The organism is Planococcus sp. ISL-110, from assembly GCF_018613575.1.
In the GTDB taxonomy this organism is placed as follows: Bacteria; Bacillota; Bacilli; order Bacillales_A; family Planococcaceae; genus Planococcus.
On record NZ_JAGGPX010000012.1, the window covers coordinates 142,741 to 238,950 of the forward strand.

Consider the following 96,210-nt stretch of genomic DNA (forward strand, 5'->3'; position numbering starts at 1 on the left):
CCTCCGAAGTGTTGGATCACCCGATCAATGCAGTCAAATGGCTCGTCAACGAGCTGGCTGGGCATGGTTTGGCTGTCAAAAAAGGCATGGCTATTTCATCCGGCACCTTTATTTTGCCGAAACCCTTGGAAAAAGGACTTTATGAGGCCAGCTATGGTGAGATTGGCTCGGTAAGATTGATCGTCAAATAACAAAAAGTGGTGCACAAAGAAATTTGTGCACCACTTTTTCTATTCCGCTATTCTTCCATGAGAAGAATCCTGCTCTTTCGACATCATCCACAGATAGTAAAAGACGATGAGCATGACAAAAATACCAAGCATCAAATACAGATTTGAATAGCCGGCGATTCCTGCAATGATTCCGAGTGAAACCGAACCTACTGCAATTCCGCTATCATACAAAGCGAAAAAGGTTCCTGTGGCATAGCCGCTGCGATGCTTATCAGCCGCCTGAATGGCAAGCGTTTGGAAGCTCGGCAGCAAGGTCCCGTAGCCAAGGCCTACCAATGCCCCCGAAGCCAGCAGCATCCATGAAGATTCCGTAAAACTTAACGAGATAAGCCCTATTCCAAATATAATAATGGAAGGGATGATGACAACGCCAGGCCCCACTGTATCAAACAACCTCCCGGTAAGCGGACGCACAACCAGCATAGCAATGGCATAAACCACAAAGAAAAAGCTCGCTGCTTTGATTAGTCCGATCGACTCCGCATAAACAGAAATAAAGGTCAGGATGCTGGCATAAGCAAACGATATGAAAAAGCCGACACTTGCAATCGGCATGGATTTTTTCTCCAGAAAATCGTTGATCGTCAGTTTATGCTTGTCGTTTTTCATAACCGGCTCTGCTTCCACTTTAACTGCTAGAGCACATAGGAAACCGACCACCATAATGACGGCCAGTACGATAAAAATAATCCGCGCGGGCACATAAGGCTGAAGGGACAATGCGATAAACGGTCCGGCGACTACCGCCAGATTCATAGCGATGCCGTAGTAGCCCAGGCCTTCACCGCGCCGCTCCGGCGGAATGATGTCCGCTGCAATGGCTCCGGCTACGGTCGTGACCAAACTGAACCAGATGCCCTGGAAAAAACGCAGCAGCAAAAGCACTGTAAAACTTCCGACGAACACATAAAGGACTGTACTGACCGTAAACAGGAAGAGAGCAACTATCAATATTTTCTTCTTCCCGAATTTTTCCAGGATCATTCCCGCAAAGAAACGCATGATAATGGCAGAAAGCAAGAAGACGGAGACCGCCACTCCCCCTTCTGTAGCTGTACCACCTAAATCGTTCAGTACATAAAGCGGCATATACGTTAGCAGCGCATAGAAAACTACAAAAATAAAAAACGTGCTGATTGAGATATTAATAAAACTCTTTGTCCAAATGGGTCTTTTTTCAGCCATTCTTTACATCCTTTTCTTCAGAATCCATTATTCCTATTTTTTTCAGCAAAGCAAGCAGCTGTTCCTGCTCTTCATCGGAAAGACCCGAAACCAGTCTTTTCTCTGTTTGCCGAATCCGATTTTCAATAGCCGGCATCTTTTGTTCAGCAAAAAGGGACAGTTGAACAATCCGTTCACGCTTGTCCTTGCCCTCACGTCGAAGGATCCATCCGCTTTTCTCCAGACGGACAATGGTCCTTGTCACAGTTGGTGCCTCAACATTCAAATACTGCCAGATTTCTTTCTGTGTCATCGAACCGAACTGCTTCAGACAAAACAGAATAGACCATTGGGAACTGTACAAATCAAATTCCTTTAAGGTCTCATTCACTTCTGAGATTGATAACCGGGATTTTTGATGGATTTCGTGAAACAATAGTTTTTTCATGGGCTCAACCTCCCACTATACTTACCTAGGTAAATATATGCCGCTTTAGTTTATTTGTAAAGAAATGGATTTCGACTGTCAAAGAAAAAAGCCATTTCCAAATAGGAATGGCTCCTCTTCTTTTATTACACAAGGAAACCTTGTTTTTTTGCATCAAATAATAATTCTTCGCGGAATTTCGGATGTGCGATTGCGACAAGACGCTTTGCGCGCTCTGAAATGGAAACACCGTGTAAACGGGCTACTCCATACTCAGTAACGATATTGTCCACATCATTTTTCCCTGTGGTCACTACAGACCCTGGAGCAAGTGCCAGTTTAATCCGCGACAATGTATCGTCCTTCGCAGTCGATGGCATGCAAATATAACCTTTGCCATTTTCAGCGAATCGGACACCGCGGGCAAAATCAACTTGGCCACCACTTGAAGAATAATACTTGCCACCGACTGTCTCAGACGCACATTGGCCAAACAAATCCACTTCGGTTGTCGAATTGATAGAGACAATATTCTTTTCCTTGGCAATTTCCCTTGGATCGTTGACGATGCTAACCGGCTGGAATTCGACTGCCGGGTTGTTATCGATAAAGTCGTAAAGGTTTTTTGAACCGAAAGCAAAAGTCGCAATAATTTTTCCCGGATTCGTAAACTTCCGTGTTCCATCTACTGCACCTGCAGCTACAAGATTTGCGACGCCGTCCGGCAGCATCTCTGTATGGATTCCTAAATGCCGGTGATCTTTCAACATACTGATAACTGCATTTGGAACGGAACCGATTCCGATCTGCAAAGTATCGCCATCTTGAATATCCTGGATGATCGAAGACGCAATCAGCAAATCCTTATCACTGACTTCCATAATTTTCTCTTCTGAAAGAGCTGCATGATGTTGCACATATCCTGAAATTTGGCTGATATGAATTTGATTGCGGCCATACGTCCGCGGCATCTGGTCATTCACTTCCAGAATGAACGGCACTTTCCCAATAAAATCAGCAATATAGTCGGCCTGTGTCCCCAAAGTAAAATAACCGTGTTCATCCATCGGTGAAGCGACCGTCAAGATCATCGACATCTTGGTGACTTTTTGAAGTATCCTCGGCATTTCGTGGAAATTGTTTGGAACCAGCTCCATCTTCGCCTGCTGGTAGACTTTTCGTGTAGCCCCACTCAGGAAATACGAAACATGCTGCAATTGCTCTATTTCGCCTTGTATGTACGAACGCGAACGCAAAGCCAGCATTTGATGGATTTTCACACCGTCCAGTTGTTCGGCGTTTTCTTCCAATATATCCAGTAAGCGGATTGGTTCCCCATTGGCAATCGGGACAATCAGATCCGCTTTCGAATCGATCAAATCAATGACTTCCTGCGGCGTTAATTCTTTCCCCATTTTGTTGCCTCCCCATTTTGCTTTGTTATGCTACAACTTTACCATATATCATGCAGACCCCATTATTTCCGGAATTTCTGCACTATTCGGACTTTTTGTACAAATAAAAAACCGTCAGCTTTTCTGACGGTTTCGATTTTTCAAGGCAAAAATAACGCCGGCCAAGCCGAATAATGCCATAAGCGCCCATAAGATCACTAAAATAATGGAGCCTATTCCATCAGACCCCTCTAATACAGCAGTCAGCTGCAGAGCGAAGAAAGCCAGGCTGATCAAAGCAATTGCGCCGAAATAAAGGATTCTTGCTTTAAAACTAAAGTTCTTCATCTTCTTGACTCCTTTGGTTTACCGTTTATTTCCCAGCAACGCACGCTGTTACTCTTTGGAATTTAATCTATTACTAGTACCATTCACTTTTCAGAAAGAGTTCAAACGTCAAGATTATGGGTGGCTAAGCTATTTGATGAGAAACTTCGTGCGGCTGTAGCCCTCTTTTGATTTTTCGACTTCTAGTATGGCGGGTATTGCTGCTTTCAGTTCCTGAACATGCGAGATGACTCCAATCATCCGTCCTGATTTTTGCAGATCAATTAAGGTTTCAATCGATTTATTAAGTGATTCCTCATCCAGTGAACCAAATCCTTCATCGATGAACATCGTATCAATCGAGACATTGCCCTGGAAGCTTTGAATGACGTCCGCCATCCCAAGCGCCAGACACAGTGACGCGTTGAATTTTTCCCCACCTGACATTGTCTTCACATCACGCGTCTGCCCCGTATAAGCATCATAGACATCCAAGCCTAGCCCACTTTGTTTGCCACGCGCTTCCTGCCGGTCGCTGCGGATCAAGTGAAATTGGCCATTGGATAAATTCTTCAGCCGTTCATTGGCCGATAGGATGATTTGCTCCAAGTATTCGATTTGCAGGTAGCGCTCAAACGAAATCTTCAAGCCGTTCTGCCCACGGATCATGTCATGGAGGTCCGCAACCCGATTTAAGGTCTTTTCGGCTACCAGCGCTTTTTCGATCACTCCATGAATGCTGTCGATCAAACCCCGTCCGGCTCTTTCAAAATCCCGTGAACGGTTTCGTTCCGCAAGCGCCTGCTCGTAAGCGCCCTTCAGTTCCGCCAGCGCCGTTTCCGCCTGGCTCAAATCTTTTCGGCTTTGTGCTGCCAGCAATTCTTCCAGCTCGCTGACCTGCTGCAGTAAAGTATGGCGGGTTTGGTTGTACTCCAGAATCTCTTTTTTCAAGGCTGTGAACGCGGCGTCCGCCATTTTAGCCTGCTGATAAGCTTCTTCTGAATCAAATGACGATTTTGCCAGGGCTTCCGCAAATTGTTGCTGAGCTCTTTGTCTTTTTTCTGCTATTTCTTCTGCCGTGTCTTTTGCATGCTGGACGGAAACCAAAGCACTTGCCAGCTGTTCTTTCGATTTTTGGAACTGCTCCTGAGCGCTGGTCCAGCTTTGCTCCAACTTTTGCTTACGCGAAGCGGCTTGCTGCTGCTGCTGTTTCAGAACAGGGAGCTCCCGCAGGTTTTCCGGAACTGCAGCCAGTTCGTTTTCAAAAATGGCTGTAGCCGTTTGGTAGGAAGATTGCTGTTGCTGCACTTCTTCCGCCAGTCCACGCTTGCTTTGCTCCAATTGCTCAATCCTGCGGGAACAAACAGCCAATTGCTCTTTCCATTTCCGCAATTCCAGTTTGGCAGCCTGCTGTTCTTTTATTTGCTCTGTTAACCGGAGTTTAGTTTGTTCCAGTCCATGTGACTGCTCTTCTGTCTGCGTCGCATCCAGATCCAGGTTTGCCAGTTCTTTCTCTTTGTTTTCCAGTTGTTCTTGCAAAGCGAATAATTTGGCTGACGCGTTGCGGTATTCTTCGTCCACTCTATCAAAATCGGATTTTGCGGCTTCTACCTGTTCTTTTGAAACCGCCTGTTCTTCGGTTTCCAGCCCGGTTCCCGGATGGTCCAGACTGCCACAGACTGGACAGGCTTCTCCGTCATGCAAATGAGCGGCTAAAATTTGCGCCTGATTGGCAAACCACTGAGTTTCCAGTTGGCGATAAGATAAATCACTTTGTTCAAAGGCCTTCTTTTTCGCTTCTTGGATGGCCTGTTGCTGCTGTCTTTGCTGTTTCAACGAAATGTATTCGCCCACGATCCGGCTTTTTTCAGTAACAGCCGATAGCTTCTGCTGCGTTTCATCAGATGATTCCAGAACAACTTCCAATTCAGCAATTCTTTCATCCAATTGCTGTTTCTCACCTTTTTGGATAATCCATTCTTCTTCACCCTGCTTTAGGCGGTTTTCCGATAGCTGCGCCGCTTTCCCAAGAAGTTCCAGATCTCCTTTTTTACGGTCCAGCTCCTGGATGGCAGGCAGCAGCTTTTCAAGATAGATGACCTGCTCGCGGAGATTGTCCCGTTCGCCTTGAAGTTTCTGTTGTTCAATAAATGCCTGCTCAGCAGAAACTTTTGCTTGTTCAGACTGCTCTTGCTGACGGATTGCAGCTTTCAGCAGCTCGCTTTTCTCATGATCATTGGTGCGCAAATCATGGAACAAGTTCTCAATACCGGCGATATAGCTGGCGCGTTCTGCTAACTGCAAGGCTGTTTCCTTTTCTTTATAGTGCTGTTGCTGCTGTTCAAGACGCTCAAGCTGCTGCTTCTTTGCATCCAGTTCACCAAAGCGGTCATTCCATTTTTTCGCTTCATGATAAGCGGTCATTTTATCGGCATGCAGCTGATAGGCTGTCTGGTATTGCTGTTCATCCAGACTGATCTTTTCCTTGTAATAGTCGGTCTCTTTTTCCAGTCCGGCAAGCACCTGATTGATGTTGACATGTTCCCGTCCCAATACGTCAAAAAGCTCCGAATCACGCTCCGGCAACCAAGAAGTGATGCGATGGATATGGCTGTTCAGTTCATGCTGCTCGCCCTCGAAGATTTTGGCTGCCGCATCTTTTTTTTGTTTGAGGCGCTCGCTGATCAGTTTATATGGTTCTGTCTTGAAGATTTTACGGAGAATCTCTTCTTTATTATCTGTTTCAGACGTCAGCAGCTTACGGAATTCACCTTGCGGAAGCATGACGATCTGGCTGAACTGATTTTGTGTCAGACCAAGAATCTCTTCGATGCGCCGATTGATCTCTGAAACAATCTGTCGTTCAACACATGGCTTTTCCCCATCCCCGATGCGTTCAAAAAACTCATAACGCTCGCCGGTTGCGCTTTTATTGCCTTTTTTCACATGGCCCATTTGGCGCAAAATCCGGTAGGTCGTGCCATGGATTTCAAACTCCATTTCAACACAGGTATGGGTTGCATCATCTGCAAAATCACTTCTTAAATTGCGTGATTCACTGCGGTCGGACCCACTCGCTGAACCGTATAGGGCAAAACAGATGCCATCAAAAATGGTGGTCTTTCCAGAACCGGTGCTGCCCGAAATGACGAACAGCTGGTTTCCCTGCAGATCGGCAAAATCAATTTCTTCGGTGTTTTTATAAGGACCGAATGCGGTCATTTTCAGCTTTAACGGTCTCATGGTTTCACCTCTTCTTTTCCAATCGGTTCCTCATGAAGAAACTCCTGAAGTACATCCTTGAATATTTGGGCTGTTTGGGCTGTCGCTTTTTCGCCTTTCACTTCTTCGTAAAAGGCATGAAACAAGGACAGTGAATCCATTTTCCGGCGTGAACCAGCTGCACTTTGCACCATAGTTCCTGAAAAGTTTTTCCGTTCCACGTGCATGGCATTCGGATAAACAGAACGGACTTTTTCCATCGGGAATAATACAGGTGCGTCATCCAATAAAGTCACGAAGACAAAATCATTACTGATTTCATGGCGCATAATCTCATCAATCGTGCCTTCGACGGTACGCATATTGCGTCTCGGTGAAAACAGCTGCTTCGTTACTGAAACTTCGCCTGCAGCATCCATTTCAACAATATGGAAGCCTTTTTGGTGATGCTCTTCTGAAATCGAATATTTCAAAGGGGATCCCGAGTAACGGATGGTTTCATTCAATACATAATGGGCTTTATGCAAATGGCCGAGCGCTGTGTAATGGAAGCCTTCGAAATGGTGGGCATCCACATGCTCTGCCCCGCCAATCGACAGCGGCCGTTCAGAGTCACTCGTATTTTCTTCCTGTTCACCGTGAGGCGTCACAAAGGCATGTCCTACAAAAACATGGCGGGCTTGTGGGTCATAAGTAGACTTGATATTTTCTGTGATGGCTTTCATGGCGTCGTTATGGGTGCGGATGGCGTCATCTTCAAACTCATAGCGGACCATCGACGGATCTGTATAAGGAACCAGGTGAAAATGAACTTCCCCAAAGGGATCGTCCAGGACAACCGCTTGATGAGCTTTATGGACATGCCCGGCAATATGGAGTTTATTCATCTTCATCAGCCGGCTGCCAAAATTCAATCTCCCGGGGCTGTCATGGTTTCCTGCCACCGCCAAAACTGGCGTCTTCGATTCCAGCGCGATTTTCGCCAGCACCTCATCCAGCAGATTGACAGCGTCGGTTGGCGGTACTGCCCGATCGTAAAGATCTCCCGCTATGATGACCGCGTCGGGCTGTTCTTCTTTTATGGCATCTATGAATTGCTCCAGCACAAATTGCTGGTCCTCTGTCATGTATATCCCCTGCACCAGCTTGCCTAAATGCCAGTCGGCGGTATGAAAAAACTTCATCGTATTGCTCCTTTCTCGACTTACAAAAGAATATATGTTCGTTCCATTATACACGATACTGACCGCTTGTTTTAATCTTGACTATGTCTTATAATAAGAACAAACGTTCTCATTATGAAGGAGGGTTACTCATGAAAGCACAAATTCTAAAGGCTTTTAAATACCAGCAGCTTGTCGACATGATGTACATCGCCAATGACGGAAGCATCAGCAAACGCCGCATCAAAATTCTGAAGGTCAGTGGAGACTCGTTTCAGGCTTATTGCTTTCTTCGCCATAAAAAACGCACCTTTAAAATAGATAATGTGCTTTCACTGATGCCCGTTATCCACAAAGAGAGCCAGATCATATAAGGCCTCTCTCCATTATGATACACTGGAAGAAATATATTTTGGAGGGTGAAATGATGAGATTAACTGTTTATCTTGCTGGAGAAATCCACAGCGCCTGGCGCGAAGAAATCAAGAAAAAATCAGCAGCTTTGGATTTGCCGATTGTTTTTGTCGGTCCGATGGAAATTCACGAACGCTCGGATAATATTGGTGAAGATATTCTCGGTCCACAGTCTGATGCAGTCGCCAAGGATCACGCCGCTTCCAGCTTCAACAACCTGCGCACTGGCGTCCTGATGCACAAAGCCGATTTGGTCATCGCCCTTTTCGGCGAACAGTACAAACAGTGGAATACGGCAATGGATGCCAGCACAGCACTTGCTTCCGGCAAGCCCGTCATACTCATCCGCCCAGAAAAATTGCACCATCCGTTAAAGGAATTGTCACGAAAAGCGAACGCCACAGTTGAAACTTGTGACCAGGCAATCAAAGCCTTGGCTTATATTGTCGAATAAAAAAAGCTACTTTCCCCCTTCTGTCTTTTAAGGTGGAAAGTAGCTTTTTTTCAACTTCCTATATAAGTTGACCTAATGCCCTTCACTGTTTTAGTCCATAATTTATAAAATTAGGGGAAAAGGATAGGGTCACATCGAATTCACTGGATTTGTTAGCGCTGGCGCGTCCACGGGCTGGGTGAAGCGGTGTATGAAATGATGATTCTTAAGTTCAACTTATATATTCAATTATCCTGCAGCATTTCGCTGGCTTCGTCGCCTCCGCCCTTCAGGCGAAGTTATTGCTCCTGCATCGCTTCGCTGGCTTCGTCGCCTCCGCCCTTCAGGCGAAGTTATTGCTCCTGCATCGCTTCGCTGGCTTCGTCGCCTCCGCCCTTCAGGCGAAGTTATTGCTCCTGCATCACTTCGCTGGCTTCGTCGCCTCCGCCCTTCAGGCGAAGTTATTGCTCCTGCATCGCTTCGCTGGCTTCGTCGCAATAAAAAAAGCCCCTAGGGGCTTTTTTTATTGGTACCAGCTTCCGACTATTGGGTAGTCGAATTGTTCGTTGTTTAGCGCTTTGATGATTCCCATAATTGGAATGATGATGCCCATCAATCCGAATACGATCAGCATCGGGATTCCGATAATGAAAACGATCAGCAGGCTGGAGATGAAAATCAGTATGCCTAAAGCAAGCTGGAACAACAACGCTTGGATTGACAGCTTCTTCACTTCTTTGTCTTCTGAAATCAGAAAAACAATCACCGGCACAAGAAACGGAGCAAAAAACGCACTGGCATGGACAAGTATTTTCAAGCCTGTGTTCTCCATCATGTAAACCTCCAATCGAATCTTTCTTATACTTTACTATACGGATGGCCAGTTGAAAAGTTTCGTATTTTTACTGGCTGATGTTTAAAACGACTTTGCCGAATTGGTTGCCAGAAGCTAAATGATCAAAGGCTTCCTGTGCTTGATCCAACGGAAATATTTTGTCGATGATTGGCCGCATTTCATGGGATTCCATATGTGCCAGCATGGCACGCAGTTCTTCCCGGCTTCCCATGGTCGAACCAAATAATTGATATTGTCCATAAAAGAATTTGCGAAGATTGAAATCGACGTTATCTTCTGTAGTGGCTCCAAAAATAACGATTCTGCCGCCCTTTCTCAAGATTTCAAGTGAACGGTTGAAGGTAGCTCCTCCCACACTGTCTATGACGAGATCAATCTTTTCATCAGCTAACTCTTTCAGCCAGTCACTATCGGTGGAGATAGCCAAATCAGCTCCAATATCTTTGGCGTGCTGCTGTTTTTCTTCACTCCTCGAAGTGACAATCACTCTGGCTCCTATATTTTTTGCAAACTGAATCAAGAATGTTGCGACGCCGCTTCCTGCACCTGGAATAAACAAGGTATCCCCTTTTTTCAGTTGCCCTTTTGTAAACAAGGCCCGGTATCCAGTCAATGCCGGCAAAGCTAAACAGCCGGCCTCTTCCCAGTTCAAATAACGTGGTTTCTTTTCCAATTGATCAGCAGGCAAGGCAATTTTTTCAGCAAATGTTCCGTGGTCCGGCATTCCCAGAATATCAAATTCAGGGGGCGGGGCTTCGCTATTTCCATACCAGCGCAAAGCAGGATTGATGATCACTGCATCTCCAGTGGCAAAGTCGATCACATCTGCCCCAACCGACTCTACTACACCTGCGCCATCAGAACCGATGATCAAGGCTTCGGGGTTATCCCCGTAACGCTTGATCAACCCTAAATCCCTGCGATTTACCCCCGCTGCTTTTATGGACACGACAACTTCTCTCGGTTTTGTTTTAGGTTCTTCCATTTCTTTCAGTTTTAATTCACCGGATTCCATTACAAATGCTTTCACTCTATTCACCCTTCCTTAAAATATTCACTGAATAACTCCAACTGTGTCTTGCTGACAATGTCCTGTGAAAAAAGCGGAACATAAACCAATTTTTGTTTCGGGAAAGTTTCTACGATTTGCTGCATGTATTTTTTTTCGTGCTTTTTCCGTTCCATTAAAAATTCGCCATCCGCCTCTTCCGGCAGCACTTTATTGATGATGAGGGTATTCACATGAAGATGGTAATTATGCAGCAGATCCAGCGCTTTTTTCGTTTCCAGGATAGGCAGACGTTCTGGATTCAGCACAAAGATAAACCCTGTTTCCTGTTCATCCAGCAGGAGGTCCCGTGCTTTTGAAAAGCGCTCTTGCCGCTCTCTCAAAACGTCATAAATCGGGTCTTCCCTCGGTTCGCCATCATTCAGCAGCTGGGTATAATTGGCGTTGGTCTTGCGGCGTTTTTCAAGCAGCCCTTCAATCCAGACACCCATCAATTCCGGCAAAGTCAAAAGCCGGATGGTATGGCCAGTCGGAGCTGTGTCAAAGACCAATTTATCAAAGTTCTTACGCTCTTCCAAAATGATGTGGATCAGTTTATCGAATAATGCGGCTTCATCTGCACCCGGGGATGCTTTGGCTGTGTCCAGTTGGCGGTTCACTTCTTCCATCATACTGGAATGGACTGTGCCTTTAATATTGGCTTTTACAGTTTTAATATAGTTGTCCGTTTCAATTTCCGGATCAATTTCAAGGGCATAGAGATTGTCAGAGATTTCTTTCGTCTTGCCACCAATTTTCTGGTTGAAAATGTCCCCCACATTATGGGCTGGATCAGTTGAAATCAATAAAGTCTTATTGCCATCTTTGGCCGATCTCCAGGCAATGGCCGCAGCAGATGTCGATTTTCCAACACCGCCTTTTCCTCCGACAAAAATGATGCTTTTTGATAATACATCCATTCTATTCCCTCATTCCTAAAGAAACTAACAGCAGCGAATGCCGGTTAACGGTGATTTGTCCATGCCCATACGCAAATGCCAGTCATGGAATTCTTCAATCATATACGGATACAATTCCAGCGTGTAGTAGTAGACCGGATTCGGTATGCCCAGCATCTCCGAATAAAGCATGAGGAGAAAGAGATCGTCTTCATCCCGAAGTTCACGGGCAATTTCAGTGCGATGCGGCAATTCAAGGACGGCCTCATAAAAAGCGATCAACTGTTTTAATTTGTCGAACACCAACATAATCAGCACCTCTTCCTAATAAAAGCGGAAGGGATCACAAAACGCATGATCCCTTGGCCGCCTTCTTATTTATCCCGCTTTTGCGGGCAGTGGAAATAATCCATTGCAGAGTAATTTTTTTATTCGTCTCCTGAGAAATCAGGATCAGTTTTTTTCAGTAATGCCTGAATAGCTGTCAGGATAATCCAAAGCGTAAAGACGAAAATGATGGCTCCAAAGATGAACAGCAGCGTACTTGGCTGGTCTGCATACCAGGCCCATTGCAGGAACACCTGCTGGAACATGGCCCAAAGCGTCATGAACATAAGGAAAATCATCGGAATGATGGTAATCATGTAATTGCGCCCAAGTTTCCGGAGCCAGATGGAAATCAGCAAGAGACTGATGCCTGCGAGCAGCTGATTGGCTGTACCAAATAACGGCCACAATAAGTAACCGCCTGAACCAAAGCCGTTTGGCCCTTCAGGAAGCAGCACAAGTGCTGCACTTGCTCCGACAGCGATTGTCGTAGCCACATGCTTTTTCTCAAGGGACGGGATCTTGTATTCCACTCCCAATTCCGAAATGATGTAGCGCATCAAGCGAACCGAAGTATCTAAAGTGGTAGCGGCAAATGACACAACAATGATGGAAACGATTGTTGAAGCAACTTCCGGCGGAATCAGCAGGCCTTGCGCCAAATTGGTAGCACCTTCGATAAATGCCCCTAAGCCAGCCCCGTTGGAAGCCTGGAAACTGCTGTAAGTTGCAAAAAATGTTTCGCGGTCAGGGAATAAGGTGATGACGGCAATAATTGAAATCAATGCCAAAACCCCTTCACCAATTGCTCCTAGATAACCGACAAAACGGGCATCGGTTTCTTTATCCAGTTGTTTTGAAGAAGTACCGGAAGAAACGAGTCCGTGAAAACCGGAGATCGCACCGCAGGCAATAGTAATAAACAACAAGGGAAACCAGGAAATGTCAGCATCCGGATTGGTCATCGGTGCCGTAATTTCAGGATTGGTGAACAGCAATCCAAGATAGAGGATGCCCAGTCCGACAATCAATTGGTGAGAATTGATAAAGTCACGCGGCTGAAGCAATTTCCAGACCGGTAAGGTGGAAGCGATGTAGACGTAAACCATCAGTACGATGATCCAGATAAAGAAGGCTGTTGAAATCGATCCCAGACCGAAGAGCCCACCTCCATCTTCTCCGCCCATATATTGAACCAGATCAATCTGCATAAAGCTCACTTGGCTGGCAATAATAGCCGTTATGTACATGACCGCCAGAGCTAAAATTGAGGGAATCAGCATTTTCTTATTTTTCTTGTATACTGCGTGCCCAATCCAAAGCGCCAAAGGAATCTGGATAAATACCGGTATGACGCTGGCAGGGTAAGAGATGAATAGATTGGCAATGACCCACGCGAATACGGCATTGACCATCAGAACCAGGATCAAGATGATGAACAGGAACAGGATCTTCCCGCGCTGGCCGATCAAGCGATGAGCAAGCGTCCCGACTGATTGTCCTTTGTTTCGGACTGACAGGACCAATGTACCAAAATCATGGACACCCGCAGCAAAAACGGTACCGAACACAACCCATAGTACCGCCGGCAGCCAGCCCCAATAAACAGCAATGGCTGGCCCTAAAATTGGTGCGGCTCCAGCAACCGAAGTAAAATGGTGACCCCATAGCACAAATTTATTGGTGGGCACAAAATCCACGCCATCCTTAAAGCGATGCGCCGGTGTAACATAATTCGGATCCAGCCTGAAAATCTTTTCTGCTATAAATTTGGAATAAAAACGGTACCCTAGTATAAATATAAAAATTCCAATAGCGGCCAATGCAATGGCATTCACAATTCCAACCCCTTTTTCTATTTTGCAAGCGCTGACAAGCACTTATAGCTTAATCATAGAGGAGTGTCACAATAATGTAAATGTTCCGATAAATTTTTCACTTTAATTCTACCATTGAAATTTAAAAAATCTTATCACGCATTCTTAAAACAATATCAAATTGGGGAATCACTCCGTTTGGCGATGCAAGAGCAATGGTTTCAAGAGATTTTTAATGGCGCGTCAACAGATGAAACTGCGTTATCCAGCCTGGTTATCAGTATTTATTTTCTGCTCATATAGTTTCAACTTGGTGTAAATGATCTCCAGGATAGGAACAGTCATCTCCATTTCCTCCGACCGGGCAAGCAGGTAGCCCTGCAGATGTTCGGCTTCGGTAGGCTGCAACTTTTCAATATCCCGCTGCATTGACGACTTCATCCCGGCAGCCATGCTATTGATACGTTTTAGTTGTTTATCTGCAATTCCCGGTTGTATCGGAGCTTCCATCTTTTGCATGATTGCAGCAAGCTCCTGCAAAAGCGTATGAATGGTACGCTGGCCTGTTTCAAGATCCCGTATCGGACCGATAGGCGATTCCATCATTGAAGTGATGCCTGACATCGCCGTAATAAACAGATATTTATGCCACATTTCCTGATTGATGTTGTCGCTTTTGATAAATTCTGCTTTGGTTCCTGTAAATGCCTGCTCCAGTCTTTCGATTCGCTCTGTCTTTTCACCTGTCCGTTCTCCGTAAACCAATTGGTGCACGGGGCTTGTCTGGACAATTGTGCCATCTTCCGCTAAAGTCGTTTCGACAAAGCACAAGCCTCCAATGACTCTTTCTTCTCCAAAAGCTTTAGTCAACAGCTGCAGATGAGCAATGCCGTTCAGTAAAGGCAAAATCATGGTTTCTGCACTGACGAATGGCCGGATGTCCTCTATCGCACCGGCAAGCTGGTAGGATTTTGTGGAAACCAGCACGACATCAAACGGTGGACTTTGGTCTTTTTTGGTGATCAGCTTTGGCTGCAGCTGCAGATCTCCGTGTTTGCTTTGGATTTTCAAACCTGTCTGTTGCAGCTTGTCCTTTCTGCCTTCCCTAACCAGGAAAGTGACATCCTCCCCTTTTTCCAGTAACCGCCCACCAAAGTATCCACCGATTGCACCTGCTCCAACGATTAAAATCTTCATTTCCCCACTCCTCTTCTATACTTTTTCATAGAGCCACATACCATCGTTCATTTCTCGTATACATTCTTTTTTATGCCGCAAGTATTCCAGATGCGACAGCGTTTCTCCAACGGCAAAGCGCATTTCATGAACGGTCAAAGGCCGTCGGAATAATATTTCGCAGGCTTGGAAAATACTGATTGGATTTTGGATGGCCTCCAGCGTCTCATCCAGCCGCTCATCATGATGTGCCGACAGTTCATCAATTCGTTGATTGGCTCCATAGAATGGTTTTCCATGAGAAGGAATAACAAATTCAGCATCCAACTCCTTAATCTTTTCCAATGAACTCAAATACGATGCCAAAGGATCGGCATTGCCATGAAACCAATACGAAATATTAGGTGTGATTTTCGGTAAAATATGGTCTGCAGAAAATAGCGTTTTCTGCTCTTCACTGTAAAAACAGATCATGCCATCTGAATGTCCGGGTGTATAAATGACCCGGTATTCGAAACGGCCAATCTGCACGAAATCGCCTTCTGCCAAATACTGTCCGATTTGCGGCAAAGGAAAAACAAGCGCCTTGAATTCTTCCGTGTTCCTTGCCATCTGAACCGCTTGTTCTTCAGGAATTCCAGAAGCCCGATAGTTTTGGGGTATGTTATCCAAAAATGGAGATGCCCAAGCAGCCATGCCTGCTTGGGCATCCGTTTCTGTCATTCGGACGGTTGCACCCGTTTTCCCCTGCAATTCGCCCACGTATCCAAAATGGTCCGGATGATAATGAGTCACCAGTATATCGGTGACTTTTTTATCCTTCAGCTTCTGATTCCACAACCCTTTTGTAATGTCATTGTTCAATCCGGCATCGATAACCGTCCATCCTTGATCATTTTCTGCCAGAAAACAGTTTACATGATTCAAACGAAAGGGCAGGTCAATCCGAACCAGTTCAATTCCGAGCTTTTCCAACATCGCTGCAGATTCAAGTCCTTCATTTGCCAGTGGCTGCGTCATGGCTTCAGCACAAGCTTTCCGATGGTTTTCCGTCCCTGGAGCGATTTATGCGCTTTAGCAGCTTCTGCAAGCGGATAGGTTGCGCCAATTGTTAAAATCAATTCTCCACTCTTCATATAGCCCAACAATTCGCTGAAACTCCGTTGGAACAATTCTGGATAACGCATAATCTGAGGCAGGAAAAAGCCGATGACTGACTGATTCTTGCGCATTAGCTGCCCAGGGTTGAAAGTGGCCTGTTCTCCACTGGCAGCTCCGAATATGACCAGCCGCCCAAATGGAGCGAGACATTTCACGGTTTGGTTGAAAACCTCGCCCCCCACCATTTCAAGTGCCAGATCTACACCTTTGCCATCAGTGATCGACTTTACTTTTTCGACCCACCCTTCTTCCGTATAGTTGACCAGATGGGTTGCTCCCATTTTCTGTGCATGAAACAGCTTTTCTTCCGTACTGGCGGTTGCGATGATTTTTCCAGCTCCAAAAATCCTGGCTAACTGTACTGCAATTGCACCGACACCACCGGCCGCTGCATGAATCAGCACCGTTTCCCCTTTTTCGAGGCGGCCCATGGTTTTTAGAATATGGTAAGCACTCAGCCCTTGCAGCGGCAATGCAACAGCCTCGTCAAAACCGACGCCTTCTGGAACTTCTGTCAGGACACTTTGGTCAACTGCAGCGTATTCCGCGTATCCTGCAGAACCGATAAGCGCAACCACGCGATCACCCGCTTTAAAGTTTTCCACATCTTCTCCAATTTCAACAATCACGCCCGCCACTTCTGAACCTGGAATGTAAGGCAGTTCAGTCGGCACTACATACTTTCCTTCACGCCTTGCTGTGTCAGCATAATTAACACCAATTGCCTTTACTTCGATAATGACTTCTGTAGCTGCTGGATCCGGTTTCTCCGCTTCAACAAACTGCAGCACATCCGGCCCACCATATTCCTCAAACTTAATAACTTTCATCATTGTCTCCCCCTAACAAATATAATGTTCCGTATCCACCAGCTTTGCAGCAATCTGCCGCTTCACTTTATCAAGGCCGCCTCGCTGCAGGCGGGTCAATTCATTTGTCACAGCGGCCGTATTGCGGGCCAATTGCGCTTCCTGAGAAGCTGCCTGCATCAATTTGCGCGACGCCATTTCCACTGCCACCAGTGTATCTCCAGTTAATGCCTGCACCATGAGAACTTTCTGAGCAGACTGCTTTTCCTTATCTGTTTGGATGGCTTTCGCTGTTCTCATCACTGCAGATTCCAAAGCGTATAAAGCAATTGCGATATCGGCCAATGCCATCAGAACTTCCTGCTCTTCGCCTAGTCCACTGCCATATGCTTCGTAGGCAATGCCTGTACTGAAAAGGAAAATGCGGCGTATCGCCTTTACAGCTTCTATTTCCCGGGAAATAGGGCCCTCTGTTTTTTTGGGGGGTGATTTCATTTCTTCAATGGCCGAAGCCGTCAATTGAGGCAATGGCACTTTTCCTTTCGCCGCCTGTTTCAACAGATTTCCAGGGATCAGCAAACGGTTCACTTCATTTGTCCCTTCAAAAATCCGGTTGATCCGTGAATCCCGATACATTTGTTCCACTTTGTATTCCTTGATAAAGCCATAACCCCCGTGCAATTGCAGCGCTTCATCCGCTACAAAGTCGAGTGTTTCCGAACCATGCACTTTACAAACTGCACATTCGACCGCATACTCCATCAACTGTTTGGCAATGGTGCCATGATCTTCGGATTCATAAAGGCTGCCGAGTGCATCCTCAAGATACCCGGCAGTTCGGTATTGCAGGGATTCAGAAGCATAAATACGCAGCGCCATATTAGCCAATTTTTCCTGCGTTGCTGTAAATTCAGCAATCGCTTTGCCGAATTGGCGTCGCTCCTTGGTGTATTTCAAGGCCAATTCCAGCCCATATTTGGCCGCGCCCATACAGGCAGAACCCAAATTATAGCGCCCTAAATTCAAGACATTCAAAGCGATGACGTGGCCTTTTCCGATTTCGCCAAGCAAATTCTCCACCGGTACTCTGCAATCCTCGAAAATGACTGCACGCGTAGAAGAACCTTTAATGCCCATCTTCTGTTCCTCAGGGCCAAGCGATAGGCCGGGATGGTCTTTTTCAACGATGAACGCAGTAAAGGCAATGCCATCGACTTTTGCATAAACGATGAATGTATCTGAAAAATCCGCATTGGTGATGAACATTTTCGTTCCATTTAATAGGTAATGAGTTCCACTCTCGTTCAGCTTGGCAGTGGTTGTGGCAGAAAGCGCATCTGATCCGGCTCCAGGTTCTGTCAGGCAATAGGCCCCAATAAATTCGCCTGAAGCCAATTTCGGCAAATACTTCTCTTTTTGCTGAGGCGTTCCAAAATAAGTGATCGGCAAAGTTGCAATGCACGTATGGTTAGAGTGCGCCACACCGTATCCTCCAGCTGAACCAAGTGACTCGCCGACCAGCCCTTTGCTGATCTTGTCCAGGCCGAGGCCTCCATATGCTTCCGGAACACTGTGTCCCAGCAAACCCAACTCCCCTGCTTTTCCAAAAAGCTCTTTGACCAATCCGAAGTTTTGGTTTTCAATTTCTTCATTGTTCGGCCGAACTTCCTTCTCTAAAAAGCGCTTAGCTGTTTTAGCGATCAATTGGTGCTCATCAGTAAAGTCTTCCGGCGTAAAAAAACGTTCGGATGCCTGGTAAAGAAATGCCGCTCCTTTGTATCCCGCAATTTTAGTTTCCATGATGGCTCTCCTCTTTGACCAAATATTTTTCCAGCTGCCGGCGATTGGCTTCAGGCAAAGCTTCACTTTTTTGGATTTTGAAGTTGAAATGAACGGCATTTGCCTGCCCTTTTGCAATAAGCGCTCCGCTTTCCGCATCTTTGATTTCATGTAAAACCTGAAAACTTGAATTGCCGATTCGGCTGACTTCTGTCAGCACAATCAACTTTTGATTGTAGTAGCCTTGACTGATGAAATCACAGGAAGCTGAAGCAAGAATGATTTTCCAATTGCTGATGTCATGCCCAAATCCCAGTTCCGCGAAAAAGTCAGTCCGTGCTTCTTCCAGATAGATGAAGTAGCTTATATTGCTGATGTGCCCCAATGCATCCGTTTCACTAAACCGTACTTTCACCGGAATTTCATATGCCATTTCTATTTTCCTCCTTTACACGTCAAACGATGCCGTTCAAAATCAAATCACCGTATATGCTGGCCAGTTGATCCGCTGAAATTCCTCCCGCTGGATTAAACCATTGATAGCTCCAATTCGTGACACCTAAAATAGCAAAAGCGATCATTTCAGGTTCAAGCCCTTGCCGGAATTCATGTTCAACGATGCCGTCACTTATGATCTTCTCGAGGTTTTTCCGAAATTTTTCACGCTTCGCTTTTACTTCCACCGCATTCTTTTCACTTAAATGCCGCATTTCCCTGAAGAACACTTTCCCGCTCGGTCCATGGTTTGCGATATCCGTAATCAACAATGCAACAAGCTGCTCTAGTTTTTCACGATTGCTGAGCTGGCTTTGCCGAATTTTTCCCTGGCTTTCCAGCAGATCATCAATATAGCCTAAGTGAATGTCCATCAGCAGCTGCTCTTTGCTGGTAAAATAATAGTAAAACGTTCCTTTCGTCACACCTAAAGCTTCAACAATGTCTTGTATAGACGTCTCACTAAAGCCTTTTTTCTCAAACAGGAGTATACTTTGCCGTTTAATGTCTTCTTTCATGACTATTCCCCGCCATTCGTTTTTCGGTAACTTAGACAGCGTGCATGCCGCCGTCGACAACGATGACATCACCGGTTATGTAATCAGAAGCTTTGGATGCCAGGAACAAAGCCGTTCCTTTCAAGTCCTCTTCTGTCCCGAAACGATTTAAAGGAGTCTGGGCCAGCAGTCCTTTCTGCCCTTTTTCCATGACCGCTTTCGACATTTTGGTCGGAAAGAATCCGGGAGCGATGGCGTTGACGTTAATGTTATGCTGCCCCCATTTGGCAGCGAGGTCTTTTGTAAAAGTGATGACTGCCCCTTTGCTGGTGTTGTAGCCAATGGTATCCATGAGGGTCGGATCGATCCCCCCCAATCCTGCGACCGATGAAATATTGATGATTTTCCCCTTCTTTTGTTCGATCATCGCCTTTCCCACTTCACGGCTCATCAGGAATGTACCTGTCACATTTACATCCATGACTTTTTTCCAGGCATCGAGTGGCATATCGACAACAGGCGCTCCCCATGTCGCACCTGAGTTGTTGACCAGAATATCAATGGAACCAAACTTCTCGAGTGTTTGTTGAACGACGTTTTCTACATCTTCCGGATTAGTGACATCACATGCCAGAGCAAGCGTGCCGACGCCCATTCCAGTCAGCTTGTCAGCTGTTTCCTGGCAAGCCTCTATTTTCCGTGAACACAATACAACGTTCGCGCCTGCTTCAGCAAACGCCTCCGCCATCATGGCGCCAAGACCTCGGCCACCACCCGTGATAATTGCCGTTTTTCCCTTTAGTGTGAATAAGTCCATTACGCTCATTTTCCATCCCCCTGACTAATAATTTTCTTTTATACTAACTAGTTGGTATGTTCAGAATACTTAAACTTTATGTTAACGTTTTCAATTTCGGATTGCAAGGAGGGATTCAACGAAAAAACCTCTTCCTTCTATGAGGCTTAACTGCTTAAAAAGCATGGAATTTGATGCAGGTCGACGTTGCCCCCTGACAAAATAACGACAGCCTTTTCATTTGCCTTGCCGGCTTTGCCTGCCATCACCGCAGCCAGAGCCGTCGCACCTGATGGTTCTATCAGTTGTTTCGTACGTTCGAGCAGAAATTGGAACGCTTCTTTTATTTCCGCTTCTGAAACTAAAACCAACTCGTCCAAATGCTCTCTCAGAATCGGAAACGTCAAATCACCAGGTTGCGAGGTACGCAGTCCGTCCGCGATGGTTGAGGTTCCGAAAATGGCAGTGATTACACCTTTCTGAAGTGATAAGAACGTATCGTTTGCGGTCTCAGGCTCTACACCGACCACCCGGATTTCCGGTTTCAAGGATTTTACCGCACATAGAATTCCGCCGATCAACCCGCCGCCGCCAATCGGCACGACGATCACTTCGACGTCCGGCACCTGCTCCAAAATTTCGAGTGCGATAGTCCCTTGGCCAGCAATGACAGCAGGATGATCATATGGGGGTATGTATAAGCCGTGATTGTCTTCTGCCAATTGCCTGGCTCTCGGTATCCGATCAGCGGATGTCATCCCACAATGCTCGACTACGGCCCCGTAGGCTCTGATTGCTTCGACTTTCGCGCGGTTGGCGTCCTCCGGCACGACGATCACTGCTGGAATGCCCAACTGACCTGCAATATAGGCAACGGCCTGGCCATGATTGCCGGACGATGCTGCGGTGATAAACCGGGCGCCTCCTGCCATCGCCTGCTTCACCGCATTCGTGGCTCCGCGCATTTTGAAGGAGCCCGACTTTTGAAGATGCTCTGCTTTCAAGTAGACCCGCAGTCCACAGCGTTCATTTAAAAGTGAAGAAGTTAAAATCGGCGTTTTATGGATAGTATCGCTGATTCTCTCTTGTGCCTTTTTCACATCATTCAGGTTGACCATTTTGCCCACCCCTTTATCCTCTTGGTTAAAGTCTCCGTATGTCCGTATCTTATCACAATTGCATCAAGAAAATTAATTATTCAGATAAATTACAAACCCATTAATGATCCAGTGCACACCCAACTTAATTTCTTCTATAAATACAGATAGTTGAAGCGAGTATTCAATCCACCGCCTTTACTGTAGACTAAGGGTGCGAATCCTTGAAAAGGAGTGGAGATATTGTTGAAACGATTGGTCGTCACCGGCTACAAGCAACATGAACTGGGAATATTCGACGAAAAGAATCCGGGCATCCGCTTTATCAAAAAAGCACTGGAAAATCGGTTTCGCGCGTTGCTTGATGAAGGATTGGAATGGATCATCTTAAGCGGGCAGCTCGGTGTTGAAACTTGGGCTGCAGAAGTGGCACTGGATATGAAAAAAGAATTTCCGGAGTTGAAATATGCAGTCCTGACACCCTTCCTTGAGCAAGAAAAACGATGGAACGAAACCAAACAAGAACAATACCGGATGATCATCTCCAAAGCTGACTTTCATCGCAGTTTGACCAGCAAACCCTACGAAGCACCCTGGCAATTTATCGAAAAGAACAAATTTTTTCTGCGCAATTCCGATGGTATCCTAATTATCTATGATGAAGAAACCGATGGCTCACCCAAATTCATTAAAAAAGAAGCCGAGCGTTATGCAGAAACCTCAGACTACCAAGTGATGACGATAACCGGCGATGATCTGCGCGTTGTGACAGAAGAAGAACAAATGAATGAATGGGACAACTAAAAACTTGTCAACACCTTCCTCCAGTTGACTATGCGCCTGCTTTTAGGTAACCTTAACAACTATGTTAAAAAAATTATTTCAGGAGGAATTATGAACAAAGCTTCGAAAGTCTTTTACATCACATTTGCACTGGTTATCTTAACTGTCGCTTTCGGCGTTATCGCGCCTGAAACTTTTGAAACTGCCACTGGAAGCATCCGTAACTATATCAATACAGCATTCGGCTGGTATTACTTAATGATTATGGCCATTCTCCTGATTCTCGTTGCCATCATAATGGTCAGCCCATATGGAAAAATCCGTCTGGGCAAAGACTCGGATCGGCCCGAATTCTCGACATTCAGCTGGATTTCCATGCTGTTTTCAGCGGGAATGGGGATTGGCCTCGTCTTTTATGGCGCCTCAGAACCCCTATCCCATTTCGCCATTCAATCAGCAACCACTGAACTTGGGTCTGATGCCGCATTCAAAGAAGCATTGCAGCGTTCTTATTATCACTGGGGCATCCACATTTGGACGATGTATGGAATGGTCGCTTTGTCTTTAGCCTTTTTCCAATTCCGAAAAGGCGAGCCTGCATTAATTTCATCAACACTGAAACCGATTTTCGGCGACAAGATGAACGGTCCTTTAGGGACGTTTGTTGACGTGCTTGCTGTTTTTGCTACTGTCTTTGGTGTAGCAACTTCACTTGGCTTTGGCGCTGCTCAAATTAACGGAGGCATTGCCTATTTGTTCGGTGCCCCCCAGGAATACTGGGTACAGATGCTGATCATCGGCGCCGTGACCATCCTGTTCATCGTTTCCGCATGGTCCGGACTGAATAAAGGAATCAAATACCTGTCCAATGTCAATATGATTTTGGCAGTCATTTTGCTGGCACTGGTCCTGATATTGGGCCCAACTCTGTTAATCTTGAATATGTTCACCGAAACCTTTGGACAATATATCCAAAATTTAATCGGCCTGAGCTTTCAATCTGCTCCGCTGGATGCAGAAAACCGCAGCTGGCTGGATGGCTGGACCATCTTTTACTGGGCATGGTGGATTTCATGGGCGCCATTTGTCAGTATGTTTATCGCACGGATCTCTAAAGGCCGCACCATCCGTGAATTTCTGGCCGGTGTTGTCCTTGCTCCAACCATCTTCGCCGGAATTTGGTACGCCGCTTTTGGCACCACAGCAATCAATTTTCAAAAAAGCGGTTTTGATTTAACTGTTTTCCCTACTGAACAAACATTGTTCGCGATGTTCAACGAGATGCCTCTCGGCTTCATCATGTCAATCATTGCCATTCTGCTCGTCACTACCTTCTTTATTACATCCGCTGACTCAGCCACTTTCGTGTTGGGGATGCAGTCAACGCACGGCTCATTGATGCCAAGCAATCAAATTAAGATTCTATGGGGAATTGCCCAGTCGATGGTAGCCGCCATCCTGTTATCTGTCGGCGGCTTGGCAGCGGTGCAGAACACCATCATCATTGCGGCATTGCCCTTCTCCTTTGTGATCATCCTAATGGTGATTGCTTTGTTCAAAGCGCTGAACCTGGAATTGCAATTGATGCAAAATAAAAAATAACCAGCAGCCGCCTTCAGGAACATTCCTGAAGGCGGCTTTTGCTATTGATTAAACAGAGAAGGAAAGGGTATAGGATAACTAGACCATATACTTTGGAGGTGTTTCGGACATGCAGACAGAAACAAAGAAAATTATCCAGGCATCATTGGATGCCTTGCTCGAGAATGAATCGTTCCTACCCGACTTGATAGACCGGAAACAGGCTTTTGCTTCACTGAGCGCCATTCTTTCTACACCCGATAAAGTACATAAATCTTTTCTGAGTGTTCCGCTCGATGACGGAAGTGTGGTGCGAATCCCATCTTACCGTGCACAGCATAACGATGCGATGGGTCCTTACAAAGGCGGGATCCGTTTCCACGAAAGCGTCAATGAAGACGAAGTCATCAACCTCGCCTTTTTAATGACCTTGAAAAACGCCTTGCACAAAGTCCCGTTTGGCGGCGGCAAGGGTGGAATTGTCATCAACCCACGCGAATACTCGGAAAAAGAGCTGAACCTCATTTCCAAAAAGTATGTCCGCTACTTTGCTGATGTCATCGGTCCTGACAAAGACATTCCTGCACCAGACATGGGTTCGGGCGAACGCGAAATGGACTGGATGATGGCAGAGTATAAGAGAGTCCATCATGGCACCCCTTACCTGGGAAGCTTTACAGGTAAAAGTGTTGTGAACGGCGGTTCTCTTGGCAGACGGGAAGCAACTGGCAAAGGGGTCTATTTTACATTCCGTTATCTGCTTCACGATTATGTAAAAGCGAATCAACAATTGCTTGCCCACAGCGATAATCGTTTCGCCAAGACCACCTTGTCTCTTTACGACCGTCCTTTAAAGATGGCTGTTCAGGGCTTTGGGAACGTTGGCTCTGTTGCAGCTCTTGAAGCCTATAAATGTCCGCTGATCGATCATAAAATTGTAGCCGTCAGTGACCGCAACGTCACCTTATTCAACGAAGATGGGTTGGACATTCCTGCATTGATCAAATTCACCAAAACCCACCGCGGAGATTTGCCATCAACAGAAGAACAGCTTCAAAGTGCCGACATTAAAGCCGACATTAAAGAACGGGATAGCCTCGTGACACTGCCTGTTGATGTCCTGCTTTTGGCAGCGCTGGAAAACCAGATCCATGAAGGCAATATGGAGGGGATCCAGGCGCGGATCATCATCGAAGGAGCAAACGCACCAACTACTGCGCAAGCTGATGAATACTTGAATGAACAAGGGGTTGTCATCATCCCTGATATCCTGGCAAATGCCGGAGGGGTCATCGTCTCTTATTTCGAATGGCTTCAGGGACGTGAGACTCAGTTCCATACAGAAAAAGAAGTCTATCGCCTATTGATCGAAAAAATGCAGGAAACGATGGACATGATTCTCCCACAATACTACGGAGATCACTTCGCCCTTCGCCAAAACTGCTTTATCCATTCCGTCATGCGATTATCGACGGTGCTTTACCGGCAAGGCAGGCTCTACTAAAATACAGAAACGCACAGCCCCTTTTTACGGGCTGTGCGTTTTTACATCTCAGCTATCCGCCGTTGGTGGGAAATCCTGTATGCATCGTGCCGGAAGTTCAGAACCCGGTCTTCCGAACATGCGATGCCTTCCGTCATAAGCGTGGGATCGTACATAATCCCTTCTGCCTCCGGCGCTTCTTCTGTTATCTCCAAATAGCCAATCGTCAGCTTTTCGCGGTCTTTTGGCCACTCTTTTGTCGGATCATCAGTGGGATCTCCCGACTGTCCTAAAATCACATCCAGCCGGAACTCCACTGGTGCTCTTGCCACACGATCTTCAATGTCCGCTTCAAAAAAGCCGATGGGCAAGGCAATCGCATCTAGCGGCGATAAGGTCTTTACTCCACTTTCTGGTTCCCAAAGATATTTGACAGGTTGCCGCTGTCCTTTTTGATTGATGAAATAAAATGCATGGACCGAGTTGTATTGGCCGGTTGCAAAACTGGCCGGCGCCTGCATTTTTCGAATATTGGCGATCATCGCGCCGCTTTCCGGATAATCCGCAAGCAAACCTGCCAGTTCGGTTAAACTCGGTTTGCCTTTCTTAAATGACTTGACGACTCCCAGCATTTCGGTAAAAATTTCAGGCGTTTTAGCAAAGAAAATGGGAGACGTGACTCCTACAATATTGGTGGCTTCCCCATTTGGCAATTGGAATTGCACCGCCATGCCTTTGACCGGAGACATCGCATCGGCCCATGTCGGATCTGGAGAAAAATGCGAAAAACGCACAAATGCACTGCTTTCGCCTTTTTCAAAATGCGGTGCTGCCGTCAATTGGCTGGCAGCACCAGTCGCTGTGAAACGCGCCTTATAGCTTTTCCCTCTCGCATGAGCTCGCCGGTAACCGGGATGTGTACCAAATATTTCTTCAATCTGATCAATGGCCGTTTCTGCCAATTTGTCCATTTCATCACCTCTTCTTCTGTTTTATACCCCTTTTTGAAGCCTTTAACAGCTATATGCTGATCCGCATATAGCTATAGCCACCAGGAGACGGCCGCTGCCAAGCCGAGCTGCCCTGTGAAAAAAACTGCCATGAAACTGCTGATTCCGATTGCTGCCTCTGTCCCTGCCATTCCACTCAAAATTGCCGGAACCGCCCGAGGAAAAAGTGTCCATAGCCGGAGCCGGCTGTGTGCTTAATGTTAAAGTGAGAATTGTCGTAGCCAACAAAACAGAACCACCTTCCAATAGCATCCATAGATCATTGCAGCAATAACATACGCACTCAAAAGGAAGTTGATAAAAAACACGGCAACAAACTTTGCCATAACGATGACCAATGGACCATTCCCAGCAGCATTTTGATGGTGGTCGTTTTGCCTGAACCATTCAATCCGATAAAACCGCAGATTTCTCCTTTCCCGATCTCCAACGAAATATTTTCTACAGCCGAGAACGTCTTGTAACGCCTGAACAGATGGGATAATCGAATAACAGGACTCATTTACACTGCTCCTTTACCAAAGGGTCCCTTAATAAAAAACAGAATTTTCAATTATATTATGTACCTGTTCTGCCAAACTAATAAACATTGAATGGTGCTTGAATATTTATTGATGGAAAGGGAATACAGTAAAAGAATGCGCAACACACAAAAAAGGAGGCAATATCCGTGGATTTTAAACACGAAAACAACAAGTTCTCGGCTCTGGAGAATTCAGAAGAGTTGGCTTTCCTGAGCTATGAATCAAATGGTGATGTATTGACTGTCGATCATACCGAAGTCTCGCCACAGTTAGAGGGCCAGGGAATCGGCAAGAAATTAGTGGAGCAGGTTGTCGAATATGCCCGCAGCGAAAATAAAACGATTGACCCCCAATGTCCATTTGCCGATGGCGTCATTGAAAAGACTCCTGAATTTCAGGACGTAGTGGCTAAATAAACAAGCATCCGCTTCAGGCGGATGCTTTTTCTTATGACTTTGTTTGAGAGCATCACCAGCGGGAACATGAACAGTAAAAGGGGTTGGACAGTGTGAAGACATCACTTGAAGAAGCCGTCAAGTTGCATGCACAGCCATTCAGTTCAGTCGAGGATTTGACTCCTCTTTTAGAAGCGATCGGGGATGCAAAATTTGTCCTTCTTGGAGAAGCGACACATGGAACATCCGATTTTTATACATGGCGGGCAGCCCTTACCAAAAAACTGATTCAGGAAAAGGGATTTTCTTTGATTGCCATTGAAGGCGATTGGCCTTCCGCCCAGCGGGTAAATCACTACATTAAAAATTTTTCTGAGGAAGAGAAACAGCCACGCGAAGTGCTTCAGGCATTTAAGCGTTGGCCTACTTGGATGTGGGCCAATGAAGAAATAGCCGATTTTATCTATTGGCTGAAAATGCACAATCAGAAAAATCGCGAAAAGGTTGGATTTTATGGCATTGACGTTTACAGCCTCTGGGAATCCTTGGAAGAGATTGTCCGTCGCTTGACAGAAATCCATCCTTCCGGTGAAGATATTGCATTGGCTAAAAAAACATTGTCCTGCTTTGAGCCATTTAACCGTGTGCCCGAAAACTATTCTGCCACTGCCGCTGACTACTCAAAAGCCTGCGAGAAAGATGTGTACCGATTACTGGCATCCATCCGTTCAAACAAGGACCTTTACAAAGATTCGTACGAGAGCGATCTGGATTTGAAGATCAATGCACTGGTCGCAAAAAATGCAGAAGACTATTATCGTGCTCTAACGAAAAGCGATGAAATTTCTTGGAACATCCGCGATGAACATATGGCGGAAGCCATCAACGAAGTGTGTGATCATCACGGCAGACAAGCTAAAATCATCGTCTGGGAACATAATACCCATATCGGTGCTGCCAATGCCACCGATATGAAAAATGAAGGCATGACTAACGTAGGTCAGATTCTGCGTGAACAAAATTGCGCGGAGGATGTTTATGCCGTCGGCTTTGGAACCCATTCAGGAACTGTCATTGCGGCGCATTCTTGGGAAGAGCCCTATGAAAAAATGAAGATCCCGCCTGCCAAGCCGTATACGTGGGAGGATCTTCTGCATCAGGCCGACGCATCCGATAAATTTCTACTGTTCCACCCGCAGAATTTCACTCTATTCGATCGCTGGGTCGGTCATCGCGCAATCGGTGTGGTCTATAACCCTGAGTTTGAATCCTATGGCAATTACGTCCATTCCAAAATGTCACAGCGATATGATGCTTTTATTTTTATTGACCGCACCCATGCGCTGTCCCCTCTTTAAACCAAAAGCCGATTTTTTTGAGCATTTATACATGCTCTCCAAATTTCGAATGTTATGATTACAGAAGACTTGCTTGGTGTAAACTAATTTCATTGAGCCTGAGTTAAAAAGTGATTATCCACCAAAGGAGCTGTACTAACAATGACGGAAAAGACACAACTTGGAAAAACCGGCTTATACATCAACCCGATCGGCCTTGGCATAAACGCTGTAGGTGGACACAATCTCTACCCAGATTTAAATGAAGACACCGGCAAAGAATTGGTTCACGCTGGCATCGATAATGGACTGAATTTCATAGATACCGCTTATGCCTACGGGTATGGCCGTTCAGAGGAATTACTGGGCGAAGTGCTGCAGGAATCCGGTGCGCGCCAGGAAATGGTGGTTGCAACCAAAGGGGCTCAACGTCGTCAAGGGGATGAGCACCTTACCGACAACTCTCCTGCGTTTTTAAAGCAGTCGGTGGAAGACAGCCTAAAACGACTTCAGACCGATTATATCGACTTGTTCTATATCCATTTTCCAGATGAAGAAACACCGAAAGCTGAAGCCGTCGGCGCTTTGCAGCGCTTGAAAGAAGAAGGCAAAATCCGTTCCATTGGCGTTTCTAATTTTTCCATGGAGCAGCTGAAGGACGCTAATAAAGATGGTTATGTCGATGTTTTCCAAGGCGAATATAATCTGCTGAAGCGTCAGGCGGAAGAAGATTATTTCCCTTACGTAAAAGAACACGGAATCTCCTACGTTCCTTATTTTCCGTTTGCTGCAGGCTTGCTTGCGGGTCAATACGATAAAAACAAAACCTTCAATGACTTGCGGACGAACATGCCCCATCTGCAAGGACAAGAGTTCGAACACAATTTAGAGAAGGTTCGGAAGCTGAACGCACTGGCAGAAGCAAAAGGTGCTGACACAGCAAATGTGGTGCTGGCCTGGTACTTGGCACGGCCTGAAATCGATGGAGTGATTCCCGGAGCCAAACGCGCAGATCAGGTGTTGTCAAACTTGAGCGCATTGGACGTTCAGTTGAGCACTCAGGAAATTCTGGAAATCGGCTCTATTTTTAAAGACTGACACAAATAAAAGGCGGCCCACAAGGGGCCGCCTTTTATCATTTTATCTGAATTCGCCATCCGTAATGTTATACAGATAACTCCAGTTGTCCGCTTTGTAGAGCTCATGGAAAGAAAGGCGGTCTCCTGTACCTAGGAGCACTTCTTCTCCAACAATCGCTACTACCATTGCCGTCCCTGTATTATCCAGGTTCAAGTAAACATCTCCGATAGAAGGACGGATTGCATTCCTCTCACGCAATACTTCTTCTAGTTGAGCATCTTGTTCCCGCTGTTCAGCCGAAACCTTGGATTTGTCCAAGTATACGATATCATTGCTGCCCGCTTCTTCTCCAGGTATCATAACAAAAAATTCTTTTGCTTTCACTGTGTTTTGGCGGGTAGTGATGACATTCTTGCCTTCAACTGATTCGACTTTCTCGAACTCATTCAATGAATAATGATCCATGTAATCAGGATCCGGTTTAGTGATCAGGATATAGCCGCCTTCTTCTGCTAGCCGGTCTTCGCGCAAGGTATATCGCGCTCCAAAGAATAGGAAAGAATCCATTTGCTTCGGTTTGTAAAACGTAACTTCATCAGCCTTGCTCGCGACTTGCTCCATGTCTTTGACCCGGAACATCAGCACCGACTTTTTAGCTAATGGTTTTACAGAATACACCTTATGCAATTCATTTTGGTAATAGACGAATTGTCCTTTTCGTACTTGCAATAATTTCATAATTTACCCTCCGATACTGTCATTGCCATGACTTCATTCTAGAGGAAAAATGGTTAGAAGTCCATGCAAGTACTCGAATTGTTTGGTATGCTACTATCACAAAACTATTAATGGCGGAGGTGCCTTGAATGGACATTGAAAATCGGGATGAATTTATCATCAAAAAGTACCAACAGGAAGAACAAGTCATGGTCCAGCTGTTTGTACAATGGTGCACGAACCACCAGCTGAATCCGGCTGAACTTTATCAGCGTGCGTACCCAGGACAACTGCAAAGCCCTGTGCTGACTGCCGCAATCGATCAGACCGATACAGAAGAGCTGGAAATAGGCCATGAAACCTTATTGGACGTCCTGCAGATGTTTGGGAATTACGATCTGGCTTTTGTCGTTTCTGAAGAAATTGAAAAACTCCCTAAAAAGTAAAAGATCCAGTGCGAAGGCACTCGATCTTTTACTTTTTGCGTTTCCGCAGTTCTTTGGCTTTGTTTTCAATATAGCTGGTGCGCAGATTTTCATAGCGATTGGATGCTACGTTGCTGTAAATTTTATCGAACTTCGACTCAGCTTTGACCATTTCAGCTTCTGTCTCTTCAACCTCTTCTGTTTCTACAGGTTCTGGACGCTCTGCCAGCTGTTCTTCTTTTTTCTCTTCCCCCATTGTCAACCACTCCTTTTTCGAAATCCTTTTAATTGAAAGTTTCCCTTCATTGCATTTCCATAAACAAGGAAAACGGTCTTTTTGAACGAGTAGACGGCCTTGTTCTTTTCCTTCAAACAGTCAGTTTTGGATTTTTTAATGCTTCTCCAAGAAACTTTGCAAGCTCAAGCATTCCATACTTCCCAGCTAATGCCTCTGCATCGGCGTTATAATTGGTATTGGTGTTGACATCGTACGTAAAGATATTCCCAGCTGCGTTGCGGATAAATTCAATGCCGGCTACATCAATTCCATTTCGGCGCAGGAAGGCTTCGTATTTTTTCAGAATCGGATCTTCAAAGCCCTCAATCACCTGGAACTTTGGTGCTTCTCCGGCTTCTTCACCTATTGGGCAAAACAAATCATCGATACGGCAAGCATCTGCAGGACATAACTCAAAGCCTTCAGAAGTATCCACCTTAACAGCGTAGACGAACTTTCCACCGACAAACTCACAGCGTGTGATAAATGGCTGCGGCGCTTGAATGTACTCCTGAATCAAGGTGATGCCATCAATGGATGCTTCAAATTCAGGACCATCCACATATTCCTTTAAGGCTTCAAGTGAATGGAATAATCGAACACCCAGACCTTTTCCGGCACGGTTATGTTTTGTGATGAATGATGGAACATCCATTTTTTCAGCAGCTTTTAAAATCTGCTCCCTGCCATTTACGGCAATCGTTTTCGGCGTTCGGATTCCCGCTGCATTCAGCGCCATATACTGATTGACCTTACTGACTTCAAGACGCAGCGCACGGCTGCCATTAAAAACGATTCGGTCATGATGTTCCAACCACACCAAAAGAGATTCCGTCATTTCAGGCGCGAAACGATGGCCTCTTGTATGGGAAGAGGCACTCATGCGGCTGTAAAAAACACCTTCAGGCGGTGTTTCACTTAAATCCACCAGTCCTTCATCGATAAACCAGTCTTCGTAAGGCAATCCCAATTCATCCAGTCGCTTGAAAAGATGGACGGTCCATTCTTCATTTTCGTGTATGACATAAACTTTTTCCGACATGCTGTATCCTCCTAGATGCTCAGTGCTTCAACCGCTTTTTATTTACACACTATCAACAATCGATCTTTTACAGAATAAGGCCAGTATACAATAATTTCCTTAATCCATACCAGTAAATGAAGCGGGCATGACTACCGCGATGACTTCACCTGTCGCGCAAAGCCTTTCACCAGCATATACTTCCACCTTCACTTTGAATTTTTTCGGGTGGATTTCCTCAACTTTTCCCACTGCCTTTAAAACAACTCCCTGAGGCGTCGGTTTCAGATAGTCTACATGCAAAGAGGCTGTAACAAACCGTGGCGGTTCTTGACCACTGCCAGGTTCAAAGCCATTTTTCCGGTGCAGCGCCAAAGAAGCGGAGCCTGTTCCGTGGCAATCGACCAGCGACGCAATCAATCCGCCATAAACAAATCCTGGAATAGCTGTGTGCACTTTCTTCGGCTCGTACAAAGTGACGGTTTCCCCACCATTCCAGGCTGTCCGGAAATGATGCCCTTCCTCATTGAGGCGGCCGCAGCCGTAACACCAGGCAAAGTCTTCTGCGTATTCGTCCTGTATGGCGATAACTGAATGATTTTCCATGATTTCTTCCTCTTTTCATTGGGATATGTAGTTCTTGACTTCAGCTTGCGGTAGATACACCTTTCATTAGACAAAGGAAAAAGCATGATCCTTTTCATCAGATCATGCTTTTCCTTTTTCCATCCCTCGAAAATCCTGAGGGATTTTTTGCACGCGGAAAATTTTATTAAATTCTTTCTACAAACTGTACAACTCTGACGAATACGAAACCCTCGTCATTGCAGTTTAGTCACGCTGACTGTCTTTGCCAATAAGGCAATTAGGTTCACATCTACTTCTCAGTGAATTTTTTGGTTCTGCAGCCAGGCTTTCAATTGCACTTCCACAAAAAACTTACGGCTTACTGTTTGAAACACTTTCCGGATAGAAACCCGATTAACAATGGTTCCTGACAAGAGTGAATATCGTCAGTAAAGCAAATTTCCCGCCAAGGCTGTGCAGTTTCTCGTCTGAAGGCGATTCTGGATTGGATCCAGTCGTATCTTCTGACGGTGATTCCGCCTTGTACTTTTATAATACCCATCTTAGATATAAATCTAAACCTATTTATAAAATTTTTTTATAAATTCTGAATAATATTTTTACATTTCACCTTTGTCGCTCTATACTAATAATTAGTTCGAAAACCGTAATATATAGAGGAGAGATCATATGGTTAAAAGTTTACCAGTACGTTCAGCAGTTCCTGTCGAAGAGACATGGGATTTGTCCAGTTTATTCGCCAGCTCCGAAGATTTCGATCAAGCAGTGGAAAGCTTGGAACAGGAAGCCCAAGCCTTAAATCAAAAAACTCAAGGGACCATCATCGATGTGCCCACCACCATTCAGGCTTTAACAGATTATATGGCCTTCCTCGAGAAATTAGTCGTGGTAAGCACCTATGCAAGTTTGACCATCAGCATAGACCAAACCAACGACGATGCTCAATTGCAGTCCAGCAAATTCAGCGCTGCTGCTGCCAAAATCAGCAGCTCACTGTCTTTCATCAACAGCGAGCTGCTGGCTTTGCCGAAAGAAATCCTGGAGCAGGCGATGCAGAAATCTGCAGAATTCAAAGTTTTTCTGGAAAAGCTGCTTCGCAAAAAACCTCATCAGCTGCATCCTGAAGTAGAAAAGAGCCTTGCTGCTTATTCTTCCACTTTCAGTGCGCCATACGGTCTTTACAACACCACAAAAATGGTCGATATGAACTTCGAGGATTTTAGGGTGAACGGCCAAACATATCCACTAAGCTACGTTTCTTTTGAAGGCGACTGGGAAGCTGAGCCAAATACGGAGCTTCGCCGGGCAGCTTTTGATGCTTTTTCAAAAAAGCTGAAGGATTATCAGCACACAACCGCCAAAACCTATGACATGCAATTGCAGACAGAAAAAACAACAGCGGATCTGCGTGGCTATGACAGTATTTTTGACTTTCTCCTCTTCAACCAGGAAGTGGACCGCTCGCTCTACAACCGCCAAATCGATCTGATCACCACGGAGCTGTCACCGCATATGCAGAAGTACGCCAAGCTATTGCAAAAAGCTCACGGCCTGGACCGCATGACCTTCGCCGATTTAAAAATTTCTTTAGATCCCAGCTATGAACCGGAAATCACCGTGGAAGAATCCAAACAATACATCGATGATGCCCTATCGATTATGGGTCCGGACTATATCGAAATGGTGGACCGGTCTTATTCTGAAAGATGGATCGACTTTGCACAAAATAAAGGAAAATCGACCGGCGCTTTCTGCTCGAGTCCTTACGGTGATCATCCCTATATCTTGATTTCCTGGACGGGGCGCATGAACGAAGTCTTTGTACTGGCCCATGAACTTGGACACGCTGGCCATTTCTATAACGCCAACCGTGAACAAAACATCTTCAACGCACGGCCTTCCCTTTACTTTATCGAAGCACCTTCTACAATGAACGAAATGCTGGTCGCCAATCATTTGCTGAAAAATTCAGAGGATCTGAAATTCAAACGTTGGGTAATTTCATCGATAGTAGCCAGAACCTATTACCATAACTTCGTCACCCACCTGCTTGAAGCTGCTTATCAGCGTAAGGTCTATGATCGGATTGATGCAGGAAAAAGCGTCAATGCCGGCATTTTAAACACCATAAAACGCGGTGTGCTGGAGGAATTCTGGGGAGATGCGGTCGACATTACAGATGGCGCCGAGCTGACCTGGATGCGCCAGCCGCATTATTACATGGGCTTGTACCCGTATACCTACAGTGCCGGATTGACCATCTCTACTCAAGTGTCCAAACGGATTTTAAATGAAGGCCAGCCGGCTGTAGATGAATGGCTGGAGGTTCTCAAAGCAGGAGGCACTAAAACACCGGTGGAACTTGCACAAATGGCCGGAGTCGATATCACGACCGAACAGCCGCTGCGCGACACTATTGCCTATATTGGCGAATTGGTGGATGAACTAGTGCGCTTGACCGAAGAAATTGAAGGGTCTAACAGCTGAAAACTTCACTCTGTTTTAAGCTTCAAACATAAACAGAGCCGTGTGCAAAGTAACTGCGCACGGCTCTGTTTCAATTTTTCTTATTGCAGCGCAGCAATAGCTGTTCCACACCAATAGCGATGATGGTACCGGTGATCAAGCCATTTGATAAAGTAGCAGCGAGAACAGACGGCAGATTCGCCATGCTTTCGGGCGGTACGAACATGATGCCGACGCCGCTCATCAAACCGAACGCTGCCACTTTATAAGAACGCTGCCTGTTTTTTTCATTCTCCAACTCCGTAAAGGCCATTTCCACCATTTTAGTGAACACTGCAAAAATGACCGCATAAGCCACCGGAGCCGGCAAAGAAGCAAGAATGGACATAAGTGCTGGGAAAAAGCTGATCAGCATCACGATGAGACTGCCGAAGATAAAAGGTTTTAGCGCTGGCATTCTGGTGGCGCTGACAAAGCCGGCCGCTCCTGAAATCGGCACGGGACCGATGGACGAAAACAACCCGGCAATGATGTGATTGATGCCGGAGGCCGCTGAAGCCTGTTTGATGCGGTCAGGCGCTTGAATCGAAAAAGAGTTCTTCAACACGCTCTCCATTACCCGAATAGACGCCATCATATTGGCGATCAGCAGTATCGTTAAAAACAAAGCCGTAACAAACATGCCGCTGTCCCAGACTAATGGGCCAAAAACCAGCATTTCCGGCAAAGAAATTAAGGCGCTTGCGCCACCATCTGCTCCAGGCGCCTTCCCAAGAATCCAAAAAATCAGCCAGCCTGCTGCAATCGCAAACAAAATGGAGTAGCGGCTGACCCATGGCGCTTTGTGTCCCATGAAAAAGAAAGTCAGTAAGATTACCGCAATACCGCCCGCCAGCACTACACCATCCACCGGGTCGCCTTTCGAAACGATCCCCAACAACCCTGCCAGTATCGACTCGCTGATCTGCAGCACCAACAGCAGCAGATAAACGAAAGTGATGGTTGGTGTAAAGAAAATCTTAAGCTTACCGACCAAGCCTGTATAAGTGAATACGATAAATAGGACACCACTGTACAACAAACCGCTTTGCAGCGCTTGAAGAGATTCTTCCATAGAGGAATACATGATGCCGACTAAGCCCGCGTAAACAATGAAAATTCCCCACCATAAACCGGCTGGCCCTTCGTTGATCGGCATGCGGTGGCCGATAGATGCCTGCACTAAACAGGCGATGCCCAGCACAAACATGGTCCGCTGAACGAATAGCGCCGTATCTGCCGTATCCATGCCAAAGATGCTGGCAATGGCAACTGGTGCTGCAATAGAGGAGGCAATCAGAAAGACCGCCCATTGCACACCGCCAAAAATACTTTTCATAACCGATTTCCCCACTTCTTCATTCTTGTCAATTGCTTACAGTATACACTCTTTAAAACAATCAAAAAAAGCCCTGACGGTTGTCAGGACTTCGGTTTATTACGGACTTCTTTTTCTTCATTTACTTTGTCTACTGTTTCCTGTGGATCAGCAACTTCCTCATCCGGTCTTTCCGCGTCAAAACCATCTTTGTAGACAGCTGGATAGCCCTGGTCTTCCAATTGCTTTACTTGCTTGTGTGAAGCTTTAACCAATAACCGCACGATCAGCACGGATAAAATGAATATGATAACGACAGAAATAATCCCAGGGATGTATTCCGATTTGTCTTCAGGAAAATATAAAAAATCCATTGTGTTGATTCCCACCTTTAAACCTTAAGTTTCATTTCATTATACATGATTCCTGCTTCCGTTCTTTTGAGGAAGGTGAACATTTCATGGCAAGTTCTTTTTGGCTGCCAAGGATTTCATGCCATTGGAAAAGCCGATTCTCTTTAGAATCGGCTTTTCCGGACTTTCAATGACTTTCAGAAACGACGGTGAACCGTCTATTCATATGTTCGCCACTTTCGATTTCATCGACCAATGCAAGTGCATAATCAGCATAGCTGATATAGCTTTTCCCTTTGCTGTTGACGATAAATGCATCATCGCCTTTTTGGTAACGCCCCGTTCTGCGGCCCTCCGGATCGAAAAATGCTGCAGGGCTCAAAAATGTCCATTGAATTCCTTCTGATGATTCCAGGTCGGCCAAATTTTGCGCTTGGCCGTTGGCGATCGATTTAAACGCTTCAGGAAACTCCGGAGTTTCTGCCAGACGGGTCGTTCGCGCTTCATCAACAAATAAACTGCCAGCGCCTCCGACCACAATCAAACGGGTATCCGAAGCTTTTTTGAGCGTATCAATCAGAAGTCTTCCGGCTTCTATATGCTGCCCAGCCTTTTCAGGGGGAACACCAAACGCGTTGACCACCACATCAAAGGGAACCAAATCTTCTGCCGTTAAACTGAAAACATCCTTTTCCAGCACCGGCACGTCGGAATTCTCGACTTTTTGCGAATTTCGGACGATGGCCGTTACTTCATGCCCTCTTTTCAACGCTTCTTTCAAAATTAAATTACCGGCTTTTCCTGTAGCACCAATAATCCCTATTTTCATTTACTTCCCCTCCAGTCTCTATAATCTGTATAGAAAGAACAAAAAGATCAGTTTTCATAAGAAATGCGGCTGCTTTTCTTTCATGCATTTGAAGAAGTGGAATGCTGTTGGATCAGATCAAATCGATCAGCTGCCTGCTTCAGCACTTCAAATGAACGTTTTCTTTTTTCCTGGTCGTAGATATAGGAAACCGCAATCACTTCATCAATCTGCAGTTCGGCTACAAATGTCCCCAAGCGTTCGCTGATCGTCTCCACATCGCCTTTAAAGCTGTATTGCGACATTCCCCGCACCATCATTTCCTCGCGGTAGCTCCATTGGCCATCCATTGTATCAAGCGGAGGCTGCAACAGGTTCTTGCTGCCTCTCACAACATTTAAATAAAATTGATCACTGGACGTCGCCAACTTCTCAGCTTCTTCGTTGGAGTCGGCTCCGATGACATTGACGCAAACCATCACATACGGCTCGGCCAAGTATTCAGAAGGCTGAAATCCGCTGCGGTAAATCTGTAATGCCTGTTCTAGCTGCTGCGGTGCGAAATGCGCCGCGAAAACATATGGCAGTCCAAGGCGTGCGGCAAGCTGGGCACTCGAGGTGCTGGATCCGAGGATATAAACCGGCACTGCCGTCCCCACTCCCGGATGCGCCCGTACAGGCCCTTGCTCATGAAGCGGCTTTAAGTAATTTTGCAATTCAACAACGTCCTGTGGAAAAGCGAACGCTGTTTCCTGCGTCGTTCTGCGGAGTGCATGAGCTGTCTGCATATCCGTTCCTGGAGCACGCCCAAGACCAAGATTCAAACGTCCCGGATGCAAGGTTTCCAAAGTGCCGAATTGTTCCGCGACAACCAACGGGGTGTGGTTCGGCAGCATGATGCCCCCCGATCCCACTTGAATGGATCTGGTGTTTTCAAGAACTTTGGAAATCAAAATTGCTGTAGCAGAGCTGGCAAGAGTGGCTGTATTGTGATGCTCAGACAGCCAGAATCGCCGATAGCCCAATTTCTCTACATGCTGTGAAATGGTGACCATTTCATCTAATGCATCTTTCGTGGTTCCACCTTCACGGACTGGAACCAAGTCCAGAACGGAAATCGGAAATGAATCTATGGGTTGTGACATTTTTTAACTTCCTTTCATCCTTCGTATGCTTTAAGGATAAAAGGAAAATATCTGGTATACAAACTTTCTGCCTGCCTCTAACTGATCGAGGCAGAGATGGCTGACCGTTCAAATTTCATAATCCTTCCCTATCATTGCAAACTCGACTTCACCAGAATAGCTGGACTTTGCCGCATGCAAAATTTCATCCAGCTCTCCGTATTGCGGCAGATGGGTCAGCAACATTTTTTTGGCACCAGCACGTTCAGCAAGCTCTCCAGCCTGGCTGCCGCTAAGATGGCCTTGAATAATTCCAATGTATTTTTCGTAGAGATTTGATTCGGCAACAAGCAAATCAGCTTCTTGCGAAAAATCGATCAGCTCTTCTTTCCAGCTGGTATCTGCAGTAAATACAGCAGTCCGTCCATTCGCTGTGAATTTCATGGCCAGACAGTATACCGGGTGAATCGTTTCACAGAACGAAACCTGCCACGGACCAAGTTCAAGCGTTTCCGAAGCCTGTATGGCCCGGCCTTCGGTGACGCCTTTATATGACAACTTCTCGAATTCATCAGAATCCTTATCATGGGCGTAGATAAACAAAGGAGTATCCCACTTCTTCAATTGCATGCCCACCATCGCTGCATGCTGCAGTACGCCGATATCAGCGACATGGTCTGGATGGTAATGGCTGATGATGACAGCATCCAATTCACTCAATTCCGTGTAATTCTGAACTGCCGCCAACACTCCACTGCCGCAATCGATCAAACAGCGGAAACCGTCCTGCTCAATCAAAAAAGCCGAGGTTGCTTCATTTTTATTGGGATAACCGCCCCAAATGCCAATTGGTATGATCTTCAAAAAACCACTCCTCATCCCTAATTTTCTTCAGTATAACCGATTACTTAAAGTTCCTGTTGTTTAACCCTTCGTTCGCGGTGGTATGCATACTAATAAGATAGAAATTACTTGGAGGGATTACATTGACTTTAAAAATGACAGTTGAAAACGCAGTACAAGCCAAAAAAGAAATCGAAAAGTTAGAAACTCAAGGATACACGCACGATGACATCTACATTTTTGCGCACGATAAAAAACGCAATAAGGACATTACGAAAGCATTAGACACAGAAGAAGTCGGCATGAAAGAACAAGGCTTCCTCGACAGCATGAAAAATATGACCAGTTCACGAGGCGATGAGCTTCGCGCGAAATTGGCAGCTGCCGGTTTATCGGATCAAGAAGCAGAGCAGTATGAAGAAGAACTTGATAAAGGAAAATTGGTCATTGTCGCGAATAAAAACGTTGAATAAGTAGTTTCCAAAGCATCGCCTGTGCACTGGGTGATGCTTTTTTATGCATTAAACTTGATTTAAAACTTATTGTTTAATTATTCTAATATGTTATTTTTACCCAAGCTCACGCCTAGGTATATTGAGTTATATGTATTAACAGCAACTTTTCTCTATTGTATCCTTTTGCGAATTTTGTTATATTTAGATAGGGATTTTTTAATTTTTAAAAAACTTATCAATGCATCAAATCGCACCAAGGGGGAACAACATGAAAAGTTTAAAAATGGGAAGTGCCTTTGTCGGCATTATCGTCGGAGCCGGGTTTGCTTCTGGCCAAGAGATTCTGCAGTATTTTACCAGTTTCGGCTATATGGGGACAATCGCAGCAATTCTTGCAACCGCTTTATTTGCATATTTAGGAATGAGCTTGACGCGTCTGGGAAGCCGGATGAAAACCACCTCACATAAAGAAGCCATTTTTGGCATTAGCGGGAAAATAATTGGGACCATCGTTGATTACATCATCATCCTTACTTTGTTTGGTGTAGGAGTGGTGATGATTGCAGGAGCAGGTTCTATCTTCTCTCAGCAATTCGATTTACCGGCACCGCTGGGCAGTACAGTCATGGTAATTTTGGTCGTTCTGACCATCATGCTGAATGTCCAAAAAGTCATCGCCATTATCGGCAGCATCACACCGTTTCTGATCATCGCTGTCATCGGTTTGGCTGTTTACAGTCTGATGACGATGGATTCCACATTTGCTTCACTGGATCCGATTGCCAATGAGCAAGCTTCGCCCTTGCCAAACTGGTTCCTTTCAGCACTCAATTATGTATCATTCAATATTGCTGTTGGTGCTTCGATGGCCATTGTTATGGGGGGAACTGAAAAGGATGAAAAAATCGCAGCACGCGGCGGTTTTATTGGCGGCCTCGTTCTGGGCGGCCTGATTATCCTGAGCCATTTAGCAATTTTCTCCAAAGTGGATGTTGTCGGCAGCGCAGAATTGCCATTGCTGCAAATTGCCGATGATATTTCACCAGTCCTCGGGATCTTTATGTCGTTTATCCTATTCGCCATGATCTACAATACAGCAGTCAGTATGCTGTTTTCATTCTCAGCGCGTTTTGTTGTAATGGGCACTAAAAAATTCCGTATTTTCGTCATCATCGTCGGAATTGTCGCTTACATTTTAAGTTTTGTCGGGTTCACAGAGCTCGTTAGTCTGTTTTATCCGATCGTCGGCTATCTCGGCTTTTTCCTTGTCGGAGCCTTAATCTTAGCTGATATCCGAAAACCGCATAAAAAGAAACATCAATAAGTGGGATTCTTTCCCCGCCGACACCCACGCCGCCAAAGCCTGCCACACTGCTTTGGCGGCTTTTTTATGGTACCGTTAATTAAAGAAAACCGGAAGGAGTCTCTTTATGAACCAATTTATTAAAACACCGGAACAGCAAGCGTTAATCGATCAGCTTCGCGCCTTGCAGCCAATTTTTCGGACGCGCGAGCCGGAACTGGATGCACTTGGCTCCTTCCCCTTCGAAAACATCAAGGACCTGAAAAAAATGAACTATCATACCTTGACACTGCCGCAAGAATACGGCGGCCAAGGATTCGGGCTGTACGAATATGTATTGGCACAGGAAGCCATAGCAGAAGGTTCAGGAGCCACGGCGCTTTCAATCGGCTGGCATGTCGGTATTGTCCTGGAATACGCTGAAAATCGTCATTGGCAGGAAGAATCCGCTGATTGGCTGATGGCAGAAATCACAAATGGTGCGCTCATCAATACTGCAGCTACAGAAGCAAATGCCGGCAGCCCTGCCAGAGGGGCATTACCCCGCACCACGGCTATTTCGGATGGGGACCATTATGTCATTAATGGAGAAAAAACTTACACGTCCATGGCACCCGCTCTTGATTATATTTTTGTGACCGCTGTTGCAGAAAACGATAAAGTCATCACCGTCATCATTCCGCGTCATGCTGACGGAGTATCAATCGATGAAACCTGGAACATGGTGGCAATGAGAGGCACTGCGAGCCACACACTGGTCCTCGACAGGGTGCGGATCCCCAAAACCCATATTTTGAAACCCACAGGAAAGTCAGCCGCCACTAAAGGCTGGCTACTCCATATTCCCGCCTGCTATATTGGAATTGCTGCGGCTGCAAGAGCCTATGCGGTTGAGTTTGCAGCCAATTACAGCCCTGCATCTCTCGATAAGCCGATTGCGGAGACGCCTGCCATCCAGCAGACTATCGGTGAAATGGAACTTGAACTGACGACTGCCCGCCATCTTTTGTACGGCACTGCGGAACGCTACAGCCTTTCTGCCAATAAAGCGGAAATGGATGAAGCGTTGAATATCACAAAAATTGCTGTGACTCATGCGGCAATGGGCGTAGTAGATAAGGCGATGAAAATCGTCGGTTCCCGGGCCCTTTCAGAAGACAACCCGATGCATCGCCATTACCTTAATGTCCGTGCCGGACTCTACAATCCTCCGATGGAAGACATGGTCAAGAGCCAATTGGCGGCGCAAGCAATCAAAACCTTTACCCAATATTCAAAAACAGAGGTGGAATAAATGATGGAAACTACCGTTTGGATCAATACAACCGAGATCCATGCTTTTAATTTCAAAGAAGAAGTGAGTGAAAAAGCCAATTCTCATCAGCAAAAAAGAAAAATCTCCTTCGACTTCAAAGTGACCAGCGAACAATACCACGATATTGCGGTACTGCTTTATGAAATGAATTTCCGGATCCGTGTTCCAGCTCAGGAACTGGAATTCAACGCATCTATTTCCAATTATTCAACGTCCATCACCGATTTGTACAAACCCGGCCAAGTAGCTGATTATTACTTGGAATTAGTTGAGCAGGTCTAGATAGGTTGCTTTGATATCCCGCAAAATGACTACACTTTTCTGTGGGCTTGAGGGAATTTTCGTCATGCTTTTGTTCATTTTTTCACAGACACCAAAAAAGCCCGGAACCTTTTAAAGGTCCCGGGCTTCTTCTCAATTCCGCTTAAAGCGGCTGCCTTTTTTCCTAGTCCGCAGCCTGGCAATCAGCTCTTCAGCCTGCCCGCTTTTGGCAAGAGACAGTTCCTCATCCAAAGTGACCATTAATTGGCCATTTTCCGCGTCGATAGTAAACCAGGAATTGATCCGGCTTCCTTCAGGCAAGCGATCGGCAGGCAAAATCAGTTCTACCCCTTCTTTTTCCACGAGGATGACTGCATGCCTGCCATCTTCGATCCGGTCCAAAATCCCTTTCATCGCCTTACCCTCCTATGCATGCCAAGTCCTGTTCTTGAATATCATCCAGCGTCCCTTGGCCGATTCCTTTAATATCAAGCAATTCTTCCACGTTTTCAAACGGCCGCTGGTCGATGATGGACTGCGCATAAACTTTACCAATTCCCGTAATTTCCTGCAGTTCCGCTGAAGAAGCTATGTTCAAATCAATGCATCGATTTTCTCCTTCAGTCGGCACCCCTTCCTGCTGCGTTTTTACACTATAGGACTTGCCGTCTGTTTCAACCAGGATGGTCCCATTAACATCTGTACCGTATACTTCTGCTCCTGCATTTTCTGCAGCGGCAATCACCTCTGCATGCGGATGGCCATAGGAATTGTCGGCTCCTGCACTGTAAATTGCCACTTCAGGAGCTACCGCCCCTAAAAAAGCCGGACTTGTCGACGTATTGGAACCGTGATGGCCCAAGTGCAGAATTTCAGCTTCGAGCCCCATACCACTGTCGATCATTTCCTGTTCCTGCTTAACACCAGCATCTCCTGTGAAAACGAAACGGACATCACCATAGGTTATTTTCAACGACACCGACTCTTCGTTCGCTGCACCGGTGATTTCATCCGGATACAGCACTTCGATTTGCATAGAGCCTACATCATAGCTGTCACCGCTTCTCGATTCTACATAATCCGAGCCGCTTGCTTCGATAGCCTGCAGGACATTGAGGAATGTATTGGAGCTGCTTGTATTGCCGGACATCCATACTTCCCCAACCTCAAACTCTCCGATGACCTGCGCCATCTGTCCGATATGGTCCGCATCCGGGTGCGTGCCGACAACGATATCAATGTCCTGTATGCCCCGCTGTTTCAGATAATCCACTGCTTCTTTTGAATTCCAGTTACCTGCATCAATCAACATCGCAAATCCTTCAAATTCTAGCAGCGTGGAATCCCCTTGCCCAACATCGATATAATGCACTTTCAAACCATCCTGAAAAACTTCCTCCCCAGCTGGTTCTTCAATCTCTGACCGTTCCCTCTGTTGATCTGTTTCGTTGTCATTGCGTTCTTCCTCCGGCTGCTCGGCTATTTCCGCACAAGCTGCAAGCAGCATAAAAACAAGTGCTGCCAGTAGGACCCATATGATCTTTTTCAAAAACTCACTCCTCTTTCTCCAGTGAATTTTACCATAAGCAAACCCAAATGAAAAAGCAGGACAAGGAACACTCCTTGTCCTGCTTTTTCATTTACGTAGACATGTAGTCGCCACCGTTCATATGTAGAAACTGGCCCGTCATATACGAATTCTGCGGGTCGGCTAGAAACACATATGCTTTAACCAGTTCATATGGCTGTCCTGGACGTCCTGCCGGCACATCTTCACCAAAGCCTTCCGCCACATTCGGATTTAACTCACCGAAAGTTTTGGTGATCAGCGGTGTCCAGATCGGTCCTGGCGCGATGCCGTTCACAGCAATCTCCTCACGCACTAAACGCCTGGCCAACGACCGTGTCATCGCCACCATCGCGCCATTGGCTCCTGCATAATCGATCAAATCCGAATGGCCTCGATAAGCGTTGATGGAGGCGGTATTGATAATGCGTGAACCTTTCTTCAAGTGCGGTAGGGCCGCCCGTGTCAAATAGAACATGGCAAATGCCTTGATTTCAAACGTCTTCAGCAGCTGCTCATCCGTAATGTCCAAAGGTGATGTCTGAGGGTATTGATAACCTGCATTATTGACTAAGATATCTACTTGGCCGAATTCTGTTAACGTGAATTGGACCAGTTGATCACAATTCTCCGATTTGCCCAAATCACCGCTTAGCGCTTTAGCTTCTCCACCATAGCCTTCAATCAACTTGATGGTCTTTTGGGCGCCATCGTCGTCACCAAGATAGCCGATGACCACTTTTGCGCCTTCCTTAGCGTAAGCAATTGCCACCGCCTGGCCGATGCCACTGCTGGCACCTGTGACAATGGCCACCTTGCCAGTGAGTGCCCCACTGGCCTTATAGTCTTTTAAATCGGTGTTATCGAATTCTGTATCTGCCATATTCCCACCCTTTCAGCTTCTAATGTATACTGGGAATTTTCGTTAAATGCCAGACATCGTCTGAATATTGCTGGATGGTTCGATCACTTGAGAAAATACCTGAAGCCGCTATGTTTTTCACACACATCTCAGCCCATTTTTCCGTATGCATGTAGGCATCCAAAATCTGTTCATGCGCTTTTGAATAACTGCGAATATCCTTTAGTACAAAATAAGGGTCGCCATCTTCCAGCAACTGATCAACAATAAAATCGACATTTGTTTCTCCTTCTGTCCATTCACCTTTGACCAGCTCTTCCATCAATTGCGCAATTTCCGGATCCGAATCAATTATTTCCTTCGGATTATAGGATTTCTCCTTCTCGTATTGCATGACCCGCTCAGCCCTCATTCCAAAAACAAAAGCATTTTCTTCTCCAACCTGTTCAAATATTTCGACATTTGCACCATCAAAAGTGCCAATCGTCAATGCGCCATTCATCATCAGCTTCATATTGCCTGTTCCTGAAGCTTCTTTGGAGGCTGTCGATATCTGTTCGCTGACATCTGCTGCCGGAATCAGGTACTCCGCTTGCGTCACATTGTAATTTTCAACAAAAACGACATGAAGGTGTTTTCGTGCCAAAGGATCACTGTTCACTTTTTCCGCCACCGTATTGATCATCTTGATAACCTGTTTAGCAAAATGGTAACTTGGTGCCGCTTTTCCACCAAAAAAGAAGGTGCGCGGATATGGTCGATACGTCGGGTCCCGTTTGATCCGGTCGTACAGCATCTGGATGTGAAGAATATTCATCAACTGGCGCTTATAGCCATGGAACCGTTTGATATGGATATCAAAAATTGAATCTGGATCTACGATGACGTTTTGATTTCGTTGGAGGTGATGGATCAGATGCTCTTTTTTCAAGCTTTTGATCGCCTGGAAATCCTGAAGAAATGAGTGATTTTGTGCAAAATAATGCAATTCGCTCAACCGCTCCGGCTCCTTAATCCACTGCGGTCCAATCGTCTCCGTAATCAATCCGGACAATTCATTATTAGCTTTGACCAACCACCGGCGATGCGTAATGCCGTTGGTCTTGTTATGGAACTTATTCGGGAACTGCTCGTTTAGTTCTTTCATTTCACGCTTCTTCAAAATCTCCGTATGCAATTTTGCCACACCGTTCACTTTATAGCTTCCCACTACTGCCAAAACCGCCATTTTAATGATGCCGTTTTCGATAATGGATAGTTTGTGAAGAGATTCTTCATCGAGTGACTGCTGCTGCAAGCTTGCTTTAAAGCGCCGATCGATTTCTTCGATGACCATATAGATTCTCGGGAGCAAGGACTGAATCAGCCCGCCGTCCCATTTTTCCATCGCTTCTTCCAAAATTGTATGATTTGTATAGGAAATAGTGCGGGTGGTGATATCCCAGGCTTGATCCCAGTTCAAGTCATAGTCGTCAATCAACAGGCGCATCAATTCCGGAACCGCCAGAGCCGGGTGCGTATCATTGATTTGAATGGCGACATTTTCAGGGAGCGCCTCTATGGAAAAGCTGTGATTGTTCAAAATAGTTTGAAGAGATGCACTGCATAGGAAATATTGCTGTTTCAGACGCAGGATTTTTCCGGCATCCAAAGAGTCATCCGGGTATAGCCGATCCGTTATTTTGGCAGTTTCGTGCTCATAGACTGCGTAATCCTTATTGCCTGGAAACGGACGATCTGAAACTTCCGCTTGCCATAGTCGAAGGGTATTGACTGTACCGCCATTTGCCCCCACGATCGGCATATCATAAGGCACCGCTTTGACCCACTCCGGATTTCCCACTTTGACCTTAAGTCCATCAAGCCCCATGACCAATTGGACCTCTCCGTAATAAGGAATATCTACTGCGAGATCCTCACGGCGAACGTCCACATTGTGTTCTTCCTGTATCCACTGGGTAGGCTGTTCTGTCTGATGGCCATTCACGAAATGCTGGGTAAACAAACCGCCCTTGTAGCGCAGCCCATATCCGTGGCCCGGCAATTCAAGGGAAGCCAAAGAATCCATAAAGCAAGCCGCTAACCTTCCCAATCCGCCATTTCCGAGACCTGGTTCTATTTCCAATTCCTCTATATCGGCCAGTTGTAGCCCCAGTTCACCAAGACCTTCTTTCACGGTATCATAACAATTTAAATTAATGAGGTTTTGCCCCAAGACCCGTCCAATCAGAAATTCAATGGAAAAATAATACAATTGCTTTTCGTTATTGTCTTTATACAATTGGTCGGTCCGATTCCAGCGGTCCTGAATCCACTCTTGTGTCATTTCCCAAAGAGTTTCATAAGCCAATTCATTAGTGTTTCCCATTCCCTTGTGTTCGACTCGAGTGACAAAGATTTTTTTAAACTCTTCTTTGGAAGAAAACATAATTGGCACCCCCCTTTAGATTATCCTTTCATAGAGTTTAGCGTATTCTGCCGCAGAGCGCGACCAGGAATAATTACCTTCCATGCCATTTTTTTTGATGGCTTCCCAATGCTCCGGCTGCTGATAAAAAGCCAAACATCGCTGAAGGGCAAGACCGAAGGGTTTAGCCTGTGAAAAATCACTTAAAAATCCATTTCCGGACTTTAGCTGTTCATCGTATTCCACGACCGTGTCTTTCAAGCCGCCTGTTTTATTGGCCACCGGGATGGTTCCATAACGCATCGAAATCAGCTGGCTCAAGCCACAGGGCTCAAAATGTGAAGGCATTAGGAAGATATCAGCCCCTGCGTACAACAGATGGGCAAATGCCTCATCGAAGCCGACATGGATATAGACCCGGTCCGGAAAATCATCAGCCAGCTTCCGAAAAAACTGTTCATACTGTTCTTCACCGGAACCCAATAACACAAACTGAAGATCCTCTTCCACCAATAACCTAGGGAGCACCTCCTGCAAAACATCAATCCCTTTTTGCCCTGATAACCTGGAAATCATCGTCAATAATGGTACGTCTCCACGTTCTGGAAGTCCCACTGTCGATTGGACTGCTCGTTTGTTGACCTGTTTCCCTTCCATACTCATAGCATCAAATTCCCGTTCGATGGCCAGGTCAGTTGCGGGATTATAGACCTCTGTATCGATGCCGTTTAAAATACCGATCAGGTCCTGCTGTTTTTCCTGAAGCAAGCCATTGAGCTTTTCTCCATAAAAATCCGTCAAGATTTCATCTCGATAAGTAGGACTGACGGTCGTGATTTTATCCACATAGGATATGCCAGTTTTTAACGAGTTGAAGTTTCCCTGCCACTCCACAATGCCATCATCATAGTAACGCGCGTCCATTTCAAAATTTTCCAGGAAAACGTCTTTTGAGAACTTTCCTTGAAATTGCAGATTGTGAATCGTCAGGACAGTTTTAATCGATTTGATGGACACATATCGCCGATCTTCCTTCAATAGAAATGGAACCATGGCGGTATGCCAATCATGTACATGAAGCAAATCCGCTGGCTGTTCCTGATGCTGAATGATTTCCAGCACTGCGCGGTTAAAGAATGCATATCGTTCTGAATCATCTGCTTGAGCATAAATTTGATCTCTTTTGAAATAGTCGTCATTTTCCACAAACAGAAATTTCACATCGGCATGATCATATTCAAAAACCCTAAAAGTCTTTTGTTGCCCTTTAAAGTCGAATTCAAGCGACTCTTTCAGGACAAATCCGGAAACGTATTCTTCAGAAATCAAACTGTATTTCGGTACAATGACATTGACTTCATGGCCTAATCTGCTGAGCTCTTTGGGCAGCGCCCCCATTACATCCGCCAGTCCGCCGGCTTTGGCAAAAGGTGCGCATTCTGCTGCTGCCATAATGATTTTCATCGCGAATCCTCCTTAGTGACCGTTTCCCCTTTGCGCAATACAATCGGCTGTTCCGCTGTTCCGTGCAAAACTACCCCTTCACCGATGTAGACATCTTTATCTGCAATGACATAAGACAAGTCACAATTTTCCTCAATAACACATTTTTGCATAATAATACATTTCTCTATGCGTGCGCTTTTCTTAATGTAAACGGCACGGCTGATGATGCTGTCAACCACTTCACCCATTATGGTGCTGCCATTTGCGACCAGCGCGCGTTCAACGTGAGAACCATTGACATAGCGTGTCGGTGGCTCATCCTTTACTTTTGTATAGATCGGACGATTGGGCAGAAACAGCTGTTTCCTGTTTTCTTCATCCAACAAAGCCAACGACGCCTGAAAGTAACTTTGGACAGAATCGATGATGGCAAAATAGCCTTTGTATTCGTATTCATTGAATGTATGAGGGCTTTTTTTCAAATTAACCACATCTTCGACGCTTACCACTTTTTTATCACGGTGAGTCTGTATCAGTTCAACCAACAGATCTTTGGACAAAATATAGGTTTTTAAAGAAACCCCTCCACTCACCGCTTCTGTAATATCTGCACCTGAACGGATATGCTGATCCAGCATGTCTTTGAAATCCAATTGGCTGACGACGAAGCTATTGATGACAACAACAAAGGCCTGAATGCTCTTCGTGAAAAACTGCATATGCTCTTCTAAAGCCGCAAATGCACCAACACTCGACAATCCTCCATCACGCTGTGTAACCGGCAGGAAAAAAAGTCCGTTTTTTCTTCTATCCAAATCCCAGCTCTTGCCCACCCCGATGTGATCCAACAAAGAAGCAAAAGGATACGTGGGGAACACACCGACCGTATTAACACCCGAATTCACAAGATTCGATAAAGGAAAATCGATTAACCGATAGCGCCCTGCAAATGGCACAGAAGAAACAGTCCGTTGCATTGTCAGGTCCTGCAGTCCTTCTTTTTTGACAGAGGCATCCACTACAGCCATTAAATTCATTTTCCACCACGCTCCTTCCATTCGTCCAATTTCTCTTGTGTCAATAAAACCACTTCATCCTTCTGTTCCGGCATTTGGAAGCCTTCCGGCACATCAAGCCTAGGCGGTACAATCACCCGATGAAGATTAACACCTTTATTAATTGTCACTCCGCTCATGACAACACTTTCCGAAACCGAAGCCCCTTCTTCCACTCTTACTTTCTGAAAGATAACAGATTTTGATACGTCACCAGAAATTACACAGCCTTCATTTACCATGGATCCCTGGACATTTCCAGTTTCAGTAATGACCTGCGGAGGAAGTTGCGGATTTGAAGAGAAAATACGCCAACCCGAGTCGTGCAGGTTCAGGCCAGAATTCAAGTCCAATAAATCCATATTGGCTTCCCAAAGGCTTTCGACTGTCCCAACATCTTTCCAATATCCTTTAAATGGATAAGCAACCATTTTTTCGCCCTTTTTCAGCATCGCTGGCAAGATGTCTTTCCCGAAATCATGAGAAGATGCTTCGTCTAGATTGTCCGTCTCCAGGTACTCTTTCAATTTTCCCCATGTAAACACGTATACACCCATGGAAGCCAGATTACTTTTCGGATTTTCCGGCTTTTCGTCAAACTCCAGAACGTCCATCTCGTCGTTGACGTTAATGACCCCGAATCGGCCGGCTTCCTCCCATGGTACTTCCAGCACCGAAATCGTTACGTCTGCCTCGTGTTCTTTATGGTAGTCGACCAGCAACTCATAATCCATTTTATAAATATGATCCCCTGAAAGAATCAGGACATATTCCGGATCATAGGACTGAAGAAAGCTGATGTTCTGATAAATTGCACTGGCTGTTCCGGCATACCATTTTATCCCATCAATTTCTGCATATGGCGGAAGCATGGTGACCCCGCCGTTATGGCGATCCAAATCCCACGGGGTTCCCAGCCCGATATATTCATGCAGGACGTGCGGCTGATACTGCGTCAGCACGCCGACCGTCTCGATTCCTGAATTCGTGCAATTGGATAATGGAAAATCGATAATCCGGTATTTCCCACCAAACGGAAGCGCAGGTTTGGCTATCGTATAAGTTAATGATTTCAACCGGCTCCCCTGTCCACCGGCCAACAGCATTGCGACCACTTTATCCTTCATCATGCTTCACTCCCATCCTGTTTTTGTTTCCAAATGCTCATCGTAAATGCAGGCAAATCCACTTCAACGGAGTAAGGCAAATCATCGTATGGATCATCTGCTGTTCCAACAACATCTCCTCGGACGTCGTTTCCTGATGTAAAAATTTTTTCATACTCCGTGCTTTTCGGAACCCCCAGCTTAAAGTCCTCGTAATGATGGCTCGAAAAGTTACAGACGACGATGCATTCATCCTGCGGCATGTACCCTCTCCGAATAAAGGCGGCCACACTTTGTTCGTGATTATCCGCATCAATCCAGGAAAAGCCATCCGGATGATCGTCTAATTCAAAAAAGGCTTTCTCTGTTTTATAAAAACCCAGCAAGTCTTTTGTGAAATCAGCCATTCTTTTATGTTCTTCGGTTTCCAATGAAGCCCAATCCAATTCCGGCTTAAATTCCCATTCTTCAAAATGGCCAAACTCCTGTCCCATGAACAGCAATTTCTTTCCCGGATGGGCAATCCAGAATCCCAGCAGCAGCCGTAATTGAAGAAAGCGCTCATCCAACGTGCCGGGAAGTTTATTTAATAGGGATCCTCTTCCGTTCACCACTTCATCATGGGACAGTGCAAGAAGGTAACGCTCCTCATACTGGTAGATGAGAGAAAAATTCATTTTTTGATGTGCTTCAGAGCGTTGGGATGGCTGTATCTCCATGTAATCCAACGTGTCACGCATCCAGCCGAAGTTCCACTTATAGTGAAAACCAACACCTCCTTCAGAAACGTCGTGCGTCACTTTCGGATAATGCCAGGCATCTTCGGCAATCAGTAGAACTTCCGGGTAAAACTCCCTTAAACTGTTCGTCAATTTCCGCAGAAAATCGGTGCCTTCCTGATTATGCGGACGCTCTTTTTTGTTGGGAATAAACAATAAACAAACCAATGCATCCATTCGGAATCCATCAAACTTAAATTCATTGAGCCAGAAATGGCCGCTGGATATTAGAAAGCTGACAACTTCTCCTTTTTGAATATCAAAATTCAAGGTACCCCAGTCTGGATTGGCACGCCGCTCCTCCCGATGTTCTTCATATAAGGTGCTGCCATTAAATAGAGCCAGCGAATGTTCATCGACACAGAAATGGCCGGGAACCCAATCCATGATCAATCCAACTTTATTTTCTGCGCATTGTGAGATAAAATACTTCAAATCATCTGCTGTTCCATAGCGGCTGGTTGGCGCAAAGTATCCGGTGGTCTGATATCCCCAGGATTCGTCCAATGGATGTTCTGTAATGGGCAGGATTTCAATATGGGTAAAGCCCCTATCCAAAATATACGGGATGAGTATCGAAGCCAATTCACGGTAGTTCAAAAAATCGCCCTGTGCGTTGCGCTTCCATGTCCCGATATGTAATTCGTAGATGACCATCGGCTTTTCGCGATGGTCATTATTTTGAATCTGCTTTTGCTGTAAAACTGTTTTCGACCATGTATGCTTGGAAGCTGCAGCTACAACCGATTTGGTTTGGGGTCGCATTTCACTAGCGAGAGCATAGGGATCCGATTTCCGCAGCTTCTGCCCATCCTGTGTTTCAATAATGTATTCATACGAATAACCGGTCATCTTCCGAGGAATCTGTATGTGCCAGACGGTTTCATCAAGGGGATGTTGCTCCATTTGAAAAACTTCATCTTCCCGACTTTCAGGACCTGTACAAGCAACTGCTACGTTGGCCACATCCGGAACCCATATTGTGAACCTTGTTTTATCTGCAGCGACATGTGCTCCAAAATAGAGATAAGCATCTTTCATCAGCCCAGCATGGAAAGCATCCAGCAAGTCTTGAGTAAGATGGCTTTTCAGGTCATTCATCTTCACACCTCCAAATTTTTTACAGTTCCGTGTCTCTTTTAATTCTACATAAGCAATGTAAATTCCTTGTTAAGAAATCTAATTGTCCAAAAATTTCGATAAATCAAGAAAGGTCGGTGGCACTCTCGTTCGAAATGTCTACACATTTCTTTTTCCTTAGACCCTTGTTTCAAGGAAGAATATCCACTACGCTAAAAGAGAATAGCTGTTTATTGAAAGAGAGGCTGAAGTTTTTGCGAAAATATAGAGTGCTATGGCTGGCTGTTTTCTTCAGCATTTTTTTGGCTGCATGCAATCAGGGCATTGAAGATCCGCTTCAATGGGAAATAGAAGAGTTTACTTTTACCAACCATAATAATGAAGAGTTCGCCTTGGCTGATCTGGAAGGCGAAGTTTGGCTCGCCGATTTTGTTTTCACCAATTGCACCACAGTCTGCCTGCCGATGATGGCAAACATGACAGACCTGCAGGCGCAATTAAAAGATGAAGGATTAGATGTCCAAATCGTATCCTTCAGCGTGGACCCGGCGTTGGATAAACCTGAAATCCTGAAATCCTATGCAGAAAACTACGGAGCCGATTTATCCAACTGGAACTTGCTGACGGGATACACACCTCAGGAAATTGATGATTTTGCCATGGACAATTTCCAGACTTTAGCCAGAAAACCTGAAAATGATGACCAAGTCATTCATGGCACCTCCTTCTACTTAGTCAACCAGGAAGGTGTCATCATGAAATCGTATGACGGATTAAATCCACCGGTTGAAGAGATTTTAGCGGATGCGGAAATCCTATTGACGGAGGAATAGAACATGAAACAGAAAAAATTTTGGACGGCTGTGCTCCTGCTTGCTGCCGTCGTATTGCTCGCCTTGTTTTTCATTCCAAGGGAAAACCTACCAGCACCGGAAAGCCGAGTGGTGCTGGAACATTCGTTCAGAACATATATCGCACCTTCCTGCTTTGAGCAGGCGGATGCCACCAACTTCCTGGAAGAATCGACACTGGGGGAAGCCCGGGAGCTCAATTATCCGCCTCATTCTTCCTGCACCGAACGAGCCTTTGAAGGGAATCAGGACAGCGTTTTTACCCGGCTGCTGAAAGAACTGGGCATTATGGAAAAAGAATCGACGGACTGGTAAGAAAAACGAAAGCCTGTGTGCCTCAGCTTTCAGAACTTTTGTACCGAAGACCCTGACAATAAATGAATGGAAACATGCCCTACGTTTTTAAAAGGCAATAAAAAACAAGCAGAGAAAAAAGTCTCTGCCTGCTTTTTTATTGCCTTTACTTAATTACTTTGACACAAACCGGAGCGGTAGTCTGGACAATATTCTCGACTGTACAGGGAGCACCTGAATCGACGACCTTCAAAACAACGAGCGTATGTGAATTTTCATTCGCCACTACCATCCAGACATTGCCGGGAATTAAAGCAAAATGCCTCGGACCTTCTCCACCTGATCCGGTCAACCCGATATTTTCTAATGTACCATTATCCTGAATGGCAAAAGACGCGATGCTGTCGTGCCCACGGTTTGAGGCATAGACAAAAAGACCATCGCTTGAAACAGCAATTTCTGCGCTGGTATTTTCTCCTGGATAACTGTCGGGTACTAAAGGCAGCAGCTGCAAAAATTCCAATCGCCCATCTTGGCTGACTTTGTAGACCATCAGCGTGGAATTAATTTCGTTTAATGAATAAACCAGAGGTTCCGTAGGATGAAAGCTTAAATGGCGCGGTCCGGCCCCCTCTTCTGTTTGTACTTTGTATTTGAGCGTCAATGCACCTGTATCAGCATCCAGCTTATAAGTACATATCGTATCCGTCCCCAAGTCTGATACCAGGAACAGATTTTTCCCTGGAAACTGTATGATGGAATGCGGATGGGCAGCATCTTGCCGTTCTGCATTCGCCCCGGATCCTACATGTTTTACTGAAGCCGCTAAATCTCCTATAGCCCCATTTGCACGGAGAGGATAGGAATTAACAGTGGCGCCTGAATAGGTAACAGCTAACAGCCATTGTCCGGTTTCATCGATAGTGACATGAGCTGGATGATCACCATTCGAAGATTGGCGATTGATTTCCACTATTTTTTTTGCAGCTGGATGAATCCAATAGCTGACAAGCTCTCCATTGCCTACCTCACTGGTGGCGACAAAGCTTGTTCCGTTCGGGTGGACAGCGATAAAAGAAGGGCGTTCAATGCCCGCTATACCCATTAGCTCTGTCAATTCTCCGGTAGTATTTTCAAATTCCCAAAGTTTGATGCCCGGTTCTTTTTCTGATGAATACGATCCTGTCAGCAGGTAGCTGGCTGTCATCAAATTCCTCCTCGATATCTAGTGCAAAGCAAACTTTTCGACTCTTGGCGTGACCATTGCCAAGAAGCAACTTCTTCGTTTAATTATAAAATTTTTAATTTCCGTGAATATCCGGGGCAGATGAGTTAAAGTAAGCTATGAAACCTGACCAGTCCATTATATGAGAAAGAAGGTTGTCCATGAGAAATTTCGGTTTATCCATCCGCGAAAAAAGCATTGTGTGCATCGGCTTTATGGGAGTCGGAAAAACAACCGTCGGAAAACTATTGGCCCAAAAACTTTACCGCAACTTCGTTGACATTGATGTGGAAATTGAGAAGGAATTTGCCATGCCGATTCCGAAAATATTTGAAGTCTATGGGGAGCAGGCCTTCCGCGCCAAAGAGAAGGAGTTGATTGTAAAATACAGCCAACAGCCACTGAACATCATTTCTGTTGGTGGCGGTGCCTTTCTGCAAAAAGAAATACAGGACATCTGCATGGCCGATTGCATCGTCCTGTTTCTTGATATTTCATGGGATTCGTGGAAAGACCGTATCCATATTCTCGTCGACAACCGCCCTTTGTTAAAAGGGCGTTCTCTAGAAGATATGAAAACGCTGTTTCTTGAACGGCAAACTATTTATTCGTTAAATCACTCCAAATTTCAAGTGGATAATTTCAAAGCAGAAGAAGCCGCTGATTATTTGGCCGACGCCTTGAAATTATCCTGGGAAATCCATGCGCCCCAGCCAAAATAAAAGTGGAAACCGCCATATTTAAATGGCGGTTTTTTTATCCGAAATAACCGCTTGCGCTTTTCTATTTTGTTCAGCTCCAGCGGCTAGACCCTCGAGGTCATAAGTCATCCCGGCTATGTGGCAAAAACCGCCACCTTGCCAGTTTGCCTTATGCTTGTCGGGTCTGGATAGCCGCTTGCGCTTTTCTATTTTCCAGCTCCAGCGGCTAGACCCTCGAGGTCATAAGTCATCCCGGCTATGTGGCAAAAACCGCCACCTTGCCAGTTTGCCTTATGCTTGTCGGGTCTGGATAGCCGCTTGCGCTTTTCTAGGAGTATTGCGCCTTTGCCAGTTCGAACAGTCCGGCTCTTTGCAAATAGTTTTCAGGCGCCAGGAAAGTGATGGTCACCACTCCAGGATGCCGTCCGATTTCGATTGACCCGGTTATGGTGGCCCGGTTCATGATTTCCGGCACGGTGACACTGAAAAGGTCAGCTGCCCGCTGCAGGCCATTTTCCGTCGCGTCATTGAGGGTTGGGCCCGTTCCGACAAAGGAGACCGGCAACGATTCTTCAAGTTTGTCTATCTTCCATTTTTCTGCAAGCCGGCGAGCCGTCTCCCGCTCTTTTTCTGTAAACGGTTTGGCGGTATATGGTAAATCCTCAACATTCGGCAGCAAAATTGGACCGGCGTTATTCAAACCTTTAACAACATGCACTTCCAAATGCACAATACCAGCAACGTCCGAAGTGTGTCCGGCAATTTCTCCATCTCCCTGCATCGCATGCATGTCCCCCAGATAAATACCACCCCCTGGTACTTTGACAGGACAAATTAATACCGCACCGGCACGGACGCGGCTGATATCCATATGGCCATCTGTCCGATGGGTTTCCAACTCTTCCTGTGTGCTCGCATACTCATGTGGGGCACCGACAAGAAACGAACCAAAATCTCCGGCATTGTGCGAATCAGGAGTCGGACGGGAAGGTGTTGTTCCCAGCTGCCCCAAAAATGGCCTCATACGCGCGATAGTTCCAACCAAATCATGCGGCGCAAATGTTACAATCGGATTTTGTACAGAGTTCTCAGGTGTTTTCATATAACCACGGCCATCTTCAGCAATCGTTTCGGCTGCTTCTTTTGACAAAGTGATTCCCACATCACCTTTTTCTCCGAAAAACATGGTATAGCCATTTGTGAAAACAAATGGCGTAACGTCCGCATCACAATTGGCACAGCGAATGGCTTCATTTCCAACGCCTTTGATGACCGTGTCCGGATACATCGTTCCACACCCCGGACATTTCACCGCAATAAAAGGATCTCCAAGAAAACGGCCTTCGACAGGGCTGTCATTCCCTGAGGAAGTGGCATGGGATGTCACTTCGACCGACTTGATCTTAATGACAATGCCGTCCCCCGGTTCTGCACCTTCGACATAAACCGGCTGTGTTACTTCATGGCCGCCGCGGATGCATGGCGTAATCATCGGTCCCCAGCATCCTGGGGCTGTGTGGGCAATGATATGGCCACCGTCTTTTATCGGCCCAAGCATTTCTTTTCCAGGATCCAAAACGCCATCGACATACCGGTTGACCAGTAAAGTCTCCACCGCTGTTTTCGTCTGAACTTTTTTCTCCACCTTTATCGCCTCCATCGTTTTTAATATTCAGTTATTTTAAATTATACGCTTTCAATCAGATGCTTTCAATTTCCAGCCTGTAAACTCTTTAAAATATGCATGAGAGCCTTTAAAGGCCTCATGCATATTTTAAAGAGTTCACTATAGATGAATGGCTGTTTGAATGAATAATTGGACCATTATGTAAAATGCGACAGCAAACTTCAAATTGAATTCGAGGCCATTCCGGATGCCACTCAATCCATTAACGCTGCTCAAAATAATAACCGGCATCACGAAAGGCGACAGAATGATGGAAATGACACTTCCTGAAGTCACGGCCAGCACTATCAGTTCCGGCGGATAAGGGAAAGGGATCGCTTCCAAAATCCCTGTCACCAAAACGATGACCGGCAACGGACCCAATCCAATAAACCCTAAGAAAATGACAATGAACGGAACCAGGAAAAGAACATTCAGCACAGGAATGATTCCGGTCAAATAGTTCATGCCACCAATCACATAGTTACCTACATTGGATTGATTTAATGCATAAATCAATAAACCTGCGGCAATTAAAATGCTGAACTGCTGTGCTTGCTTCGCAATTCCTGTCGAAAAATAATACCGGGTTTCCACAACAAAACTGGAAGGTTTTCTTTTGATTAAAAAATACAGCATGGTCCATACAAGGATCACTAATGGAATGGTCAGCAAATATTCCAATCCAGTCATTTCGTGCACAAAGAAAATGGTCCCAAACAGCGAAATGAACAAAAACACGAATTCTGCAACATCCTTATTCCATTTTCCTTGGTTCCGTGAGTTCTTCATGGCTTTATCGATTTCCTGTTTCAAAATATAGCTAAAGTCCACTCCGTATTTCTTTTCCTGGAAATAAGAAAAGATTACCGATAAAATCGTTCCCGCGAAAGCGAAAGCAAACCCAAGAGCCATCGATTTCCAAAGGGTCGCTTCCAGCGCCTCCACCGCAAAAATAAAGCTGGGGATGCTGATGACCCATAACGTAGATAGCCCAAAGCCACGCAGGATAGCCGTTCCTTTAAAATTTTCCCACGCCTCGTCTTTGTGATCTTTTAAAAATGTATCAATAAAGTGGTACATCATCGGCACGACTCCAAATAGAAGGAAATGGGAAATCACTTGGGTCATCGCCATGAGACCAAAGTAAAACTTCTGGCTCTTATTTAGAAAATTATGGGCGAAACTCATAATTTCTTCTATATAAGGCTCTTCTTTTAAAACCCAACTAATCATTGGCACGATTAGCAGCAAACCGATCAGGCTTCTCATTTGCTGTAATCCTTGTATTACATCGGCCTCGAACGAATTGCTCGTGAAAAATAATACAATCAACGCCATACCAACTAAAAACAATTGTAATTGAATTTTTTTAAAGGGCAGTAAAAACAAAGCCGACAACAAAATTAGAACACCCAAAATAGAAAGCATCTCAGTTAATGCGGTGTTCTTATAAAAGTAAGTGATAAAATGCAACAAGGCATATATCGAAACGGAAAAAATAAATCCTATAGCAGCTTTACGCTTCATTCCAGCCCCCCTTTAATCATGGTCATTATCTTTTTCCATTCTACACTTTTTTACCTCTTTATATTTTAAACTCTATGGCTTCCATTTGAATCCCAAATTGAATGGGGAATACCCTGCAAAGATTTCAACCAATACTTGAGATTTTTTGTTTTCAGTTAATCTGTGATATGCTCTGAGATAACAATGAATTATACAGCAACTTCCTCCGGAAAATAAACTGTATTTCATTGAGCAAGGCATTTCCCTTTTTTATCGGCTCGGCTTATCGATGACATGTTCTAACAGTATGGGAGGAATTAACCGTGGGTGTTACAAAAAGTTTTTTCATTGCGCTGTCCAAAAACCAGCCATTAAATAGTGCCGCTAAAAAGTGGGGCTTGAAGTTAGGCGCCGGAAAGATGGTCGCTGGTACTGATATCCAAAGTATGATGAAGTCCGTAAAGGAACTAAATGCCAACGGAATCAGTGCAACTATAGATAGTCTCGGTGAATTTGTCCACACCAAAGAAGAAGCGACAAAAGCCAAAGAGGCCATATTGAACACATTGGAAGCCATTCAGACTCATGGCGTGAATGCGCATATGTCCGTTAAATTAACGCAAATCGGTCTCGATGTCGATCCTGCCTTCTGTCTGAAGAACATCCAGGAAATTGTGGCAGCTGCTGCCACCTATGAAATTTTCATTAATTTAGATATGGAAGATTACGACCACCTGCAACAAACACTAGATATTCTCGAAGCCCTGCTCAAGGAATACGATAATGTCGGCACAGTTATCCAAGCCTATTTATACCGATCTGAGAAAGATGTGGAAAATCTAAAGAATGTTCGCCTCCGACTTGTAAAAGGTGCGTATAAAGAAAGCGCAGAAGTTTCCCTTCAGGAGAAAGAAGAAATCGATAAAAATTACCTTGAGCTGATCAAAATCCATCTTCAGTCTCCTGGCTACACGTCGATTGCGACGCACGACCATCACATTATCGAACAGGTAAAAGTATTTGTAAAAGAAAAAAACATTCCGCTGGATCGCTTTGAATTCCAGATGCTTTACGGTTTTCGTACAGAAATGCAAAAAGATCTGGCAAAAGAGGGCTTTGCCTTCACGACTTATGTACCTTTTGGCCAGGACTGGTATGCTTACTATATGAGAAGATTGGCTGAAAGACCTCAAAACATCAGTTTGGCATTAAGAAGTTTAATATCCAAATAAAGAGAAAGCACTTCCGATTTTTTCGGAAGTGCTTTCTTATGGTTATTGACTTCGTAGGCGCCACTCTGCTGGTCCGCCTTACGCCTGTCAGAGCTACATGGGCGCTTCCACTTTTATTTATGTCTAGCTCCAGCTGTGCGGCTGAAGAAACGCCGCTTCGCCGGAGCGTCTTATGCCCGTCGAATCTACACGGCTGCTTACGCTTTTCTTTGTCCAGTTCCAGCGCCCAGCTCTTTGGGTCATAAGCCAACCCAGCTGTGCGGCTGAAAACACGCCACTCTGCTGGGTTGGCTTATGCCCGGCAGAGCTACATGGGCGCTTCCACTTTTCTATCCTCAATCCAGGTTTCTTACTTGGATTGGCGGTAGGTCGCGCTGAAGATTTTTTCTGTGTCTTTCGTATTGTGCTGGCAGCATCAATGCTTCTCCCAGAGCTTCCGGAGATTCATCAATCGCAAATCCTGGTGGATCGGTAGCGATTTCAAATAGGATATCCCCATACTCACGGAAATAGATGGCGTTGAAGTAATTGCGGTCCTGGACCGGCGTTACGCCCAGTCCGTATGTCTCCACCTGCTCTTTCCAATCCAATTGATCGGCATCGTCCTGTGCACGCCACGCAATGTGATGGACAGTTCCAACACCCATCTGCCCTGTACCGACTGGAGACAATTTCACATCAATAATATTGCCTAGATCGCTCGCTGCACGGAAGCGCAAGAGGTCGTCTTCTTCTCCGACTTTCTCAAGGCCCATGACCATTTCCAATAACTCAGCGGTTTTTTCTGCATTGGCCGTGTATAAAGTGGCTCCGCCAAATCCTTTGATTGCAACCTCTTGCGTTACTTCACCGATTTCCCAGCTGTTCGCTTCGCCCTGCTGTCTTTCAACCAGTTCCACATGCAGCCCGTGCGGATCATCAAATGTTAAGTACTGCTCTTCAAAACGCTTTGCTTTCGAGAACGGAATCTTGAATTTTGCCAGTCTGTTTTCCCAGAAAGCCAAAGCTCCGGCAGGAACTGCATAGGTGGTGACGCCCACTTGGCCATCTCCGATTTTCCCTTTATAGGCATCTCCCCATGGAAAGAACGTAATGATGGTCCCCGGTTTTGCGGTTTCATCGCCAAAATACAAATGATAAGTTCCTGGATCATCAAAATTCACCGTTTTCTTTACTAAGCGCAAACCCAATACACCTGCGTAAAAATCAACATTCTCCTGTGGATCTCCTACAATTGAAGTAATATGGTGAATTCCCATCGACTCTTTCGTCATTGCGCAGCACTCCTTTGTCATTAAAACTATATGGGTATCTTACCATTGTATTATCTTGAATTAAAAATATTGATTCCAATTCCTCACCTGGACATTAAAACTTCATTCAGGCTTGTTGTCTTCATATTCTTCCAACTGTTCTTTCCGTTGTTTTTTAATTTCTTCCAAGCCTTCTTTATTGTCCTGTTTGTCCTTTTCAATTTCTTCTTTTATCTCCTGTTCTTCTGTTTTAGAGATATTTGAATTCTCCTGTTCTTCCTCTATCTGATCTTTTTGCTGCTCTTTAACTTCTTCTATTTTTTCCATATCCTCGTGATATTGTTCTTCCACTTCTGAGGTGGAAGGCAAGAAAGGATCATCATTGAAATCTGTTCTTCGGCCGTAGCGAAGCATTTCATATATAATCAGCCCGTTATTCGGCATTCCGTTAGCTGTTTTCATCGGCACGATATCGAACACTACATAATAAAATGCATAAAAGACAAAACGATTCCAAAACGTCGCGTATTCTTCCAGCATGCCATTCGCCACTAAGGCATTTATGATAAAGGCCACCACTATATTCACTAAAATCGGTCCAGCATAAAGCGATATATATGCAACTTTACCTTCTCTTTTCAATGAATCGTACGAAAACCAACTGTATAAATGATAGTACCTACGTATATCAAACATCCCTATTTTGACAATTCTTGGCCCTGAGCCTATCGTCATCCGAGGATTTTTTACTCCCAATATTAAACCCATCACTAAATAACCCGATTCCCTCAAAAAGACGACTACCGGCAAAATAATGAATGCGGAAATTATCAATGCTATTAGATCAGCTAATCCAAACATCCGCTCACTCCCTTCGAAAGCTCAAAAAAGCTCTACCTCTTAAAGTACCCACTTTATATTTCATTCCCGCTTACGCACTGTTACAAATATATTTCATTTTGATAACCTTAATCCATTGGTCACAATCTTTATTCATGTTAGCATTGCTATTATATAGAAAAGTTGCATTAATTGTCTTAAAAGTAAAGAATTCCAGATGCATACTGGGCCTCAAATGAGCGGAGCAATATCTGGCATGTTTGCTCTTCAGCTCTATTTATATAATGCCGGGGAAATTCACTATAAAGGATGGTTACTGTGGGAGCTCAAACTAAACGCTGGATTCAAAAAACATGGATCGTTCCTTTTTCCTTGATCACCCTTTTATTTATTACAGTCGTTTTTGAGGAAATAAACTCTTCTCCCGACGCTTCAGCATCTATACAAATCTCGGGTTCCGCTGCTTTCAGTCCACCGCCTGATATCAACGAAATCAATGAGCGGGTCAGAATTGTTAAAAACTTAGCGTACAGTGATTCAAAAAATAGCTTTTTGGATATTTATCATCCTAAGGACGCAGCCGCTCCCATGCCGGTCATTTTATGGATTCATGGAGGAGGCTATATTGGGGGATCCAAAGACAGCCGCCAGGATTACGCAATGGCTTTGGCGGATTCCGGCTATGTAGTGGCAAATATTGATTACGCCCTCGCTCCAGAGTCTCTTTATCCAGGTCCCGTGCTGCAGGCCAATCAGGCACTCGCTTATATGCAGCTGCATGCTGCTGAATACGGCGGCGACATGGAACGGGTCTTTATAGGAGGCGATTCTGCAGGTGCACAAATTGCCAGTCAGGTTGCCGCTCTTGTTTCAAATGTGAAGCTTGCCGAAACCATGGCGATTCAGCCCGCTATCGCCAATAGCCAGCTTCAAGGAGCATTGTTATTAAGCGGGTTGTATAACCTGGATACAGTCCGCGCCACCGCTTTTCCAAACATCGGTCAGTTTCTTACAGCATATACAGGTGCTGAGCCTTTCGAATCATTTCCAAAAATCGATGAGCTTTCCACCGTCCAGCACATCAGCCCGGACTTTCCGCCTGTTTTCATAACTGCCGGCGATGCCGATCCGTTCGTTTCCCAGTCTGCTGAACTGGTCGAACTTCTGCACTCCAACGAAGTACAGGTCAGCTCAGTGTTTTTTAAAGGTACTCAGAAAAACCTGAAGCATGAATATCAATATGATTTGAGCACAGAAGATGCACGGAGCACTCTTGAAAAAACCCGCCAATTTCTTTTCGTCCACAGCAAATAAAAAACGAGCAATCCGCTGCGAAGCGGTTTGCTCGTTTTTATTTTCATCCCTGATTTACTGTGCTTTCTTGTACAACAGGAGCAGCTGCACGCTGTCTCTTTTTGGAAGGAAGCATATTGAAAAGTATATTCAGGACGATGGCCGTAACGCTTCCCGCTACGATGCCATTGCTCGTCAAAATTTGAATGCTCGAAGGCAGTTGAACAAACAACTCAGGAACTACAGTAACCCCAAGTCCGATTCCGACAGCACACGCGATAATCATGGAATTTTCTTGAGAGTCGGTAATAATCGTACTGAGCATTTTAATGCCCTGTGCAATGACCATACCGAACATCGCAATCATGGCTCCACCCAAGACAGATGGCGGGATAATCGTGGTCACAGCTGCAATCTTAGGAACAAACCCAAGAGTGATCAGCATGATGCCAGCAATCAAGATAATTTTACGTGATTTGACGCCGGACATTTGAATCAGTCCTACGTTTTGTGAAAATGCAGTATAAGGGAAGGAGTTAAATATTCCCCCCAATACAATGGCTAACCCTTCAGCCCGGTATCCTTTTGCCAAGTCTTTCTCGGCAATTTTCTTTTTCGTGATGTCACCAAGTGCAAAGTAAACACCTGTCGATTCCACCAAGGACACCATCGCCACCAAGATCATCGTCAGAATGGCAGGCCACTCAAAAGTCGGGGTGCCAAAGTAAAAAGGTTCAATCATATGAAAGTATGAGGCATCGGCAATGGGTGAAAAATCTACTTTTCCATAAAAAGCGGCAACGATTGTTCCAACAACCAACCCTACTAAAATGGAAATGGCTCTCAGAAAGCCTGTTGAAAATCGATACATGAGGACGATGAACAAAAGAGTACCAAAAGACAATCCGATATTGACGAGTGAACCAAAATCACTGGCTCCCTGCCCGCCTCCCATATTGTTAATGGCTACCGGGATTAACGTGATTCCGATGATGGTAACTACTGTTCCCGTAACAACTGGAGGGAAAAACCGAACCAAACTGCCAAAAAAACCACTAATTAATATAACAAATACACCTGAAACAAGAATTGCCCCATAAATAGCGGAAATCCCGTATTGCCCACCAATGGCAATCATGGGTCCGACGGCCGTAAACGTACAGCCAAGAACAACCGGAAGGCCGATGCCAAAGAATCGGTTGCTGACAATTTGAAGAATGGTGGCCACACCGCAAAGGAGAATATCAATCGCAACGAGGTAGGTCAACTGTTCAGCTGTCAGCCCAAGAGCCTCTCCGACAATAAGCGGTACTAACACTGCTCCTGCATACATAGCCAAGACATGCTGAAACCCTAAGGCTGTTTCGCCCAATGCTTTTTTCATTGGCTTTCCGCCTCCTCAAAAAATGTCACTTCCCCATTTTTTAAAGAAGAAATATTAGCCAGCGTTTCTACACGGATGCCCTGTTCACGAAGCAAACTGCCCCCTGGCTGAAAGCCTTTTTCGATAACAATGCCAATTCCAGCCAAGGTTGCGCCAGCTTGTTCAACAATGTCCAGTAAACCAAGTGCTGCTTGGCCATTGGCAAGAAAATCATCCATGACCAGCACAATATCGTCTTTTTGGATAAAATCTTTCGATACAGAAATCTCGTTAGTTTCATTTTTTGTATACGAGTGAACACTTGCTGTGTATAACTGATCCACCAATGTCAGTGATTTTCGCTTTCTTGCAAAAACCGCCGGCACACCTAAAACCAACCCCGTCATCATTGCCGGTGCAATTCCCGAAGATTCTAAAGTTAAAATTTTTGTGATGCCATCTTCCTTAAAGCGCAAAGCAAACTCTTCCCCAATCGCCTGCATTAACGGAGGATCAATTTGATGATTTAAAAATGAATCCACTTTCAATGCCGATTCCGACAAGACTTTGCCGTCTGATAGAATTTTTTCCTGTAATTTCTTCATGCTGTCAGCTCCTCTTCTGTCACGGCTGAAGGCATAAAAAAAAAGCCCACAGAACGTGCATCCATCCATACCATGAGTGGAGCAATGTCCTTCGAGCTTGAATTCGAAAGGAAACAAAAAGAAAAGACGCCTAAAAAGGCGCAATCCATCTGCTTCGTTGCTTCTCATAGTCAGTCTGTTTACGGCAAACCGGTAGAAACTTGCGGACCATATCCCCGCGATTATATGAGTAGATTGTATTTGAATGGTCTTATTATAGCACGCTGCTTTCGCTTTTTAACAGAGCCTTAATTTAAAAAAGTATTCCCTTTATTCTGACATAATTTCCATTTCCTCACCTTGTTCTTTCCATAAATGCTTACCTAGCTCTGCACGAATGCCTTCCGGAATTTTTTCGGATTTCCGGCTATCCAGATTGTAATTTACATAAATAGCAACATTCCGGGCGCAAAGATTGCCATTCTGGCGCAACTCTTCATACAACTCCAGACTGCTGCCGCCAATTTTCTTGACCCAGACGTTCACTTCAACATCCTGGCCATAGTAAAGCTGCCCTGTAAATTCCAAAGTGGTCTTAACGATGACCATTTTCCAGTTCGCAAAATCATGATCCGGTGTAAACAGGTCGAACACAGGTTTTCGGCCTGCCTCAAACCATACCGGTAAGGTCGTATTATTGATGTGTCCGACTGCATCCGTTTCGGAAACTCTTGGTGTCAATATCGTTTTATACATCTGCTTCCTCCTAGTTTAGCGAAACTCTTTCTCTCGCTGATAATTGCCTGACCCTTAGAAAATCACCAAAAAAAGATGGTACCGACCCGGCATCCATCTTCCCCCGCTTAATTGTTGATGTACTTTTCAAATACATCGCCAAAGTCTTTAATATGGTATTGATTGCGGACAGAAGTCATCCAGGTAAAACCGAAATCGGTCAGTTTCGAGTATTGATCATCCAATGCCACATCGCTGGACCTCGAATTCTGCAGAACGGTAACCGCCTTCTCCAGACTGTCATTGGCTATTTTCATCATGATTGCATTCTCATGGCTATTTTCAGCAATTCTCAGGAGTGACTTGTATAGGTCTTTCAAGCGATTCGCCTGCTGTTTTTGAACATCGATTTTAAAAGGAATTGTTCCTGCGGTAAAGGCGATTTCTATATCCAGGTCAATTCGACCGGCAGTTTCGAGAACAACACCTGAAATCGTATGCTGAGCATACGGATAGCGTCTTAGCGTCCGTTTAGAGGACATCGCACTATCTCCATCAACGTGAATGACGGCAAGGTTAGTGAAGCAGTATTCGTCCGATTTTGTTTTAATTAGAAAATAGATTTTTTCTCCGTCTTCGTACATGACGTAATCATCAGAATCCGTTTTGTCAAAATCCTGCGGATCAATTATTTTTCCTATATCCGATAAGCCAAGAGCTTCTGAAGCCATTTTTTTAAACATCTCGCCAATTCTCCTTTACCTATAAAGTAGTGGTTTGATTAGTTTTATTTTATCAAAGCGAAATTTATTTCTTGTATCACCCATACAACCCAGCTCGGTACTTATTTAGCACGCTCATCAGTGGTTCTATCCACTTTATAAGTGAATTCGACCTCTACTTCCTTAGCGGCAGAAATGCGCACACGGAACTCCAGTTCATTTGACTGCTTTAGTTCGTAATCATGGCTAGACGATTCCATCTGCCAGATCCGTTCGTGAATTTGATGGTTAACTTCGATTCGCACGTACTCTGATTTCCGGTTTTGTAGTTTGTATACATAAGTCACATAGTCAAAATTCCCATATCTCTCACGCTTTTTCTCCCAGCTTTCGCTGACAATATCAAACGCCTCTCCTATGGCCACAGAAACTTCCTGCTGTGCCCCAACATGGCGGATGGCACTCTCTCCGACAAACTCCATTTCACCATCCAGGTCCTGCTCATACACCTTGAAAATCCCTTTAGGTAATGGGATTCCCAGCTTGTTGGCTGTAGTATTGTCAAATTCCACTATAACCTTGGCATGCTGACTGCCCGACTCCACTTTATACAGCTTCCGGAAAGCCACGTCCTGTGCCTTCTGGAAACTGATCTGTTTTGTCTGCCCGTGCAGCAAGTTCACTGGACGCTCGAGGCTGTAAGCATGGTGATCAGCGAAGCTATGCTCTTGGAAAGAAGACTCGGACTCCTCTGATTTGGCAAATAGCCTGGCTTGGAGGTGCAATGGATGAGTATCTGCATAGCGGATCACCTTACCGGAAGCCAGCTTGAGCCGGCTGTCAAAAAAACTCATGCCGCTGTTGTTGGACAGCTGGACCCAGCCAGAAAGCGTTAGCTGGGAGCCGCGAATTTCTGCGACATAACTTGCCTGCCATTCCAACCCCCGGGTCAAATAAGAAACTTTCGCTTCTTGATCCGTTTCAATGGAGGCTGTTTTCCATATCAAAGCCGGTTTCATCAATAATCCTTCCGGCAACGAAGGAAGAATCAGCTCGCCGATCGGATCAATGACCACTTCTTTTGTATCGACACGTTCACCGATGATGCTTCCGGAAACACTGAGCAAGCGGATCTGCATCTCTTCATCAAGTTCTGCATTTCTCACAGTGATAACATCATCAATATACTTCTCCAAGAGCTTTTCTTTACTGATTAAGTCATAATCATAACTTTGTTCCAGTACGTGGATTCCGTCGATCAAGACGGATTCCGCTTCGATCCCTGAAGCGACATCCATGAATTGGATTTCAGTCACTTCTTTGTTTCCTGGAATCATTCGCGTCTCTTTGACCAGTCCGAAACCATCGTTGTAGACCGTCAAACTTGAAGCTGTCTGTTGCTGGTGCGTTGATTGGAATTTCATCCGGATCTCTCCTTTTTCAAGACTTGATCTGACTGTTGACCTAAGCGAAAATAAGGTAGTTTTCATATCTGCTGCATCAACTGAAACGAAACAATCGAACCAGTTAAGCTCAGCCGATCAACCGGTTAAAATACTGTTTCAAATAAGCAATGGTGTCCAGGCGGCATTCTTCTGATAAAGGAGACTTTTTCGGATGCACTAAATCCCCATATAGCAAGTCCCCTAAAAACCTCAGTTCTTCCCGATGCCGTTGGTTTTTCTCATGATCGTAAACTTCAACTTTTATGTAAATCGCCGTTCCTTCTTCAATAAAATCCATGACTGTAATTTGGCATTTCATGTTCATTCCCACCATTTCTCTTTTTTGTTACCGTGATTTTTCCAAATGTACCATAAGATTTTTCCAGGTTTTCCGCTCTTCGCTGTTCGGGTCATGGACGAGCACATTCTCTCGGTTGAATATCATGACTGGCCGATGTTCGAGATTATACACCCGCCACTCAGGGAGCTTCGGTGTATTCGGATTGCCGCTTCGGGCAAAGCGAATCCAGGAATGGTGCATTTCTTCCGCCAATTTTTTTCGTTCTTCCAGGATTCCCGTTAATTTTTCAGTACCCGCTTTTGAAAGGGTATTCCAAACGAACGGGAGTTCCAAGCCATGGCAGGCTTTTAGTTCACCATCAAAAACAGGAGTCTCCCAGTCGAATCTGTATATCCATACCGGCGCACCCTGTGTTACCTGCAACTCTGCAAGTTTCAAAGCAGGAAATGTAAACAGGCTCATCGTCATCAGTTTATCGTAGATGCTCTGATTTAGCTCCTCCCCGTCGATCAGGGATTGAGAAATGCCCAGCCACTTAAGGCCAAACGCATGTTCAAAGATGGAGGAGATTTCATCCTTATCGCCTCGCTTCCAACGGGGATCAAAAAAGCTGAAGAGCCGATATTCATCTTTGTTTGTACCAATCAGTACCGGAATCTCTTTGGCAGCCCCTTCGGCTATCGCTTGCTCCGGGTGCACAGGGAGCAAGTCGCCCTCCACTACAGGAACGAGGCTCATTGCCGGAAATAGAGCTGCTGTATCGACTAATTGCTGGGCGGGAATCTGCCTGATTTTGTCCACTTCACCATGTCCGATTTTCAACGCAGCCAAAAGACGGCTGCTGACTTTTTCCGCAATGGTTGAACTGAGTAAATTGGCCGCTGCACCGCTTTGCATAATTGCTTGATGGAACAGCCCTTTCGCTTTTGGAACGGCCAGCAGGACACCGATGCTCATGGCCCCGGCAGATTCGCCGAAAATCGTTACACGCTCCGGATCACCACCAAATTCCCCAATATTGTCCTGCACCCATTGAAGAGCTGCAATCTGATCCAGAATACCGCAATTGCAGGATCCTGAAAAATCATCGCCCCCAACGTCTCCCAGATGCAAAAAACCAAGAGCTCCTAAACGGTAATTGAATGTCACGACGACAACATCCCCTTCCGTTGCAAAAGAACGGCCATCATAGGCCTGGCTGGAACCTGAACCAGTGGTAAAAGCACCGCCATGAATCCATACCATAACTGGACGGCGTCTGCTGTCAGCAGCCGGCGACCAGACATTCAGATAAAGACAATCTTCACTGGTATTATCTGTTTGATTGCCTAAAAACTCCATGATCCCATTGGAGGCCTGCATAGCGGAAGGACCAAATAAAACAGCCTCACGCACCTCAGTCCATGGCTCCGGAGGCTGTGGTGCACGAAAACGCAGATCGTCAATAGGCGGTTTGGCGTAAGGAATGCCTTTCCAGACAGTGACATTGCCCTGCTGCTGGCCTCTCAACTTTCCGTATACACTTTCAACAATGGTTACTGTCATAGCTTTCTCCCCTTACTGCTGATGCTTTGCACCCTATATTCTACCATTCATCCTTATAAATAGCCTTTTTTATCTGATTATTTAGTTTAATTACAAACATCATATCACTTGTCCTATTCCGAACAAAAAAAAAAAGACCCGGAGCTTTTGCCCGAGTCTTTGGTTCTTAGAATAAACCGATGGCTTTCCCGTCACCAGTGACGTCCATATTCAGTGCGGCGGGTTGCTTGGGAAGACCTGGCATAGTCATGATATCTCCCGTCAAGCAGACCAAAAACCCTGCACCCAACTTCGGCATGATTTCTCTGATCGTAATGGTGAAACCCTCAGGGCGTCCCAGTAATTTCGGCTGGTCCGATAACGAGTACTGAGTTTTCGCCATGCAGATCGGCAAGGAATCCCATCCATATTTCTTCAACTCCACCAGCTGCTTTTGCGCCAGGTCCGATAATTGGATGTCCGCTCCCCCGTATACTTTTTGAACGATTGTCCGGAGCTTGTTCTCAATCTCATCGTCTTCCTTGTACAAGTGATGAAAATCTGTTGGGCGCTGCAACTCCTGTTTGACCAGTTTGGCCAGGGCAATTCCACCCTGTCCACCTTTTTCCCAGACTTCCGTCATGGCGATGGCAACACCTTCTGCCTCCGTCCAATCCAGCACTGCCGCCAACTCCGCTTCACTGTCGCCGGCAAAGCGGTTGAGCGCCACAACCGGCTCGATGCCGAATTGGCGAATCGTATCCACATGCTTCGCTAAGTTGACCATTCCGCGTTTAACGGCATCTGCATCTTCTTCTGCCAATAGCGTTTTCGCAATACCGCCATGCATTTTCAATGCACGGACAGTTGCTACGATTACTACGGCATCCGGATGGAACCCGCCTTTTCTCGATTTGATGTGCATGAATTTCTCTGCACCCAAATCTGCTCCGAACCCCGCTTCCGTTACCACAATATCAGCTATTCTTCTTGCAGTATTCGTGGCGATCAGCGAGTTGCAGCCATGAGCAATGTTCGCGAACGGACCGCCGTGGATAATAGCGGGTGTTCCTTCAATCGTCTGAACCAGGTTCGGCTTAAAAGCTTCTTTCAACAACAAAGTCAAAGCCCCTTCCACTCCGAGGTCTCTTACTGTGATCGGCTCTTTGGCGTATGTGTAACCGATGACCATCTGTGCCAATCGTTCTTTTAAATCCGCCAGAGAAGTCGCCAAACACAGGACTGCCATAATTTCCGAAGCCACTGTAATGTCGAAGCCGTCCTGGCGCGGAATTCCTTGCCCTGGACCGCCAAGACCGATTGTCACTTGGCGCAGTGCACGATCATTGATATCCAGCGCACGCTTCCATGTAATGCGGCGCGGATCGATATTCAAGAGATTTCCTTGATGCAGATGATTATCAATCAACGCAGCTAATGCATTATTCGCTGAAGTGATGGCATGGATATCTCCAGTAAAATGCAGATTGATGTCTTCCATCGGCAGGACTTGTGCAAATCCACCGCCAGTAGCTCCGCCTTTGACACCCATCACCGGACCTAAAGACGGTTCGCGGAGCGCTACTGCCACCGATTCATCCAATTGCTTGAAAGCATCCGCCAACCCTACTGTTACAGTAGACTTCCCTTCTCCAGCAGGTGTTGGGCTTATTGCCGTCACCAGCACTACTTGCCCTAGTTTTTGGACAGGCTCCAGTCGGTCTACATTGATTTTCGCTTTAAAGTTTCCGTATAGTTCCAAGGCTTCCTTAGAGATGCCAGCCTGTTCTGCAATTTCCAGAATCGGCTGGATAGTCGCTCTGCTCGCAATCGATAAATCAGTAAACGCCATGAATAGAATCCCAACTTTCAATTTTTATATTTAGTATAACCTGTTTTTCGTTAAAACAAAAAATAACCGTCTCTCCAAATTTCAGAGAGGTGGTTATTTGCACTTTCTTTCCAGCTGCAGAAACTGGCTGAAGAAAAGGATAGAAGCTGATGTCCCTTGCTTTATAGAAGCAGAAATCCTACTGACGGTAACCTTTACACATCCGTACGGCGGGACTCATTTAGCATAGAGAACGCAGCCGAACAGCTAACGTCAAGAAATTCATTGCTCATACAATCACATTTTTAGAAGAACAGAAAAAACAGGCTTCAGTAAATAAAGCATGATATCAGAACCGTGTGTCACCGATGATCATCAGTTCCGGAAAATCTTCCTCAACGGTTGCCAATAAATCATTTTCCTCCAACTGTTCATACAGTTCTTCTTCGTCGGCTTTTCGGACTGGCTCCAAATTTTCGGTGAAATCGTGAAACTTGAGGATATATTTCTTTTGGCCGTTTTTAGTCAGTACATAGACATCCAGCGGCTCGTACTTTCTCACTTCACTCAACTCTTGATGCTCCAGAATCGATGTGGCATCCAGCTTGTTGAAATGGGTATAAAGGAAGGCTTCAGAACGTCCCTCTTCCGCTGAAATAAAGCTCATTTTTGCATGGTGCCGGTTGATGAAGCGTTCGGACAAGGACTGATGGAATGAAATGGTTTCCCATTCTACGTCGTTGCTGTACTTCTCGATAAAACGTTCGGATAAAGTCTGGTGGCGCGTCACCAAAGTCCAATCCACTTGGCGGGCATGGCGATGAATCAGCGGCATCGGCAAATACTGATATCGGCAAAGCGCTGGCCATGACAATTTATCCTGGTGCTTTTCGATAAACGCTGGTGACAGACCTTTTGAGTTGGCCAGCTGCTGCTTCATCGAGACAAGCTTCCAATATTCCATTGCATCAAATGGTTTACTTTCTTTTTCGAACGTCTTTTGCTGTTTTTTACTTAGTTCTTCTGCAGCAACCGGACGCCATTTCTTTTTATCTGCATATTTCTCAATAAAGGTTTCAGAAAGCTTTTGCGCTTGAATGATTTCATCCCAAAACAAACGATTTCTGTACTTGCGTATAAAGCCTTCCGATAATTCCTGATGCCGCGAAATCAGCCTCCAATTCACTTGATCCAAGTTTTCTTTAATGAATTGTTCCGACAGCTGCTCTTCTTGGCAAATCTGGTTCCAGGGGATTGAGCGCTTGTCTGTCAGTTTCTTTTCTTCCATTAATCGGGGTAAGGAATTGAACATATAAACCACTCTCTCTTTGCATTTTGATAGTGTCTATATTAACACGCCTCTCCATAAAAAACCCGCACCCCGGCCGAAACCGAAATGCGGGAAATAGTTTTCTCTTCTATTTTTTCTCCTGGTTTTCTTCACCTTCTGTATCGTCCTGCAGATCCGGGATCTCTCCGCTGTCTGTCATTTCCATTTGTGTTTCTGTTTCCTGTTCTCTCATTTCCTTCTCCAGCTGCTTTTGCTTTAATTTTTCTAAATTTTTGTCTCTTGCCATCGTAACCCCTCCTTTATTTTTTTACTTGTTTTATTACTTGTTTTATTCCCGCATGCCAACCATTAAAACTGAAAACTGCCCACCTCTAAAAATTTCATTTTCTTGCTTTCCATGTATCAAAATCTTATTTTGTAGTTAGTACACAAGCAAAAGAATTATGGATAAATACCATGACCTGCCGTATAGCTCACAGGAGAGGATGAACAAGATATGCCAGCCACCAATCACTGCATTTATTGGTCAACAATCGAACACGATTCGTGGAAGCTCCATATCGCCAGAACTGAAAATGGATTGTGTTACGTAGGCTCTCCCGAAGAAAGCTACGAAGAATTTACAACTTATGTAAAAAAACGTTTTCCTGCGGCTACTCTGGAAAAAAACGATGAAATGCTGAGGGACTATGTACAGGAATTGATGGTTTACCTGAAGGGTTTACGACAGGAATTTTCTTTGCCTGTCGATATACAGGGAACTCCTTTTCAGCAACGGACATGGCGGGCATTGAAAGAAATTCCATATGGACAAACCTTTTCTTACTCTGAAATTGCCGATTGCATTGGCGGGCCCACAGCCGTACGGGCAGTGGCAACCGCCATTGGCGCAAATCCCTTGCTCATCACTGTCCCATGCCACCGCGTCATCGGCAAGAATGGCGCTATGAGCGGATACAGGGGCGGACTTTCTTTCAAACGGTTTTTGCTTGAGTTGGAAGCCCAAAACTCGAAAGAAGAGTAAATAAAACCCCCACTTCAGCCGCTGAAGTGGGGGTTCGTTTTTCAATCGGGGGTACCGGAAGAATGAATGCCATACAGGATGAAATCCGTATACATGGCGGAAAGCTCTTTCACCGATAAGTTGCCTTCTGGATTGAACCATTGGTAGCTCCAATTCGTAATGCCTAAAATGGCAAATGTAATTATTTTAGGATTCAGCTCTTTTCTGAATTCGTTGGCTTCAATGCCTTCTGCCAACAATAGTTCGATATTGTCCCGGAAAGCTGCCCGTTTTTGCCTGATTATTGCCGCATTGTCTTCTTTTAAATGACGAATTTCCCGGAAATATACACGGCCAACCGCTCCCTGTTTCTCAATATCACCAATAATCAATTCAACGATCGCCATTAATTTATCTTTATAGTTTTTCTCAGTGTCCAGAATAGTTTTCTGCCTTCTTAACAGATCATCGATGTAATGCGAATGAATATCCATCAAAAGCGCTTCCTTGCTTTTGAAATGATAATAAAAAGAACCTTTTGTAACACCTATTGTATCAACGATATCCTGTATGGAAGTGGCACTGAATCCTTTTTCCACAAAAAGATTGATGCTTTGTTTGATTAATTCACTTTTCACGCAGCCCACTGCCTTTCTTAGTCTTACAAGCCTTGTCGTATTATAACATTTCTTTTGCCTCCATCCATAAATATAAAGCAAAGGAGAGTACAGGCTGTACTCTCCTCCAATTTCAGTGTTATTCACCGACCACTACCAATTCGCCATCCTCGATATAAGAAACACGAAGCATCGAACCAAAGCCGCCATCTTCTCCGACTTCAGGAATTACATACACTTGTTTGTCTTCCGGAAGATTTTTGGCACCTTCGTCCATTGCCGCCATGATGGTCTTTGTATCATCCACCGATCCTGCTGCTTTCATCGCTTCCGCCAATATGTACAAGGAAACGTAATGGAAAGCGGACTCTGCACTTGGGTCCCGGTCGTTATTTTCTTTGTATTTCTCTACGTATTCAGCTGTACCCGGAAATTCCGAATTGACCAGTGGCGTTGTTGAAATTGCTCCTTCAAGCAAACTGTAATCGTCGCCAAGTACGGCAGCCATTTCATCCAGTTTTGCTTGGTCCATGATCAGGAATCCGCCTTCAAATCCAAGGTCGCGTGCCTGCTTCGCAACAAGGGCTGTCGGCTCAGATGGTCCGCCGATAAACATGACATCCGGATCCTGTTCTAAAGCGTTCGAAACGATAGTCTGGAAATCTGTATCTTTGCTGAAATCGATGGATTCATTAAAGACCACTTCCCCACCTTTTTCTTCCCATACCGGCTGAAGCATTTCAGACCAGTCTTTTCCGTACTGGCTCGCTGTTGGAAGAAAAGCAATCTTTTCGCCAAAACGCTCCATTTCATAATCTGTAAAAGGCTCTAAATATTGGTCATAACGAGGTGGAATCCGGACATTCAAAGTGTTCCCTTGATCTGTCACGCCCGGTTCGCTGGTGTATCCCATAATAACAAAATCTTCCATCTCATTAAATACTTGCATGGCATAAATCCCGCCACTATGCGGACTATAGATGAATTTTGCATCCTCTTCCTGAACCAGACGTTTTGCATTAGCCGCAGTTTCGTTCGGCAAGTACTTATCATCCAAAGTAGAAACAGCAAACGTGTAATTCTGCCCGTCCACTTCGATTCCGCCTTCTTCATTGATGTCTTTAACAGCCATTTCCAATCCTTTTAAGGTTTCTTCTCCGTACGTTGCAGCAGGCCCGCTTAAAGGTCCGCTGTAGCCGATGGTGATTTCCCCGCCTGAATCGCCTGAACTGCCCGAGTCGCTACCCGCTTCTGATGACACTTCCTCATTTCCGCAAGCTGATACAATTAAAATCAATAGAAACAACAATCCACCGGATAGTCCTTTTTTTAATGAGCGCATAAAATGATCTCCCCTTTTATCCTAAGTTTTTATTTCAGCAACCCGAGAAGCGGAGTCTCACCTCCTTAAATATCCAAATCCTTTTTATTCCTTAAGCTCCGATATATGCTTTCCGGATAGCATCATTATTGAACAGCTCTGCACTGCTCCCTTTTAAAACAACCGTTCCGTTTTCAATCACATAGCCGCGGTCAGCAATTTTCAAAGCGGCATTGGCGTTTTGTTCCGCGAGCAGCACCGTTGTTCCACTCTTATTAATTTTTTTGATGATTGAAAACATCTGTTCCACAATCAACGGAGCGAGCCCGATGGATGGTTCATCCAACATGATCAATTTCGGCTTAGACATCAATGCCCGCCCAATCGCAAGCATCTGCTGCTGTCCTCCGCTTAATGAACCTGCTGAATCGTCTTTTTTTTCCCTTAAAATTGGAAACAGTTCATAGACCTCTTCCAACGAACTTCTCAATTGTGCTTTTTTGCCACGATGGACATACCCGCCCATCATCAAATTTTGTTGGACTGTCATATCCGGAAAAAGCTTTTTTCCTTCCGGGCATTGGACAACACCTACTTTCACCATTCGGTCAGGCGAGTTGCCTTTAACACTCCCCCCCAGGAATTGAATATCTCCCAACGCCGGTTTATTCAATCCACTGACAGCATTAAAAATTGTGCTTTTTCCAGCGCCATTTGCTCCGAGCAGGACCACTAGCTCTCCTTCCTGCACTTCGATGTTGATATTGCTGAGTGCCTGGAATGCTCCAAACTTCACTGTCACATCAATTAACTTCAGCAATCGCTTCGCCTCCCAAATAAGCTTCAATGACTACAGGATTATTTTTTATTTCATCGGGCGTACCTTCCGCAATTTTTGCGCCCTGATTCAAGACCATGATTTTATCAGCCATTCCCATGATCATCTGCATTTTGTGTTCAATTGTACAAACCGTAATACCGCTGGCTGCTATTTTTTTCATCAATTGGGCCAGTCCATCCGTTTCTTCCGGGTTGATGCCGGCTGCCGGCTCATCGAGAAACATCACTTTTGGACCCGTTGCGAGCGCTAAGGCAATCGCCACCCTCTTTTTCGCTTCTTGTGTGATGGTCGATACTTGTGTATTCGCTAAATGTGCCATTCCGACGAATTCCAAAGACTCCATCGCTATTTCGTATGCCCTATTTTCCTCATCTTTTTCCCGCTTTGTTCGGAACACCGCATCGAATAAATTCGATTTTGTCCGCAAACGATGGCCCACAATGACATTATCAATGACAGTCGATTGTTCAAATAAATGTGTTGTCTGAAACGTTCTTGCAATTCCGAGATGGGCACCTTTGTGCACCGGTATTTTCGTAATGTCTTTTCCTTCAAACAGGATACTCCCAGATGTCGGCTTATGAAAACCGTTGATCAAATTAAAGAAAGTGGATTTCCCAGCCCCGTTTGGACCGATGATGGCGGTAATCTTGCCCTTTTCTATTTCAAAATCCACATTGTCGACTGCAATCAGGCCACCAAATTTTTTAGTGATTCCTTTCACTTCAATAAACGCCACATTGACACCCCATTTATTTTTTTGTCGATTTCACTGGAACCGGATTGAAATATTTATTATCCTTTGGTACTTTCTTCTGTTGGAGCCTCGCCTTAATTCGATAAAAGCCTCCGACAATTCCCGTTGGAAAGAAAATGACCATGATGACCAGGATTGGACCAAAAATCAATAGATGATATTCCTGATAACTTCTCAGGAACTGTTCCAGCCAGACAAAAAGCATGGTTCCGACGAGAGGACCGGAAAGTGTTCCGATTCCTCCAACAATCAAATACATCAGGAAGTTGAAGACCATATTCGTACTTGCGACATCCGGACCGATAAAACGTGTCAGTGAAGCGTATAAAGCACCGGCAAGCCCGGCATAAGCGACTGAAATGACGAATGACACCAGCTTGTTCACTTTTGTATTGATGCCAAGTGTCTGTGCCAACTCTTCGCTATTGCGGATTGCAATGTAAGTTCTGCCTGTCAGTGACCGGACAATGCGAACCGCAATGAAAATGGACAACAGAAGGAAAAACAGGACCAGATAATACATCGCAGTAGCCGACTCGAAGTTTAGCGGTCCGATCGGATCCGGTATCGGAATACCAATCAATCCACGCACCCCGCCCGTCAAACCGTCCCATTTGTCGATCAGCAGATAAATCAGGTAACCGACGATCAAGGTATAAATAGCGAAAAAATGCTCTTTTGTCCGAAGCGCAATGGCTCCAAGCAACAAGCCGGCAGCACTAGTGATCAAAACCGCCAATAACAGCGCCAGCCAGAAATTCATTTCTGTACGCGTGGTTAAAATCCCCAGCGAATAAGCGCCTATAGCAAAAAATCCAGCATGAGCCAAAGACAGCTGACCCGTAAACCCGGCGATGATGTTCATACCGTAAACACTGATCGTGAAAATGAAACCGATGGTCATGACATGCAGCACATAGCGGTTATCTGCATAAATCAACGGGAATACGAGAGCAAAGACAATCAACAAGGCGATAAGGGTGCGATGATTAAAAATTTTATCCACTTAATAAACCCCCTTTGCGAACAAGCCTTTAGGGCGGACGGTCATAATGACGATCAATAATAAAAACGCAATCATGTCTTTGTAATCGTTCGAAATATAAGTAGCCCCCATGCTTTCGGTCAACCCGAGGACGAGCCCGGCAATGATGGCACCAGGAATGCTGCCCATTCCCCCAATAATGACGACCACAAAAGCTTTTAAGATAACTAAATGGCCCATCGCCGGGAATACCAGATTGATGGGGGACGCAAGAGAAGCAGCAATTGCAGCCAAGGCCCCTGAAATTGCGAATGTCATCATGGCCACTTTATTGGCATTGATTCCGACAAGAAAAGCCCCTTCCCGATTTTGCGCCATCGCCAGAATTGAAGCGCCCATCATGGTTTTTTTCAAAAATAGCGTCAATAGGAATACGACAACCACCGTTACAGCAATCACCAGTAGCCGCTGGCTAGTCATCGACACGCCTGCCACAGAGATGTTGTTGTCGAACGGTGTCAACATGCGCAGGTATTCGGTGCCCCACACAAGCTGAACCAGAGCTTCAAAAAAGAGCACCAATCCGATGGCGGCGATTTTGTCATGGATCGGCGGCGAATCCCGGAGCGGATGAAACACCAGCCGCTCCATCAGGACTGCCAATGCCGCTACAACAATAATCGAAGCGATGATGGCAATAAAATAATGGACGCCCGTGGCTGACATCACCATCAAAGTTACGTAACCACCCACTAAATACAGTGCTCCATGTGCAAAGTTCGGAATATGCAAAATACCGAAAACCAGCGTCAACCCAATAGCAACTAGTGTGTAAACGCTTCCAAGAGTCAGCCCATTAAAAACCTGCTGCAAAAATAAGTCCATCTTTCTCCCTCCTCTTCCGAACGATTTCTCATAATCAATTTCTAAAAATATTCCTTACTCAAACGTCCTGCGATAATATTTTTCTGGATTTCAGAAGTTCTTTCATAAATTCGAGCGATTCTCGCATCGCGGTAATAACGTTCAATCGGATAATCTACGATATAGCCGATACCTCCGCGGACCTGCAATGCTTTATCAGCGACACGGTTATATACTTCAGCACCAAATAGTTTCACCCTCGCCGCTTCTTTAATAACTTGCTGGCCCTGACCATCCATGCCACACGGTACACAAACGACCTCAGCACTTCCACATTCACCGCCAGTTCAGAAAGCATATGAGCAACGCCCTGATGCTCAATAATCGGCTTGCTGAATTGCACGCGCTCTTTCGCGAACTTGACGGACAAATCGAGCAGATGCTGTGAAGATCCTAAATTTCTGGCAGCAAGTCCGGCCCGCCCATTCGCCAGTATTTTCAAGGCATTGACATATCCCTGCCCTTCGCTGCCCAGGACATTTTCAACTGTCACTTCACAGTATTCCATAATGACTTCCGCCGAATGGGAACCGTGAAGACTCATCTTTTTCTCGGCAGTTCCTGTCTGAAAGCCCAGAAAATCTTTTTCGATGATGAACGATGTAATGCCTTTCGCGCTTTTTCAGTGTTGGTTACTGCCATCACTGTAAAAACCTCCGCTTTTGTGGCGAATGTCTTCACCTAAGTTAAAATCTATTTTTATTCCTCTTTTCTTCTACACTGCCCGTTGCCGCTAAGCCTCCATTAAAAAACCTTCAAGCATCTCACGGAGCACAGGCGGCACCTTTTCGGTCTGCTGTTTCTGGTAATCAAAACAGACGATCGTCGCCCGTCCTGAGGCAATCAGGCCGCCCGTTTCGTTATTGGTGATTTCATGGGCCAGTTCAAAGCTTTTGGACCCGATCCGCTCTACTTTTGTCGCGATGGCTAAAGTTTGTCCGGCATAAGCCTGAACCAGAAAATCACAAGTGGTGGAAGCAACGATAAAGTCGATATTCCCTCTTTTTTCTTTCCCAGTAAAACCGATGGCCGTGAAAAACTTCGAACGCGCTTCTTCCATGTAAATGAAATAACTGGTATTGCTGACATGGCCGCCTGCGTCAGTTTCACAAAATCTGACGTACACATTGATATCGGGTATTTTCTCCAAAGCCCTTACCCCTCCCGTTCAATAATCGTTGCTATTCCTTGTCCGCCGCCGATACAAGCCGTAATAAGTGCATATCTTCCACCAGAACGCTGCAATTCATAAACCGCTTTGGTCAACAGAATGGCACCTGTCGCACCAAGTGGATGTCCGAGTGCAATAGCTCCACCATTTACATTCACTTTGTCGAAATCCATCTTTAACTCTTTATCGCAAGCAAGCACTTGGGATGCAAATGCTTCATTGATTTCGATCAAATCGATATCAGCCAAAGCAAGCCCCGCTTTCTTCAAGGCTTTTTGTGTTGCCGGAACCGGTCCGATGCCCATGATATTCGGGTCAACGCCAGCGACAGCCTGCGCACGTATAACCGCTAACGCTTTCAAGCCCAATTCTTCTGCTTTTTCTCTGGACATGATGACTGCAGCCGAAGCCGCGTCATTCAAGCCCGAACTGCTTCCAGCCGTTACTGTACCGCCCTCAAGAAAAGCTGGGGGCAGTTTCGCCAAGGCTTGCTGGGTTGTTTGTGGACGCGGATGCTCATCTCTTTTAAACTCAATCGGCTCCCCTTTGCGAACCGGGATGTGGATGGGCACAATCTGCTCATCAAAACGCCCTTCTTCTATTGCTTGTGCAGCACGTTTTTGGCTCTCCAATGCAAATCGGTCTTGTTCTTCACGACTGATGCCGAATTGTTCCGCTAAATTTTCAGCCGTAATGCCCATCGGTGGATCACCGATTTCTTTAGGCGACAATTGGGATTTTCTGAATTTCGGCGGTGCCGGGCTATAAGCCTTTTCAGGTTTCCCCAGTAAATAGGGGGCCCGGCTCATGCTTTCAAGCCCTCCAGCTACAAAAACCTCTCCGTCTCCTGCCCAGATGGCTTGTGCTGCAAGATTAATCGCATTGATGCCAGAACCGCATTGGCGGTCAATCGTCAATCCCGAAAGTTCTATTCCAAGCCCCGTCTCCAATGCGGTCAACCTGGCAATATTTCCTCCTGCGCTCAAGACATTGCCCATGATGACGTCGTCTATAATTGCCGCATCGATGCCTGCCCGTTCTACTGCCGCCTTGATTACTTCCGCTCCGAAAACATGAGCCGGGACCGACGCCAAAGCACCTCCTTGCCGTCCGATTGCTGTTCTTACTGCCGATACGATAACTGCATCTCTTTTCATGGCTATCCGCCTCTCTTTCATAAAAAATCCCGATAATTATAACGAAAAAACAAGTTCGCCTTTCAGCACATTTTTATCGCTCTGGTTGTCGGCTAGAACTTGAAACGTAACTTCCTTATCTTTCTTTTCAGCAACGATTGCTTTTAACGTAATAACATCTCCCAGAAAAACCATGCCTTTAAAACGAATGGCATAATCCTGGATAAACCCTTCTTCCAGGTAAGGCGTGAAAATTTTCGCCAGATTCCCCATTGTCCACATTCCATGGGCGATTATGCCCGGCAATCCCGCTCCTTCAGCTTCAGCATCGATGGTGTGGATTGGATTAAAGTCTCCTGATGCTCCTGCATACTTGATTAAATCCAGACGCGACACAGGACCCAATTGAATTAGCGGCAAGCTATCGCCTTTTTGCAAATCGGCTATACGGTTCATACCATCATCCCCTTCCTGGCTGCTTCATTGATGATGACGATGCGTTCTTCTGTAAACAACAGTTCACCATCTGCGCTTTCCCCATTCTTAACGACAATCAAGAATCCCATATCCCCAAATTTACCGTTTTTCTCGTAATAATCTTTTACTTCCATCCAGCAATAAACATCTTCTCCGACAACTAAAGGCCGTGTATAATGGTAAATTTGCTCACCGTGGATCAAGCCTTTGGAAGGCAGATCCAATCCATCAATGGCTCCGGCGTCAAAGGTAACTGGAAATGTAGGAGGCGCAATGTTTTGTTTGTAGCGTGAAGCAGCACCTGTTTGTTCATCGATGAAAATGGGAGCAGGGTCGCCGATTGCCTGCGCAAATTTCCGGACTGCACCTCTTTCAATTGTGTTCTTTACTTTATCCGAACGTTTTCCAATGCTTTCTTTCATCATAGCTGCACCTCCTCCTTTAATTTTTCGGTCCACCCGCTACATACAAAACTTGCCCGCTGACAAATGAAGAACGTTCATCCGCAAAGAAGGCGACGGCGTTGGCAATATCTTCAGGCTTACCGCTTCGGCCGACCGGGATATTGGAAACACTCGCTTTGATCAATTCTTCAAAAGGCACACCAATGCGTTCAGCAGTCGCTTTCGTCATATCTGTCTCGATAAAACCGGGAGCCACTGCATTGGCTGTAATACCGTATTTCCCGAGTTCGATTGCCAAAGTTTTTGTAAAGCCTTGAAGCCCTGCTTTTGCTGTCGCATAATTGGCTTGTCCGCGATTGCCAAGTGCAGAAGTCGACGAAATATTGATGATCCGGCCGTATTTGTTTTGGGTCATGTATTGCTGCGCCGCACGTGTCGCATAAAATGCACCTTTCAAATGGACGTCTGTAACCGTCAGCCAATCCTCATCCGTCATTTTAAATAGCATATTATCCCGGATGACGCCCGCATTATTAACGAGCACATCAATCGAACCATATTTATCGAATACTTCTTTCATCGCTTGCTCTACTTGCTCTTTGTCGGTAACACTGGCATTTTTCGTGTAAATGGAATAGCCTTGCCCGCTCATTTCTTCCTGCGCTGCCTGAAGCGCCTCTTCGTTAACATCGATGATCGCTACATTCGCCCCTTCACTTGCAAACCGTTCAGCAATCTGGCGTCCGATTCCCCGGCTTCCGCCTGTAACAAACGCTGTTTTTCCTTCAAATGAATTTCCCATTGATATGCCTCCCTTTTCTTCTATTCGGTTAAACGGATTGGCCCACTTTTACATGGCCTTTTAATAAGTTTCTTGAGATGATCATGCGTTGGATTTCGTCTGTTCCATCATAAATTCTCCACAATCTCGCTTCACGGTACCAGCGTTCGATCGGCAATTCCCGTGTATAGCCCATGCCTCCGTGAATTTGAAGGACCCGATCCACTACCCGATTGCCCATGTTAGCGCCGTACAGTTTCGCCATTGAAGCTAAATGGCGGTTGTCTTCGCCTTGATCCAACGTGAAGGCAGCATTTAACACCAGCCATTTCGCCGCCTCAATTTCCACTGCCGAATCAGCAATCGGCCATTGAATCGCTTGGCGTTCTGCAATCGGTTTCCCGAAGGTTTTGCGGTCTTTTGAATAATCGATGGCCATCTGCAACAGCCTTTCACTCATACCTACAGCACGTGCTCCAACCACCCACCGTGCAAAGCCGATCCATTCTAGCCCTAAATTATAGCCGCCGTTAATTTCACCCAAGATATTTTCTTCCGGTACGCGGACGTTGTCGAAAACCAACCCAGCAGGACCCCATTCGCCCATCGTATCGATGTATTCGGATTTCCACCCCATGTCCCGGTCGACAATAAAGCAGGTTACACCGGAGCGCCCGGTTTGCTGATGCAGCTCTTTATCTGTGATGGCAATGACCATGACAAAATCGGCCTCATTACCGCCTGTTATAAAGGTTTTTTCGCCATTCAAGATCCATTCATTGCCGTCTTTAACAGCTGTCATTTTTAAGTTTTGTGTATCCGATCCCGCTTCCGGCTCTGTCATGGCAAAACAGGATTTCTTTTCGCCATTGATGGTCGGAATCAAGTATTTCTTCTTTTGTTCATCATTGCCGTAATAAAGGATGTTGTCGGCCGACCCACCGAATGTGAATGGCACAAAGGTTTTGGATACCTCCATCAGAACAATTGCCAGCATCATTTGTCCAAGGTTCGATCCCCCGTATTCTTCCGGAGTATTGATGCCCCAGAAGCCGAAATCTTTTGCTTTTTTCTGCAGTTCCTTCAATTTTCCAGGCTCCAGGCTCGGACGCCCTTCCCTTTCATTTTTCAACACATCATTTTCCAAGGGAATCAATTCTTTTTCCACAAACCGCCGAATCGTTTTTTGGATCATTTCCTGTTCTTCTGATAAACGCAAATGCATACTAATCTCCCCGTTTCCTGGTTTGTTTATAAATTGGCGTATTGCTTTTGCAAGGCCCGTTTCAGTATTTTCCCGACAGCCGTTTTTGGCAATTCTTCTGCAAAAACGATCGCTTCCGGCACTTTATACGCCGATAGCTGTGTCCGGCAATAAGCGATCAATTCCTCTTCTGTCGCTTGCTCCTTCAAAACCACGACCGCGCGAACCGTTTCTCCACGGTACGCATCAGGCACTCCGAAAACAGCCGCTTCTCGTATAGACGGATGATGATAAAGGACATTTTCCACTTCGATTGGATAGACATTAAAACCACTCGCCAGGATCATCTCTTTTTTCCGGCCAACAATGTAAAAAAAGCCATCTTCGTCCATTTTCGCGAGATCTCCGGTATACAACCAGTTATCGCGGATTGCATGTGCAGTTTCTTCAGGCCGGTTCCAGTAGCCCTTCATCACTTGCGGCCCCCGGACCACCAACTCTCCCACCTCACCGGCCGGCAAGGTTTCCTGTCCTGTCGCCACATCGACAATCCGCGAATCGGTACTCGGCAAAGGAATGCCAATGCTTCCTTTTTTCTGTAAGCCTTGAACCGGATTCCGGTGCGTTACAGGTGATGCTTCTGACAAACCATATCCTTCCGCTACAGTCGTCCCGCTGATGGCATTGAAACGATCCAGCACTTCCAAAGGCAAAGGGGCTGACCCACTGGTGCAGGACTCCAAACAACTCAAATCGAACTTTCTTGATTGATGATATTCCAACAAAGCAATATACATGGTGGGAACACCTGGAAAAGCCGTCGGTTTTTCTTTTTCAATCAATTCCACCACTTGGCCAACATCAAATTTGGGAACCAGAATCATGTTGCCGCCATTATAAAAAGTGACGCTCATGCCACTGGTCATGCCGTAAACATGGAATAAAGGCGAAATTGTCAATACTTTCTCTTGTCCTTTTCTGGTACTCATTTCAGAAGTTGCAGCACTTTGCAAAGTATTGGCGACAATATTGTGATGCGTCAGCATGGCGCCTTTCGGTAGCCCGGTCGTCCCTCCTGTATACTGAATGACCGCTACATCTTCTTTTGGATCAATTAATATGCGAGGCATATTAATTGGAACACCTTCTTCTACGCCGCCATCGAGACCAGTAGCCAGTACATGTTGGACCGAAGTCTTGTCTTTGATGCCTTCGAACAAAGGCAATAAACGATCCAGTATGATTAAAGCTTTCGTTTCTGAATCATTGAGAATATGGAGAAGTTCTGCCGCCTGAAACATCGGATTCAATTGCACGATTGTAGCGCCACAGGAAAGCGCACCATAAAAACTGATGGGATATTGCGGACAGTTTGGCAGCATGATGGCTACCCTGTCGTTTTTCCGGATACCCATTCCATAAAATTTTTTTGCGAAGTGTTCAATGGCCGCATTCAGTTCCTTATAGCTGTAAGTCTTATCAAAAAAGCTAACCGCTGTATGGTCTCCGTATTCTGCTGTTGACCGCTCGAACAATTCCACCAACGAAATATCCGGTATATCAATACTTTTTGGATTTCCTTCTGCTACGTGCTTTAACCAAGGTCTATCCATACTTTTCCTCCTTCTGCCATTCATACTGTTTTAACGTTCTGCAAAATTCCTTATAAAGAACTTCCACCGTCCACCGCAATTACTTGGCCGGTTATGTAATCACTGGCACCGCCCGCCAGGAACAATGCTGCTCCTTGAAGCGATCTGGGGTCCCCTAACTTTTTCATCGGATTTTTATTGACGATTGTCTCCATATGCTGCGCGATAACATGTTTGGTCATTTTTGTTTCAAAAAATCCTGGAGCAATGGCATTCACATACAATCCGTACCCTGCCCATTTGCGTGCTAAATCTCTAGTGAAATGGTGAACAGCCGCTTTACTGGTGCTGTACCCGATGGCATTCAGCACTTCTGGCGGTTCCGCTCTTAAGCCAGCGACCGATCCGATATTGATGATTTTTCCATAGCCATTTCGGATCATATGCCCGCCTACTTCCTTGGACATGAGAAAAGTCCCTGTAACATTGACATTCATCACTTTTTCCCATGCTTCCAACGGCATTTTTTCCATCTCTTCCCCCCAGGTCGCCCCGCTGTTATTGACCAGAATGTCAATGCTGCCAAAATCGGACAGTACCGATTGCACAACCGCTTTCACCAGCTCTTCATTGCCGATATTGCATTCATAAGCACGTGCTTTAATGCCATAGCGGCTTTCTAGCTGATCAGCTGTTTCTTGGCAATTCGTTAGTTTGCGCGAACAAACTGCTATATTCGCCCCATATTCCGCGAAAATTTCGGCTATATTCTGGCCAAGTCCGCTTCCACCTCCTGTGATCAAAGCTGTTCTGCCCGTCAAATCAAATAAAGAATCCATTATTTCTTCACCCTCTCTCCATACTGAACGGACGGTACGCAATACTGAACGGACGGTATGTTAATCTTTCAAAAAAACCTTTTACGATAAAATACATAAAAGGAATGTAAGCGCTTAAGTTTTCTTAAAATTCAGTATACACAACCAAATAGATTTTGTTAATAATTTTTTTTATTTTTGTGTCTATAAAAAACCATTACGCCCATTCAGATGGCCGTAATGGCATGCTGGTAGTTATTTTTTCTTTTTAACAATCGCTACGGTACATCTCGAAACACAAATAAGTTTTTCTTCTTCATCGATGATCTTGATATCCCAGACCATCGTCGTTCTGCCTTTATGCAGCGGTGTTCCGATTGCGGTCACCGTTCCTTCCTGCTTGCCGCGCAGGTGATTGGCATTGATCTCTAAGCCGACTGCGATTTCGTTTTCCTGATCGATCAAATGCCAGGTTCCGACACTGGCGACCGATTCAGCCAGCACGACGGAGGCACCCCCGTGCAACTGCCCGAAAGGCTGATGAGTAGCTGCGTGCACAGGCATGGTCGCCACTACTTTGTCCGGGGTAATCTCAACATATTCAATCCCCAATACACCTACAATTGTTTCTTCCACCGGTTTCATTTGCATAATGGCATTCTCCTTTTCCATTTAAAAACCCCTCAAGCTTCACTATTTTGGCTGAGGGGCCGACTTTTTAAGCTTTGCTTTTTGCGTAAAGTTCACGCAGCAGGAATTTCTGTATTTTTCCGCTGGCATTGCGCGGCAACTCATCGACAAAGCGATAGGTTCTTGGGCGCTTAAACCGAGCAAGTTTGTCATTATTGAGGCAAAAATCTTCCAGTTGCTGCTCTGTCAGCAAGGCATCCTTAACGACCACAAATGCCATCACCGCTTCGCCCCATTTTTCGTCAGGGATACCCAGAACGGCAACATCCTGAACCAATTCATGTTCATGCAACACATCTTCCACTTCACGCGGATAAATATTTTCGCCGCCGCTGATGATCATGTCATCCACCCGATCGGCCACAAACAAATAGCCGTCTTCATCCAGATACCCTAAATCACTGGTGTGGTACCAGCCTTTATACAACGCACGTGACGTGGCCTGCGGACGATGGAAATAACCAGCCATCATGCTTGGTCCACGCACAATGATTTCCCCGACCTCAAATGCCCCTACTCTGTCATCCGGCTCTGAAGGGCCTTTTTCATTCGGGCGAACGATCCGGATTTCATGGTTAAAGGCAGGTTTTCCAGCAGACCCAGCTTTGGTCAGCTGCTCGTCTTCGGCAAGGAACGTAATGGCCGGCCCCATTTCCGTTTGGCCATATGCCTGTATCAAATCAATCCCAAGCACTTCTTTGACACGCTTGACCAATACAGGCGCCATCGGAGCTGCTCCATAAAGTCCACGCTGCAGCGTTTTGACCTTTGAATTTGCCCCATCGAGATCAGCCATCATGCTCCACATGGTCGGCACAGCAAACATGACCGTAACTTTTTCCTTTTCGACAGTCTCAATTGCAGTTTGAGGTTCAAATTGATGCATGATAACGCTCGAGGCTCCTGCTTGGACGCGTGGAATAACGCAGCAATGCAGTTCAGCACAATGAAACATCGGCGCGATAACCAATCCTACATCATTTTTTGTATATTTCAGCATCGCAATGCACGTAAGGCTTTGTTCAGCCATGTCGCGATGTCGATGAATCACCCCTTTTGGCCGCCCTGTCGTCCCACTTGTATACATAATAGCGTAGGTATCCATTTCATCTACCTGCACTAATAGGTCCGTAGCAGGTGCCGCGCTGACCTGTTTCTGATAACTCACTGCATAGTCAGGGACATCGTCGTCTATAAACCAGAATTGGATGCTTGGAAACTGTGCAGCGACGCCTTTGATCGTGTCCTTTAAAGCCTCTTCAAAAAGAACAATCTCGGGTGTCGCGTCATTTAAAATGTACACTAGCTCTTCAGGTTTTAAACGGAAGTTGATGGGATTAAAAATAGCCCCGATTTTTGCACAGGCAAATAAGGCGGTAGGCAGTTCGCTATTATTGAACAAAAAACTTGAAACACGGTCGCCTTTGCTGATTCCAGCTGAGGTCAGTGCATTCGCCAAGCGATGAACTTCCTCACTCCATTGCGAGTAAGTCCATCTCGTGCCTCTTCTCATATCAATCAGCGCTTCTTTGTCCGGGTAAAGGCCTACTGTCTGATCAAAGATTTTGCCAAGTGTCGCATACATTCTTTGCTTCTCCTCCTTCTGATGCAATAGCTTTCTTTTGCATTTCCTTTCATGATGTCAGAAAAAATGTAATATTGCAACAATTCAAAGACTCATCTTTGCATAAGAAATTAGGCCCTTTTCTCTTGCCCTTCATTACAGAATAAATTTTTACAAAAAGACATTGGGCTCAGTTTATTATTTTTTGCTCGAGAAAAGAATGTTTTTCATAAATTAAAGACATTATTACATTATGAGCTATTAAGATTCGTTTAATATAGCCGATATTGTTTATGTGAGACCCCTATCTCTCTTTGATTTTTCAGCAAGAAGAACTTTTAATGAAAAATACACAATCGCTTATTTGTTACTTTTAACTTTGTAACACAAATGTAATATTGAAACTTATTGCCTATATTCACTTAATTATATAGAATTAAGTGAATTACACCAAATAGATTGAATTGTCTATAAAAGGCATAGAAAAAGGGGTTTGACGATGAGAAAAATTATTTTCACTTTATTTGCAGCTACTACCTTATCATTGGCAATTGGCACTTCAGATACAGAAGCCAGCAACTACACAATTAAACCAGGAGATACGTTATGGAAAATCGCTTCGAGCAACAATGTCTCGGTTGATCAGCTGATCACATGGAATAAGCTATCATCCAATTCTATTTATCCAAATCAGACAATCAAGGTCGCAGCTGCTTCAGCTCCGGCGGCATCTAAACAAAAGGTCAGCGCTCCTAAAACATCGGCTAGCTCCGTGAATACATATACGGTAAAAGCAGGAGACACGTTGTCACATATAGCCCGGATCCATAGTACCAGCGTCAGCTCCATTCAACAATTAAACAAGCTGTCGGACAGTGTCATCCGCATTGGCCAAAAGTTAACGGTTAGCGGAAAAGCGCAGGCTACTGCACCAACAACGGCCATCAAAGCTCCTTCAGCTGCTCCAGCTATATCTAAAACCAGTACATATCGCGTGGTTAGCGGTGATACGCTGACTAATATCGCTAAACGCCACAGCACATCGGTTTCACAATTAATGAGCTTAAACGGACTGAAAACAAGCTCGATCCGAACTGGACAAGTATTAAAGGTTGATGGCAGCTCGGTAAGCAAGCAGCCGGTGACTGTTTCCAATCCAATCGCTACTGCACCTGCTTCATCTGGAAACATTTCAACACTTGTTGCTACAGCTAATTCTTTACTGGGTACACCTTATAAATGGGGCGGTTCTGCACCAGGCGGTTTCGATTGCAGCGGCTTCATCTATTATGCCTACAATAAGGCTGGTGTTAGTGTCCCAAGAACCAATACCACCGGCTATGACGCATTATCTTATACAGTAAGTTCTCCTCAGGTCGGCGATTTGGTGTTCTTTAAGAATACTTATCGCCCAGGGATTTCACATATGGGCATTTTCGTTGGCAACAACAGCTTTATTCACGCTGGCGGCGATCGCGTCCAAATCACCAGTTTGAACGACAGCTACTGGGGCAAACATTTCGACAGCTACCAGCGCTTGAACGCAATGAGATAACAAGAAAAGTGTAAGCAGCCAAAAGCAGATGCTGAATTCGGTGCACGTGTAGCTGAAGGCTCTAATCTATCAATTCCGGATCTTACTGAAAAAAATAATTAACCGATAAAATACTGCCTATATCATTAATTATCCGTTTATCCAAATGCTGGATAAACGGCTTTTTCTATATAAAAAAAAGAGGCCAACTATGGCCTCTTTTTCCTATTCTTACTCTACATCAACTAATTGATTGGCAATAATTTTCGCCAGGTCGGAACCGTTTTGTATGCAGGCGCCAATTCCTACACCAAAATAAGAGGAACCAGCCAGCTTGATATTGGGGACCAATTCTTCCATTTTCAGCTCCAGTGCGCTGATAGCGGTTTTATGGGCCATATGGTAATTGGGCATCAGGTTTTTCCAACCGGTCACTTCAACCGCTAAAGGTTCTTCTTTAACCCCTAGGCTCTTGCGGACATCCTCCAGCGCCACTTTCGCCAATTCTTCTTCAGACAACTCTCTCAGCATCCCATAGGAAGGATGTGAACTCTTGTAGAACAAACGAACCAGCAACTTGTGGTTTTTTGACGTATGGCGCCATTTCCGGCTCGTCCAGGTGCAGGCATTGCAATGCAGATCACTTTCCTGCGACACGATGAATCCTGTACCGTCTTCCGGAAGCTGCTCATCCGGAACATCAAATCCAAGGTAAACGCTGATCAATGAAGAATTCAGAAACTGATCGAATTCAGCATCCAACTCTTCCATCGCTAAAAGCTGCTGGGCAACTTGATGAGGCGTCGCCAAAATCACGTAATCCGCCTCTATCGCCTCACCACCTTCAAGCACCACCAGATAGTGTTCACCGTCCTTTTTGACCGACTTGGTTCCGACGCCTTTCAATATACGGACATGCTCCAGCTTGGTTTCCATTTCGTCAATCAGGACCTGCATACCCTCATCAAATGAAATGAACTTCTTATTGGCAGCACCCTGGAAAAACTCTTTGTTTGCTTCAAATCCTTTTATGATGCTACCGTATTTATTTTTGTAATCGACCAGATACGGCAAAGTCGACGCCAGTGTGAGTTCATGGAGATTGCCCGAATAGACGCCGGATAACACAGGCGCAATCTGGTTTTCAACCAACTCTTTGCCGAGGAATGCTTCAAGAAACTCCCCGATTGAACTGTCCCATGTAAAACTTTCATTGACGCTGTCAAAATCCTTTAAAGCTGCCTGTTTGCCTTCTTCAGAAACGAGCGTTGAATTGAACAGTGCTTCTTTATTCATCGGAATGCCGAACACCGTATCCTTCGGAATGGCATGCAGCACATTATTGGCATACAAATAGGAAATTCCCGTGCTGTTGTAGACAACACGGTCTTTGAGGCCAAGATCTTCAATCAGCGGCATAACGCTGGCATGCCGTGCAACAATGGAGTCTGCCCCGACCTCCATGACAAATTCGTCACCTGTTACGGTCTTAATCTTACCGCCCAACTGAGGCTCCCGCTCAATCAGCACCAATTCGAGATTGAGCTTTTCCTGCAGGTTGAGCTTTTGTAAATAATACATAGCGGAAAGGCCGGTGATGCCCCCGCCGATGACTATAGCTTTTTTCAACTTTATCCACTCCTTGCCTATGCTTATATTCTATCAATATTCCAGGCTGTCAGTAGGGATCTTTTTGTCTTTTTTAATACGCTTTTCCCATCTCTCCGTGGTAGGATAAAAGATAGATACACGCATTTTCTGTGCGGAAGGGAGAGACGTTAGTGATGAACGCTATTGACCAGAATATCATAGAAAGACGCTCAATCAAGAAATTCAAGGTTGACCCTGTAAATATTGAGGAGATTATTGAGCTGCTGAATGTCGCCAAATGGGCACCGAACCATAAAGTCAATGAACCTTGGCGTTTCCTGCTATACACAGACGCCGGAAAAGAGAAATTCGTTCAGGCCTTTATTGAATCCGTGCGCACGCCGGACGGGGAAATCCCACCGAAAGCGCTCAATAAAGCTGATTACTTCCGCAGCATACCGCTTCACCTAGTTGTCATCATGCCCGAAGATCCGAGACAAAGAAGATGGGATGAAGACTACGGTGCGGTTTCTTCTATGCTGCAAAACTTCCAGCTGGCTGCCTGGGAACGCGGCATCGGCATGATCTGGCGCTCTAACGATTGGATCTACACTCCGGTGTTCCGTGAAGCCATCGGTGTAAAGCCGGGCGAGAAAATCGTCGCGACCATGATGATCGGCTATCCGGCGCACGTCCCTGCAAAACAAGGGCGTACGGATATCCGCGAGAAATTGACCATCATCAGTGAATAATAAAAAGTTGAAAGAGATCTCGCAGATTGCGGCATCTCTTTTTGTTTGCTGGAAATTCTTGTTGAAGACAGAGCAACCAAAACAAAACTGTGGCCAAACTTCAATCTTTCAGTACCTATGGGAACTATTTTACGGGATGGCTCCCTAATAGAGAAAACATCTCAGAACCTTAAAGAAAATGAGGGCGATGTCAGGAAAACAAGTTGGATGGCCCTTTTATTATTACGGAGGAATGGCTATCCTCCTGCCGTTCTTTCTGCTGGCTTCGGAGGTTTGGCGCCCGTCCGCCTGGAGCGGCCTGTAGTATAACACCCCTTCCAGCCTATCTAAAAAAGACGTCTCACCTTCTGCCATTGCACTGGCCGAAAGAGACGTCTTTTCTATCGAAAAATCACACCGTCTTTTTATTCATTACAGACATGGCCCCCATCGCTCCTGAAAACTCCCCATTATCGGGAAACACAGGAACCGAGCCGCGCAGAATGGTATAGCTTGTTACAACTTCCTTCAATAAAGGGTTATCAATGAAGGAAGAGCCAATGTAGACGATGGTTGAGCTTCTGCATTGGCGGGCTGCCTGCACACTGACTGTGCTGACCGTTTCACCCACTAAACCGATGACCGTCGCCAGCAGTTCTTCTTTCGTCAAATCGCCTGAAATCGAAAATAGGTCCTGCCCGAAATTACTGGCTGTCAGCTCCCCTGAAATTGGAGGCTCTTTGCCTTCGTAGATATGTTTGACCTTTAAATCGGTCCGTTCCCGGGAACCCTGGCTTGCCAACGCGACAATCTCATCGTAATGGGTGACGCCAGTCAACAGATGGCTCAACCCGATCAACGTTCCGCCACCGATACCGGTGCCGCCCAAACGCTCCTGAACATTGCCCTGAATACAATGGATAGAGGTTCCGGTTCCAACATTCGTCACCAGATAAGCATCTTCCAGACGTCCCATCTCTTCGAGGAGAACCTGGACGCCAATGTGAGTAGCTTCAAACTCCATCATTTCTTGTGCTGGCTGATCGAGCAAAGAAACCAGAACGCCTGATTTCCCTCCCGTCACGCATACTTTGCTGTGACCAAGACCATTCACCCAGTCAGCAACACGCTCAATTTCAGCAAGTGGATACTTTTCAAAACAGACTTCCCCTTTTTCGGTATACGCCACTTTGATCAATGTACCGCCTGCATCTATTCCGACAATCATTTCCACACCTGCTCTTTCTCGCACTCTTCTAAAAAATGCCAGATAATATATACACATATGATAAAATTCTAACATACTCGTTTATATTATGGGAGATGTTTGCCGGAAGACCCCGAAACACATGGCCCTTACTTCCATTTGGTATGTTAATCAGAGCGGTTTAACGGGTATAACATATCCAAGACATCAATAAAACAGAGGAGGAAACAACATGGATTCAACAATATGGCTGTACATAGCACTCGCAATCTTCGTAGTGGGGCTGATCATCGCAATAGTCGGCATTGTTATGCTGATATCAGGGATGAAGGAACCGGTAAAAAAGATGAAAGGTTCCGCGAACAACCTGAAAGAGCGGGTCGATAAGCTCAATTTAGAGGCAACGACCTTGTCACATACCGCTAATGAATTAAAGGAAGACATTCAAATGAAATCCGAAAAAGTCAGCGTGTTGACCGATGCAGCAAAAGGCACATTGAATTCGGTCATTGACTTAAATGCTTCGGTCCGGGCAATCACAAGCGACATTGCGTCGAGAGTCGACCATGACAAGCGGAGTGTTGCGGAAGTCAATCAATACAGCAACACAGCCATGGGTTTTCTCAGTTTTATAAAAAACCGAAAATCCTCCGAAACCATCAACACCACTTATACTCCAACATCTGCAGCTGTTGAAAAACAGTTACCGAAAAACTATTAAAAGCACTAAAAAAGGCAGCCTATGTGGCTGCCTTTTTTCAGAGTGTTGAGAAACCCATTTTATATTTGCATGACTATTGATGATCCAGAAATATTTTCGTAACCACTTGGTTTTAGGCCCTCTTGCTAAGCAAGAGGGCC

Annotated in this window: 95 protein-coding genes, 1 pseudogene and 1 riboswitch (1 of these 97 only partly in view); of the genes and pseudogenes, 24 read left to right on the forward strand and 72 right to left on the reverse strand. The window is 45.4% G+C overall.

The genetic code is table 11. The annotated features are described in order from the left end of the window. A protein-coding gene (locus J7I83_RS08490; RefSeq protein WP_215100265.1) for a 2-keto-4-pentenoate hydratase crosses the window boundary here: on the forward strand, nt 1-191 show its 3' portion. The gene continues 589 nt to the left of window position 1, outside the view; the window shows 191 of its 780 coding nt (coding positions 590-780); the start codon falls outside the window, past its left edge; it ends in the stop codon at nt 189-191. Nucleotides 192-230: 39 nt separating this feature from the next. Here J7I83_RS08490 and J7I83_RS08495 read toward each other — a convergent pair whose 3' ends face one another. From J7I83_RS08495 to J7I83_RS08520, 6 genes are all read right to left on the reverse strand, one after another. After that, nucleotides 231-1,418: an MFS transporter gene (locus J7I83_RS08495; RefSeq protein WP_215100266.1), complete on the reverse strand. Its 1,188-nt coding sequence runs from the start codon at nt 1,416-1,418 to the stop codon at nt 231-233. Further along, nucleotides 1,411-1,845 (reverse strand): MarR family winged helix-turn-helix transcriptional regulator, encoded by a 435-nt coding sequence (locus J7I83_RS08500; RefSeq protein WP_215100267.1) that lies wholly within the window; start codon nt 1,843-1,845, stop codon nt 1,411-1,413. Before J7I83_RS08500 ends, J7I83_RS08495 begins: the two co-directional genes overlap by 8 nt. A gap of 125 nt (nt 1,846-1,970) precedes the next feature. Next, the gene (locus tag J7I83_RS08505) at nt 1,971-3,239 is read right to left on the reverse strand and encodes an acetyl-CoA hydrolase/transferase family protein (RefSeq protein ID WP_215100268.1); all 1,269 of its coding nucleotides are present in this window, start codon (nt 3,237-3,239) and stop codon (nt 1,971-1,973) included. Nucleotides 3,240-3,353: 114 nt separating this feature from the next. Further along, nucleotides 3,354-3,566 carry a hypothetical protein gene (locus tag J7I83_RS08510; protein ID WP_215100269.1) on the reverse strand — a complete coding sequence of 71 codons (213 nt, stop codon included), beginning with the start codon at nt 3,564-3,566 and terminating at the stop codon, nt 3,354-3,356. A 129-nt stretch (nt 3,567-3,695) separates the two neighbouring features. Continuing rightward, nucleotides 3,696-6,788, reverse strand: a complete 3,093-nt coding sequence (locus J7I83_RS08515) for an AAA family ATPase (protein WP_215100270.1) — start codon at nt 6,786-6,788, stop codon at nt 3,696-3,698. Next, nucleotides 6,785-7,951 carry an exonuclease SbcCD subunit D gene (locus J7I83_RS08520; protein WP_215100271.1) on the reverse strand — a complete coding sequence of 389 codons (1,167 nt, stop codon included), beginning with the start codon at nt 7,949-7,951 and terminating at the stop codon, nt 6,785-6,787. The genes J7I83_RS08515 and J7I83_RS08520 overlap by 4 nt, the downstream gene beginning before the upstream one ends. A 131-nt stretch (nt 7,952-8,082) precedes the next feature. On the opposite strand from J7I83_RS08520, the gene J7I83_RS08525 reads away from it, so the two are divergent. Together J7I83_RS08525 and J7I83_RS08530 are read left to right on the forward strand one after the other, a co-directional pair. Next, nucleotides 8,083-8,304, forward strand: a complete 222-nt coding sequence (locus J7I83_RS08525; protein ID WP_215100272.1) for a transcriptional regulator — start codon at nt 8,083-8,085, stop codon at nt 8,302-8,304. Nucleotides 8,305-8,357: 53 nt separating this feature from the next. Further along, entirely contained in the window at nt 8,358-8,798 is a 441-nt protein-coding gene (locus J7I83_RS08530; RefSeq protein WP_215100358.1) for a YtoQ family protein, read from the forward strand. Between the two features lie 502 nt (nt 8,799-9,300). Here J7I83_RS08530 and J7I83_RS08535 read toward each other — a convergent pair. From J7I83_RS08535 to J7I83_RS08595, 13 genes are all read right to left on the reverse strand, one after another. After that, on the reverse strand, nt 9,301-9,609 hold the full coding sequence (locus tag J7I83_RS08535; RefSeq protein ID WP_215100359.1) for a magnetosome magnetite crystal formation protein family: 309 nt from the start codon (nt 9,607-9,609) through the stop codon (nt 9,301-9,303). Between the two features lie 70 nt (nt 9,610-9,679). Next, entirely contained in the window at nt 9,680-10,663 is a 984-nt protein-coding gene (locus J7I83_RS08540; protein ID WP_215100273.1) for a zinc-binding dehydrogenase, read from the reverse strand. Nucleotides 10,664-10,668: 5 nt separating this feature from the next. After that, nucleotides 10,669-11,601 carry an ArsA family ATPase gene (locus J7I83_RS08545; protein WP_215100274.1) on the reverse strand — a complete coding sequence of 311 codons (933 nt, stop codon included), beginning with the start codon at nt 11,599-11,601 and terminating at the stop codon, nt 10,669-10,671. A gap of 24 nt (nt 11,602-11,625) precedes the next feature. Next, nucleotides 11,626-11,889: a cory-CC-star protein gene (locus tag J7I83_RS08550; protein WP_006829350.1), complete on the reverse strand. Its 264-nt coding sequence runs from the start codon at nt 11,887-11,889 to the stop codon at nt 11,626-11,628. A gap of 119 nt (nt 11,890-12,008) precedes the next feature. Further along, a complete protein-coding gene (locus tag J7I83_RS08555) occupies nt 12,009-13,745 on the reverse strand; it encodes a carbon starvation CstA family protein (protein ID WP_215100275.1) in 1,737 nt (578 codons plus the stop codon). A 240-nt stretch (nt 13,746-13,985) separates the two neighbouring features. Beyond that, a complete protein-coding gene (locus tag J7I83_RS08560; protein WP_215100276.1) occupies nt 13,986-14,921 on the reverse strand; it encodes a ketopantoate reductase family protein in 936 nt (311 codons plus the stop codon). A 15-nt stretch (nt 14,922-14,936) separates the two neighbouring features. Beyond that, nucleotides 14,937-15,920 carry an MBL fold metallo-hydrolase gene (locus J7I83_RS08565; protein ID WP_215100277.1) on the reverse strand — a complete coding sequence of 328 codons (984 nt, stop codon included), beginning with the start codon at nt 15,918-15,920 and terminating at the stop codon, nt 14,937-14,939. Beyond that, entirely contained in the window at nt 15,917-16,891 is a 975-nt protein-coding gene (locus tag J7I83_RS08570) for a quinone oxidoreductase family protein (RefSeq protein WP_215100278.1), read from the reverse strand. Before J7I83_RS08570 ends, J7I83_RS08565 begins: the two co-directional genes overlap by 4 nt. A 12-nt stretch (nt 16,892-16,903) precedes the next feature. Beyond that, entirely contained in the window at nt 16,904-18,670 is a 1,767-nt protein-coding gene (locus tag J7I83_RS08575; protein ID WP_215100279.1) for an acyl-CoA dehydrogenase family protein, read from the reverse strand. Then, nucleotides 18,660-19,082 (reverse strand): acyl-CoA thioesterase, encoded by a 423-nt coding sequence (locus J7I83_RS08580; RefSeq protein WP_215100280.1) that lies wholly within the window; start codon nt 19,080-19,082, stop codon nt 18,660-18,662. The genes J7I83_RS08575 and J7I83_RS08580 overlap by 11 nt, the downstream gene beginning before the upstream one ends. A 22-nt stretch (nt 19,083-19,104) precedes the next feature. Continuing rightward, the gene (locus tag J7I83_RS08585) at nt 19,105-19,662 is read right to left on the reverse strand and encodes a TetR/AcrR family transcriptional regulator (RefSeq protein WP_215100281.1); all 558 of its coding nucleotides are present in this window, start codon (nt 19,660-19,662) and stop codon (nt 19,105-19,107) included. 31 nt (nt 19,663-19,693) lie between these two features. Then, complete coding sequence (locus J7I83_RS08590; RefSeq protein ID WP_215100282.1) at nt 19,694-20,467, reverse strand: SDR family oxidoreductase; 774 nt, start codon at nt 20,465-20,467, stop codon at nt 19,694-19,696. Between the two features lie 137 nt (nt 20,468-20,604). Then, complete coding sequence (locus J7I83_RS08595) at nt 20,605-21,555, reverse strand: threonine ammonia-lyase (RefSeq protein ID WP_215100283.1); 951 nt, start codon at nt 21,553-21,555, stop codon at nt 20,605-20,607. A gap of 222 nt (nt 21,556-21,777) precedes the next feature. On the opposite strand from J7I83_RS08595, the gene J7I83_RS08600 reads away from it, so the two are divergent. From J7I83_RS08600 to J7I83_RS08610, 3 genes are all read left to right on the forward strand, one after another. After that, nucleotides 21,778-22,338, forward strand: coding sequence for an SLOG family protein (locus J7I83_RS08600; RefSeq protein WP_215100284.1), 561 nt, complete (start codon nt 21,778-21,780; stop codon nt 22,336-22,338). A 90-nt stretch (nt 22,339-22,428) separates the two neighbouring features. Further along, nucleotides 22,429-23,919 (forward strand): BCCT family transporter, encoded by a 1,491-nt coding sequence (locus J7I83_RS08605; RefSeq protein ID WP_215100285.1) that lies wholly within the window; start codon nt 22,429-22,431, stop codon nt 23,917-23,919. 109 nt (nt 23,920-24,028) lie between these two features. Next, nucleotides 24,029-25,402: a Glu/Leu/Phe/Val family dehydrogenase gene (locus J7I83_RS08610; RefSeq protein WP_215100286.1), complete on the forward strand. Its 1,374-nt coding sequence runs from the start codon at nt 24,029-24,031 to the stop codon at nt 25,400-25,402. 41 nt (nt 25,403-25,443) lie between these two features. Here the strand turns inward: J7I83_RS08610 and J7I83_RS08615 are convergent, their stop codons facing one another. Next, on the reverse strand, nt 25,444-26,352 hold the full coding sequence (locus J7I83_RS08615; protein WP_215100287.1) for a catalase family peroxidase: 909 nt from the start codon (nt 26,350-26,352) through the stop codon (nt 25,444-25,446). A 322-nt stretch (nt 26,353-26,674) separates the two neighbouring features. Then, nucleotides 26,675-26,893 (reverse strand): ATP-binding cassette domain-containing protein, encoded by a 219-nt coding sequence (locus J7I83_RS08620; RefSeq protein ID WP_215100288.1) that lies wholly within the window; start codon nt 26,891-26,893, stop codon nt 26,675-26,677. Between the two features lie 168 nt (nt 26,894-27,061). Between J7I83_RS08620 and J7I83_RS08625 the strand changes: the two genes are divergently transcribed. The 3 genes from J7I83_RS08625 to J7I83_RS08635 all read left to right on the forward strand — a co-directional run bounded on the left by J7I83_RS08625 (nt 27,062) and on the right by J7I83_RS08635 (nt 29,745). Beyond that, nucleotides 27,062-27,331, forward strand: coding sequence for a GNAT family N-acetyltransferase (locus tag J7I83_RS08625; RefSeq protein WP_483313433.1), 270 nt, complete (start codon nt 27,062-27,064; stop codon nt 27,329-27,331). Between the two features lie 92 nt (nt 27,332-27,423). Then, nucleotides 27,424-28,668 (forward strand): erythromycin esterase family protein, encoded by a 1,245-nt coding sequence (locus J7I83_RS08630; RefSeq protein WP_215100289.1) that lies wholly within the window; start codon nt 27,424-27,426, stop codon nt 28,666-28,668. A gap of 141 nt (nt 28,669-28,809) precedes the next feature. Further along, on the forward strand, nt 28,810-29,745 hold the full coding sequence (locus J7I83_RS08635; RefSeq protein ID WP_215100290.1) for an aldo/keto reductase: 936 nt from the start codon (nt 28,810-28,812) through the stop codon (nt 29,743-29,745). 42 nt (nt 29,746-29,787) lie between these two features. Here the strand turns inward: J7I83_RS08635 and J7I83_RS08640 are convergent, their stop codons facing one another. Beyond that, entirely contained in the window at nt 29,788-30,465 is a 678-nt protein-coding gene (locus J7I83_RS08640; RefSeq protein ID WP_215100291.1) for a hypothetical protein, read from the reverse strand. 128 nt (nt 30,466-30,593) lie between these two features. Between J7I83_RS08640 and J7I83_RS08645 the strand changes: the two genes are divergently transcribed. Beyond that, nucleotides 30,594-30,890 (forward strand): hypothetical protein, encoded by a 297-nt coding sequence (locus J7I83_RS08645; RefSeq protein ID WP_215100292.1) that lies wholly within the window; start codon nt 30,594-30,596, stop codon nt 30,888-30,890. A gap of 28 nt (nt 30,891-30,918) precedes the next feature. Here J7I83_RS08645 and J7I83_RS08650 read toward each other — a convergent pair whose 3' ends face one another. The 3 genes from J7I83_RS08650 to J7I83_RS08660 form a co-directional block, all read right to left on the reverse strand. After that, nucleotides 30,919-31,125 carry a hypothetical protein gene (locus J7I83_RS08650; RefSeq protein WP_215100293.1) on the reverse strand — a complete coding sequence of 69 codons (207 nt, stop codon included), beginning with the start codon at nt 31,123-31,125 and terminating at the stop codon, nt 30,919-30,921. 112 nt (nt 31,126-31,237) lie between these two features. Continuing rightward, nucleotides 31,238-32,188 carry an ATP-grasp domain-containing protein gene (locus J7I83_RS08655; RefSeq protein ID WP_215100294.1) on the reverse strand — a complete coding sequence of 317 codons (951 nt, stop codon included), beginning with the start codon at nt 32,186-32,188 and terminating at the stop codon, nt 31,238-31,240. A 99-nt stretch (nt 32,189-32,287) separates the two neighbouring features. Further along, nucleotides 32,288-32,773: a PaaI family thioesterase gene (locus tag J7I83_RS08660; protein WP_215100295.1), complete on the reverse strand. Its 486-nt coding sequence runs from the start codon at nt 32,771-32,773 to the stop codon at nt 32,288-32,290. 651 nt (nt 32,774-33,424) lie between these two features. Here J7I83_RS08660 and pepF point away from each other — a divergent pair. Further along, nucleotides 33,425-35,242, forward strand: a complete 1,818-nt coding sequence (gene pepF / locus J7I83_RS08665) for an oligoendopeptidase F (RefSeq protein WP_215100296.1) — start codon at nt 33,425-33,427, stop codon at nt 35,240-35,242. A gap of 70 nt (nt 35,243-35,312) precedes the next feature. Here pepF and J7I83_RS08670 read toward each other — a convergent pair whose 3' ends face one another. The 5 genes from J7I83_RS08670 to J7I83_RS08690 all read right to left on the reverse strand — a co-directional run bounded on the left by J7I83_RS08670 (nt 35,313) and on the right by J7I83_RS08690 (nt 39,727). Further along, a complete protein-coding gene (locus tag J7I83_RS08670; RefSeq protein WP_215100297.1) occupies nt 35,313-36,599 on the reverse strand; it encodes a purine/pyrimidine permease in 1,287 nt (428 codons plus the stop codon). Between the two features lie 83 nt (nt 36,600-36,682). Continuing rightward, nucleotides 36,683-36,952 (reverse strand): hypothetical protein, encoded by a 270-nt coding sequence (locus J7I83_RS08675; protein WP_215100298.1) that lies wholly within the window; start codon nt 36,950-36,952, stop codon nt 36,683-36,685. Between the two features lie 166 nt (nt 36,953-37,118). Next, nucleotides 37,119-37,760, reverse strand: a complete 642-nt coding sequence (locus J7I83_RS08680; protein WP_215100299.1) for an NAD(P)-dependent oxidoreductase — start codon at nt 37,758-37,760, stop codon at nt 37,119-37,121. Between the two features lie 80 nt (nt 37,761-37,840). Continuing rightward, nucleotides 37,841-38,884, reverse strand: a complete 1,044-nt coding sequence (locus tag J7I83_RS08685) for an LLM class flavin-dependent oxidoreductase (RefSeq protein WP_215100300.1) — start codon at nt 38,882-38,884, stop codon at nt 37,841-37,843. A 108-nt stretch (nt 38,885-38,992) separates the two neighbouring features. After that, a complete protein-coding gene (locus tag J7I83_RS08690; protein WP_215100301.1) occupies nt 38,993-39,727 on the reverse strand; it encodes an MBL fold metallo-hydrolase in 735 nt (244 codons plus the stop codon). Nucleotides 39,728-39,849: 122 nt separating this feature from the next. On the opposite strand from J7I83_RS08690, the gene J7I83_RS08695 reads away from it, so the two are divergent. The 4 genes from J7I83_RS08695 to J7I83_RS08710 all read left to right on the forward strand — a co-directional run bounded on the left by J7I83_RS08695 (nt 39,850) and on the right by J7I83_RS08710 (nt 43,061). After that, the gene (locus J7I83_RS08695; protein WP_215100302.1) at nt 39,850-40,179 is read left to right on the forward strand and encodes a YflT domain-containing protein; all 330 of its coding nucleotides are present in this window, start codon (nt 39,850-39,852) and stop codon (nt 40,177-40,179) included. Between the two features lie 250 nt (nt 40,180-40,429). Then, complete coding sequence (locus J7I83_RS08700) at nt 40,430-41,485, forward strand: YkvI family membrane protein (protein ID WP_215100303.1); 1,056 nt, start codon at nt 40,430-40,432, stop codon at nt 41,483-41,485. Between the two features lie 106 nt (nt 41,486-41,591). Next, nucleotides 41,592-42,758 (forward strand): acyl-CoA dehydrogenase family protein, encoded by a 1,167-nt coding sequence (locus J7I83_RS08705; protein WP_215100304.1) that lies wholly within the window; start codon nt 41,592-41,594, stop codon nt 42,756-42,758. A gap of 3 nt (nt 42,759-42,761) precedes the next feature. Beyond that, a complete protein-coding gene (locus J7I83_RS08710) occupies nt 42,762-43,061 on the forward strand; it encodes a DUF3219 family protein (protein WP_215100305.1) in 300 nt (99 codons plus the stop codon). 132 nt (nt 43,062-43,193) lie between these two features. Here the strand turns inward: J7I83_RS08710 and J7I83_RS08715 are convergent, their stop codons facing one another. The 8 genes from J7I83_RS08715 to glgB all read right to left on the reverse strand — a co-directional run bounded on the left by J7I83_RS08715 (nt 43,194) and on the right by glgB (nt 53,363). Further along, complete coding sequence (locus tag J7I83_RS08715; RefSeq protein ID WP_215100306.1) at nt 43,194-43,454, reverse strand: DUF3006 domain-containing protein; 261 nt, start codon at nt 43,452-43,454, stop codon at nt 43,194-43,196. Between the two features lie 4 nt (nt 43,455-43,458). Beyond that, nucleotides 43,459-44,589, reverse strand: coding sequence for an MBL fold metallo-hydrolase (locus J7I83_RS08720; RefSeq protein WP_215100307.1), 1,131 nt, complete (start codon nt 44,587-44,589; stop codon nt 43,459-43,461). A gap of 91 nt (nt 44,590-44,680) precedes the next feature. Beyond that, a complete protein-coding gene (locus J7I83_RS08725) occupies nt 44,681-45,490 on the reverse strand; it encodes an SDR family oxidoreductase (RefSeq protein ID WP_215100308.1) in 810 nt (269 codons plus the stop codon). Nucleotides 45,491-45,509: 19 nt separating this feature from the next. Continuing rightward, entirely contained in the window at nt 45,510-47,897 is a 2,388-nt protein-coding gene (gene glgP / locus J7I83_RS08730; protein WP_215100309.1) for a glycogen/starch/alpha-glucan family phosphorylase, read from the reverse strand. Between the two features lie 15 nt (nt 47,898-47,912). Then, complete coding sequence (glgA, locus tag J7I83_RS08735; RefSeq protein ID WP_215100310.1) at nt 47,913-49,340, reverse strand: glycogen synthase GlgA; 1,428 nt, start codon at nt 49,338-49,340, stop codon at nt 47,913-47,915. Continuing rightward, entirely contained in the window at nt 49,337-50,359 is a 1,023-nt protein-coding gene (locus tag J7I83_RS08740) for a GlgC family sugar phosphate nucleotidyltransferase (RefSeq protein ID WP_215100311.1), read from the reverse strand. Before J7I83_RS08740 ends, glgA begins: the two co-directional genes overlap by 4 nt. Then, nucleotides 50,356-51,504 carry a glucose-1-phosphate adenylyltransferase gene (locus tag J7I83_RS08745; protein ID WP_215100312.1) on the reverse strand — a complete coding sequence of 383 codons (1,149 nt, stop codon included), beginning with the start codon at nt 51,502-51,504 and terminating at the stop codon, nt 50,356-50,358. Before J7I83_RS08745 ends, J7I83_RS08740 begins: the two co-directional genes overlap by 4 nt. Beyond that, nucleotides 51,504-53,363 carry a 1,4-alpha-glucan branching protein GlgB gene (gene glgB / locus J7I83_RS08750; RefSeq protein WP_215100313.1) on the reverse strand — a complete coding sequence of 620 codons (1,860 nt, stop codon included), beginning with the start codon at nt 53,361-53,363 and terminating at the stop codon, nt 51,504-51,506. Before glgB ends, J7I83_RS08745 begins: the two co-directional genes overlap by 1 nt. A gap of 233 nt (nt 53,364-53,596) precedes the next feature. Between glgB and J7I83_RS08755 the strand changes: the two genes are divergently transcribed. Together J7I83_RS08755 and J7I83_RS08760 are read left to right on the forward strand one after the other, a co-directional pair. Next, a complete protein-coding gene (locus J7I83_RS08755) occupies nt 53,597-54,175 on the forward strand; it encodes an SCO family protein (protein WP_251047540.1) in 579 nt (192 codons plus the stop codon). Nucleotides 54,176-54,178: 3 nt separating this feature from the next. Beyond that, complete coding sequence (locus tag J7I83_RS08760) at nt 54,179-54,508, forward strand: hypothetical protein (RefSeq protein WP_215100315.1); 330 nt, start codon at nt 54,179-54,181, stop codon at nt 54,506-54,508. Nucleotides 54,509-54,653: 145 nt separating this feature from the next. On the opposite strand, the gene J7I83_RS08765 is transcribed toward J7I83_RS08760, so the two are convergent. Further along, nucleotides 54,654-55,694: a lactonase family protein gene (locus J7I83_RS08765; RefSeq protein WP_215100316.1), complete on the reverse strand. Its 1,041-nt coding sequence runs from the start codon at nt 55,692-55,694 to the stop codon at nt 54,654-54,656. A 179-nt stretch (nt 55,695-55,873) separates the two neighbouring features. Between J7I83_RS08765 and J7I83_RS08770 the strand changes: the two genes are divergently transcribed. Continuing rightward, on the forward strand, nt 55,874-56,434 hold the full coding sequence (locus J7I83_RS08770) for a shikimate kinase (protein WP_215100317.1): 561 nt from the start codon (nt 55,874-55,876) through the stop codon (nt 56,432-56,434). A gap of 307 nt (nt 56,435-56,741) precedes the next feature. On the opposite strand, the gene J7I83_RS08775 is transcribed toward J7I83_RS08770, so the two are convergent. Further along, a complete protein-coding gene (locus J7I83_RS08775; RefSeq protein ID WP_353048247.1) occupies nt 56,742-58,058 on the reverse strand; it encodes an acetamidase/formamidase family protein in 1,317 nt (438 codons plus the stop codon). A gap of 141 nt (nt 58,059-58,199) precedes the next feature. After that, complete coding sequence (locus J7I83_RS08780) at nt 58,200-59,609, reverse strand: hypothetical protein (protein ID WP_215100319.1); 1,410 nt, start codon at nt 59,607-59,609, stop codon at nt 58,200-58,202. A 302-nt stretch (nt 59,610-59,911) separates the two neighbouring features. Between J7I83_RS08780 and J7I83_RS08785 the strand changes: the two genes are divergently transcribed. Continuing rightward, nucleotides 59,912-60,820, forward strand: coding sequence for a proline dehydrogenase family protein (locus J7I83_RS08785; RefSeq protein ID WP_215100320.1), 909 nt, complete (start codon nt 59,912-59,914; stop codon nt 60,818-60,820). Nucleotides 60,821-61,155: 335 nt separating this feature from the next. Here J7I83_RS08785 and J7I83_RS08790 read toward each other — a convergent pair whose 3' ends face one another. Both J7I83_RS08790 and J7I83_RS08795 read right to left on the reverse strand, forming a co-directional pair. Then, complete coding sequence (locus J7I83_RS08790) at nt 61,156-62,094, reverse strand: ring-cleaving dioxygenase (RefSeq protein ID WP_215100321.1); 939 nt, start codon at nt 62,092-62,094, stop codon at nt 61,156-61,158. 102 nt (nt 62,095-62,196) lie between these two features. Further along, entirely contained in the window at nt 62,197-62,934 is a 738-nt protein-coding gene (locus J7I83_RS08795; RefSeq protein ID WP_215100322.1) for a hypothetical protein, read from the reverse strand. 288 nt (nt 62,935-63,222) lie between these two features. Here J7I83_RS08795 and J7I83_RS08800 point away from each other — a divergent pair, with 288 nt between their 5' ends. Continuing rightward, nucleotides 63,223-64,227, forward strand: coding sequence for an alpha/beta hydrolase (locus J7I83_RS08800; RefSeq protein ID WP_251047541.1), 1,005 nt, complete (start codon nt 63,223-63,225; stop codon nt 64,225-64,227). Nucleotides 64,228-64,270: 43 nt separating this feature from the next. On the opposite strand, the gene J7I83_RS08805 is transcribed toward J7I83_RS08800, so the two are convergent. The 10 genes from J7I83_RS08805 to J7I83_RS08850 form a co-directional block, all read right to left on the reverse strand. Next, nucleotides 64,271-65,590, reverse strand: a complete 1,320-nt coding sequence (locus tag J7I83_RS08805; RefSeq protein ID WP_215100324.1) for a nucleobase:cation symporter-2 family protein — start codon at nt 65,588-65,590, stop codon at nt 64,271-64,273. Next, nucleotides 65,587-66,174: a xanthine phosphoribosyltransferase gene (locus J7I83_RS08810; RefSeq protein WP_215100325.1), complete on the reverse strand. Its 588-nt coding sequence runs from the start codon at nt 66,172-66,174 to the stop codon at nt 65,587-65,589. The genes J7I83_RS08805 and J7I83_RS08810 overlap by 4 nt, the downstream gene beginning before the upstream one ends. Before the next feature lie 147 nt (nt 66,175-66,321). After that, nucleotides 66,322-66,423, reverse strand: a riboswitch (purine riboswitch). 60 nt (nt 66,424-66,483) lie between these two features. Next, nucleotides 66,484-66,909: an acyl-CoA thioesterase gene (locus J7I83_RS08815; protein WP_215100326.1), complete on the reverse strand. Its 426-nt coding sequence runs from the start codon at nt 66,907-66,909 to the stop codon at nt 66,484-66,486. A 107-nt stretch (nt 66,910-67,016) separates the two neighbouring features. Continuing rightward, nucleotides 67,017-67,631, reverse strand: a complete 615-nt coding sequence (locus J7I83_RS08820) for a PH domain-containing protein (RefSeq protein ID WP_215100327.1) — start codon at nt 67,629-67,631, stop codon at nt 67,017-67,019. Nucleotides 67,632-67,732: 101 nt separating this feature from the next. Beyond that, nucleotides 67,733-69,034: a DUF4139 domain-containing protein gene (locus J7I83_RS08825; RefSeq protein ID WP_215100328.1), complete on the reverse strand. Its 1,302-nt coding sequence runs from the start codon at nt 69,032-69,034 to the stop codon at nt 67,733-67,735. A 109-nt stretch (nt 69,035-69,143) separates the two neighbouring features. Next, the gene (locus J7I83_RS08830) at nt 69,144-69,380 is read right to left on the reverse strand and encodes a hypothetical protein (protein WP_251047542.1); all 237 of its coding nucleotides are present in this window, start codon (nt 69,378-69,380) and stop codon (nt 69,144-69,146) included. 21 nt (nt 69,381-69,401) lie between these two features. Then, nucleotides 69,402-70,901, reverse strand: coding sequence for a carboxylesterase/lipase family protein (locus J7I83_RS08835; RefSeq protein ID WP_215100329.1), 1,500 nt, complete (start codon nt 70,899-70,901; stop codon nt 69,402-69,404). 166 nt (nt 70,902-71,067) lie between these two features. Then, a complete protein-coding gene (locus J7I83_RS08840; protein WP_215100330.1) occupies nt 71,068-72,732 on the reverse strand; it encodes a formate--tetrahydrofolate ligase in 1,665 nt (554 codons plus the stop codon). Nucleotides 72,733-73,060: 328 nt separating this feature from the next. After that, entirely contained in the window at nt 73,061-74,023 is a 963-nt protein-coding gene (locus tag J7I83_RS08845; RefSeq protein WP_215100331.1) for a hypothetical protein, read from the reverse strand. Nucleotides 74,024-74,129: 106 nt separating this feature from the next. Beyond that, the gene (locus J7I83_RS08850; protein ID WP_215100332.1) at nt 74,130-74,288 is read right to left on the reverse strand and encodes a hypothetical protein; all 159 of its coding nucleotides are present in this window, start codon (nt 74,286-74,288) and stop codon (nt 74,130-74,132) included. A gap of 210 nt (nt 74,289-74,498) precedes the next feature. On the opposite strand from J7I83_RS08850, the gene J7I83_RS08855 reads away from it, so the two are divergent. Then, the gene (locus J7I83_RS08855) at nt 74,499-75,026 is read left to right on the forward strand and encodes a methylated-DNA--[protein]-cysteine S-methyltransferase (protein ID WP_215100333.1); all 528 of its coding nucleotides are present in this window, start codon (nt 74,499-74,501) and stop codon (nt 75,024-75,026) included. Nucleotides 75,027-75,067: 41 nt separating this feature from the next. Here the strand turns inward: J7I83_RS08855 and J7I83_RS08860 are convergent, their stop codons facing one another. The 17 genes and pseudogenes from J7I83_RS08860 to J7I83_RS08940 all read right to left on the reverse strand — a co-directional run bounded on the left by J7I83_RS08860 (nt 75,068) and on the right by J7I83_RS08940 (nt 90,308). Next, a complete protein-coding gene (locus tag J7I83_RS08860) occupies nt 75,068-75,643 on the reverse strand; it encodes a TetR/AcrR family transcriptional regulator (protein WP_215100334.1) in 576 nt (191 codons plus the stop codon). A 118-nt stretch (nt 75,644-75,761) separates the two neighbouring features. Continuing rightward, a complete protein-coding gene (locus tag J7I83_RS08865; RefSeq protein ID WP_215100335.1) occupies nt 75,762-76,964 on the reverse strand; it encodes an ABC transporter substrate-binding protein in 1,203 nt (400 codons plus the stop codon). A gap of 91 nt (nt 76,965-77,055) precedes the next feature. Further along, nucleotides 77,056-77,763, reverse strand: coding sequence for an ABC transporter ATP-binding protein (locus tag J7I83_RS08870; RefSeq protein WP_215100336.1), 708 nt, complete (start codon nt 77,761-77,763; stop codon nt 77,056-77,058). Then, the gene (locus tag J7I83_RS08875; RefSeq protein ID WP_215100337.1) at nt 77,747-78,523 is read right to left on the reverse strand and encodes an ABC transporter ATP-binding protein; all 777 of its coding nucleotides are present in this window, start codon (nt 78,521-78,523) and stop codon (nt 77,747-77,749) included. Before J7I83_RS08875 ends, J7I83_RS08870 begins: the two co-directional genes overlap by 17 nt. Before the next feature lie 13 nt (nt 78,524-78,536). Beyond that, the gene (locus tag J7I83_RS08880) at nt 78,537-79,547 is read right to left on the reverse strand and encodes a branched-chain amino acid ABC transporter permease (protein ID WP_215100338.1); all 1,011 of its coding nucleotides are present in this window, start codon (nt 79,545-79,547) and stop codon (nt 78,537-78,539) included. Then, a complete protein-coding gene (locus J7I83_RS08885; protein ID WP_215100339.1) occupies nt 79,548-80,411 on the reverse strand; it encodes a branched-chain amino acid ABC transporter permease in 864 nt (287 codons plus the stop codon). Between the two features lie 41 nt (nt 80,412-80,452). Beyond that, nucleotides 80,453-81,125 (reverse strand): annotated as a pseudogene (locus J7I83_RS08890) (acyl-CoA dehydrogenase family protein); the annotation flags it as partial. Between the two features lie 58 nt (nt 81,126-81,183). After that, nucleotides 81,184-81,600, reverse strand: a complete 417-nt coding sequence (locus J7I83_RS08895; protein WP_251047543.1) for an acyl-CoA thioesterase — start codon at nt 81,598-81,600, stop codon at nt 81,184-81,186. Nucleotides 81,601-81,605: 5 nt separating this feature from the next. Then, on the reverse strand, nt 81,606-82,778 hold the full coding sequence (locus J7I83_RS08900; RefSeq protein ID WP_215100340.1) for a thiolase family protein: 1,173 nt from the start codon (nt 82,776-82,778) through the stop codon (nt 81,606-81,608). A 36-nt stretch (nt 82,779-82,814) separates the two neighbouring features. Continuing rightward, on the reverse strand, nt 82,815-83,213 hold the full coding sequence (locus J7I83_RS08905) for a MaoC/PaaZ C-terminal domain-containing protein (protein ID WP_215100341.1): 399 nt from the start codon (nt 83,211-83,213) through the stop codon (nt 82,815-82,817). After that, on the reverse strand, nt 83,210-83,659 hold the full coding sequence (locus tag J7I83_RS08910) for a MaoC family dehydratase N-terminal domain-containing protein (protein ID WP_215100342.1): 450 nt from the start codon (nt 83,657-83,659) through the stop codon (nt 83,210-83,212). The genes J7I83_RS08905 and J7I83_RS08910 overlap by 4 nt, the downstream gene beginning before the upstream one ends. Nucleotides 83,660-83,675: 16 nt before the next feature. After that, nucleotides 83,676-84,440 (reverse strand): 3-oxoacyl-ACP reductase FabG, encoded by a 765-nt coding sequence (gene fabG, locus J7I83_RS08915; protein ID WP_215100343.1) that lies wholly within the window; start codon nt 84,438-84,440, stop codon nt 83,676-83,678. Nucleotides 84,441-84,468: 28 nt separating this feature from the next. Continuing rightward, the gene (locus J7I83_RS08920) at nt 84,469-85,644 is read right to left on the reverse strand and encodes an acyl-CoA dehydrogenase family protein (RefSeq protein ID WP_215100344.1); all 1,176 of its coding nucleotides are present in this window, start codon (nt 85,642-85,644) and stop codon (nt 84,469-84,471) included. A gap of 26 nt (nt 85,645-85,670) precedes the next feature. Then, on the reverse strand, nt 85,671-87,236 hold the full coding sequence (locus J7I83_RS08925; protein ID WP_215100345.1) for a long-chain-fatty-acid--CoA ligase: 1,566 nt from the start codon (nt 87,234-87,236) through the stop codon (nt 85,671-85,673). Between the two features lie 50 nt (nt 87,237-87,286). Beyond that, nucleotides 87,287-88,054, reverse strand: coding sequence for an SDR family oxidoreductase (locus J7I83_RS08930; RefSeq protein ID WP_215100346.1), 768 nt, complete (start codon nt 88,052-88,054; stop codon nt 87,287-87,289). Between the two features lie 234 nt (nt 88,055-88,288). Beyond that, nucleotides 88,289-88,684: a hotdog fold thioesterase gene (locus J7I83_RS08935; protein WP_215100363.1), complete on the reverse strand. Its 396-nt coding sequence runs from the start codon at nt 88,682-88,684 to the stop codon at nt 88,289-88,291. Between the two features lie 67 nt (nt 88,685-88,751). Next, nucleotides 88,752-90,308 carry a fatty acid--CoA ligase gene (locus J7I83_RS08940; RefSeq protein ID WP_215100347.1) on the reverse strand — a complete coding sequence of 519 codons (1,557 nt, stop codon included), beginning with the start codon at nt 90,306-90,308 and terminating at the stop codon, nt 88,752-88,754. 478 nt (nt 90,309-90,786) lie between these two features. Here J7I83_RS08940 and J7I83_RS08945 point away from each other — a divergent pair, with 478 nt between their 5' ends. Continuing rightward, nucleotides 90,787-91,842 carry a C40 family peptidase gene (locus J7I83_RS08945; protein ID WP_215100348.1) on the forward strand — a complete coding sequence of 352 codons (1,056 nt, stop codon included), beginning with the start codon at nt 90,787-90,789 and terminating at the stop codon, nt 91,840-91,842. Nucleotides 91,843-92,052: 210 nt separating this feature from the next. Here the strand turns inward: J7I83_RS08945 and J7I83_RS08950 are convergent, their stop codons facing one another. Continuing rightward, nucleotides 92,053-93,450 carry a protoporphyrinogen oxidase gene (locus tag J7I83_RS08950; protein WP_215100349.1) on the reverse strand — a complete coding sequence of 466 codons (1,398 nt, stop codon included), beginning with the start codon at nt 93,448-93,450 and terminating at the stop codon, nt 92,053-92,055. A gap of 155 nt (nt 93,451-93,605) precedes the next feature. Between J7I83_RS08950 and J7I83_RS08955 the strand changes: the two genes are divergently transcribed. Then, nucleotides 93,606-94,163 (forward strand): nitroreductase family protein, encoded by a 558-nt coding sequence (locus tag J7I83_RS08955; protein ID WP_215100364.1) that lies wholly within the window; start codon nt 93,606-93,608, stop codon nt 94,161-94,163. Between the two features lie 391 nt (nt 94,164-94,554). Here J7I83_RS08955 and coaW read toward each other — a convergent pair whose 3' ends face one another. After that, on the reverse strand, nt 94,555-95,370 hold the full coding sequence (gene coaW, locus J7I83_RS08960; protein ID WP_215100350.1) for a type II pantothenate kinase: 816 nt from the start codon (nt 95,368-95,370) through the stop codon (nt 94,555-94,557). 211 nt (nt 95,371-95,581) lie between these two features. Here coaW and J7I83_RS08965 point away from each other — a divergent pair, with 211 nt between their 5' ends. Next, on the forward strand, nt 95,582-96,070 hold the full coding sequence (locus J7I83_RS08965) for a DUF948 domain-containing protein (protein WP_215100351.1): 489 nt from the start codon (nt 95,582-95,584) through the stop codon (nt 96,068-96,070). Nucleotides 96,071-96,210 lie beyond the last annotated feature (140 nt).

Coding starts and splice junctions, on each gene's coding strand:
- J7I83_RS08640 (WP_215100291.1), bottom strand. CDS start 30,465: ATGAAATTATTGCAAGTACGAAAAGGACAATTCGTCTATTACCAAAAT.
- J7I83_RS08910 (WP_215100342.1), bottom strand. CDS start 83,659: ATGATGAAAGAAAGCATTGGAAAACGTTCGGATAAAGTAAAGAACACA.
- J7I83_RS08940 (WP_215100347.1), bottom strand. CDS start 90,308: ATGTATGCGACACTTGGCAAAATCTTTGATCAGACAGTAGGCCTTTAC.
- J7I83_RS08830 (WP_251047542.1), bottom strand. CDS start 69,380: ATGAACATGAAATGCCAAATTACAGTCATGGATTTTATTGAAGAAGGA.
- J7I83_RS08795 (WP_215100322.1), bottom strand. CDS start 62,934: ATGTTTGGATTAGCTGATCTAATAGCATTGATAATTTCCGCATTCATT.
- J7I83_RS08805 (WP_215100324.1), bottom strand. CDS start 65,590: ATGAAAAAAGCATTGGGCGAAACAGCCTTAGGGTTTCAGCATGTCTTG.
- J7I83_RS08945 (WP_215100348.1), top strand. CDS start 90,787: ATGAGAAAAATTATTTTCACTTTATTTGCAGCTACTACCTTATCATTG.
- J7I83_RS08545 (WP_215100274.1), bottom strand. CDS start 11,601: ATGGATGTATTATCAAAAAGCATCATTTTTGTCGGAGGAAAAGGCGGT.
- J7I83_RS08900 (WP_215100340.1), bottom strand. CDS start 82,778: ATGAAAAGAGATGCAGTTATCGTATCGGCAGTAAGAACAGCAATCGGA.
- J7I83_RS08595 (WP_215100283.1), bottom strand. CDS start 21,555: ATGGTCAACCTGAATGATGTGAAAAAGGCACAAGAGAGAATCAGCGAT.
- J7I83_RS08565 (WP_215100277.1), bottom strand. CDS start 15,920: ATGACGCAGCCACTGGCAAATGAAGGACTTGAATCTGCAGCGATGTTG.
- J7I83_RS08725 (WP_215100308.1), bottom strand. CDS start 45,490: ATGGCAGATACAGAATTCGATAACACCGATTTAAAAGACTATAAGGCC.
- glgA (WP_215100310.1), bottom strand. CDS start 49,340: ATGAAAATCATTATGGCAGCAGCAGAATGCGCACCTTTTGCCAAAGCC.
- J7I83_RS08705 (WP_215100304.1), top strand. CDS start 41,592: ATGAACCAATTTATTAAAACACCGGAACAGCAAGCGTTAATCGATCAG.
- J7I83_RS08605 (WP_215100285.1), top strand. CDS start 22,429: ATGAACAAAGCTTCGAAAGTCTTTTACATCACATTTGCACTGGTTATC.
- J7I83_RS08930 (WP_215100346.1), bottom strand. CDS start 88,054: ATGGATTCTTTATTTGATTTGACGGGCAGAACAGCTTTGATCACAGGA.
- J7I83_RS08955 (WP_215100364.1), top strand. CDS start 93,606: ATGAACGCTATTGACCAGAATATCATAGAAAGACGCTCAATCAAGAAA.
- J7I83_RS08505 (WP_215100268.1), bottom strand. CDS start 3,239: ATGGGGAAAGAATTAACGCCGCAGGAAGTCATTGATTTGATCGATTCG.
- J7I83_RS08495 (WP_215100266.1), bottom strand. CDS start 1,418: ATGGCTGAAAAAAGACCCATTTGGACAAAGAGTTTTATTAATATCTCA.
- J7I83_RS08660 (WP_215100295.1), bottom strand. CDS start 32,773: ATGGAAAATCATTCAGTTATCGCCATACAGGACGAATACGCAGAAGAC.
- J7I83_RS08790 (WP_215100321.1), bottom strand. CDS start 62,094: ATGACGAAAGAGTCGATGGGAATTCACCATATTACTTCAATTGTAGGA.
- J7I83_RS08675 (WP_215100298.1), bottom strand. CDS start 36,952: ATGGATTTTTTATATTTTCCTGAAGACAAATCGGAATACATCCCTGGG.
- J7I83_RS08635 (WP_215100290.1), top strand. CDS start 28,810: ATGACGGAAAAGACACAACTTGGAAAAACCGGCTTATACATCAACCCG.
- J7I83_RS08760 (WP_215100315.1), top strand. CDS start 54,179: ATGAAACAGAAAAAATTTTGGACGGCTGTGCTCCTGCTTGCTGCCGTC.
- J7I83_RS08855 (WP_215100333.1), top strand. CDS start 74,499: ATGCCAGCCACCAATCACTGCATTTATTGGTCAACAATCGAACACGAT.
- J7I83_RS08550 (WP_006829350.1), bottom strand. CDS start 11,889: ATGTTGGTGTTCGACAAATTAAAACAGTTGATCGCTTTTTATGAGGCC.
- J7I83_RS08655 (WP_215100294.1), bottom strand. CDS start 32,188: ATGTCGGAAAAAGTTTATGTCATACACGAAAATGAAGAATGGACCGTC.
- J7I83_RS08510 (WP_215100269.1), bottom strand. CDS start 3,566: ATGAAGAACTTTAGTTTTAAAGCAAGAATCCTTTATTTCGGCGCAATT.
- J7I83_RS08815 (WP_215100326.1), bottom strand. CDS start 66,909: ATGTATAAAACGATATTGACACCAAGAGTTTCCGAAACGGATGCAGTC.
- J7I83_RS08820 (WP_215100327.1), bottom strand. CDS start 67,631: ATGTTTAAAAAAATGGCTTCAGAAGCTCTTGGCTTATCGGATATAGGA.
- J7I83_RS08680 (WP_215100299.1), bottom strand. CDS start 37,760: ATGAAAATAGGGATTATTGGTGCTACAGGAAAAGCCGGTAATTTAATT.
- J7I83_RS08765 (WP_215100316.1), bottom strand. CDS start 55,694: ATGACAGCCAGCTACCTGCTGACAGGATCGTATTCATCAGAAAAAGAA.
- J7I83_RS08810 (WP_215100325.1), bottom strand. CDS start 66,174: ATGAAGAAATTACAGGAAAAAATTCTATCAGACGGCAAAGTCTTGTCG.
- J7I83_RS08650 (WP_215100293.1), bottom strand. CDS start 31,125: ATGGGGGAAGAGAAAAAAGAAGAACAGCTGGCAGAGCGTCCAGAACCT.
- J7I83_RS08885 (WP_215100339.1), bottom strand. CDS start 80,411: ATGGACTTATTTTTGCAGCAGGTTTTTAATGGGCTGACTCTTGGAAGC.
- J7I83_RS08800 (WP_251047541.1), top strand. CDS start 63,223: ATGGTTACTGTGGGAGCTCAAACTAAACGCTGGATTCAAAAAACATGG.
- J7I83_RS08965 (WP_215100351.1), top strand. CDS start 95,582: ATGGATTCAACAATATGGCTGTACATAGCACTCGCAATCTTCGTAGTG.
- J7I83_RS08835 (WP_215100329.1), bottom strand. CDS start 70,901: ATGACAGTAACCATTGTTGAAAGTGTATACGGAAAGTTGAGAGGCCAG.
- J7I83_RS08920 (WP_215100344.1), bottom strand. CDS start 85,644: ATGCATTTGCGTTTATCAGAAGAACAGGAAATGATCCAAAAAACGATT.
- fabG (WP_215100343.1), bottom strand. CDS start 84,440: ATGGGAAATTCATTTGAAGGAAAAACAGCGTTTGTTACAGGCGGAAGC.
- J7I83_RS08850 (WP_215100332.1), bottom strand. CDS start 74,288: ATGGCAAGAGACAAAAATTTAGAAAAATTAAAGCAAAAGCAGCTGGAG.
- J7I83_RS08865 (WP_215100335.1), bottom strand. CDS start 76,964: ATGCGCTCATTAAAAAAAGGACTATCCGGTGGATTGTTGTTTCTATTG.
- J7I83_RS08770 (WP_215100317.1), top strand. CDS start 55,874: ATGAGAAATTTCGGTTTATCCATCCGCGAAAAAAGCATTGTGTGCATC.
- glgB (WP_215100313.1), bottom strand. CDS start 53,363: ATGAATGACCTGAAAAGCCATCTTACTCAAGACTTGCTGGATGCTTTC.
- J7I83_RS08610 (WP_215100286.1), top strand. CDS start 24,029: ATGCAGACAGAAACAAAGAAAATTATCCAGGCATCATTGGATGCCTTG.
- coaW (WP_215100350.1), bottom strand. CDS start 95,370: ATGATTGTCGGAATAGATGCAGGCGGTACATTGATCAAAGTGGCGTAT.
- J7I83_RS08715 (WP_215100306.1), bottom strand. CDS start 43,454: ATGAAAGGGATTTTGGACCGGATCGAAGATGGCAGGCATGCAGTCATC.
- J7I83_RS08580 (WP_215100280.1), bottom strand. CDS start 19,082: ATGGCATATGAAATTCCGGTGAAAGTACGGTTTAGTGAAACGGATGCA.
- J7I83_RS08520 (WP_215100271.1), bottom strand. CDS start 7,951: ATGAAGTTTTTTCATACCGCCGACTGGCATTTAGGCAAGCTGGTGCAG.
- J7I83_RS08925 (WP_215100345.1), bottom strand. CDS start 87,236: ATGGATAGACCTTGGTTAAAGCACGTAGCAGAAGGAAATCCAAAAAGT.
- glgP (WP_215100309.1), bottom strand. CDS start 47,897: ATGTTTTCTTCCAAAGAAGAGTTTAAAAAAATCTTTGTCACTCGAGTC.
- J7I83_RS08620 (WP_215100288.1), bottom strand. CDS start 26,893: ATGAGTCCTGTTATTCGATTATCCCATCTGTTCAGGCGTTACAAGACG.
- J7I83_RS08530 (WP_215100358.1), top strand. CDS start 8,358: ATGAGATTAACTGTTTATCTTGCTGGAGAAATCCACAGCGCCTGGCGC.
- J7I83_RS08700 (WP_215100303.1), top strand. CDS start 40,430: ATGAAAAGTTTAAAAATGGGAAGTGCCTTTGTCGGCATTATCGTCGGA.
- J7I83_RS08670 (WP_215100297.1), bottom strand. CDS start 36,599: ATGAAAAGTATTTTTGGCGGTGTGCAATGGGCGGTCTTTCTGATTGCC.
- J7I83_RS08515 (WP_215100270.1), bottom strand. CDS start 6,788: ATGAGACCGTTAAAGCTGAAAATGACCGCATTCGGTCCTTATAAAAAC.
- J7I83_RS08525 (WP_215100272.1), top strand. CDS start 8,083: ATGAAAGCACAAATTCTAAAGGCTTTTAAATACCAGCAGCTTGTCGAC.
- J7I83_RS08500 (WP_215100267.1), bottom strand. CDS start 1,845: ATGAAAAAACTATTGTTTCACGAAATCCATCAAAAATCCCGGTTATCA.
- J7I83_RS08825 (WP_215100328.1), bottom strand. CDS start 69,034: ATGAAATTCCAATCAACGCACCAGCAACAGACAGCTTCAAGTTTGACG.
- J7I83_RS08685 (WP_215100300.1), bottom strand. CDS start 38,884: ATGTCACAACCCATAGATTCATTTCCGATTTCCGTTCTGGACTTGGTT.
- J7I83_RS08740 (WP_215100311.1), bottom strand. CDS start 50,359: ATGAATTTAATGGCTGTAGTGGATGCCTCTGTCAAAAAAGAAGGACTG.
- J7I83_RS08560 (WP_215100276.1), bottom strand. CDS start 14,921: ATGAAGATTTTAATCGTTGGAGCAGGTGCAATCGGTGGATACTTTGGT.
- J7I83_RS08645 (WP_215100292.1), top strand. CDS start 30,594: ATGGACATTGAAAATCGGGATGAATTTATCATCAAAAAGTACCAACAG.
- J7I83_RS08615 (WP_215100287.1), bottom strand. CDS start 26,352: ATGGACAAATTGGCAGAAACGGCCATTGATCAGATTGAAGAAATATTT.
- J7I83_RS08570 (WP_215100278.1), bottom strand. CDS start 16,891: ATGAAAGTTATTAAGTTTGAGGAATATGGTGGGCCGGATGTGCTGCAG.
- J7I83_RS08840 (WP_215100330.1), bottom strand. CDS start 72,732: ATGGCGTTTACTGATTTATCGATTGCGAGCAGAGCGACTATCCAGCCG.
- J7I83_RS08905 (WP_215100341.1), bottom strand. CDS start 83,213: ATGAACCGTATAGCCGATTTGCAAAAAGGCGATAGCTTGCCGCTAATT.
- J7I83_RS08585 (WP_215100281.1), bottom strand. CDS start 19,662: ATGAAAGAAGACATTAAACGGCAAAGTATACTCCTGTTTGAGAAAAAA.
- J7I83_RS08780 (WP_215100319.1), bottom strand. CDS start 59,609: ATGAAGCGTAAAGCTGCTATAGGATTTATTTTTTCCGTTTCGATATAT.
- J7I83_RS08845 (WP_215100331.1), bottom strand. CDS start 74,023: ATGTTCAATTCCTTACCCCGATTAATGGAAGAAAAGAAACTGACAGAC.
- J7I83_RS08745 (WP_215100312.1), bottom strand. CDS start 51,504: ATGAAGGATAAAGTGGTCGCAATGCTGTTGGCCGGTGGACAGGGGAGC.
- J7I83_RS08590 (WP_215100282.1), bottom strand. CDS start 20,467: ATGAGCGTAATGGACTTATTCACACTAAAGGGAAAAACGGCAATTATC.
- J7I83_RS08575 (WP_215100279.1), bottom strand. CDS start 18,670: ATGGAAACTAAAATTGCGGGATACAAAGGAGCGGCATTTCTTTACCAG.
- J7I83_RS08535 (WP_215100359.1), bottom strand. CDS start 9,609: ATGGAGAACACAGGCTTGAAAATACTTGTCCATGCCAGTGCGTTTTTT.
- pepF (WP_215100296.1), top strand. CDS start 33,425: ATGGTTAAAAGTTTACCAGTACGTTCAGCAGTTCCTGTCGAAGAGACA.
- J7I83_RS08710 (WP_215100305.1), top strand. CDS start 42,762: ATGGAAACTACCGTTTGGATCAATACAACCGAGATCCATGCTTTTAAT.
- J7I83_RS08935 (WP_215100363.1), bottom strand. CDS start 88,684: ATGCAAATGAAACCGGTGGAAGAAACAATTGTAGGTGTATTGGGGATT.